This window comes from uncultured Jatrophihabitans sp., assembly GCF_964244045.1.
Taxonomy (GTDB): Bacteria; Actinomycetota; Actinomycetes; order Mycobacteriales; family Jatrophihabitantaceae; genus Jatrophihabitans.
The window spans coordinates 1-89,928 of the sequence record NZ_CAXTHK010000017.1; the positions used below are offsets into that span (position 1 = coordinate 1).

The 89,928-nt window shown below is 69.0% G+C and carries 86 protein-coding genes, 1 tRNA gene and 1 pseudogene; 34 read left to right on the top strand and 54 right to left on the bottom strand.

Annotated features, from left to right (window positions below; all coding sequences use genetic code 11):
• From ACFFC4_RS13380 to hrcA, 4 genes are all read right to left on the bottom strand, one after another.
• On the bottom strand, positions 1–220 hold a 220-nt coding region (locus tag ACFFC4_RS13380), incomplete at its 3' end, for a hypothetical protein (RefSeq protein ID WP_375501636.1).
• A 145-nt stretch (positions 221–365) separates the two neighbouring features.
• Complete coding sequence (locus ACFFC4_RS13385; RefSeq protein WP_375501638.1) at positions 366–1,088, bottom strand: 16S rRNA (uracil(1498)-N(3))-methyltransferase; 723 nt, start codon at positions 1,086–1,088, stop codon at positions 366–368.
• Between the two features lie 6 nt (positions 1,089–1,094).
• Positions 1,095–2,240: a molecular chaperone DnaJ gene (gene dnaJ / locus ACFFC4_RS13390; protein ID WP_375501640.1), complete on the bottom strand. Its 1,146-nt coding sequence runs from the start codon at positions 2,238–2,240 to the stop codon at positions 1,095–1,097.
• 75 nt (positions 2,241–2,315) lie between these two features.
• Positions 2,316–3,335 (bottom strand): heat-inducible transcriptional repressor HrcA, encoded by a 1,020-nt coding sequence (gene hrcA, locus ACFFC4_RS13395; protein WP_375501642.1) that lies wholly within the window; start codon positions 3,333–3,335, stop codon positions 2,316–2,318.
• Positions 3,336–3,441: 106 nt separating this feature from the next.
• Here hrcA and ACFFC4_RS13400 point away from each other — a divergent pair, with 106 nt between their 5' ends.
• The gene (locus ACFFC4_RS13400; protein WP_375501644.1) at positions 3,442–3,756 is read left to right on the top strand and encodes a type II toxin-antitoxin system VapB family antitoxin; all 315 of its coding nucleotides are present in this window, start codon (positions 3,442–3,444) and stop codon (positions 3,754–3,756) included.
• Between the two features lie 30 nt (positions 3,757–3,786).
• Here the strand turns inward: ACFFC4_RS13400 and hemW are convergent, their stop codons facing one another.
• Genes hemW through ACFFC4_RS13420 form a run of 4 tightly spaced genes read right to left on the bottom strand, consistent with a single transcriptional unit; the run spans position 3,787 to position 6,766 of the window.
• Positions 3,787–5,028: a radical SAM family heme chaperone HemW gene (gene hemW, locus ACFFC4_RS13405; protein WP_375501646.1), complete on the bottom strand. Its 1,242-nt coding sequence runs from the start codon at positions 5,026–5,028 to the stop codon at positions 3,787–3,789.
• A 25-nt stretch (positions 5,029–5,053) separates the two neighbouring features.
• Positions 5,054–6,094 (bottom strand): NAD-dependent epimerase/dehydratase family protein, encoded by a 1,041-nt coding sequence (locus ACFFC4_RS13410; protein ID WP_375501648.1) that lies wholly within the window; start codon positions 6,092–6,094, stop codon positions 5,054–5,056.
• A 16-nt stretch (positions 6,095–6,110) separates the two neighbouring features.
• Positions 6,111–6,356 carry a hypothetical protein gene (locus ACFFC4_RS13415; protein WP_375501650.1) on the bottom strand — a complete coding sequence of 82 codons (246 nt, stop codon included), beginning with the start codon at positions 6,354–6,356 and terminating at the stop codon, positions 6,111–6,113.
• A complete protein-coding gene (locus ACFFC4_RS13420; protein ID WP_375501652.1) occupies positions 6,353–6,766 on the bottom strand; it encodes a ribonuclease domain-containing protein in 414 nt (137 codons plus the stop codon). Before ACFFC4_RS13420 ends, ACFFC4_RS13415 begins: the two co-directional genes overlap by 4 nt.
• 119 nt (positions 6,767–6,885) lie before the next feature.
• Here ACFFC4_RS13420 and ACFFC4_RS13425 point away from each other — a divergent pair, with 119 nt between their 5' ends.
• Genes ACFFC4_RS13425 through ACFFC4_RS13445 form a run of 5 tightly spaced genes read left to right on the top strand, consistent with a single transcriptional unit; the run spans position 6,886 to position 10,976 of the window.
• The gene (locus ACFFC4_RS13425; protein WP_375501654.1) at positions 6,886–8,433 is read left to right on the top strand and encodes an MFS transporter; all 1,548 of its coding nucleotides are present in this window, start codon (positions 6,886–6,888) and stop codon (positions 8,431–8,433) included.
• Positions 8,426–8,989: a TetR/AcrR family transcriptional regulator gene (locus ACFFC4_RS13430; protein WP_375501656.1), complete on the top strand. Its 564-nt coding sequence runs from the start codon at positions 8,426–8,428 to the stop codon at positions 8,987–8,989. Before ACFFC4_RS13425 ends, ACFFC4_RS13430 begins: the two co-directional genes overlap by 8 nt.
• A complete protein-coding gene (locus tag ACFFC4_RS13435) occupies positions 8,986–9,729 on the top strand; it encodes a dienelactone hydrolase family protein (protein WP_375501658.1) in 744 nt (247 codons plus the stop codon). Before ACFFC4_RS13430 ends, ACFFC4_RS13435 begins: the two co-directional genes overlap by 4 nt.
• 2 nt (positions 9,730–9,731) lie before the next feature.
• Positions 9,732–9,998 carry a DUF6295 family protein gene (locus tag ACFFC4_RS13440; RefSeq protein ID WP_375501660.1) on the top strand — a complete coding sequence of 89 codons (267 nt, stop codon included), beginning with the start codon at positions 9,732–9,734 and terminating at the stop codon, positions 9,996–9,998.
• A gap of 9 nt (positions 9,999–10,007) precedes the next feature.
• Positions 10,008–10,976 carry a zinc-binding dehydrogenase gene (locus ACFFC4_RS13445; RefSeq protein ID WP_375501662.1) on the top strand — a complete coding sequence of 323 codons (969 nt, stop codon included), beginning with the start codon at positions 10,008–10,010 and terminating at the stop codon, positions 10,974–10,976.
• Between the two features lie 4 nt (positions 10,977–10,980).
• Here ACFFC4_RS13445 and lepA read toward each other — a convergent pair whose 3' ends face one another.
• Both lepA and ACFFC4_RS13455 read right to left on the bottom strand, forming a co-directional pair.
• Positions 10,981–12,822: a translation elongation factor 4 gene (lepA, locus tag ACFFC4_RS13450; protein ID WP_375501664.1), complete on the bottom strand. Its 1,842-nt coding sequence runs from the start codon at positions 12,820–12,822 to the stop codon at positions 10,981–10,983.
• A 92-nt stretch (positions 12,823–12,914) separates the two neighbouring features.
• Positions 12,915–13,979, bottom strand: a complete 1,065-nt coding sequence (locus ACFFC4_RS13455) for a hypothetical protein (protein WP_375501666.1) — start codon at positions 13,977–13,979, stop codon at positions 12,915–12,917.
• A gap of 164 nt (positions 13,980–14,143) precedes the next feature.
• On the opposite strand from ACFFC4_RS13455, the gene ACFFC4_RS13460 reads away from it, so the two are divergent.
• The 3 genes from ACFFC4_RS13460 (at position 14,144) to rpsT (ending at position 15,994) form a co-directional block, all read left to right on the top strand.
• Positions 14,144–15,127 (top strand): ribose-phosphate diphosphokinase, encoded by a 984-nt coding sequence (locus tag ACFFC4_RS13460; protein ID WP_375501668.1) that lies wholly within the window; start codon positions 14,144–14,146, stop codon positions 15,125–15,127.
• 114 nt (positions 15,128–15,241) lie between these two features.
• Positions 15,242–15,613: a hypothetical protein gene (locus ACFFC4_RS13465; protein ID WP_375501670.1), complete on the top strand. Its 372-nt coding sequence runs from the start codon at positions 15,242–15,244 to the stop codon at positions 15,611–15,613.
• A 120-nt stretch (positions 15,614–15,733) separates the two neighbouring features.
• Entirely contained in the window at positions 15,734–15,994 is a 261-nt protein-coding gene (gene rpsT / locus ACFFC4_RS13470; protein WP_375501790.1) for a 30S ribosomal protein S20, read from the top strand.
• Between the two features lie 108 nt (positions 15,995–16,102).
• On the opposite strand, the gene holA is transcribed toward rpsT, so the two are convergent.
• The 9 genes from holA to sppA form a co-directional block, all read right to left on the bottom strand.
• Positions 16,103–17,065 (bottom strand): DNA polymerase III subunit delta, encoded by a 963-nt coding sequence (holA, locus tag ACFFC4_RS13475; protein WP_375501792.1) that lies wholly within the window; start codon positions 17,063–17,065, stop codon positions 16,103–16,105.
• Positions 16,951–19,521, bottom strand: a complete 2,571-nt coding sequence (locus ACFFC4_RS13480) for a ComEC/Rec2 family competence protein (RefSeq protein ID WP_375501672.1) — start codon at positions 19,519–19,521, stop codon at positions 16,951–16,953. The genes holA and ACFFC4_RS13480 overlap by 115 nt, the downstream gene beginning before the upstream one ends.
• The gene (locus ACFFC4_RS13485) at positions 19,518–20,351 is read right to left on the bottom strand and encodes a helix-hairpin-helix domain-containing protein (protein WP_375501674.1); all 834 of its coding nucleotides are present in this window, start codon (positions 20,349–20,351) and stop codon (positions 19,518–19,520) included. Before ACFFC4_RS13485 ends, ACFFC4_RS13480 begins: the two co-directional genes overlap by 4 nt.
• 148 nt (positions 20,352–20,499) lie before the next feature.
• Entirely contained in the window at positions 20,500–21,360 is an 861-nt protein-coding gene (locus tag ACFFC4_RS13490) for a DegV family protein (protein WP_375501676.1), read from the bottom strand.
• 6 nt (positions 21,361–21,366) lie between these two features.
• Entirely contained in the window at positions 21,367–24,216 is a 2,850-nt protein-coding gene (leuS, locus tag ACFFC4_RS13495) for a leucine--tRNA ligase (RefSeq protein ID WP_375501794.1), read from the bottom strand.
• Positions 24,217–24,647: 431 nt separating this feature from the next.
• Positions 24,648–25,316, bottom strand: coding sequence for a histidine phosphatase family protein (locus ACFFC4_RS13500; RefSeq protein ID WP_375501678.1), 669 nt, complete (start codon positions 25,314–25,316; stop codon positions 24,648–24,650).
• Complete coding sequence (gene rsfS, locus ACFFC4_RS13505; RefSeq protein ID WP_375501680.1) at positions 25,313–25,720, bottom strand: ribosome silencing factor; 408 nt, start codon at positions 25,718–25,720, stop codon at positions 25,313–25,315. The genes ACFFC4_RS13500 and rsfS overlap by 4 nt, the downstream gene beginning before the upstream one ends.
• A 12-nt stretch (positions 25,721–25,732) precedes the next feature.
• Positions 25,733–26,332: a nicotinate-nucleotide adenylyltransferase gene (gene nadD / locus ACFFC4_RS13510; RefSeq protein ID WP_375501682.1), complete on the bottom strand. Its 600-nt coding sequence runs from the start codon at positions 26,330–26,332 to the stop codon at positions 25,733–25,735.
• A 20-nt stretch (positions 26,333–26,352) separates the two neighbouring features.
• Positions 26,353–28,014 (bottom strand): signal peptide peptidase SppA, encoded by a 1,662-nt coding sequence (sppA, locus tag ACFFC4_RS13515; RefSeq protein ID WP_375501684.1) that lies wholly within the window; start codon positions 28,012–28,014, stop codon positions 26,353–26,355.
• Between sppA and ACFFC4_RS13520 the strand changes: the two genes are divergently transcribed.
• Positions 28,013–28,684: a hypothetical protein gene (locus ACFFC4_RS13520; RefSeq protein ID WP_375501686.1), complete on the top strand. Its 672-nt coding sequence runs from the start codon at positions 28,013–28,015 to the stop codon at positions 28,682–28,684. The two genes, sppA and ACFFC4_RS13520, sit on opposite strands and share 2 nt — an antisense overlap.
• Before the next feature lie 42 nt (positions 28,685–28,726).
• Here ACFFC4_RS13520 and ACFFC4_RS13525 read toward each other — a convergent pair whose 3' ends face one another.
• Together ACFFC4_RS13525 and ACFFC4_RS13530 are read right to left on the bottom strand one after the other, a co-directional pair.
• Positions 28,727–30,730: an SDR family oxidoreductase gene (locus ACFFC4_RS13525; protein WP_375501688.1), complete on the bottom strand. Its 2,004-nt coding sequence runs from the start codon at positions 30,728–30,730 to the stop codon at positions 28,727–28,729.
• Positions 30,731–30,805: 75 nt separating this feature from the next.
• Positions 30,806–31,888 (bottom strand): prenyltransferase, encoded by a 1,083-nt coding sequence (locus ACFFC4_RS13530; RefSeq protein ID WP_375501690.1) that lies wholly within the window; start codon positions 31,886–31,888, stop codon positions 30,806–30,808.
• 85 nt (positions 31,889–31,973) lie between these two features.
• Here ACFFC4_RS13530 and ACFFC4_RS13535 point away from each other — a divergent pair, with 85 nt between their 5' ends.
• Together ACFFC4_RS13535 and ACFFC4_RS13540 are read left to right on the top strand one after the other, a co-directional pair.
• Entirely contained in the window at positions 31,974–32,156 is a 183-nt protein-coding gene (locus ACFFC4_RS13535) for a DNA-binding response regulator (RefSeq protein WP_375501692.1), read from the top strand.
• A gap of 29 nt (positions 32,157–32,185) precedes the next feature.
• The gene (locus ACFFC4_RS13540) at positions 32,186–33,100 is read left to right on the top strand and encodes a hypothetical protein (RefSeq protein ID WP_375501694.1); all 915 of its coding nucleotides are present in this window, start codon (positions 32,186–32,188) and stop codon (positions 33,098–33,100) included.
• On the opposite strand, the gene ACFFC4_RS13545 is transcribed toward ACFFC4_RS13540, so the two are convergent.
• The 10 genes from ACFFC4_RS13545 to ACFFC4_RS13590 form a co-directional block, all read right to left on the bottom strand.
• Entirely contained in the window at positions 33,016–33,999 is a 984-nt protein-coding gene (locus tag ACFFC4_RS13545; protein WP_375501696.1) for a sulfotransferase, read from the bottom strand. The two genes, ACFFC4_RS13540 and ACFFC4_RS13545, sit on opposite strands and share 85 nt — an antisense overlap.
• Before the next feature lie 39 nt (positions 34,000–34,038).
• Complete coding sequence (locus tag ACFFC4_RS13550; RefSeq protein ID WP_375501698.1) at positions 34,039–34,443, bottom strand: MmcQ/YjbR family DNA-binding protein; 405 nt, start codon at positions 34,441–34,443, stop codon at positions 34,039–34,041.
• Between the two features lie 8 nt (positions 34,444–34,451).
• Positions 34,452–35,705 (bottom strand): glutamate-5-semialdehyde dehydrogenase, encoded by a 1,254-nt coding sequence (locus ACFFC4_RS13555; protein WP_375501700.1) that lies wholly within the window; start codon positions 35,703–35,705, stop codon positions 34,452–34,454.
• Between the two features lie 19 nt (positions 35,706–35,724).
• Complete coding sequence (locus tag ACFFC4_RS13560) at positions 35,725–36,003, bottom strand: hypothetical protein (protein WP_375501702.1); 279 nt, start codon at positions 36,001–36,003, stop codon at positions 35,725–35,727.
• Between the two features lie 62 nt (positions 36,004–36,065).
• Positions 36,066–37,157, bottom strand: coding sequence for a glutamate 5-kinase (gene proB, locus ACFFC4_RS13565; protein ID WP_375501704.1), 1,092 nt, complete (start codon positions 37,155–37,157; stop codon positions 36,066–36,068).
• 67 nt (positions 37,158–37,224) lie between these two features.
• Positions 37,225–38,658, bottom strand: coding sequence for a GTPase ObgE (obgE, locus tag ACFFC4_RS13570; protein WP_375501706.1), 1,434 nt, complete (start codon positions 38,656–38,658; stop codon positions 37,225–37,227).
• Positions 38,659–38,734: 76 nt separating this feature from the next.
• A complete protein-coding gene (gene rpmA / locus ACFFC4_RS13575) occupies positions 38,735–38,980 on the bottom strand; it encodes a 50S ribosomal protein L27 (RefSeq protein ID WP_375501708.1) in 246 nt (81 codons plus the stop codon).
• A gap of 13 nt (positions 38,981–38,993) precedes the next feature.
• Positions 38,994–39,305, bottom strand: coding sequence for a 50S ribosomal protein L21 (gene rplU, locus ACFFC4_RS13580; protein WP_375501710.1), 312 nt, complete (start codon positions 39,303–39,305; stop codon positions 38,994–38,996).
• A gap of 122 nt (positions 39,306–39,427) precedes the next feature.
• The gene (locus tag ACFFC4_RS13585; protein WP_375501712.1) at positions 39,428–42,526 is read right to left on the bottom strand and encodes an Rne/Rng family ribonuclease; all 3,099 of its coding nucleotides are present in this window, start codon (positions 42,524–42,526) and stop codon (positions 39,428–39,430) included.
• A gap of 160 nt (positions 42,527–42,686) precedes the next feature.
• A complete protein-coding gene (locus ACFFC4_RS13590; protein WP_375501714.1) occupies positions 42,687–43,463 on the bottom strand; it encodes a TIGR03936 family radical SAM-associated protein in 777 nt (258 codons plus the stop codon).
• Between the two features lie 480 nt (positions 43,464–43,943).
• Between ACFFC4_RS13590 and ACFFC4_RS13595 the strand changes: the two genes are divergently transcribed.
• Positions 43,944–44,564: a hypothetical protein gene (locus tag ACFFC4_RS13595; RefSeq protein WP_375501716.1), complete on the top strand. Its 621-nt coding sequence runs from the start codon at positions 43,944–43,946 to the stop codon at positions 44,562–44,564.
• Between the two features lie 14 nt (positions 44,565–44,578).
• Entirely contained in the window at positions 44,579–44,782 is a 204-nt protein-coding gene (locus tag ACFFC4_RS13600) for a cyclic nucleotide-binding domain-containing protein (RefSeq protein ID WP_375501796.1), read from the top strand.
• Between the two features lie 12 nt (positions 44,783–44,794).
• Here the strand turns inward: ACFFC4_RS13600 and ACFFC4_RS13605 are convergent, their stop codons facing one another.
• Both ACFFC4_RS13605 and ACFFC4_RS13610 read right to left on the bottom strand, forming a co-directional pair.
• Positions 44,795–46,705: a TIGR03960 family B12-binding radical SAM protein gene (locus tag ACFFC4_RS13605; RefSeq protein ID WP_375501718.1), complete on the bottom strand. Its 1,911-nt coding sequence runs from the start codon at positions 46,703–46,705 to the stop codon at positions 44,795–44,797.
• Positions 46,706–46,734: 29 nt separating this feature from the next.
• Entirely contained in the window at positions 46,735–48,138 is a 1,404-nt protein-coding gene (locus tag ACFFC4_RS13610; protein WP_375501720.1) for a M1 family metallopeptidase, read from the bottom strand.
• Positions 48,139–48,196: 58 nt separating this feature from the next.
• Between ACFFC4_RS13610 and ACFFC4_RS13615 the strand changes: the two genes are divergently transcribed.
• Entirely contained in the window at positions 48,197–49,084 is an 888-nt protein-coding gene (locus ACFFC4_RS13615) for a DMT family transporter (RefSeq protein WP_375501722.1), read from the top strand.
• Positions 49,085–49,089: 5 nt separating this feature from the next.
• On the opposite strand, the gene rodA is transcribed toward ACFFC4_RS13615, so the two are convergent.
• From rodA to ACFFC4_RS13665, 10 genes and pseudogenes are all read right to left on the bottom strand, one after another.
• A complete protein-coding gene (gene rodA, locus ACFFC4_RS13620) occupies positions 49,090–50,268 on the bottom strand; it encodes a rod shape-determining protein RodA (RefSeq protein WP_375501724.1) in 1,179 nt (392 codons plus the stop codon).
• On the bottom strand, positions 50,265–52,292 hold the full coding sequence (locus tag ACFFC4_RS13625) for a penicillin-binding transpeptidase domain-containing protein (protein ID WP_375501798.1): 2,028 nt from the start codon (positions 52,290–52,292) through the stop codon (positions 50,265–50,267). The genes rodA and ACFFC4_RS13625 overlap by 4 nt, the downstream gene beginning before the upstream one ends.
• Positions 52,293–52,410: 118 nt before the next feature.
• Entirely contained in the window at positions 52,411–52,938 is a 528-nt protein-coding gene (locus ACFFC4_RS13630; protein WP_375501726.1) for a hypothetical protein, read from the bottom strand.
• A gap of 82 nt (positions 52,939–53,020) precedes the next feature.
• Positions 53,021–53,872 (bottom strand): rod shape-determining protein MreC, encoded by an 852-nt coding sequence (gene mreC / locus ACFFC4_RS13635; RefSeq protein ID WP_375501728.1) that lies wholly within the window; start codon positions 53,870–53,872, stop codon positions 53,021–53,023.
• A gap of 12 nt (positions 53,873–53,884) precedes the next feature.
• Positions 53,885–54,934 (bottom strand): rod shape-determining protein, encoded by a 1,050-nt coding sequence (locus tag ACFFC4_RS13640; protein WP_375501800.1) that lies wholly within the window; start codon positions 54,932–54,934, stop codon positions 53,885–53,887.
• A 135-nt stretch (positions 54,935–55,069) separates the two neighbouring features.
• On the bottom strand, positions 55,070–55,501 hold the full coding sequence (gene ndk / locus ACFFC4_RS13645) for a nucleoside-diphosphate kinase (protein WP_375501730.1): 432 nt from the start codon (positions 55,499–55,501) through the stop codon (positions 55,070–55,072).
• A gap of 21 nt (positions 55,502–55,522) precedes the next feature.
• Positions 55,523–55,933: a DUF4233 domain-containing protein gene (locus ACFFC4_RS13650; protein ID WP_375501732.1), complete on the bottom strand. Its 411-nt coding sequence runs from the start codon at positions 55,931–55,933 to the stop codon at positions 55,523–55,525.
• Positions 55,930–57,312 (bottom strand): annotated as a pseudogene (locus tag ACFFC4_RS13655) (bifunctional folylpolyglutamate synthase/dihydrofolate synthase); the annotation flags it as partial. The pseudogene ACFFC4_RS13655 and the gene ACFFC4_RS13650, both read right to left, overlap by 4 nt.
• Before the next feature lie 7 nt (positions 57,313–57,319).
• Entirely contained in the window at positions 57,320–57,796 is a 477-nt protein-coding gene (locus ACFFC4_RS13660; protein ID WP_375501734.1) for a hypothetical protein, read from the bottom strand.
• Between the two features lie 2 nt (positions 57,797–57,798).
• Positions 57,799–60,393 carry a valine--tRNA ligase gene (locus tag ACFFC4_RS13665; protein ID WP_375501736.1) on the bottom strand — a complete coding sequence of 865 codons (2,595 nt, stop codon included), beginning with the start codon at positions 60,391–60,393 and terminating at the stop codon, positions 57,799–57,801.
• Between the two features lie 62 nt (positions 60,394–60,455).
• Here ACFFC4_RS13665 and ACFFC4_RS13670 point away from each other — a divergent pair, with 62 nt between their 5' ends.
• Positions 60,456–61,250 carry a GNAT family N-acetyltransferase gene (locus ACFFC4_RS13670; RefSeq protein ID WP_375501738.1) on the top strand — a complete coding sequence of 265 codons (795 nt, stop codon included), beginning with the start codon at positions 60,456–60,458 and terminating at the stop codon, positions 61,248–61,250.
• On the opposite strand, the gene ACFFC4_RS13675 is transcribed toward ACFFC4_RS13670, so the two are convergent.
• The 7 genes from ACFFC4_RS13675 to ACFFC4_RS13705 all read right to left on the bottom strand — a co-directional run bounded on the left by ACFFC4_RS13675 (position 61,199) and on the right by ACFFC4_RS13705 (position 69,208).
• Complete coding sequence (locus ACFFC4_RS13675; protein ID WP_375501740.1) at positions 61,199–63,139, bottom strand: M3 family metallopeptidase; 1,941 nt, start codon at positions 63,137–63,139, stop codon at positions 61,199–61,201. The genes ACFFC4_RS13670 and ACFFC4_RS13675 overlap by 52 nt on opposite strands.
• A gap of 168 nt (positions 63,140–63,307) precedes the next feature.
• Positions 63,308–64,594: an ATP-dependent Clp protease ATP-binding subunit ClpX gene (clpX, locus tag ACFFC4_RS13680; RefSeq protein ID WP_375501742.1), complete on the bottom strand. Its 1,287-nt coding sequence runs from the start codon at positions 64,592–64,594 to the stop codon at positions 63,308–63,310.
• A 140-nt stretch (positions 64,595–64,734) separates the two neighbouring features.
• On the bottom strand, positions 64,735–65,388 hold the full coding sequence (locus ACFFC4_RS13685; protein ID WP_375501744.1) for an ATP-dependent Clp protease proteolytic subunit: 654 nt from the start codon (positions 65,386–65,388) through the stop codon (positions 64,735–64,737).
• An 11-nt stretch (positions 65,389–65,399) separates the two neighbouring features.
• Complete coding sequence (locus ACFFC4_RS13690) at positions 65,400–66,002, bottom strand: ATP-dependent Clp protease proteolytic subunit (protein WP_375501802.1); 603 nt, start codon at positions 66,000–66,002, stop codon at positions 65,400–65,402.
• A 143-nt stretch (positions 66,003–66,145) separates the two neighbouring features.
• Entirely contained in the window at positions 66,146–67,573 is a 1,428-nt protein-coding gene (gene tig / locus ACFFC4_RS13695) for a trigger factor (protein ID WP_375501746.1), read from the bottom strand.
• Positions 67,574–67,703: 130 nt separating this feature from the next.
• On the bottom strand, positions 67,704–69,089 hold the full coding sequence (locus ACFFC4_RS13700; protein WP_375501748.1) for a GH25 family lysozyme: 1,386 nt from the start codon (positions 69,087–69,089) through the stop codon (positions 67,704–67,706).
• 45 nt (positions 69,090–69,134) lie between these two features.
• Positions 69,135–69,208: transfer RNA gene (locus tag ACFFC4_RS13705), tRNA-Pro, on the bottom strand.
• 65 nt (positions 69,209–69,273) lie between these two features.
• Here ACFFC4_RS13705 and ACFFC4_RS13710 point away from each other — a divergent pair.
• The 7 genes from ACFFC4_RS13710 to ACFFC4_RS13740 all read left to right on the top strand — a co-directional run bounded on the left by ACFFC4_RS13710 (position 69,274) and on the right by ACFFC4_RS13740 (position 76,295).
• Complete coding sequence (locus ACFFC4_RS13710) at positions 69,274–70,095, top strand: Fpg/Nei family DNA glycosylase (protein ID WP_375501750.1); 822 nt, start codon at positions 69,274–69,276, stop codon at positions 70,093–70,095.
• Positions 70,096–70,203: 108 nt separating this feature from the next.
• Positions 70,204–71,064, top strand: a complete 861-nt coding sequence (locus ACFFC4_RS13715; RefSeq protein WP_375501804.1) for an MIP/aquaporin family protein — start codon at positions 70,204–70,206, stop codon at positions 71,062–71,064.
• A gap of 12 nt (positions 71,065–71,076) precedes the next feature.
• Positions 71,077–72,591, top strand: coding sequence for a glycerol kinase GlpK (gene glpK / locus ACFFC4_RS13720; RefSeq protein WP_375501752.1), 1,515 nt, complete (start codon positions 71,077–71,079; stop codon positions 72,589–72,591).
• Positions 72,592–72,684: 93 nt separating this feature from the next.
• Entirely contained in the window at positions 72,685–74,346 is a 1,662-nt protein-coding gene (locus ACFFC4_RS13725; protein WP_375501806.1) for a glycerol-3-phosphate dehydrogenase/oxidase, read from the top strand.
• 210 nt (positions 74,347–74,556) lie between these two features.
• Complete coding sequence (locus ACFFC4_RS13730) at positions 74,557–75,261, top strand: hypothetical protein (RefSeq protein ID WP_375501754.1); 705 nt, start codon at positions 74,557–74,559, stop codon at positions 75,259–75,261.
• The gene (locus ACFFC4_RS13735; protein ID WP_375501756.1) at positions 75,258–75,695 is read left to right on the top strand and encodes a phage holin family protein; all 438 of its coding nucleotides are present in this window, start codon (positions 75,258–75,260) and stop codon (positions 75,693–75,695) included. Before ACFFC4_RS13730 ends, ACFFC4_RS13735 begins: the two co-directional genes overlap by 4 nt.
• 33 nt (positions 75,696–75,728) lie before the next feature.
• Complete coding sequence (locus ACFFC4_RS13740) at positions 75,729–76,295, top strand: DUF3618 domain-containing protein (protein ID WP_375501758.1); 567 nt, start codon at positions 75,729–75,731, stop codon at positions 76,293–76,295.
• A 92-nt stretch (positions 76,296–76,387) separates the two neighbouring features.
• On the opposite strand, the gene ACFFC4_RS13745 is transcribed toward ACFFC4_RS13740, so the two are convergent.
• Both ACFFC4_RS13745 and ACFFC4_RS13750 read right to left on the bottom strand, forming a co-directional pair.
• Positions 76,388–76,645 carry a hypothetical protein gene (locus ACFFC4_RS13745; RefSeq protein WP_375501760.1) on the bottom strand — a complete coding sequence of 86 codons (258 nt, stop codon included), beginning with the start codon at positions 76,643–76,645 and terminating at the stop codon, positions 76,388–76,390.
• The gene (locus ACFFC4_RS13750) at positions 76,642–77,394 is read right to left on the bottom strand and encodes an ANTAR domain-containing protein (RefSeq protein WP_375501762.1); all 753 of its coding nucleotides are present in this window, start codon (positions 77,392–77,394) and stop codon (positions 76,642–76,644) included. Before ACFFC4_RS13750 ends, ACFFC4_RS13745 begins: the two co-directional genes overlap by 4 nt.
• Positions 77,395–77,578: 184 nt before the next feature.
• Between ACFFC4_RS13750 and ACFFC4_RS13755 the strand changes: the two genes are divergently transcribed.
• From ACFFC4_RS13755 to ACFFC4_RS13805, 11 genes are all read left to right on the top strand, one after another.
• Entirely contained in the window at positions 77,579–78,016 is a 438-nt protein-coding gene (locus ACFFC4_RS13755) for an SRPBCC family protein (RefSeq protein ID WP_375501764.1), read from the top strand.
• 1,098 nt (positions 78,017–79,114) lie between these two features.
• Complete coding sequence (locus tag ACFFC4_RS13760) at positions 79,115–80,815, top strand: asparagine synthase-related protein (protein ID WP_375501766.1); 1,701 nt, start codon at positions 79,115–79,117, stop codon at positions 80,813–80,815.
• 70 nt (positions 80,816–80,885) lie between these two features.
• Positions 80,886–82,607, top strand: a complete 1,722-nt coding sequence (locus ACFFC4_RS13765; RefSeq protein ID WP_375501768.1) for an ABC transporter ATP-binding protein — start codon at positions 80,886–80,888, stop codon at positions 82,605–82,607.
• A 54-nt stretch (positions 82,608–82,661) separates the two neighbouring features.
• A complete protein-coding gene (locus ACFFC4_RS13770; RefSeq protein ID WP_375501770.1) occupies positions 82,662–83,648 on the top strand; it encodes a nucleotidyltransferase family protein in 987 nt (328 codons plus the stop codon).
• A gap of 7 nt (positions 83,649–83,655) precedes the next feature.
• Complete coding sequence (locus ACFFC4_RS13775) at positions 83,656–84,561, top strand: hypothetical protein (protein WP_375501772.1); 906 nt, start codon at positions 83,656–83,658, stop codon at positions 84,559–84,561.
• Positions 84,558–85,412, top strand: coding sequence for a sulfotransferase domain-containing protein (locus tag ACFFC4_RS13780; protein ID WP_375501774.1), 855 nt, complete (start codon positions 84,558–84,560; stop codon positions 85,410–85,412). Before ACFFC4_RS13775 ends, ACFFC4_RS13780 begins: the two co-directional genes overlap by 4 nt.
• Positions 85,413–85,427: 15 nt before the next feature.
• The gene (locus ACFFC4_RS13785; RefSeq protein ID WP_375501776.1) at positions 85,428–85,694 is read left to right on the top strand and encodes a PqqD family protein; all 267 of its coding nucleotides are present in this window, start codon (positions 85,428–85,430) and stop codon (positions 85,692–85,694) included.
• Positions 85,695–85,734: 40 nt separating this feature from the next.
• The gene (locus tag ACFFC4_RS13790) at positions 85,735–86,136 is read left to right on the top strand and encodes a lasso peptide biosynthesis B2 protein (RefSeq protein WP_375501778.1); all 402 of its coding nucleotides are present in this window, start codon (positions 85,735–85,737) and stop codon (positions 86,134–86,136) included.
• The gene (locus ACFFC4_RS13795) at positions 86,136–86,978 is read left to right on the top strand and encodes a hypothetical protein (RefSeq protein WP_375501780.1); all 843 of its coding nucleotides are present in this window, start codon (positions 86,136–86,138) and stop codon (positions 86,976–86,978) included. Before ACFFC4_RS13790 ends, ACFFC4_RS13795 begins: the two co-directional genes overlap by 1 nt.
• Positions 86,979–87,010: 32 nt before the next feature.
• A complete protein-coding gene (locus tag ACFFC4_RS13800) occupies positions 87,011–87,274 on the top strand; it encodes a low temperature requirement protein A (protein ID WP_375501782.1) in 264 nt (87 codons plus the stop codon).
• A gap of 15 nt (positions 87,275–87,289) precedes the next feature.
• Positions 87,290–87,715 carry a low temperature requirement protein A gene (locus tag ACFFC4_RS13805; protein ID WP_375501784.1) on the top strand — a complete coding sequence of 142 codons (426 nt, stop codon included), beginning with the start codon at positions 87,290–87,292 and terminating at the stop codon, positions 87,713–87,715.
• A 91-nt stretch (positions 87,716–87,806) separates the two neighbouring features.
• On the opposite strand, the gene ACFFC4_RS13810 is transcribed toward ACFFC4_RS13805, so the two are convergent.
• Entirely contained in the window at positions 87,807–88,661 is an 855-nt protein-coding gene (locus ACFFC4_RS13810) for a class I SAM-dependent methyltransferase (protein ID WP_375501786.1), read from the bottom strand.
• A gap of 458 nt (positions 88,662–89,119) precedes the next feature.
• The gene (locus ACFFC4_RS13815; RefSeq protein WP_375501788.1) at positions 89,120–89,545 is read right to left on the bottom strand and encodes a PIN domain-containing protein; all 426 of its coding nucleotides are present in this window, start codon (positions 89,543–89,545) and stop codon (positions 89,120–89,122) included.
• Between the last annotated feature and the right edge of the window lie 383 nt (positions 89,546–89,928).

Consider the following 89,928-nt stretch of genomic DNA (forward strand, 5'->3'; position numbering starts at 1 on the left):
GCGCCCCCGCCGTCAACGCCAGACCGCGCCGTTCGAGCTCCAGGATCTGGACGTGATCAATGGTCTCCAGGCGGTTCCGCAACCGTTCGGTCTCACGCAGCAGAGCCGTCACCTGCTCGTCGGTGCAGCTGGCCAGCTCCCCCGCTTGGAGTGCGTCGATCGCGGTGTGAGCGGCGGCGAGCGCGACCGTCAGGTCAGCCCGCTCCAGCGTTTCGCTCACGTATTCTATTTTACCCGGTCGAGGCGTGTCTGAACACCCTGTAGCCCAGCGAATCCGGGGAATATTGCAACAGGATCGCTAAGTGAAAGGCGAGCCGAAAGCGCACCGGAACCAGCGATGAAATGCCCCGTCGCTGAGCCTTTTCTCATCCCCAACGACCAACACGGACGGACACCACCGCCAACGCCGCGGCACCAGCGGTCGACGTCCGCATGACCTCAACACCAAGGCGCACCGGAACGGCCCCAGCAGCAACAAACGCGTCCAGCTCCTCCGGCGACACCCCACCCTCCGGACCAACAACAAGCACGATCTCGTCGGCGTCCGGCAACGGCACGGCAGACAGCCCGACGGTTGCGTCCTCATGCAGTACGAAGCCCGAGGCGAGACGCGACGCAACCTGCGTCGTCGAAGCGAGGTCATGCACGATCGGCAGCCGCGGGCGACGGCTCTGCTTGGCCGCCTCGCGCGCGGTGCGGCGCCACTTCTCGATGGCCTTCGCACCCCGCGGCCCGTCCCAGCGGGTGATCGAGCGCGAGGCTGACCACGGCACGATCTCGTCCACCCCTAGCTCGGTGAGCACCTCGACCGCCAGCTCGGCGCGATCGCCTTTGGGCAGGGCTTGCACAACCACCAGTCGCGGCCGGGGCACGGGCACGGTCGACACCGAGCGCACCGTCAGCTGCAAGCCGTCGGGTACCACCGCAGCCACGACGCACTCAAGCAGGCCACCGAGCCCGTCGGACACCAGGACGCTCTCGCCCACCGTCAGGCGGCGCACCCTTGCGGCATGCCGCCCCTCGTCACCGCCGAGCAGAAAGGTGCCGGTGTCGGGCAGCGAGTCGACGAGAAACAGGGGCGGCGTCATCGCCGACTACTGCCGGAAGGCGTCGCGCACCTTGCCGAGCAATCCGTTGGGCTTGCTCGAGACAGACACGTCCTCGGAGCGCAGCTCGGCGAGCTGACGCAACAGCTGCTCCTGCTCGTCGTCCAACCGGGTCGGTGTGCGGACCTCGACGTGCACGAACAGGTCGCCGCGCATCGAACTGCGCAGCTTGGGCACGCCCTTGCCGCGCAGGTGCAGCACCGAACCGCTCTGGCTGCCCGGCCGGATCTCGATCTTCTCCTCGCCGTCGAGGGTGGTGAGCACGAGTTCGCTGCCCAACGCCGCCGAGGTCATCGGCACCCCGATGGTGCAGTGCAGGTCCGAGCCCTCCCGGGTGAAGGTCTCATGCGGCGCCTCGGCGATCTCGATGTAGAGGTCGCCGGCGGGGCCACCGCCAGGACCGGTCTCGCCCTGCCCGGCAAGCCGGATACGCATGCCGTCCTCGATGCCGGCCGGGACGTCGATGGTCTTGGTGCGCCGGGCCCGTACGCGTCCGTCGCCGCCACAGGTCTGGCACGGCGACGGGATCTGCTCGCCGGTGCCGCCGCACGCCGAGCAGGCGCGGGTCGTCATCACCTGGCCGAGGAACGAGCGCTGCACCGACTGGATCTCACCCGCGCCGCCGCACGTCGCGCAGGTCCGCGGCGAGGTGCCCGGGGCGCACCCGCTGCCGGTGCACGTCTCGCACACGACCGCGGTGTCGACGACGACCTCTCGGCGCACGCCGAACGCGGTCTCCTCCAGAGTCAGCTGCAGCTGCAGCAGCGCGTCGGCGCCGGGACGGATGCGGCTGCGACGCCCGCGACCGCCGCCCATCGGACCGCCACCGCCGAAGAACGCCTCGAAGACGTCACCGAAACCACCGAAGCCGCCGCCGAACCCGCCGGCCTGCCCACCACCGCCACCCTGGGCGAGCGGATCGCCGCCGAGGTCGACGATGCGGCGCTTCTCGGGGTCGTTGAGCACCTCGTAGGCGGCCGTGATCGCCTTGAAACGGTCCTGGGCCTCGGGGTCGGGATTGACGTCCGGGTGCAGCTCGCGAGCAAGCTTGCGGTAGGCGCGTTTGAGCTCCTCGGGCGTCGCATCCTTGCTGACGCCGAGCATGCCGTAGTAATCGCGCGGAGAGTCAGCCACGTACCGTTCCGTCCTCGAATGGTGTTGGCACTCGAGTTGAGCGAGTGCCAGTCAAGTGTACGAGCCGTCAACCGACTACCGGTCCTCGAGCAACGTCCCCACGTACCGGGCCACCGCCGTCACCCGCGCCATCGTGTGTGCGTAGTCCATCCGTCGCGGACCGAGGACGCCGACGGCGCCGAGCGCCGAGCCGCGCACTCCGTAACCGGTCGACACGACGGCCGCAGCCGCCAGCCCCTCGTGCTGCGTCTCGTTGCCGATCGCGACGACGATCTTGCTCGACGCAACCGATTCGTCGAGCAGCCGCAGCAGCACGACCTGCTCCTCGAGCGCCTCCAGCACCGGACGGATCGCCGGGAAGTCCAGGGTGCGCTCCGTCAGGTTGGCCGTGCCGCCGAGCACGATCCGGTCGCTGCTCGGCTCAACGAGCACTTCGAGCAGCACCGTGGTCAGCGTGGCGAGCAGGCCGCGCAGCTCGGGCACGACCTGCACGGGCAACTCGCTGACCACCTCGGGCGCCTCGGCCAGCAGCCGATCGCGCAACTGCAGGTTCAACGTGGCGCGCAGCTCGTAGACGACGGGCTCGGCCACATCGGCCGGCAGCTCGACGATGCGCTGCTCCACCCGACCGGTGTCGGTGATCAACACCAGCATCAGCCGCGACGCGGTGAGCATGACGAGTTCGAGGTGCCGGATGCGGCTGCGCGACAGCGACGGGTACTGCACCACGGCGACGTTGCGGGTGAGCTGGGCGAGCGTGCGAACAGCGCGGTGCAGCACATCGTCCAGATCGACCGCACCGTCGAGGAAGGTGTGGATCGCGCGGCGCTCGGCCGTCGACAACGGCTTGATGTCGGTGAGGCTGTTGACGAACACCCGGTACCCGGCGTCGGTGGGCACCCGTCCCGCGCTGGTGTGGGGCTGGTGGATCAGCCCGTCCTCCTCCAGCACCGCCATGTCGTTGCGGATGGTGGCCGGCGAGACACCGAGGTTGTGCCGGTCCACGAGCGCCTTGCTCCCGACGGGCTCGTTCGTAGCGATGAAGTCGGCGACGATGGCGCGCAGGACCTCGAGTCGACGGTCTTCGGCTGCCATGGCCACTCCTCCTTCGGGTGATGTCTCAGTTTAGGGGCGCGCGCCGGCCGCATCGTCGGCGATAGGGTCACAGCCGAGACGTACGTGAGAGCTGCGGGGTATTGGCGTGATCTTCAAAGCGGTGCGTGACGGCCGCCCCTACCCCGAGCACGGGCTCTCGGCCCGGGATTGGGCCAAGGTCGCGCCGCGCACCGTCCGCCTCGACGAATTGACCACCACCAAGCGTCAGCTGGAACTCGACCATCTGCTGGACGAGGACTCGACGTTCTTCGGCGACCTGTTCCCGCACGGCGTGCACTGGCACGGCGAGATCTACCTCGAGGACGGGCTGCACCGGGCGTTGCGCGCTGCCTTGCAAGGCCGCAACACGCTGCACGTGCGGATCCTCGACCTCGACGCCTTCAAGAAGGGCAGCGGGTGATTCGACACTTGTTCGCTCCGCAAGCGTCGCTCAGCTGGCGACGAGCAGCTCCCGCACCACCGCGTCGGCCATCAGCCGGCCGCGCTGGGTCAACACGATGCGCCCGGCATCGACCGCCGCCGGGTCGAGGAGTCCCCAGCGGACGAGCTGCGGCAGCACCTGCCGGGCTGACGGCGACAGGGTGTCGACGACCAGGCCCGCGCGCATCCGCACCGCCAGCATCACCCGCTCCGTGAGGCGAGCGTCGTCGTCCAACGTCTCGCGGCCTGCGGCCGGGCTCGCGCCGGCGTCCAGCAACGCTGCGTACCGGACGGGATGCTTGACGTTCCACCACCGCACCCCGCTGACGTGGCTGTGCGCGCCGGGCCCGAACCCCCACCAGTTCGCGTCGCTCCAGTACAGCTCATTGTGCCGGCAGCGGGCGGCGTCGGAGGTCGCCCAGTTCGACACCTCATACCAGGCGTAACCCGCCGCCTGCAGCGTCTCGTCGGCCATGACATACCGGTCGGCGAGCACGTCGTCGTCCGGGGCCGGCACTACTCCCTGTGCCACCTGCCGGGCCAGCGCCGTGCCCTGCTCGACGACGAGCGCATACGCGCTGACGTGGTCGGGGCCGGCGGCGACGGCAGCGTCGAGCGAGGCCTGCCAGTCTGCGTCGGTCTCGTGCGGCGAGCCGTAGATGAGGTCGAGATTGATGTGCGCGAAGCCGGCCGCCCGCGCCTCGGCCACCGCCTGCTCGGGACGTCCCGGCCGGTGGGTTCGGTCGAGCACCGCCAGCACCCTGGGCACCGCCGACTGCATGCCCAGCGAGATGCGGGTGAACCCGGCCTCGCGCAACGCGTTCAGGTACCCGGGCGCCACGGTCTCGGGATTGGCCTCGGTGGTGATCTCGACGTCGTCCGCGAACGCGAATCGCTCGCGGATCTCGCGGATGATCAGGCCGAGATGCTCGGCCGGCAGCAGGGTCGGCGTGCCGCCGCCGAAGAAGATCGTCGAGACCGGTGGCACCGCACCGTCGAGCACCTCCGCCGCCAACCGCACCTCGTGCAGCACCGTGTCGGCGTAGCTGCCGCGGCTCACGCCTGGGCCGAGCTCCTCGGCGGTGTAGGTGTTGAAGTCGCAGTAGCCGCAGCGCGTCGAGCAAAACGGCACGTGCACGTAGACGCCGAAGGGTGCGCCGCTCGCTTGCTGCCGCGTCGCGTGGGGTAGGCGGCCGTCGGGTGGGGGCGGATGACTCTGCGACATCTCAGTTCGTGGCAGCGCGGACGGCACGTCGCCCAGTGTGCGGTACGCCTGGTCAGGCGGTCGGGCCCGGGCGTCCGGGCGTGCGGCGGTGCAGCAGCGGGCCGGGACGTCCGGCGCCGCGACCCATTGCATCGACGAAGCGGCCCAGGACGTCGTCGCCGGTGTGCCGCGGCGACCAGCCGAGCCCGCGCAGCCGCGAGACGTCCAGCAGCGGGCTTTGGACCGCGAGGTCGACCCAGCCCGGCTCGGTGGGTTGCAGCTTGACCCGGTAGGTGAGGTCGGCGGCCTTGCGCAGCACAGATGGCGACAGCGCCGGGCCGACCCCGCCGAAGACGGCCGCGAAACGGCTGCGGTCGATGACCGGCTCGGCAGCCACGTTGAACGCCCCACCCGCGCGTTCCTGCAGCACCAGGTCGATGGCCGCCGCCATGTCGTCGCTGTGCACGACCTGGAACGACATCGCGTCGGTGAACGGCGTCAGGCGCAGCAGCGGCCGCCGTACGACGGCCTTGGGCACCAGCCGACCCAGGAAGTAGCGCGCGACCTCGCTGGCCGCTGCATCTTGGAAGATCAACCCAGGTCGCATCCGGGTCAACACCGTGTGCGGCTCGGCAGCAGACACGATGTCCTCCGCTGCCGCCTTGTCGACGCTGTAGGTCAGGGACGGGATGCCGGTGGTCGGCCACGTCTCGTCCACCGGCTCTTTCGGGCCGGGACCGTACGCGCCCACCGAGGACTGGTGGACGAAGTGCGGCACGCCGGCAGCGATCACGGCGTCGGTCACCGCTTGCGTACCGCCCTGATTGATGCGCTTCATCGCATCGCGATGACCGAACGGCTGCAGCATCCAGGCAAGGTGCACGACGGCGTCCGCGCCGGCGAAGATCTCGCTCAGGCGAGCCGTTGCACCCTCGGCGCCGACGTCGATGCGCTGCCAGTCGGCCCAGTCGTAGGGCCGTACGGCCGGTGGCTTACGCCGGCTGATCCCGACAAGTTCGTGCTCGCCACCGCCGAGCCGCAGCAGCAGGGACGTGCCGACGTTGCCGGATGCTCCGGTGATGACGATGCGCATGCCGTGCAGGTACCCGCGCACGCCGTCCGCGTGACGCTCAGCCCACGATGACCCACACGGGGTGGGGCAGGTTCGCGGTCTCGAGCTCGACGCCGCCCAGCAGCGCCACCAACCGGGTGAGGTCCTGCCCCGCCACCGCGGGAACGTGCACCGGCACCGGCCCGGGTGGCAGCCAGGACAGGTCGCGAAGCACATCGGCGAGGCCGTCGAGGTTTGGGGCCGCCCAGGCCGGCGCCTGCACCTGCAGGTAGATGTCGCCGACCGCGTCCCGGAGTGTCCTCATCGGCCGACGTCCACGCGTTGGAACGTCTCGTAGTGATCGCCGGTGTAGAAGTACGACCCGTCGCGACCCGTGACCAGGCGCCGCGCGCCGCGGTCGTCGGAGCCCGGGGTCGGCACCGTGTACTCGTGGTACCAGCCGTCGGGCTCGCTCGGCAGCGCGTGCTCGTAGTTGTGGAACACCACGCCGTCGTTGTGCGGGAACGGGTAAGGCCCATCGCTGCGGATGAGCCGCACCGTTGCGCTCGCCTGGGGCGGCAGCGAGGAGAGCGCCACGGCAGCGGGCGTCCTGGAAGGCTGCGCCGCACCTGGGTCGCCGGAACGCGCAGCGCGCACCGAGTAGCCGACGGCGAGGGCCACCACCAGGGCGATCAGCGCAATCAGCGGTCGCCGGGCACCGCGAACGCTACGCACGACTGCCGACTCTAGGTGCCGATGCGCAGTGACCCGTGCCACTGCTCGACCCGGTGTGGAACGGAACGTCGATTCCGCATGTTCGACTGCGGAGTACTCGTTCCGCATAGGAGACAGCTATGAGCGTCGGCCACGCCCCCCGCACGATCCCGCAGGCGGGTACCGGCGACGTCGGCCGCACGCACTACCGAGTGACGTTTTCGGTGCTCCTCGCCGCCATCACCACGTACTCGATGCTGCAATCCCTGGTAAATCCGGTACTGCCGACCATCCAGGCGAGCCTGCACACCACGCAGTCCACAGTCACCTGGGTGTTGACGGCCTACCTGCTCGCGGCGTCCGTGGCCACACCGATTCTCGGACGGCTGGGCGACATGATCGGCAAAAAGCGGGTGCTGGTCGGCGTGCTGGTCATGCTCGCCATCGGCACTCTGCTCGCCGCAGTCGCGACGTCCATCGGCGTCATGATCGTTGCCCGCGTCATCCAGGGCGCCGGCGGTGCGCTGCTGCCGCTGTCGTTCAGCATCATCCGCGACGAGTTCCCACGCGGGAAGGTGGCGGGTGCCGTAGCCGCCTGCGCCGCCATGCTCGCGGTAGGCGGCGGTCTGGGCATCGTCCTGGCCGGTCCGATCGTCGATGTTCTCAACTATCACTTCCTGTTCTGGATCCCGCTCGTCTTCATCGTGGCCAGCGCCGTCGCCGCGCATTTCGTCATCCCAGAATCCGAGGTCCGCACCAGTGGCCGGATCAGTGCGCTGCCCGCGCTCACCCTGACCGCCTGGCTGGTTGCGTTGCTGGTCGCCGTCAGCCAGGGCGACGCCTGGGGCTGGATCTCTGGACGCACCCTCGGCCTGCTCGCGCTCGCGGTCGTCTTCGTCGTGGCGTGGGTGGTCTGCGAGCTGCGGGCCGAGCAGCCGCTGGTGGACATGAAGATGATGCGCATCCCGGCGGTGTGGACCACCAACCTGGTGGCGCTGCTGTTCGGCGTGGGGATGTACTCGATCTTCGCGTTCCTGCCCGAGTTCCTGCAGACCCCGAACAGCGCGGGCTACGGCTTCGGCGCCTCGATCACCGCATCGGGCGTGTTCCTGCTGCCCATGACCGCGACCATGTTCGTCTCGGGGTTGCTTGCGGCGCGGGTCTCCGCACGGTGGGGGTCGAAGTTCGCCTTGATCGCCGGCTCGGCCCTGACCGTCATCCCGTTCGCGCTGTTCGCCTACGCCCACGACGAGAAGTGGCAGATCTACCTGGCCTCGGGCGTGCTCGGCATCGGGCTCGGCTTCGCCTTCGCCGCGATGTCCAACATCATCGTCGACTCGGTGCCCATGTCGCAGACCGGCGTGGCCAGCGGCATGAACGCCAACATCCGCACCATCGGTGGCTCCATCGGCGCGGCCGTCATGGCCAGCATCGTCACCTCGGGCGCGGCGTCCGACGGGTTGCCGAAGGAGTCGGGCTACACCAATGGCTTCGCTTTCCTGCTCGCTGCCGCCGTCCTGGCCACTGTTGCCGCCGTCGCCATCCCCTCCGCTCGCAAGGTCGGCGCGCGGGCACGGACCCTGTCCGCGGCGTCAGGTGCGCCGGACACCGACCGCTCGACGTCGATCGTGATCCGCAACCCCGAAGCGGCGCTCGTGCCGGGCGCAACGCTGGCCGAACGTGAGTAGCGCAGTTGAGGCGCCGATGCGCGCCGATGCGGCCCGCAACCGCGCACGGGTTCTGCGCGCCGCTATGGAGGTCTTCAACGACGACGGCATCGACGCCGGTGTCGACCAGATCGCCCAACGCGCGGGTGTGGGGGTCGGCACGCTGTACCGCCGCTTCCCCACTAAAGAGGCGCTCATCGGCTACCTCGTCGACGAGATGATCACGACGATGGAGGATTCGGCTGCGGCGTCGCTGCAGCTGCCCGGCGGGCGCGGGCTCGAGACACACCTGCGCACAGCCGCCGATATGTTCGCGGTGAACCGGGGATGCCTGCCACGTTTGTGGGCGCACAGCAGCCCCGAGCAGCAGGCCGATCAACGGGCGCGCCTCTCGCAGTTGTTGCAGGCCGCGATCGACGCCGGCGCTGTCCGCGCCGACACCACCCTGCCCGACGTCCTCGCCACGTTGTGGGCGATGCGCGGCATCATCGAGTCCGCCGGCGACGACGCCGCCCAGTCATGCCGCCGCCACCTCGACCTCGTGTTGACCGGGCTGCGTGCTTCGATGACGTCATGAGTGATTCGCTGAGCGCAACGACGGTCATGATCGAGGGCGCCGACGGGGACGACATCGAGGCCTACCTCGCCACCCCGGACAGCCGCGAGAACCGAGGCGGCGTGGTGGTCATCCACCACATGCCCGGCTACGACCGCGGGAGCAAGGAAATCGTGCGCCGCTTCGCCACCATCGGCTACGACGCGATCTGCCCGAACCTCTACTGGCGAGATGCCCCAGGCGCCTCCCCCGACGACGCCGCCGCGGCTGGCCGGGCGAACGGGGGCGTGCCCGACAAGCGCCTGATCGGCGACGTCAGCGGCGCGGTCACGTTCCTGCGCGAGCTGCCCGCGAACAACGGCAAGGTCGGCACCATCGGCTACTGCTCGGGCGGCCGGCAGTCCGTCCTGGCCGCCACCGCGGTCGATATCGACGCTGCCGTCGACTGCTACGGCGCCTTCGTCACGGGCACCCCGCCGGAGGGACATCCGCTGCAGGTGAGCAACCTCGTCGACCGGATCGCCGACATCCGTTGCCCGATCCTCGGGCTGTTCGGCAACGACGACAAGTACCCCTCCGCCGAGCAGGTCGACGAGTTCGAGCAGCTGCTCAAGGACAACGGCAAGACGTATGAGTTCCACCGCTACGACGACGCCGGCCACGCGTTCTTCTCCGTCGAGCGGCCTTCTTACCGGCCCGAGGCGGCCAAGGACGGCTGGGCGCAGATCGAGACGTTCTTCGGCGCGCGGTTGGCGGTCTGAGCATGTGCACCTACGCCACCGTGACCGCTCCGATGACCGGCAGCGCCAAGGGTCCCAACGGCAGCTGGTTCACCGTCACCGACGCCACCGTCTACTTCGACCACCCGGTCCACCTGATGGCCGAGCACACCCTGAACATCGATCTCGTCGCCCCGGCCATGGGGCCGTCGGCACGGGTCGCAGTCGAACTCACCGCCGAGTCAGCACTCGAGCTGGTCGCCGCGATCCAGGCTGCCCTGGCCAGCGCCCCGGCCGAACTGACCGTTTAGGGTCGGGACATGCGCGCCGTCTACGCCCAGTCCATCGATCCCGACGAGCCGCTCAAGGGCTTGATGGTCGGCGACCGTCCCGACCCTGAGCCGCCCGAGGGCTGGACGCGGGTGGCGGTGAAGGCGGCCAGCCTCAACCATCACGATCTGTGGACGCTCAAGGGCGTGGGGATCAAGGCCGAGCAGCTGCCGATGATCCTGGGCTGCGACGCGGCCGGCATCGACGAGTCCACGGGGGACGAGGTCGTCGTGCACGCGGTGATCAACACCCCGGGCTGGACGGGCGACGACACCACCGATCCCGGTCGATCGCTGCTGTCGGAGAAGCACCAGGGCACGCTCGCCGAGTACGTGATCGTGCCGAAACGCAACGTCGTGCCCAAGCCCGCCAACCTGTCCTTCGGTGAGGCCGCCTGCCTGTCCACGGCCTGGCTGACGGCGTACCGGATGCTGTTCACCAAGTCCGGCCTGCAGCCTGGCCAGACCGTGCTCGTGCAGGGTGCCACCGGCGGCGTGGCCACCGCCTGCATCGCCATGGCCCGCGCGGCCGGGTTCCGCGTCTTCGCCACGGCCCGCACCGAGGCCAAGCAGGCCCGTGCGCTGGAGCTGGGTGCGCACGCCGCGTTTGCGTCGGGCGCCCGGTTGCCCGAGAAGGTCGACGCGGTCATGGAGACCGTTGGCGAGGCGACCTACGCCCACTCGGCCCGCGCGTTGAAACCGGGCGGGCGGATCGTCATCTCCGGTGCGACGTCCGGTCCCAACCCGCCGGCCGACCTCAACCGGTTCTTCTTCCTGCAGCTCGAACTCGTCGGGTCCACAATGGGCACGAAGACCGAGCTGCAGCAGCTGCTCGGGTTCATCGACGCCACGGGGTTACGTCCCGTCATCGACCGCACGATCCCACTCGAGGACGCCGCCGACGGCATTGCGGCGATCGCGTCGGGTGATCTGGTCGGGAAGATCGTGCTCGAGGTCTGAGCGGTTACTTCTTGGCGGCGTCGACGGCCTCGTTCGTCGACAGGGCAGCGATGAAGGCTTCCTGCGGGACCTCGACGCGGCCGACCATCTTCATCCGCTTCTTGCCTTCCTTCTGCTTCTCGAGCAGCTTGCGCTTACGCGTGATGTCACCGCCGTAACACTTGGCCAGGACGTCCTTGCGGATGGCGCTGATGTTCTCGCGGGCGATGACCCGCGCGCCGATCGCGGCCTGGATCGGCACCTCGAACTGCTGGCGCGGGATGAGCTTGCGCAGCTTGCCCGTCATCGACGTGCCGTAGGCGTACGCCTTGTCCTTGTGCACGATCGCCGAGAATGCGTCGACCGGCTCACCCTGCAACAGGATGTCGACCTTCACGAGGTCGGATGCCTGCTCGCCGGTGAGCTCATAATCCAGGCTGGCATACCCTCGGGTACGGGACTTCAGCTGGTCGAAGAAGTCGAAGATGATTTCACCGAGTGGCAGCGTGTAACGCAGCTCGACGCGGGTCTCGGACAGGTAGTCCATGCCCCCGAGCTGGCCGCGCCGTTCCTGGCACAACTCCATGATCGCGCCGATGTAGTCGCTGGGCGCGATGATCATCGCCTTCACGACCGGCTCGTGCGTCTCGGCGATCTTCTTGCCGGTCGGCCAGTCCGACGGGTTGGTGACGACGTGTTCTTCGCCGTCCTCGAGCAGGACCCGGTAGACGACGTTCGGGGCGGTGCTGATCAGGTCGAGCCCGAACTCGCGCTCCAGTCGGTCGCGGGTGATCTCGAGGTGCAGCAAGCCGAGGAAACCGCAGCGGAAGCCGAAGCCGAGCGCAGCGCTGGACTCCGGCTCGTAGACGAGCGCGGCGTCGTTCAGCCGAAGTTTGTCGAGCGCGTCACGCAGGATCGGGTAGTCCGAGCCGTCGAGCGGATACAGCCCGGAGTAGACCATGGGGCGCGGATCGCGGTAGCCGCCCAGCGACTCCTTGGCGGGCTTGGCCAGGTCGGTGACGGTGTCGCCAACACGCGACTGCCGCACGTCCTTCACACCGGTGATCAAGTACCCGACCTCGCCGACCGACAGCCCATCGGTCGGAACCGGCTCGGGCGAGATGACGCCGATCTCGAGCAACTCGTGCGTGGCGCCCGTCGACATCATTTTGATGCGCTGGCGCGGCGTGAACTGCCCGTCGATGACGCGGATGTAGGTGATGACGCCGCGGTAGATGTCGTAGACGGAGTCGAAGATCATGGCTCGTGGAGCGCTGTCGGCGTCGCCCACCGGCGCCGGAATGTCGCGACAGACACGGTCGAGCACTTCGGCTACGCCCTGACCCGTCTTGGCGCTGATGCGCAGGACGTCGTCAGGCTCGCAGCCCAGGATGTGTGCGATCTCGGCCGCGTACAGGTCGGGCTGAGCCGCTGGCAGGTCGATCTTGTTCAGCACCGGGATGATCTGCAGGTCGTTCTCGAGGGCCAGGTACAGGTTGGCCAGCGTCTGGGCCTCGATGCCCTGGGCCGCGTCGACGAGCAGGATCGCGCCCTCACACGCGGCGAGGCTGCGGCTCACCTCGTAGGTGAAGTCGACGTGGCCAGGCGTGTCGATCATGTCCAGGACGTGTTCCACCCCGGTCTCCCGGCTGGTCCACGGCAGTCGGACGTTCTGCGACTTGATGGTGATGCCGCGCTCGCGCTCGATGTCCATCCGGTCGAGATACTGTGCGCGGGCGTGCCGTTCGTCGACGACACCGGTGAGCTGCAGCATGCGGTCGGCCAGCGTCGACTTGCCGTGGTCGATATGCGCGATGATGCAGAAGTTGCGAATCCGAGCCGGATCCGTCCGGCCTACGGAGTTCACCTGTCCAGTTTGACATGACGAGAGTGCCCGCACCGCCACTGCTGTCAGGGGCGGTGCGGGCGGCGTTCGGTCAGCGCTCGGTCAGCGCTCGGTCAGCGGCGGTGGAACAGCCGGCGGCCGAGTCCCTCCTGCTGGTTGTCCGATTCGTCGGGCTGTGCGTTCGGTGGCTGCTGGGCGTACCCGTGCTGCGGGTCGTACTGCTGCGGCTGCGCGTAGCCGTGCTGCGGCTGCTCGGTGTAGGACTGCTGCGGCTGCGCCGTGTATGACTGCTGCGGCTGCTCGGTGTAGACCCGCTGCGGCTGGTCGGTGGCCGACTGCTGGCCGGCTTCCTGGCTCACCGAGTGGGCTCCGCGGCCGCTATCGGAGTCGTCGGAACGGACGGAGTCGTCAGAACTATCCGAGCCGTCCGAGCCGAAGGTGCGGTGCACCCGCCCACTCGTGGTGGTGGTGTTGTCGTCATCGGTGTCGGCCCGTTCGTGACGGATCACGGGGGTCTCGATCACGCGGTTGCCGGTGTCGTCGTCGTCGGTGTGACCAGCGGCTTTGCGCTCGTACGCGGCAGCGGACTCGGCGGCCTCCCGCTCACGGGCAGCGGCGGCATCGCGCTCGCGGGCCGCAGCGATCTGGCGTTCGCGCTCGGCGTCGGCGGCAGCCGCAGCCTCGCGCTGCTCAGCGGCGTGGGCGTCGCGCAGCGAGACGACCGAGAGACGGCCGAACGCGGTCGCGGCGAAATAGACGATGACAACGCCGAGCAGAGTGAACAGGGCCAGCGACTCGAGCACACGAAGGCTCGCGCTCGATCCTGCCGGCTGCCCGGGCGAGCCGATGTGCCACAGGCTCTGCAGCTCACGGCCCACAACGAACCAGGCTCCGGCGGCCACGCCGAGCCACGCCGCGAACAGTGTCACGGCTCGACTCTTGCTGATGAACAGCAGCAAACCCGCAACGAACGCCGCGACGCCGGGGAGCAGCTCGAGCCAGCCGCGGGCCGACGTCCAGTGCCAGGCGTCGTCGGGGGTGAAGGAGAAGTTGAAGTACGGCCCGATGAACGGGATCAGTGCGCCCCACGCGCCGAGTGCCATGAGCGCGATTCCGCTCAGGGCACCGCGGGAGCGGGGTACGACGCGGCGCGCGCCGGGGGGTTTGTTCTTGCTCATGAGGACCTCCAGTGGTCGCTATTGCTCGCTGAGGGATACCCGCATGGCCCCTGCGCTAGACCAGCTGTCCGCTCGACGCGCCGTCCCCGTGTACCGCCCGCCCCAGGCCGACTGCGAGCCGGGTTAGCCTGCTCGCATGAGCGACGGCTGCGGAGCTTGAGACGATGAGCGAGATCGTCGTCTTCTCGGGCAACGCGCACCGCCCGCTCGCGCTGGCGATTTGCGACTCGCTCGGCGTGCCGCTGTCGGGCGTCGACATCCGCCGGTTCAGCAACGACTGCTTGTACGTCCAGCTGCACGAGAACTGCCGCCAGCGCGAGGTGTACATCGTGCAGCCGCTCGTAGCCCCGACGCAGGAGCACCTCATGGAGCTGCTGCTCATGCTCGACGCCGCCCGCGGTGCGTCGGCAGCGCAGATCACCGCGGTGATCCCGCACTACGCCTACGCCCGGTCGGACAAGAAGGACGCGTCCCGGATCTCGATCGCCGGCCGCCTCGTGGCCGACATGCTCACCACGGCCGGTGCCGACCGGGTGTTGACCATGGCCCTGCATGCGCCGCAGGTGCACGGCTTCTTCTCCGTCCCCGTCGACCACCTGACGGCCATCGGCGAGCTGGCCGACCACTTCCGCGGGCGCAACCTCGAGAACACGGTCGTCGTCTCCCCCGACCTCGGCAACGCCAAGACCGCCACCCAGTTCGCCCGGCTGCTCGGTTTGTCCGTAGCGGCGGGTTCGAAGCAGCGCCTGGCCGACGATCGCGTCGTCATCGACGCCATCGTCGGTGACGTGCATGGCAAGCGGGCGATCGTGCTCGATGACGAGATCGCGACCGGCGGTTCGATCATCGAGTTGCTCGAGCGTCTGGCCGAGCAGGACTGCGTCGACGCAGCAATTGCCTGCACGCACGGCCTGTTCGCAGGCAAGGCCGTGCAGCGACTTCGCGACCACCCGCTCGTCAGCGAGGTCGTCACCACCGACACCGTGCCGCCGCCCACCGAGGACTGGCCGGAGCTGACCGTTCGTTCGGTGGCCCCGCTGTTCGCCGAGGCGATCTCGCGGATCCACGGCGGCGAATCCATCAGCAGCTTGTTCGACGGTGTAGACCCCACGCACGGGCCGCCGCAGCCGCAGCTGCCCTTCGGCTGACCACGTCGACCCCGGCGGAAGGCGATCCGGCAGGATGACCCCCATGACCGACCTCCGCTTCGCTCCGGCCGCCAAAGGCCATGCCCATTCGTCATTCGCTCACGGTGTTCGCTCATGACCGACCCACGCGCTGCCGTCGAGTTCCGCCTGCCCGCCGCCTCGCTGACCAAGGGCGACCTGGTGAACACCACACCGGGCGAGGACGACTGGCAGGAGGTCGTAGGCGTCTTCCTCGCCGAGTCCGACGCGAAAAGCGATGAAATCCGCATGCTGCTCGGTCAGCTCGGCGGCCGGTACGTGGTCGTGCAGCTCACCGACCTCGCACCCGTCGACGGCGGCCTGTACTTCGACGACGGGGGCACGCCGATGATCTACGGCGACGACGAGTCCGACGACCTGCCCGTGTCCGACATCGTCAGCTCGAGCGACGGCCTGCGCACCTATCTCTACACGAAGTACGAGCTGGTCAGCGTTCGCGCCCGCTGAGCCGTGCAGCCGCGGTTGGTCGGCGATTTGGGCGCCTGTTCGTGCCGCTGGTAACCTGGAACGGTTGTCTGCTCACCCTTGGGCGGAGCGAACACCATCAACGAGAACGTCGAGGATTTCGTGGCAAACATCAAGTCTCAGATCAAGCGCATCCGCACCAACGAGCTCGCGCGTCAGCGAAACAAGGCGGTCAAGTCCGCCTTGAAGACGTCTATCCGCCAGTTCCGCACGGCCGCCGACTCCGGCGACAAAGCCGCAGCGACCACCGCGCTGGCGAACGCGTCGCGCCAGCTGGACAAGGCTGCGAGCAAGGGCGTCATCCACGCCAACCAGGCCGCCAACAAGAAGTCGGCCATGGCTCTGCGCGCCCGGTCGCTCTGACCTGCTAACTCACCGGTCGCCTACCGGGTGATTGCGCGAGCCGTGTCGTCTTAGGACGGCACGGCTCTTTCGCGTCCTGCCGCTCAGCCGCCAGCACGAGTGGCACCGCTATGCCACCGCTCGGGCAAGCCCGAGGCGCCGCACGGCGAGTTCGAGTGCAAAACCAGGGTCGGCCGCCGCGCCTTTGACGTCAGCGTTCAGTTCGGCCACGACGCCCAAGGCTTGACGCAACCCGTCCTCCGACCAGCCGCGGCCCTGGCTGCCGGCCCGCTTCACCTTCCACGGTGGCATGCCCAGCTGACGTGCGAGGTCGTACTCGCTGCCACGCCCGGCCGACCACACCCGGGCGATGGAGCGCACCCCATCGGCGAGCGCGTCCGCGATGACGACGTGCGGCACCCCGACCTCGAGGGCGAAGCGCAGCGCCTCGAGCGCCGGCCCACTGCGCCCCACCACCGCAAGGTCGGAGACGGCGAACCCGCTGACCTCGGCTCGGCCCTTGTGGAACGCCCGCACGACGTCCAGGGCGACGTCCCCGCCCGAGTCGCTGACGAGCTGCCCGGCCACGCCCGCCAGTTCGCGCAGGTCGCTGCCGACGGCGTCCATCAGGACCGACAGCGCGTCGGGACCGATGCGGCCGCCCAACCGACGGATCTCGCGCCGCACGAAGTCCGCCCGCTCGTCTGGGCGGGTGAGCTTGGCGCAGCTGATCTCGAGGGCCTTTGCTCTTCGGGCGAGCTCCAGCAGCGCCTTGCCCTTCGCGCCGCCGGGATGCTGCAGAACGATGCGGGTGCCCTCGGCCGGTGACTGCAAGTAGGGCCCCAGCACCGCGGCCCCTGCGACCCGGACGTCCTGCGCAGCCCTGATTACCATCAGGCGCGAGTCGCCGAACAAGGATGGGCCCAGCAGCTCGTGCAACTCGTTGCCCTCGATCTGCCCGCCGACGCGCTCGGTCGCTACGACCTGCGGGTCTTCGGCCCGCGCCGCGGCGGAGATCGCGCCGACCGCCCGATCGACGAGCAGGTCCTCCTCACCAACGAGCAGGACGACGGGCGGCAGCGGGCTGGGCAGATCATCGAGACTGACGGGTCGGGCGGGCACGGCTCCATCCTTGCATCGACCACTGACGCTCTGAGCGAGTTCAACCCGGACGCCCCGACCCGACTCGCCCCAACCCGACTCGACGCGGTGCCGTGCACGGCGGTGCGCACCGCACCATGGTCGGACACGACCGCGACGTCGCCGTCGCGGTCGGTACGCAGTAACGGGATGCCGAGCCGGGCCACCTCGGCCAGCAACACCGGCGACGGATGTCCGTAGTCGTTGTCGACGCCCACGCTGACGACAGCCACGGAGGCATGCGCGGCGGCGAGGAACGCCGGGTCGGAGTACGCCGAACCGTGGTGCGGAATCTTGAGCACGTCCGCGCGCAGGTCGACGCCCGAGCGCACCAAGGCGTCCTGGGCCTCGATCTCGGCGTCGCCGGGAAGCAGGATCCGGACACCGGCCACGGTCGCCCGCAGCACCAAGGAGGAGTTGTTCGGATCGGAGCGCGTGGCGTGGAACGCGGCCGCGGGGCCGAGCACCTCGAGGTGGACGGCGCCGACGTCGATGGCGGTGCCCGGGGCCGGGGTGCGCAGCGACAGGTGGCGCCCTGCTGCGAAGCGACGCACCAGCAGCAGGCCGGATTCCGGGTCGCCCAGTGGCCCGGCCAGGATCTGCCCTACCCGCCGTCCGTGCCCCACCCCGACGATGCCGCCCACATGGTCGGCGTGCATGTGCGTGAAGATCAGAAGCGGCACGTCGGTGACGCCGAGGTCGTGCAGGCAACGGTCCATCGGCACCGGGTCGGGCCCTGCGTCGACGACCACGGCCTGGTGCGGCCCGGCGGAAAGCACCAGACCATCTCCCTGGCCGATGTCGCAGGCAACAAACACCCAGCCGGAAGCCGGCCAACCAGACGTCACCGACCGCACCGGGATCAACACCATGAGCGCGGTGACCATCCCGGCCGCCACCATCCGTCGCGGCCCGGCCCGGACGCAGGCGAACCAGATGACCACCGTGACGACGAGCAACAACATTCCCCCGGCTGCACCGCCGGGCCAGGGCAGCACAGCGCCGTGCAGCCCGCCGAAGAAGTCCGCGACGGCAACCAGCCAACGGCACGGCCAGCCGGCGACCCAGACAAGGACCGACCCGGCGGGCAGCCAGACCGGCGCGCACACCGCCGCAGCGAAGCCCACGATGGTGGTCACCGCCACGACCGGTTCAGCCAACACGTTCGCCGGCACCGCCACCAGGCTGACCTGCCCCGACAGCGCGGCCACCACCGGGGCCGTGACCAGGTGCGCCGCGGCCGCGACGGCCGTGGACTCGGCCAGCCCGAGCGGCACGTGCCGACGGCGTAACGCCTCGGCCCAGCGGGGCGCGAGCACGAGCAACGCGCCGGTGGCGAGCACCGACATGGCGAAGGACGCGCTGCCAGCGAGCGTCGGGTCCCACAGCAGCAGCCCGATGGTGACGGCAGCGAGCACGGGCAATGCCGACCGCGGCCGTCCCGTGGCAAGCGCGGCCAGCGCCACCGCCGCCATCAGGGCTGCCCGCAGCACGCTCGGCGACGGTCGCGCGACGACCACGAACAGCGCCAGCACGAGACCGCCGACAGCGGCGCACGCCCACGGCCGGATGCGCAGCCGCCGCAGCACGAGCAGCACCGCACCGACCAGGATGCTGCAGTTGGTGCCGCTGACCGCCACGAGGTGCGTCAGACCGGCGAGGCGGAAGCGCTCGGCAAGGACCGGGTCGAGGTTCGCGGTGTCGCCGTCGATCAGCCCCGGCAGCAGGCCGCGCTCCTGCTCGGGCAGGTCCGACGCCGCTCGGCGCAACGAACTACGGACCGAGCCGGCCAGCCGCTGCCACCACGGCGGACGCCCGAGCAGTTGCGGCGCGCCATGGGTGAACAGCACGACCGACAGCGAGCCGGCATCCAACGACGGCTGTACAGAACCCGGCACCCGCACCCGCTGACCGGGCAACACGTCGGTCCACGCCCCGGCGTCGCCGAGCACGAGCACCGACCCGTCAGTGACGACCCGTCGACCGAGGTACTCGACAGCCGAAGCCGAGGTTTCGACAGCAACACGGGACGAGCCCGCCGGCCCCTTCGCGGCGAGCACCCGCGGATCGGCGGTGACCGTCAGTTCGACGTCCACCGCGGCGTGCCGCCCGGCCAGGACGGCGAGCGGCGACGCGCGGGCGTGCGCGATACGTCCGGCCAACGGCCACAGCACGAGGGCGAGGCAGAACAGGGCGAGCGCCGGCGCCGTCAGGCCGCGCCGCGACCGGGCCGCCAAGAGACACAGCACGCCAAGTACGGTGGCGGCCAGCGCCGCAGTGAAACAGGTAGACGGACCACGGCAGGCGCCACACAGCACGCCGAGCCAGGCCACCCCGGCGCCACACGCGAGCCGCAGGTCGAGCGGCTCGTCGGCCGCCGACTGCCCGCGTTCCACGTCATCACTCATACGGCCACCAGTGCCTTCAGCTCCGCGAACTTGACGTCGCCGATGCCGCTGACGTCGTTGAGCTGGTTCACCCCGGTGAAGCGACCGTGCTGACCGCGCCAGTCGAGAATCCGTTGCGCGAGCGCCGGCCCGATGCCGGGCAGCGTGTCGAGCTGCTCGAGGGTCGCGGTGTTCAGGTTGACCGGCCCCGAACCGCCGTTAGCCGCTGACGCCGTCCCTGAGGCGGCCGCGCCCGACGCGCCCGCAGCAGCCGGGCCCTGGACGCCGGCGCCCGGCACGCCGACCAGGATCTGCTGCCCGTCCGCGAGCGGCGCGGCCAGGTTCAGGGTGCTCAGATCGACCCCGGACCTTGCACCACCCGCGGCCTGCACCGCGTCGTCGATCCGGCTACCGGCGGGTAGTCGGTACACACCCGGGCGACGTACCTTGCCAGCCACATCGACAACCACCACGCCCGGCGGGGCAGAGCTCGATGCCACCGGCGACGCACTGCCCGTGGACGTAGCAGGGCTCGCCACCTTCGTGCTGCCCAGCACCGCCGAGCCCAGCACCGCCGAGCCCAGCACCGCCGAGCCTGGAACCTGCGGGACTCGTGCCGCGACCGGCACCGCAGCCGGCCGCGACGACATCAACCACAGGCCGGTGACGACCGCTGCCAGTACGACCGCTACGCACACCCCCCACGCCGCCCGGCGCCCCGGGTCGATGCGCACCGACACCCGCGCCTGCAACCGCTGCCAGCGCGTCGGCGAGGCGTCCTCGTCCTGCGCATAGTCGAAGTCCAGACCGTCGTCGTCCTCGCCCAGCAGCTCACGCACCCGAAGAGCCACGCGACCCGCTTCGCCGCGGGGTACCGACCGAACGCCTCGCACCCGCCCGACGTTAGGAAATCGCGCCCGTCCGCGCGGTCGCGACAGCCGAGCTGTGGACGCAGCACGACGCTGTGCACAGCGGCGAGCAGCCTGTCGGCACCCTCTGCTAGCGGCGGACGAGCACCGTGCCGAGCACGCCGGGCCCGAGATGGGCGCCCACCACCGCGCCGATCTCGGCGACCCGCGCGCTGCGCAGAGACGGCAACGCCGTCGTCAAAGTCGCCAGCAGCGCCTCGGCGCGTTCGGGCACACCCAGGTGATGAACGGCGAGATCGATCGGCCCGTCATCTGCCGCGGCCACAGTCAGCTCGGCCAGCCGCGCCACGGCCCGCGAGGACGTCCGCACCTTTTCCAGCGGCACGATCTGACCCTCGACCATCTGCAGCAGCGGCTTCACGGACAGTGACGTCGCGAAGAACGCCTGTGCCGATCCGATCCGGCCACCTCGCCGCAGGTACTCAAGGGTGTCGACGTAGAACAGCGTGCGGGTGCGATCGACGGCCTCCGTCGCCGCACCCTGCACACCGGCCGCCGTCTCCCCTGCCCGTGCCGCCTCAGCTGCGGCCAGCACCGCGAAGCCGAGCCCCATTGCGGTTGAGCGCGAATCGACGACCCGCACGACACCGTGCGGGAAGTCCTGTGCGGCGAGCGTCGCAGATTCCCAGGTACCGGACAGCGCCGCGGACAGGTGCACCGACACGATCCGTTCGGCGCCGGATTCGAGCACTGACCGGTACGTCGATGCGAACTCGGCCGGGGTGGGCCGCGACGTGCTGACCGCGAACTTGTCCCGCAACGCTCGCACCACGTCGTCGGGAGTGACGTCAGTGCCGTCGTCGACGGCCACCCGGTGCCCGAGCATCACCCGCAGCGGGACCACCCGGACCCCGAGTTTGTTGACCGTCGACGCGGGCAAGCACGACGTCGAGTCCGTGACCACCGCGACGCGAGCCGACCCTGTCGTCACCAGCCTTCAGACCACGAAGTTGACGAGGCGACCCGGCACCGCAACGACCCGCCGCACCTCGCGACCGGCCAAGGCTGCCGCGACCTTCTCGTCGGCTCGCGCCACCGCCTCGATGACCGCGGCATCCGAGTCGGCAGGAACCCGCAGCACCACACGCACCTTGCCGTTGACCTGCACCGGGAGGTCGACGGTGTCCTCGACCAGGAGGTCGGGATCCGCCTGCGGCAACGGCTCCCATGCCAGCGACGACGCGTGGCCCAACCGGGACCACAGCTCCTCGCTGATGTGCGGGGCGAGCGGGGCCAGCAACAACACGATCGCCTCGGCCACCTCGCGCGGCGCACCGCCCTTCGGGAAACCGGCCACCACCGCGTTGTTCAGCTCGGTGATGCGCGCGACCGCGGTGTTGAACCGCAGTGAGTCGTACGACTCGGTCACGGCGTGGATCGTGCGGTGCAGCAGGCGATTCAGCTCGTCGGGCACACCCGCGTCGGCCACATGGGACTCGCCGGTTTGCTCGTCGACGACGACGCGCCAGATGCGCTGCAGCAGGCGGTACGGACCGACGACGGCCTTGGTGTCCCACGGGCGGTCCTGTTCGAGCGGCCCGGCCGACATCTCGAACAACCGAAGTGTGTCGGCGCCATAGGCGGCGTACATGTCCTCCGGCGTCGTCACGTTCTTGAGGGACTTGCCCATCTTCCCGTACTCGCGCCGGACCGGTTCGCCGTTCCAGACATAGCCGTCCGGCGTCTCCTCGACCTCGGCGGCCGGAATCCGGACGCCGCGGGCGTCCTCGAAGTAGTGCGCCTGCACGTAACCCTGGTTGATCAGCTTGTGGAACGGCTCCGACGAGCTCAGGTGGCCAAGGTCGAACAACACCTTGTGCCAGAAACGGGCGTACAGCAGGTGCAGCACCGCGTGCTCGACCCCGCCGACGTACAGCTCGACTCCACCCAACGGGCGATCGGCGTTCGGGCCCAGCCAGTAGCGCTCGACGTCGGGATCGACCAGCCGCTCGGCGTTGTGCGGGTCCAGGTAGCGCAGCTCGTACCAGCACGAGCCGGCCCAGTTGGGCATCGTGTTCGTCTCGCGGCGGTACCGCTTCGGTCCGTCGCCGAGGTCCAGCTCGACGTCGACCCAGTCGGTCAACCGGCCCAGCGGTGGCTCGGGCGTCGAATCGGCGTCGTCGGGCGGGAAGGACTTCGGTGAGAAGTCGTCGGTCTCGGGCAGCTCGACGGGCAGCATCGACTCGGGCAGGGCGACGGGCAGACCGGTCTCGTCGTAGACGATCGGGAACGGCTCACCCCAGTACCTCTGCCGGCTGAACAGCCAGTCGCGTAGGCGGTACGTGGTGGCGCCACGCCCGCGACCCTCGGCCTCCAGCCACGTGATGACGGCGGTCTTCGCCTCGTCGATCGTCAGACCGTCGAGGGACAACGCATCGTTGGACGAATTGATCCGCGCACCCTCGCCGGTGTACGCGCCGGTGTCCCAGCCTTCGGGCGGGGCGACGGTGCGCACGATGGGCAATCCGTAGACCGTCGCGAAGTCCCAGTCGCGCTCGTCCTCGGCCGGCACGGCCATGATCGCGCCGGTGCCGTACCCCATCAGGACGTAGTCGGCGACGAAGATCGGGATCGGCGCGCCGGTGACGGCGTTCGTGGCGTACGAGCCGGTGAAAACTCCGGTCTTCTCGCGGTCGCCGGCCTGCCGGTCGAGCTCGGAACGGCGGGACGCGGCCAGGCGGTATTCGTCCACCGCGACCTTGGGCGTCAGCGCGTCACCCGTCCAGACGACCGGAGTGTCCGCCGGCCAGCCCGCGGGTGTCAGCGCGTCGACCAGCGGGTGCTCGGGCGCCAGCACGAGATAGGTAACCCCGAACAGCGTGTCGGGACGGGTGGTGAAGACCTCGATGTCACCCGCGGACGAGGCGAATGCGACGTGCGCACCCGTCGAGCGGCCGATCCAGTTGCGCTGCATGGTGCGCACCTTCTCGGGCCAGTCGATCTGGTCGAGGTCGCGGACCAGCCGGTCGGCGTAGGCGGTGATGCGCATGTTCCACTGCGGCAGCGGCTTGCGGAACACCGGGAAGTTGCCGCGCTCGCTGCGCCCGTCGGCGGTGACCTCCTCGTTGGACAGCACCGTGCCCAGGCCGGGTGCCCAGTTGACCGTCGAATCGCTGCGGTAGACGAGGCGGTGGCTGTCGATCACCTGACGGCGCTCGACGTCGGACAGCTCCTCCCAGGGCCGATCGGTGTCGTTCGTGCCCGGGGCTGGGCGGCGCACGCCGGCGTCCAGTTCGGCGATCAGCTCGTCGATCGGACGCGCGCGGTCGAGGTCGGTGTCGTACCAGGAGTTGAAGATCTGCAGGAAAATCCACTGCGTCCAGCGGTAGTACTCGGGGTCGGTGGTGGCGAAGCGGCGGCGCTCGTCGTGCCCCAACCCGAGCCGGCGCAGCTGCGCCAGGAACACGTCGATGTTGCCGTAGGTCGTCACCCGCGGGTGCTGTCCCGTCTCGACGGCGTACTGCTCGGCCGGCAGGCCGAAGGCGTCGAAGCCCATGGTGTGCAGCACGTTGTCGCCGCGCATGCGCCGGTAGCGAGCGAATACGTCGGTGCCGATGTAACCAAGCGGGTGCCCGACGTGCAGTCCCGCGCCGGACGGGTACGGGAACATGTCCATGATGTAGGTGTGCCGGCCGATGGCAACCCGGTCGAAGCCCTCGGACATCGGACCGATCGGGTTGGGCGCGTCGAAGGTGCCCTCATCCAGCCAGCGCCGCTGCCAGCCCGTCTCGATCCGGTCGGCCAGCGCGGCGGTGTAGCGATGCGCGGGGACGTCGGCTGCGTCGATGGACCGTACCGGCGCCGTGTCCGTACCCGCTGTTCGGGTGTCTGTGCCGCTGCTGCCGCTGGTCACGTTGTGGGCTCCAATGCCGTGTGGATCACTGCCTCCGGACATACGAAGAGCCTCTGCGCATTCGCAGAGGCTCGGCCGCGCTGTCGATCATGACGTCAGCGCGGCTTGCCAAGAAGCAGTCGATCCGGGGTACGCACGCCCCAGAGAATAGCGCGCTGGCCCCACCGCTTCGCGGCCGCGATGGCCGCGGCCGTCCGATGAGGTGCGCACCCCGCGCCCGCTGTCCGTCGCCACCGGGCGCGGGGGCACCTGACGCCCAGGGTAGAGGGACAAGGCGCATGAGAGAACGCTCAACTACTTATGTCGTCAATCACTCGCGCTGATTTTGTTCAAGAACTGAACGATTTGCGGACAAAGCGGACAGGTCAGGCATCGGCATCGGCCGCGTCGTCGCCGGGGCCGACGTGTGCCGGCAGCGGCACGATCGTGCCCGGGGCGCCGAGGTTGTGTCCGCGCAGGCGCCAGGCCGGAGCTTCGTCGTGCAGCTCGCAGTACAGCTCGGACCAGTGGCAGTTGGCCAACGGCCCCAGCGGGTGCACCCGCTGTTCGATGCCGAGCAGCGCATTGGTCAGCGCCATCGCCGTCGCGCTGTGACTGACCAGGACGGTGACCGGGACGACCGACAGCTCATGGAAGGCCTTCAACGCCCGTTCGGCGACTTGGTCGCGGCTCTCACCGCCGCGCCGGCTGACGTCGCGTCCGGCCACCCAGTCGGCGAACTCGTCGGGGTAGGTCTCGGCAACCTCGTCGCGGGTCAAACCCTCCCAGTGGCCGAGCCCACGCTCCCGCAGCCGCGCGTCGGCGATGGGTTCGAGACCGCACGCGGCACCGACGATCTCGGCTGTCTGCTCGGCGCGTGCAAGGTCGGAAGTGACGAGCTGGTCCGGACGGACGGCCGCGATCAGCGCGCCCACCTCGTAAGCCTGCGCCCGGCCGATCTCGTCGAGCGACGGGTCGGCCTGACCCTGGAAGCGCCGTTGCGCGTTCCACGCGGTGCGGCCATGGCGCAGGAGCAGCAGGCTTCTGGTCGTCATCCGCCGTCGTCGCCGGACGCGCGTGCGGCCGCGTGAGCAGCAGCGGCGGCGTCCTCGAACGGGACGAACGGGCAGTCCTTCCACAGCCGCTCCAGGGCGTAGAAGACCCGCTCCTCCGAGTGCTGCACGTGCACGACGATGTCGCCGTAGTCCAGCAGCACCCAGCGACCGTCGCGCTGGCCCTCGCGGCGGATCGGCTTGTGGCCGCCACCGCGCAACGTGTCCTCGACGCCGTCGACGATGGCCTCGACCTGACGCTCATTGGTACCGGTGACGACGACGAAGACGTCGGTGATGGCCAGCCGGTCGCTGACGTCGATGAGCACGATGTCACCCGCGAGCTTGTCGGCGGCGGCTTGGGCTGCGTTGCGGGCGAGTGAGATCGCCTCGTCGGTTGCTGTCATGTCGCCGCCAGTCTACGGGCGGTAGAGCCGGTGCTTGTTGATGTACTGCACGACGCCGTCGGGTACCAGGTACCAGACGGGCCGACCGGCGGCCACCCGCTCGCGACACCCGCTCGAGGAGATCGCAAGAGCCGGGACGTCGAGCAAGCGAACCGAGTCGCTGGGCAGGTGCGCGTCTGACAACTCGTACCCAGGACGGGTGACCCCGACGAAGTGCGCGAGCCGGAGCGCCTCCTCGGCGCTCTTCCACGACAAGATCTGCGCCAGCGCGTCAGCGCCGGTGATGAAGTACAGCTCCGCGTCCGCACGTAGCGCCTTGATATCGCGGATGGTGTCGATCGTGTAGGTCGGGCCGGAGCGGTCGATATCAGCGCGGCTGACCCAGAACCGTGGGTTGGACGCGGTGGCGATCACCGACATCAGGTAGCGGTGCTCGGAACCGCTGACGTCGCGGTCGGACTTCTGCCACGGCTGTCCGGTAGGCACGAAGATCACCTCGTGCAGGCCGTACAGCGAAGCCACTTCGCTCGCCGCCACCAGGTGGCCGTGGTGGATCGGGTCGAACGTTCCGCCCATGATGCCGACGCGTCGGGTCGCTCGGCCGTTGCCCATGCGCGCGATCCTAGAACCGGCTACCGAATGCGGATGGACGGCATGCGCAGCGGGCCGCCGCTGGGCAGCCGCAACTCGGCGGCAAGTGCAGCGAGGTCTCCCCAGGCGCTGGCCGTCGCGGCCACCGCTCGCGGGTCGTCGCTGGACTTCGGCCGGCCGAGACGGGCCAGCGGCGGGATGTTGATCGCCGGCCGCACCGGGGCGTCATCGGGCAGTCCGGCGCGCTCGCGCGCGATCTGGGCCGCGTCGCGCAACGAGCCGAGCCGGTCGACGAGGCCGTTGCCCACGGCGTCGGCGCCCGACCAGATCCGTCCGCGGGCGACGTCGTGCACCGCGTCGTAGTCGAGGCCGCGGCCGTCGGCGACCTTCTGGACAAACTCGCGGTAGACGCGGTCGAGCATGGCCGACAACCGCTCGCGCTGGTCGTCGGTGAAGCCGCGGCGCAACGAGTACATCGACGCGCTGCCGCCCCGTTCGACGATCCCGGTGCCCAGGCCGAGCTTGTCCAGCAGCTCGGCGACGACGACCTTGCCCCCGAGCACGCCGATCGAGCCGGTGATCGTCCCGGGCTGGGCGACGATGACGTCGGCGGGGCAGCTGACGTAGTAACCGCCGGAGCCGGCCACGGCGCCCATCGAGACGACCACCGGCTTGCCTGCCTTGCGGGTCAGCTCGACCTCGCGCCACATCGTGTCGGACGCAACCGCCGACCCGCCCGGCGAGTCGACGCGGAACAGCACGACCTTGGCGTGCTCGTTCTCGCGCGCAGCGCGCAATGCGGCGGACACGGTGTCGCTGCCCAGCTGGCGACCCCGCGGGCCGCTGCGGCTGCGGCCACCGACGATCTCGCCGTGCCCCTCGACCAGCGCGACGAAGCCCTTGGACCGGCGCAGCAGCTGCGCGGCCTTTCGGACGTCCAGTGGGGGCGTCCACTGGTCGGCGAACAGCAGCTGCACGCCGTCACCGGCACGCGTCCTGGCCTCGGCGTACACCTCGTCGCGGTAGCCGAGACGGTCGACGAGCCCGGCCGAGACGGCATCGTCGGCTGCCAGCGGCGCACGGTCGGCCGCGGCCCGGACGGCATCGGGTTCGAGGCCGCGGGCCCGCGCGATCATGTCGACCGCGCCGTCCCAGATCGACTCGACGACGCGGTCGATCGCCTCGCGTCCCTCGGGGGTGAATTCGCTGCGCATGATGCGGTCGGCAGCGCTCTTGTACTCGTACCGCTTGTCCAGCTGGGGTTCGACGCCGAGCTTGTCGAGGGCCCCGCGCAGGAACGTCGTCTCGGTGGCCACGCCCATCAAAGCAAGTTCACCCGACGGCTGCAGCCAGATCTCACGGCAACCGCTGGCCAGCACGTAGTCCGATGTCCCGTTTCCGCCCTCGCCGATCGTCTCGGCCCAGGCGATCGTGGGTTTTCCGGACGCCGCGAAAGCGACCAGCCCGGCCCGCACCTCCTGCGCGATGGCCCACGGCAGGGCCGCGCCGCCGACCTTGACGACCAAGCCACGCACCGCATGGTCCTTACCGGCCTCATGCAGCGTGCGCAGCACCGCACGCAGCCGCGGCCGGTGCCGGCTGCGCAGCTTGCTGACCAGGTCGTCGGGCTCGAGCTCGATCAGCGCGCTCGTCAGGTCGAGCTCGAGCAGTACTCGCGGACGACGTCCGGGAACGGTGGCCATGCGCTCCACCGTACGGACGCGCGAGAAGGACACCGTGGACGGTGCGGACGCGATCGAGGACGCCCTCGGTGTTCGGGTGCCCGATGACGACCGGCTGTGGGTTCGGCTCAAACCCGGCTGGACGCCGGACCCGGATTGGAAGTGGCGCATCTTCGGTAGCGCGCAAACGTATGCCGGCCACTTCCATGTCTGCGCGATCGGCCACGACGAGCAACACCGGTCGGTGAATGTGGCCGACGTCGCCGAGTTCGCCCCAGCCGCGCGGCTCTGGCTTTCCGGGTTCCTAGCCGGTCAGGAAATCACCCAGTTCCAGTTCATGGGCAGCTCCGTCGAACTGCTGGACACCATGACCGAGGCCGACGAAGACCGCTGGCGCGCCTGGAACGTCGCGTTCCGCCGCCGTGGTTACGAGCTGTCGCTCGACGAGCTCCCCGAGGTGGACGAACCGGCGCTGGCCACCGCGCACGACCCGCCGGCCTGGGCCTTCATTGCCGGGCAGTTCTGGACGTACTCGGAGACGGGCTGGGCACCGGCCGACCCGCAGCCCGCGCCGTTCTCCGGCGACCAGCCAGCCCGCTGGCCGGGCACGGTGTGCGTCGAGCGCGGCCACCACGACATGGATCTCGAGGTCGGTGAGGTCGTTCTCCGCATCGACTGCCACGCCGTCTGACCGCGCGGCAGGCCGCGAAGGGGCCGATTGCCACCTCCCGGGCTACCAGTGCACCCCGCGCAGGATGTGCGCGAAGGCGACGCTCTCGGTGGACGGCTGGTCGGACTTCGACCCGCCGCTGCCGCGGGCTGCGTGGGAATCGGGGAAGAGCTTGTAGCCGGCGTTGAGCACGACGTCGACGCCGCGCGGCGCAACCTGGTAGGCGAGCTCGCCGGCGTTGCCCAGGGTGGTGCCGACCTTCTTCGGCTTGCGGATCATCGCCTTGCAGATCATGTCGGCGGCCTCGGGTGGAGTCATGGTCGGGAAGCGGTCGTACATCTTGGTGGGCGCGATCATCGGCGTACGCACGAGCGGCATGTGGATCGTGGTCAGGTGCACGCCGTCGTCGACGACCTCGGAGGCGATGCAGCGCGAGAACGCGTCGAGCGCAGCCTTCGAGGCGACGTAGGCCGAGAAGCGCGGGATGTTGGTCTGCACGCCGATGGAGCTGACGTTGATGATGTGGCCGCCCTTGCGGCCGTCGGGCGCGGTCTGGCGCATGACGGGCAGCAGCGACAGGATCAGCCGCACCGGTCCGAAGTAGTTCAGCTGCATGGTGCGTTCGAAGTCGTGCATGCGGTCGTAGGACAGCGCGATCGAGCGCCGGATCGACCGGCCGGCGTTGTTGACCAGCACGTCGACGCGGCCGTGCTCCTGGAGCACCTCCTTGGCCATCCGCTCGATGTCGCTGAGGTCGGCGAGGTCGCAACGGTGCACGAAGGCGATGCCACCGAGGTCCTCGATCTCCTGCTTGGTCTGCTCGAGCTTGTCGACCCCGCGGGCCACCAGGATGACGCGCCCGCCCGCGGCGCCGACCCGCAGCGCGGTGGCCCGGCCGATGCCCGACGACGCGCCGGTGATCATCACCGTCTTGCCCTTGATCGCGCGGGCGAGTTGCTTGTCCTTGCGACGGTCGGGGCTGTACGTGCGCTCCCAGTACTCCCAGAGGTGTTGCGCGTACAGCGCGAACTCGGGCAGCTCGATGCCGGACCCGGCGAGCACTGCCTGCGTCTTCGTCGAGTCGAAGTGCGTCGGGTAGGTCAGGTAAGCGAACATCTCGCGTGGGATGCCGAGCTCAGCCAGGGCCAGATCGGTGAGCTGCTTGGCACCGGGCAGGCTGGTCAGCGTCTTGGTCAGGCGCGCGGGCAGCATGTCCATCATCCGGGCGTCGACGTTCAGCGACGGCTGCGGCGCCTTGGCCGCCTTCGTCAGCGCCTTCAACAGGCCGCCGACCGTCAGCGCCTCGGGATCGGTCAGATGGAATGCCCGGCCGTCGAGGTCGGGTTGGTGGGCGATGTAGTCCATGGCCTTGGCGACGTAGTCGACCGGGACGAGGTTGATCTCGCCGCCCTCAATACCGACGCCACGCAGCCATGACGGCGTGACCCCGCGCAGCCGCTGGATGGTGCGGAAGAAGTAGTACGGGCCGTCGATCTTGTCGATCTCACCCGTCTCGGAGCTGCCGACGACGGCCCCCGGCCGGTAGATGCGCCACGGCACCGGCGAGTCACGCCGCACGATGCCCTCCGATTCGTGCTTGGTCTTGTAGTACGGGTTGTGCTCGACGTCCTGCGCCTCGTCGAACATGTCCTCGGTGAACGTGCCGCGGTAGAGCCCGGCCGCGGCGATCGAGCTGACCATGTGGAAGTGCCCGGCGTGCACCGCACCGGCAAGCGACAGCGCGTGCCGCGTCCCCTCGACGTTCGCCGCGTACTGGCTGTCGGCGTCGGCGGTCAGGTCGTAGATCGCGGCCAGGTGGAAGAAGTGCTCGATCTTCCCGTCGAGGCGCTCGAGTTCCTCCTGGTCGACGCCGAGCCGCTCCTTGGACAGGTCGCCGATCACCGGCACGATGCGGTCGTCGTCGGCGCCGAGGCGCGTCTTCAGCTCGTCCAACTTGTCCAGTGAGCTCGCCCGGCACAGGGCGTAGATCGTCCCCTCACGCTCGAGTAGCTGCGCGAGCAGGAAGCGGCCGATGAATCCGGTCGCCCCGGTGACGAAGTACGCCATGAAGATCCTCCTGGGCTGTTACTGACAGGTAGCCCAGAGTGTGGTCCTCGCGGGGGCGAAGTTCCAGCGGGATCGTCAGCCGATGAGCACCTTCGGGAAAATCGCCCCGAGCACCAGTCCTGCCACGTAAAGCCAGCCGAAGGCCCGGTTGTGGACGAGGCAGACCCGGTGGTACCAGAGCGGCCAACCGACGTAGCCGGCCGGCGGTGACGTCGGCGTGGGCCGCGCCATGACCCTGATCGCTCGCAGGGCGCGCGGAGCGGCGAGCACGATGAGCAACGCGAACGGGGTCAGGTCACCGAGCGCGACGAGCAGCACCGTGACCGCGTACATCGCAACTACCGAGACCTCGTTGAAGTACCGGGCGACGCTTTCGCCCAACAGCACGGGAAGGGTGCGTTGGTGCTGGCCGGTGTCGAACTCGCGCTGGTCGACGTGCTTGCCGACCAGGATCGACATGACGCCCAGGCCGGGTGGGACGGACGCAGCGAACGCGACGCCGGACCAGTGCCCGGTAATGACGTAGTAGCCGCCGCCGATCATGAGCGGGCCCCACACGACGAAGGCCGCGATCTCGCCGAGCCCGAGTTCCTTCAGGGCCCGCGGTGCTGCGTCGTAGGCGTACAGCAGGACGCCGCCGATGAGCGCCAGCCAGAGCGCCGGCAGCCCGCGCAGCGCCACGAAATACGCCGCGATGGCCACCGACACGAGGCCCAGCACGACCAGGCCGGTGGCGAGCAGTCGCGGCGTCACAGCACCGCTGGCGATCGGGTGCAGGGTGTAGCGGCGGCGCGGGGAGTCGGCGGTGTCGTGGCCGCGGCGGTAGCCGAAGTAGTCGTTCGACAGGTTGCTGACCGCGTGCAGGACCAGGTAGCCGACGAAGACGGCAACGAACGGCAGCCACTCGAAGCGGCGATCCGTGGCAGCCAGCAGACCGGCCATGAGCGCCGACTGGGCCGAGATGACGAGGATGACGCTGCGGGCGGCGTACAGGAACCGCGTCACCGGGTCGAGGTGCGAGAACTCCGACGCCTGCGCCGGATAGAAGCCGGTGAACGCCCCGACGAACGCGAACGGCCCGCCCTGTGGCGGCTTGCCGGCAGCAGGTACAGGAGTGGTCGTCGGTGTTGCTGGGTTCGTTACCGCGTCGGTGCTCACGTGCCCCACGGTACGACGGCGCAGGGCGGGAAAGCCCACCTCGGAAACGCGTGTTTGCTCACTGGGAACGGTGCTCACGAGCGACGTGGACACCCCGTCCCCGGTGCGCGCCCACGCCGAGGGCCATGGGCATCTCGGGGCGCGCGCCTGGCCCGACCGCTGCGCAGTCGAGAAGCACATCGCCAATGTGTTCCTGAAGCTCGATCTGCCGCCGTCCGGGACCGACTACCGCCGGATGCTCGCCGTACTGCGCTACCTGCAGTCCTGACGGTGGGCCGCCGTCGATAGGGTCGAAGAGTGACACAGGCGGCCGACATCCTCGACCTCATCGCCGGTGAGGACTACGAGGTGGCGATCGACCCACCCGGCGACGGTGTGGGTTTCTGGGCCGGTGGACCGTCCGCGGTCTGGCACGATCACGCGTTCTACCTGGCCTACCGGTTACGGCGCCCGGTTACCGCCGGCCGGGGCTACGCCAACGTGGTGGCGCGCTCTGAGGACGGCGTGCACTTCGAGACCGTGGCCACCGTCACCAGCGAGCAGTTCGAGTGCGCCTCGCTCGAGCGACCCGCCCTCATCGCCTTGCCGGACGGCGGTTGGCGACTGTACGTCTCGTGCTCGACGCGCAACTCGAAGCACTGGTGGGTCGAGACGATCGAGTCCGACGACCTCGCCACCCTTGCCGACGGCAAACGCACTGTCGTGCTGCCCGGCGACCCGGACACCACGGCCTGGAAGGACATCGTCGTGCGGCGCAGCGGCCCGGACTGGCAGATGTGGGCCTGCCGGCACCCGCTCGACGGCGGCGACGACCAGGCCGACCAGATGACGTCGGTGTACCTGACGAGTGACGACGGACTGATCTGGTCCGAGCGCTCGACCGCGCTCGCACCTACGGCCGGGACGTGGGACGCCCGTGGCGTCCGCATCACCAGCGTCGTGCGCAGCGGGGCGTCCTGGCTGGCGTTCTACGACGGCCGGGCGTCCGCCGCGGAGAACTGGTTCGAACGCACCGGGCTGGCCGAGGGCGCCGGTCCCGACGCGTTCACCGCGGTCGCCGGTCCAACGCCGACCGGGCAGACCGTCCGCTACCTCAGCTTCGCCGAGTCACTGACCGGCACCCGGGTCTATTGGGAGGCGTCACGCTCCGATGGCGCCAACGAGCTGCGCACCGCAAAGGTGCCGCGCCCCGCATCGCCCAGCCAGTCCTGAAACGAACGCCCCAGCACGTCCTCGAGCAGCGCGACGTCATCGCGAACCCGCGCGACCAGCTCCCGCCGGACGGCGACGTCGAGCTTCGGGCGCTGCGACGGGCCGCGCTGCAGCGCAGCGAGCAGCGGACGCTGGGCCTGCCGCCACACCCGCGGATCGACGTGCCGGCCGAGCGACGCACCACCGCGCACGAGCATCCGCAGCCCCGAGTTGACGGCGCCGTGCCCAGCCCACGCTGTGACGTTCGACCCCGGGATCGAGCTGACGACGCCGGGTTCGACGCCGAGGAAGGTCGCGATGCTGTCGAGCGTGTGGGCCGGCGCGTCGATGAGCTCGCGGTAGCGCACGACGAACACCCGCTCGCGGTCGACGTGCTCGAACAGCGAGACGAGCTGCTCGCCGTAGCGCCCGAGTCCGAGATAGCGCCAGAAGGGCGCCCACCCCGCGGCTGCCCGTTCGTCCTCGAGATCGCAGGCGGTCCGGAAGTCGCCCTCAGGCTCCAGCCCGTCGGCCCACAGGTGCGTCCAGTTCGAGTACGCGCGGTCGATGGGGTCACGGATGACCGCGATCATCCGGACGTCCGGGATCGCCGCTGCGATCCGTGCGTGCGCCGCGGTGTCCCACAGGTAGAACGGTGTGCTCTCGCCGCGCAGCGTGCCGGGCGGGGCGGCGTCGAAGAGCTGCTCGTATCGTTCGCGCTGCCAGATCCACTCCTGCGCGCTGTGCGCGTCGCCCGGCCCGCGCTGGGTGTCCGGTGCGGGCGGGCGGCCGTCGGTGAGGAAGTACTTGGGTTCCTTCGGCGTGGACAGGAAGAGCTGCGGGTGCCCGACGAGCGCGGCATGTAGGGCGGTCGAACCGGCCTTCGGGGCGCCGGCGATGAGGAAGTCAGGCAGGGCCACTGGGCTCCCCTCTAATGCCTACTGAATGTGTAGAGAACTCTACCGGGCGTCGAGCTCGGCGATGAGCCGCCGGCCCGCCGTATTGCGGTACGACGCGTCGATGAGCTCGGCGATCTCTGCCCAGGCCCGGCGGGCCGCTCGCGGCGCGGGCAGGGCCATGCCGAGCCAACCGTAGGCGCCGAGGTAGGCGGGTACATAGCAGCGGTCGTCGGCGAGCAACGGCTCGCGCTCGCCGGCTTCAGGCAGGACGAGCACGGTGTGCGTGTGTTGGATCCACTCGCCGTCGACGCGTTCTGAACCGCCGTAGTAGGCGAAGACCTTGGTCGTGAAGAACGCGGGATGTCCGTGCGTGATCTTCTCCGCCGCGCCGGGGAACCCCAATGCAATCTCGCGGACACGGGCGAGCTGCGGGTCGTCCTCGTCGAACATCCTCGGGTGCGGCATAAGTTGATCTACCGGCAGTGGCCGTCGCCGGTCACGATCCACTTCGTCGAGGTCAGCTCGGCCAGGCCCATCGGCCCGCGGGCGTGCATCTTCTGCGTCGAGATGCCGATCTCGGCGCCGAAGCCGAACTCGCTGCCGTCGGTGAAGCGGGTCGAGGCGTTGACCATGACCGCCGCCGAGTCGACGCGAGCGGTGAAGCGACGTGCCGCCGCGAGGTCGCGGGTGACGATGGCCTCGGTGTGGCCGGTCGACCAGCGGCGAATGTGCGCGATGGCCTCGTCCAGGTCGTCGACGACGCGGGCTGCCATGTCGAGGGACAGGTACTCGCGCTCCCAGTCGTCGTCGGTGGCGACGAGCACGCCGTCGAGCTCGGCGAAGGCCTCGTCGCCGTGCACGACGACTCCCCTGCTCTGCAGGGCGGCCGTGATCCGGGGCAGGAACTCCTCGGCCACCGCTCGGTGCACGAGCAGGGTCTCGGCGGAGTTGCACACGCTGACCCGCGAGGTCTTGGAGTTCACGACGATGCGCTCGGCGACGTCGAGGTCGGCGGCGGCGTCGACGTAGACGTGCACGTTGCCGACGCCGGTCTCGATGACTGGCACGGTGGCGTTCTCGACGACGTGCTGGATCAACCCGGCCCCGCCGCGCGGGATGACGAGGTCGACCAGCCCGCGGGCCCGTAGCAAGTGGTCGACCGAGGCACGGTCGGTGCCGGGCACCTGCAGCACCGCATTGCGGGGCAGGCCGGCCTTCTCGGCCGCGCCGGCGAGTACCTCGACCAGCGCAGTGTTCGACTGGAACGCCGACCCTGACCCACGAAGCAGAGCGGCGTTGCCGGACTTCAGTGCCAGCCCGGCGGCGTCGACGGTAACGTTCGGGCGGGCCTCGTAGATCATCGCGATCACGCCGAACGGCACGCGCACCTGGCGGATCTCGAGCCCATTGGGCTGGGTGTAACCGCGCAGCACCTCACCGACCGGATCGGGCAGCGCTGCGATGTCGCGCAGCCCGTCAGCCATCGCAGCCACCCGGGCTGCGTCGAGTGCAAGGCGGTCGAGCAGGCCGTCGGCCATCCTGGCTGCGCGGCCGGCTTCGACGTCGCCGGCGTTGGCCTGGACGATTGCCTCGGTGGCTGCGTCGAGGGCGTCGGCCATCGCGTGCAGGGCCGCGTCCTTGGCCGCGCGCGAGAGCGGCGCCAGTTCCGCCGCAGCATCTCGCGCACGAGCCGCTACGGCCCGGACGTCGGCGGACGGCTCGCTCATGTCCGACAGGATACGGGCGTTATTTCTTCGACCTGCGCTTGTGCCGGTACTGCAGCAACGCCGAGATGAGCGCCCCGACGACGGCAGCGATGAGCAGCGCCACGAAAACCGGCGCGTTGACCTTGGGGCCGGCGATGATCCGGATCTTCACGTTCTCGGTGTTCTCGACGATGAAGATCACGATCAGGACGAACAGGATGCCGGCGATGATCTGTCCGGGCGAGATGCTGCGCTTCTGCTTGGCCGGCGCGGCGGCTGGTGGCGGAGGCGTGACGGGGCGTTGGCTGGCGTCGCTCATGCTCCAGTCGATACCCGCTTACGGCGTACGCCTCACGACTGTGCGTGCCGTGTCGACACGACTCACAACACGACCAAGTCGTCGCGATGGACGAGTTCGCGCCGGAACTCGGCGGGCAATTCGCTGGTACGGTGCCCGAGCAGGGGCGGGAGGTCAGCGGCGTCATAGCCGACCAGCCCCCGGGCGACCGGTACTCCGTCGGGTCCGACTAGGTCGACGGGCTCGCCCGAGTAGAACTCGCCGGTCACGCCCACAACGCCGGCGGGCAGCAGGGAGGTCCGTCGCTGCACGATCGCGGTGACCGCACCCTGGTCGAGCAGCAGGCGACCGCGCGGCGTGGTGGCGTGCCGTAGCCAGAACAGCCGCGACGTCGTGCGGTCGCCGGCCGCGTGGAAGAACGTGCCGGCGGCGCCACGCAACGCGTCGTCGATGCGCGACGCGGCAGCCAACACCACCGGGATGCCCTCGCTGGTCGCAATGGCGGCGGCGTCGATCTTGGTCGTCATCCCCCCCGAACCCACGTGGCTGCCCGAACGGCTGACGTCGACCCCGGCCAGCGCAGCCATCGACTCGACCTCGGCGATGAACTCGGCGCCGGGACGTCCCGGCTGGCCGGTGTACAACCCGTCGACATCGGTGAGCAGCACGAGCGCGTCGGCCTGCACGACATGCGAGACGAGCGCCGCCAGCCGGTCGTTGTCCCCGAAGCGGATCTCGTGGGTGGCGACCGTGTCGTTCTCGTTCACGATCGGGACTACGCCGAGCGCGAGGAGCCGCTCCAGCGTCGACTCGGCGTTGCGGTAGTGCCCACGGCGATGCAGGTCGTCGGCGGTGAGCAACACCTGGCCGACGATCAGCCCGTAGCGGGCGAACGACGCGGCGTAGCGCTCGGCGAGCAGCTGCTGGCCGACGCTCGCCGCGGCCTGTTGGGTGGCCAGGTCGCGGGGGCGCGAGCGCAATCCCAACGGGCCGATCCCGGCCGCGATAGCGCCTGAGGACACGAGCACGACCTGCTGGCCGGCCTGTCGACGGGCGGCAACGGCGTCGACGATCCCATCGAGGCGGTCCGGGGCGAGCCGGCCCCGGGAGGTCAGCGACGACGAGCCGACCTTCACCACCGTTCGGCGGGCCTCGGCGATCGCCGCACGGCTCATGAGCGAACGCAGTGAACGAATGACGAATGGGCATGGCCTCTGGCGGCCGGAACGAAGCGGAGGCCGGTCATTCCTCGTCCCACTGCCCGGTGTGGCGCGACTTCTTGGCCGCGAGCCGTTCGTCGGCGCGCGACCGGGTGGACGTGTCGAGTCGCTCGTCGGTGCCACGCCGTCCCGGCGCCCAGTCCTCGATATCGACACCGCCGGTGGGCTCGAAGTCGAAGCTGACGTCGCCGATCGTCACCGGTGCGCCGCGTTCGGCACCCTGCTTGGCGAGTTCCTTCTCGACGCCGAGCCGGGCGAGGCGGTCGGCCAGATAACCCACCGCCTCGTCGTTGTCGAAGGCGGTCTGTCGGATCCAGCGTTCGGGCTTCTCGCCACGCACGATGAACCCGCCCGGCTCGGCGGGATCGGGGCTGACGGTGAACCCCGCGTCGTCGACGGCGCGCGGCCGCAGGACGATGCGGGGCGACTCGGGCAGCGCGCGCTCGGCACGGTCGGCCTGGACCGCGGCGGCGAGCGCGAAGGTGAGCTCGCGCAGCCCGGCGTGCGACACGGCGCTGATCTCGAACACCCGCAGGCCGCGGGCCTCGAGGTCGGGGCGCACGAGGTCGGCGAGTTCCTTGCCCTCCGGCACGTCGATCTTGTTCAAGGCGACAAGGCGGGGCTTCTCGAGCAGCTCGCCGAACGTGCCCTCGTACTGCGAGAGCTCGGACTCCAGCGCGTCGAGGTCGCTGAGCGGGTCGCGGCCGGGTTCGAGGGTGGCGCAGTCCAGGACGTGCAGCAGCACCGCGCAGCGTTCGACGTGGCGCAGGAAGTCCAGGCCGAGCCCCTTCCCCGCGGCCGCGCCGGGGATCAGGCCGGGCACGTCGGCCACGGTGAAGGTGGTGGTGCCCGCACTGACCACGCCGAGGTTCGGCACGAGCGTGGTGAACGGGTAGTCGGCGATCTTGGGGCGCGCGGCCGACAGGGCAGCGATCAGCGAGGACTTCCCGGCGCTCGGAAAACCGACCAGGCCGACGTCGGCCACGCTCTTGAGCTCAAGGACGAGCTCCCGTTCCTCGCCCGGCTCGCCGAGCAGCGCGAATCCCGGGGCCTTGCGCTTGGTGGAGGCCAGGGCGGCGTTGCCGAGCCCGCCCTGCCCGCCGCGGGCCGCGACGAACTCGGTGCCCGGCCCGGTGAGGTCGACCAGCACGTCGCCGTTCTCGTCGAGCACGACGGTGCCATCCGGAACGCGCAGGCGCAGGTCCGAGCCGTGCGCACCGTTGCGGTGGCCACCGGCAGCCTGGCCGCCGTTGCCGGCCTTCTGGTGCGGGTGGTGGTGGAAGTCCAGCAGCGTGTGGACGTTGGTGTCGACGGCGAGGACGACGTCACCGCCACGTCCCCCGTTGCCGCCGTCCGGGCCGCCGAGCGGCTTGAACTTCTCCCGGTGGATGGACGCGACGCCGTGCGCGCCGTTACCAGCAGCGAGGTGCAGGACGACCCTATCGACGAACTTCATGGGTCGACGAACTTCATGGGTCTACGAACTTCATGGGTCTACGAGCTTCATGGGGGTCCGGGGTGGGCGGATTACCTCAGACGATGTTCACGGTCTTGCGGCCGCGCTTGGCGCCGAACTCGACCGCGCCGGCCTCGAGAGCGAACAGGGTGTCGTCCTTGCCGCGGCCGACACCGACGCCCGGGTGGAACTTGGTGCCGCGCTGGCGGACGATGATCTCGCCGGCCTTGACGACCTGGCCGCCGTAACGCTTGACGCCGAGGTACTGCGCGTTGGAGTCGCGACCGTTACGCGAGCTGGATGCGCCCTTCTTATGAGCCATGGTGTGCCACTCCCTACTTCGCGCTGATTCCGGTGACCTTCAGCTGGGTCAGCCGCTGACGGTGACCCTGTCGCTTGTGGTAACCGGTCTTGTTCTTGTATTTGTGGATGCGGATCTTCGGGCCCTTGGTCTGGGCCACGACCTCTGCGGTGATCTTGGCGGCCGACAGCTTGGCGGCCTCATGGGTGACGGCGGTGCCGTCGACCAGCAGGATCGCGGCTAGCGCGACCTCGGCGCCGGGCGCGGCATCGAGCTTCTCGACCTCGATCACATCGCCTTCGGCGACCTTGTACTGCTTGCCGCCGGTCTTGACGATGGCGTACATCGCGGGATCCACTCCTTGAACTGCTGCTGACACACGAGCGGCCCACCACGCGATGGGCCGTCGTCCAGATTACGTCACGGCGGGCTGCGCAGGCAAAACGCCTGCTGAGCTCGCCGTGCCCGTCACGGTGTGGCGACGGGCGGCCCGGCCGGCCGACTGGCCGCCCGTCGACGCCGACGCCCGGCGGGCACGGCACCGTTCATGTCCTGATGCGGCGCAGGGTCCTCCGGTTGGCTCGCCGGGGTCGGCCCCTCAGCCACCGCGGCCGCCTCCAGCTCGACCACCGGCACGTCGGCCGCGGCCGGCTCCTGGACTGCGTCGTTCTCGGCAGCAGGTGCGTCGACAGCAGATGCCTCGACGTCGGTTGCCTCGGCCTCCCGGGCGGCGGCGACGAGATCGGTCGCCAACGTCGCGACCACGCCGTCGTCGGCCGGTGCGGCGCCGGCGGCCCGCTCGAGAGCGGCCGCCTTGTGGATCGCGGCGATGGCGGCATTGGCGGCCTGGCGCTGCTCGTCGGTCATCGGCGGCTCGACCGCCTCGACCGGCTCGCTGGCGCCGGCCTTTGCGCCGCGACGGCGCTTGCTGCGCCCGGCACCGCGCTCCTCGTCGTCGGACGAGCCGCCGTTCTTCTGCTCGACGGGTTCCTGCTGAATCAGGACCCCGCGGCCGTGGCAGTGCTCGCACGGTTCGCTGAACGCCTCGAGCAGGCCCTCGCCGACGCGCTTGCGCGTCATCTGCACGAGACCGAGCGAGGTGACCTCCGCGACCTGGTGCTTGGTGCGGTCGCGACCGAGGCATTCGGTGAGGCGCCGCAGTACGAGCTCGCGGTTCGACTCGAGCACCATGTCGATGAAGTCGATGACGACGATTCCACCGACGTCGCGCAGCCGCAGCTGGCGCACGATCTCCTCGGCCGCCTCGAGGTTGTTGCGGGTGACGGTCTGCTCGAGGTTGCCACCCGAGCCAACGAACTTGCCGGTGTTGACGTCGATGACGGTCATAGCCTCGGTGCGGTCGATCACCAGCGAGCCGCCCGAGGGCAGCCAGACCTTACGGTCGAGGGCCTTCATCAACTGTTCGTCGACGCGCAGGTCGTGGAACACGTCGCTGTTGCCGACGTGCTTGGACACCCGCGCGGCGAGGTCGGGGGCCACGCCGCCGACGTATTCCGAGACCGTGTCCCAGGCGTCAGAACCCTGCACGACCAGCCGCTTGAAGTCCTCGTTGAACACGTCGCGCACAACACGAATGGCCAAGTCAGGCTCGCCGTGCAGCAGGACGGGCGCCGACTTCTTCTGCTCGGCCAAGCTCTGGATCTGCTCCCACTGCGCCTGCAGCCGTTCGACGTCGTGGGTGAGGTCCTCTTCGGACGCGCCTTCGGCCGCGGTGCGCACGATGACGCCGGCCTCGTCGGGGACGATCTTCTTCAGAATCGATTTGAGGCGGTGCCGCTCGGCGTCGGGCAGCCGTCGGCTGATGCCGGTCATGCCGCCGCCGGGCACGTAGACGACAAAGCGGCCGGGCAGCGACACCTGGCTGGTCAACCGGGCGCCCTTGTGGCTGATCGGGTCCTTGGTGACCTGCACGAGGACGGAGTCACCGGAGTGCATCGCCTGCTCGATCGCGCGGGACTTGCCGTCGAGACCGGCGGCGTCCCAGTTCACCTCACCGGCGTAGAGCACGCCGTTGCGGCCCTTGCCGATGTCGATGAAGGCAGCTTCCATGCTCGGCAGGACGTTCTGGACGCGGCCCAGGTAGACGTTGCCGACGTAGGACGTCGCGCTGGCCCGGGTGACGTAGTGCTCGACGAGGATGTCGTCCTCGAGAACGGCGATCTGGGTGCGGTCGCCGGCCTGGCGGACGGCCATCACCCGGTCGACGGCCTCGCGGCGGGCGAGGAACTCGGCCTCTGTGAGGATCGGGGCGCGGCGGCGCGTCGTGTCCCGACCGTCGCGGCGGCGCTGACGCTTGGCCTCGAGACGGGTCGAACCTTTGATACCGCGCACGCCGTCGTCGCCGGCTGCACTGGAGCCACCGTCATCACTTGACCCGCGGCCCTTCCTGTCGCGGACGTGCGTGACGGTGTTCGGCGGGTCGTCAGTGCCACCGCCCGCATTGTCGGAGTCGCCGCCCGTCCCGGAACGTCGCCTGCGGCGACGCCGCCGGCTGGTCCCGGACTGCTCGGCGGAGTCGTCGCCGGCGTCGGCATCCGTGTCGTCGGAGTCGGAGTCCTCGGCCTCGGCGTCGGTGTCGGTGTCGGTGTCATCCACGATCGGCTCGTCCGCGTCGCCGTCTGTGGCGTCCTCGGCGTCATCGGCGCGGTTGGCACCGCCGCGGCCACGGCGGCCCCGGCGACGACGGCGACGAGCGCCGTTGGCCTGTTCGATCGCGGCTTCGCGCACGTCGTCCGGATCGGCGACGTCCTCGACAGCGGCCAGGTCGGACTCGTCGAGACTGCCGTCGGCGTCGACTGTCGCCTCGCCGGTGACCGCACCCTCGTCGGTGACCGCAGCCTCGTCGGTGACCGCAGCCTCGTCGGCGGGCGGCTCGAGCGGGGCGGCGGTCTTCTTGGCCGCCCGGCGGCGGCGTGGGGCCGGGGCGTCGACGGCGGGAGCGACGAACAGAACACTCGGCGCAACCAATGCGGACTCGCCCGGCTCACCGATGTCGCCCGCAACCGCATCCGCGGTGATCGTGCTGCCTGAGGTCTCGTCGACAGGTGCAGCGGCGGTCTTCTTGGACGCGCGCTTGCGGGTGGCCTTCTTGGACGGCGCCAGGGCCGGTGAGGTGAAGTCCAGCGTGGCTGCGGTGCTGGTCGAGCCGTCGGCCTCGCTGCCGGCCGCGGGAGCGGCCGCGTCGGCCGGGTGCGTCTCGGGGACGACGGACTTGGTGCGGCTGCGGCGGGCGGCCTTCTTGGCCGGCGCGGCCTCAGCGGGCGGCGCGTCGGCGACGATGTCGGCCGGCGCCTCGGGGGTAATGGTGACGGCCTTGGCGGCCGCCTTTCGAGGCGCCCTCTTACGCGGTGCCGGAGCGTCTGCGACCGGTCCTTCGGCAGGTGCGGCGTCGACCGGCGGCGGACCGGCAGCGGCTGTTGCCTTGCGCGCTGCTCGCTTGCGTGTGACACGCCCGGCGGGGGCGTCGGCGACCGGCGAATCGCCGGTGGTCTCAGCAGTGGTGGTGTCGGATGGGGTGGAGTCGTCGGTGCTGTCGGTGTCGAGCATGTGCTCGGGTCACTCCGTTTCGGCCTCCGGGCGCGCCCGCTCTCGCGGTACGCGACCGCACAGAGGCGGTTGTGTCGGGGCCGCGGCGACGAATCGGCGCTGCCCGCGAAGTCTGCGTCGGGTCGCTCCGCGGCCCGGTCGGTCGTGCGCTGGCGACTTGCTACGGCGGTGTCGTCGCCTGGTCTCGATCCGTGACCAGAGGGTCACCGATCTCACCGGCGTCGTCGAGCGGTCCCTGCGCCAGGCGGGCCGCGATAGGCGGCCCGGTCGGGGCGAGACCGGCGACGTCGCGCAATGCGACGACGACATCGTCGGGCCGCACGGTAGGGGTCACCTGTCGCACGACCGTGACCAGTATCGCACGTTCGCTCAGATCACCGGCTGCAGCCACACCGGGCACGGCTGCTAGGACGATCATCGACAGCACCGGCGCACGGGTGTCGAGCTCGCGCCGGCCGGACTTGGTCATCCTCTCGACGGTAATTTGCGAGGTGGCCAGGAAGGTCTCGACGGCAGCCTGCGCCTGTGTCACGGAGACGCCCGGCAACTCGATGCGCCAGCGTGAGGCGTGCATCCGCTCGGCCAGCGAACCGGGTCCGGCGACCACGACCTCGTCGATATCAAGCCCGTCGGGCAGCACCGCGTCGAGCGCACTGCGCACGGCCTCAGGGTCGATCTCTCGGGCCAACCCGATCTCGAGGTACTCGGCCTCGCTGGCCACGCCCGTCGGCGCGGCGCCCACGTAGCTGATCTTCGGGTGCGGCGAGAAGCCGGCCGAATAGGCCATCGGGATCTCGGCGCGCCGCAGAGCCCGCTCGAAGGCCCGGGCGAAGTCCCGATGCGAGGTGAACCGCAGCCGTCCGCGCTTGGCGTAGCGCAGGCGCAACCGCTGCACCGTCGGCGGGGGCGGTGGGCCTTCTGGGACGCGGCGGGCCATGCCACCAGGGTCGCAGACGACCAGGGCGCGACGGGCGACACGGGGTCCGGGGACGCAGCGGCGAAAGCGACGCGTTGCGCAAAGTGGTGGTCACCGGCTCGTACTCGGGAGCATGGCGCGCGTGAGACCGTTGGCCGTCTCCCGCCACCGCACCGCTGCGTTTGGACCGCTTGGGCGCGTGCTGGGCTGCTGGCTGCTTTCGTCGAGTGCCCTGTGGATGTTCACGGTGTCGGTCGGTGTCTTCGCGTACCACCGAGGCGGCGCCAATGGCATCGCGGTGGTCAGCGTGGCGCGGTTGGTTCCGGCCCTGCTCGCCGCACCCGGCGGGGGCGCGCTCTCCGACCATCTCGATCGCGGGCCGCCTCGTCGCCACCAGCAGCGCGTTGTGCGCGGCTGCTTACGCCATGACCGGGGCCATCGTTCTGGGCATCGGGCCGACGGCCGGCGTCGTTGTCGCCTGCGCGCTGGCCAGCGTCGCCGGTGCGGCGGTCCGTCCGTCGCTGGAATCGTTGCTGCCTGCCCTGTGCTGCCCTGTGCCGGACGCCGGCTGAGGTCACCCGAGCGACGGCGCTGTGGAACGTCGTCGACTCGGCCGGCTTCCTGCTCGGCGCCGGCGTCGGCGGCCTGCTCCTGGCCGCTCTCCGATTGGGTCAGGTAATCGCCGTCGCCGAAGGACTCGTCCTGCTGGCGGCCGCCCTGACGTCGTCGTTGCCGGCCGTGGTGGCGACCCAGGTGGACACCCCCGACGACGAGCTGGCCGGCGCGCTCGCCGGGCTGCGCGCGGTACGCAGGTCGCGGATGCTGCACGCCCCACTCGCGATCTTCGTGGGGTTGCTGCTGCTCGAGGGCACCAGTGACGTCCAGCTGGTGGCTTTGGCGATGGGCCCGTTGCATCTCGGTTCCGGCGGCCCCGGGCTGCTCTACGCGGTGTGGGGTGCCGGCGGCCTGGCGGGCAGCGGCGTCCTGCTGCTGGTGGTGCGCAGGGCCGGCTACGGCCTGGCCCTGCTGGTCGGGGCGCTCACGTTCGGGGTGGCACTGGCGGTGTCGGGGCTGCACGGCGCCACCCTGGCCGGGGTAGCCGGCAGCCTGGTTATGAGGTAGTCGAGTACGCCCGCATCCAGCGCCCGGGTGACGCCTTCGGCGAGATCGCCCTGTTGCGTGACGTGCCCCGGACCGCGACCGTGCGAGCCCGGACCGACGGAGCGCTGTGGGCAGTGTCGCGCCCGAGCTTCGTGGCCGCGGTCGGGGCGGTCGCCGACGCCCGTGCCTTGGCCGAGGACGTCGCCGCGCAGCACCTGACCCGCCCGCGGGTGTCCTGACCTGCGGCGGCGTCAGGCCTTCGGCAGAAGGGGCAGCAGCGAGCGGCCGGTCGGGCCGATCTGGATGTCGGTGCCCATGTTCGAGCACACGCCGCAGTCGTAGCATGGCGTCCAGCGACAGTCGTCCTGCTCGAACTCACCCAGCGCGTCCTGCCAGTCGTCCCAGAGCCACTGCTTGTCGAGCCCGGAGTCGAGGTGGTCCCAGGGCAGGACCTCGTCGCCGTCGCGCTCGCGGGTCGTGTACCAGTCCATGTCGATGCCGGCCGCTGCGGCGGCATCCATCCAGCGGCGGTAGGAGAAGTGCTCGGACCAGCCGTCGAAGCGGCCACCGTCGCGCCACACCTGCTCGATGACGGCGCCGACCCGACGGTCGCCGCGCGACAGCAGGCCCTCGACCATCGACGGCTCGCCGTCGTGGTAACGCATGCCGACGTTGCGGCCGAGCTTGGACGAGTTGATCGCCGCGCGCAGCTTGGCCAGCCGGGCGTCGACGACCTCGGGCGAGGCCTGCGCGGCCCACTGGAACGGGGTGTGCGGTTTGGGGACGAACCCGCCGATCGACACGGTGCAGCGGATGTCCTTGTGCCCGGCTGCCTCACGCCCGGCGCGGATGACATCGTGCGCCATCTCGGCGATCTCCAGGACGTCCTCGTCGGTCTCGGTGGGCAGGCCACACATGAAGTAGAGCTTCACCTGCCGCCAGCCGTTGCCGTACGCGGTGCTGACCGTGTTGATCAGGTCGTCCTTGCTGACCATCTTGTTGATCACGCGACGCAGCCGCTCGCTGCCGCCCTCGGGGGCGAACGTCAGCCCCGAGCGGCGGCCGTTGCGGCTGATCTCGTTGGCGAGGTCGATGTTGAACGCGTCGACGCGGGTCGAGGGCAGCGACAACCCGACCTTCTGATCGGCGTACCGATCGGCCAGCTGCTTGGTCAGCGGCCCGATCTCGGAGTGATCGGCGCTCGACAACGAGAGAAGTCCGACCTCCTCGAAGCCGGTGGCGGCCAGGCCGCGGGCGACCATCTCGCCGATGCCGTCGATGCTGCGCTCGCGTACCGGACGGGTGATCATGCCGGCCTGGCAGAAGCGGCAGCCACGGGTGCAGCCACGGAAGATCTCGACCGACATCCGCTCGTGCACCGACTCGGCCAGCGGGACCAGCGGCGTCTTCGGGTACGGCCAGGAGTCGAGGTCCATGACCGTGTGCTTGCTGACGCGCTCGGGGACGCCCAGTCGGTTCGGCCTCACGGCAGCGATCCGGCCGTCGGGGAGGTAACCGACGTCGTAGAAGCGCGGCACGTAGTTGCCGCCGGTGGCGGCCAGGCGCAACAATACCTCGTCGCGGCCACCGGGGCGCCCATCGGCCTTCCACGTCTTGACGATCTCGGTGATGACGCCGACGGCCTGCTCGCCGTCGCCGAGCACCGCGATGTCGATGAAGTCGGCGATCGGCTCGGGGTTGAACGCCGCGTGCCCGCCTGCCACAACGATCGGATGCGTCTCGTCGCGGTCGGCGGCGCGCAGCGGGATGCCGGCGAGATCGAGCGCGGTGAGCATGTTCGTGTAGCCGAGCTCGGTCGAGAAGGACAGCCCCAGCAGGTCGAATGCACCGACGGGGCGATGGTTGTCGACGGTGAACTGCGGGATGCCGTGCTCGCGCAGCAAGGCCTCGAGGTCGGGCCACACCGCATACGTGCGCTCGGCCAGCGCGTCGTCGCGCTCGTTGATGACCTCGTAGAGGATCTGGACGCCCTGATTCGGGACGCCGACCTCGTAGGCGTCGGGGTACATCAACGCCCAGCGGAGCGCCACCGAGTCCCAGTCCTTGCTTCGGGCGTTGAGCTCGCCACCGACGTACTGGATCGGCTTGCTGACCCGAGGGAGCAAGGGTTCCAGGAGGGGAAAAAGCGACTCAACGGGCACGGGATACCACTCTACGTGCCGGCGCGGCCTCAGACCTTGGGTTTGCCGGGCTCGTAGAGCCAGGTCCGGAAGAACGACGTCAGGTCGCGGTGCGCCACTCGGGAGGCGTAGGCGGTGAACTGCGCGACGGTGGCGTTGCCTTGCCGGTGGGCGGCGACCCAGCCGCGCAGGATCCGAAAGTACGTAGGATCACCGAGCTTCTCGCGCAGCGCCTGCAGCGTGCCGGCGCCGCGGTCGTAGACCGAGTCGGCGAACATCTGCTTCGCCGAGCCGGGCCGGCCGGGCGGCGGGTTCCATTCGTCTTTGTTCGAAGCCGGGATGGCCAGCAGTTCGTCCAGATGCCTGGCGGCCGTCTTGATGCCTGCGTGCTCGTCCCAGAGCCAGGACGAGAACTCGGCGAAGCCCTCGTTGAGCCAGATGTCGCGCCACTTCCGCACGGACACGCCGTCGCCGAACCACTGGTGCGCCAGTTCGTGCGACAGCGTCTGGACGCTGGGCGAGCGGTCGAACAGCGGGCGGGACGCGGTCTCTAGCGCGTAACCCACCTTGTGCGCATGGTCGACGATGGCGCCGGTCTGCGCGAAGGGGTAGGGACCGAAGACGCTGCTGAAGTACTCGACGATGGCCGGGAGCTTGCGCAGCACGGTGAAGGCTTGCTTCTCCTGCGGCGCCACGGCGAGGTAGTACGGGATGCCCGACGGGGTGCGGCCGGTACGGACGGTGAAGTTGCCGATCGTCGCGGTGATCAGGTAGTCCGACACGGGCGTGGCCAGCGCCCAACGCCAGGTCGTGGTCTTCGCGTACCGAGTGACACCGACGAGGCGCCCGTTCGACACGGCCTTCAGCCCGCGCGGCACGGTGATCGACACGCGGTAGGTGGCCTTGTCGCGCGGGATGTTGTTCACCGGGAACCACGTCGGCGACCCCTGCGGCTCGCTGGCCACGAAGGCGCCGTCGCCGGTGGTGATGAAGCCGTCGAGCGAGCCGTCGGGATCGGTGATCGGCTTGGCCGTTCCCGCGTAGCGCACGACGACCGTGAACGTGTGCCCATTGGCGATGACGCGCCCCGGCGTGACGACCAGTTCCTGCACGAGCTTCGCCGGCTGCACGAAGGCGGCCGCGCGCCCGTCCACCCGGACCGACGACACCTGCAGATTGCGGCGCAGGTCGAGGTCGAAGCGCGACAGCGCCTGGGTGCTGCGCGCCCGGATGGTGGCTACACCCACGAGGTGCTTCGTGGCCGGTGTGTAGCGGATGGCCAAGGTGTACGAGCCGACGTCGTACCCGCCGTTGCCCTGCCGGGGGAAGTACGGATCGCCCCCGTACCGGCTGCCCGGCCGCGGCGAGCTCGCGTCCGCGGCCGGCGCAGTGAGCGTCGCGGACAGCAACGCGAGCGGTAGCAACAGTGCAAGAACACGTCGGGCGGATCCCATGAGCGGCATGCTGTCACGTCCATCCCCGACCGCGGAGTTGGAGAGGCAGGATGGCCGGGTGACCGTCCGCCCGCTCATGCGCCCGCGCACCGATTCGGTGCCGCCGCAGGTGCTGCTGCTCGGCGCGGTCACGTCCGTCCAGATCGGCTCGGCGTTCGCCGACCGCATCTTCGCGCACGCCGGACCGGGCGGGGTGGCCTTTCTGCGGGTGCTGTTCACCGCGCTCGTACTGCTCGTCGTCGCCCGTCCCTCCCTGCGCGGGCGCACCCGGGGCGAGATCAGGCTGGTGGGCGCCTACGGCCTGGCCCTGACGGCGATGAACTGGTCGTTCTACGAGGCGCTGGACCACCTGCCGCTGGGCGTGGCGGTGACCATCGAGTTCACGGGGCCGCTCGCCGTCGCGGTGGCCGGTTCGCGGCGCGCGCTCGACGTGCTCTGGGTCACCCTCGCGGCGGCCGGCGTCGTCCTGCTCGCCACCCGCAGCGGCGATCAGGGGGTCGAGGCGATCGGGGTGGTGCTGGCGCTCGTCGCAGCGTCGTGCTGGGCCGCGTACATCCTGCTCATGAAGCGGGTGGGCACCAGCTTCGGCGCCCTCGAAGCACTGGCGATCGGCATGTCGTTCGGCACCGCCCTCGTACTGCCGGCCGGCATCGTCCAGGGCGGCACGGCCCTGCTGTCCCCCGGCGTCCTCGGCGCCTGTCTCGGCGTCGCTGTGCTGTCGTCACTCATCCCGTACACGCTCGAGCTCGTCGCACTGCGGCGGCTGAGCACGGCCGTGTTCGGGCTGCTGATGAGCGTCGAACCCGCGGTCGCGGCGCTGGCCGGGGTGGTGGTCCTGGGCCAGGATCTCACTGCGGTGCTGGTGATCGCCCTCGTCCTGGTGATCGCCGCGAGCGCCGGGGCCACCCTCACCGGACGGGGCAAGATCGCACCCGCCGACGGCTGACCGGCTCAGGCCACGCTGCGCCGGTGCACGGCCTGCAGCAGCCCGACGGCCAGCGCCTGGGCGAACATCGACGAGCCGCCGTAGGACACGAACGGCAACGGCACGCCGGTGACCGGCATCAGACCCAGGTTCATGCCGATGTTCTGGAAGGCCTGAAAAGCAAACCAGCAGACAATTCCGGTGGCGATCAGCCGGCCCACCGCATCGCTGTCCCGGGCGATGCGTAGGCCCCGCCAACACAGCAGGCCGAACAGCGCGACGATGGCGCCCGTACCGACGAGCCCGAACTCCTCGCCCGCAACCGAGAAGACGAAGTCGGTCTGCTGCTCGGGGACGTAGCCGCCGTTGGTCTGCGGGCCGTGGAACAACCCCTTGCCGAACAGCCCGCCGTTGGCAATGGCGATGTGGGCCTGTGCGACGTTGTAGCCGTCGCCCTTCAGGTCGTGACCCGGGTTGGCGAACTCGCGGAAGCGGGCCAGCTGGTAGTCGGCCAGCAGCCCGGCCTTCACCGCGAGGACGGACACCAGCACGCCGACGACGATCAGCCCGATCGTCCACCGCGCCGGCACGTCCGCGGTGATCAGGACACCGAACGCCGCGCACGACAGCACCATCGCCGAGCCGAGATCGGGCTGCAGCATGATCAGCGCGAAGGGCACCGCGATCAGCCCGAGCGCCAGTACGACGTCGTGCGTCGTGGGTGAACCATCGTCATCGCGCTGCTCGGCGCGCTGGGTGAAGTACACGGCCATGCCGACCACGAGCCCCAGCTTCATGAACTCGGCGGGCTGGATCTCGACGCTGCTGCCGAGGCGGATCCAGGCGTGCGCACCGTTGACCGTGGTGCCCGCAACCATGACGAGCAGCAGGCCGCCGAGGCTCGCTAAATAGACGAGCGGGCCGACCAGGCGCAGCAACCGGGCGTCGACGCGGGAGGCGGCCAGCAGCAGGCCGGCAGCGATCACGATGTTGACCAGGTGCCGGTACAGGAACGACTGCGGGTTGCCGCCTAGCGCTTCCTGGGTGTCGCGGGTGGCGGCCCACACGAGCACGCTGCCGATCAGGGCCAGGGCGAGCGTGATGACGGCCAGCGGAATGTCGTAACCCCGCGCCCGCTTCTCGAGCGGCAACGCCATCGGCGTGAGAACGAAGGGTGCGCGTGGGTCGCGAGCGGCAAGGGTCACTTGTGCGTCCCGGTGGTGGGGGCGATGGTCGGCAACGTGGTCTCGGGCGTACCACCGGCGATGATCGGTTGGGCGCCGTTGACACCGAAGATGCCGTCCCAGATGCGCTTCTCCATCGGCCCGGCAGCCGTGGCGCCGGTGCCGGCCTGCTCGATCATGCCGGCCATGACGAAGTGCGCACGGGTGTTGCCCTTGGCGTCCTTGTAGGTCGGGCCCCAGCTGACCAGCCAGGACGTGTCCTGCTTGCCGTAGACCTCTGCGGTGCCGGTCTTGCCGCCGAGCTTGTTCTGGTACTTGGAACCGATGTAGGCGAACGCGCCGGACACCGCGTACCCGCGGCTGAAGGACAGCGAATTGGCGATGTAGTTCATGGTCTTCTGGCTGACCGGCACCGTGTTGCGCACCTTCGGCGTGATCGTTTCGACGACCTTGCCGTCGGGCCCGACGACGCCCCAGCCGAACGTCGGCTCGTAGATCTTGCCGCCGTTGAGCATTGCTGAGTAGGCCATGGCCAGCTGCAGCGGCGACATCGTCGTCTCGCCCTGCCCGATGGACATGTCGGCATTGTCACCGGCCCGGTAGCGCCAGCCGTCCGTGCAGTTCTGCGAAGCCAACAGTGTCAGGTAGGCGCGGTCGGTCGGGTTCTCGACCTCGGGGTAACCGCGCTTGGCCTCGGCGCAGTACGTCGTGCGGTTGGCCCGCCAGCGTGCGAGGCGGGTCTCACGATCGGCATAGCTGCCGGCAGACTGCTCGCCGCTGGGCAGGTCGACGCCTGGGCTACGCCCGACGCCGAACTGGGCGGCCATCCGCTGCAGGTACTCGCGTGCGGGCTTGCCCTTGGCCAGCCGCGCCTGATCGGTGTAGTACTCGTCGGCGGTGGGCCGGTAGAAGAACGTGTCGCAGGAGTAGCCGAGCGCGTCGCGCAGCGTGATGTTGCCGAGCACCTCGGAGTCGTAGTTCGTCTTCACCCGGCCGTCGATGGTCAGCGAGCCGGGGCAGCTGTAGGTCCTGTTCAGCGAGAGCTCGTGATGGGTGACCAGCGAGGACGACGTGATCAGCTTGAACGTCGAACCCGGTGCGTACTCCCCGGCGATGGCGCGGTTCAGCAGCGGGGTGCCCGAGCTGTCCGACGTCAACGTGCGGTAGTCCTCGTCGGAGATGCCGCCGATGAACACCGACGGGTCGTAGGTCGGGTAGCTGGCCAAGGCGACGATGCGTCCGGTGTTCGGGTCCATGATCACGACGGAGCCCGACGGTGCCGGCTTGCCGGCCTTGCGGGAGTCGCGGATCTGCTGGGCCAGCGAGTGTTCGGCCAATGCCTGCAGGCGCGCGTCGATGCTGGTGACCAGCGTGCTGCCCTGCCTCGCCGCCACCCGGTCGCCGCTGCCGACGGTCAGGCCCTGCGGGTTGAGCTGCACGTACTGCGTTCCGTCGGTGCCGCGCAGCACCGAGTCGTACTGCTCCTCCAGGCCCGACGCGCCGATGGTGTCCTCGTCATTGAGCTTGGCGTCACTCTTGACGTCGCCGGCCGTGACGTCGCTGGTGTAGCCGAGCACCTGCGCGGCAAGCGATCCGCCCGGGTACGTCGGCTGACTGATGGTGACCACCGAGACACCGGGGAACAGCTCGCGGTGCTCGCTGATGGCCAGCACGACTTTGGTCGGCACCTTGGTCGCCACCGTCACCGGCGCGTACGGCTGCCCCGTGGAGCACGGCGCGGACACCTTCGGCGAGCAGGGTGTGATCTCCTTCGCCAAGCTCGCCGCTGTCGTCCCGAGCAGAGCGCCCAGCCGGGTGAGCACGGCCTGCCCTTTGTCGGCGCGCCGCTGCAGGACGTCGCGGGTGACGGTGATCGTCTGCACGGTGGTGTTGCCGACCAGGACCCGGCCCTGCGCGTCGACGATCTGGCCGCGCGGCGCGGTCAGCACGATGGCCCCGTCGTGCGTGGCTTGCGCCGTCTGGGTCGGCTTGTGCGGGTCGAGCAGCTGGACGTAGTACAGCCGCGCGAACAGCGTCAACATCATCGACACGACGAGCGCGACAACGATGCCGAGCCGGCGGGGCGTGGGTGGTCGGCGCGCGGAGGCACGCGGGCGGGGCGGACGTCCACCGCTCGGGGCACCGGGTCGAACCAGCGTCGCGTTAGCCACGGCCGACGCCGGCCAGGTCGGTGTAGACGGCGGCCGGCTTGCGCAGCACGTCGGTGTGCAGCATGCGGCGCACGAGCGCAAGCACGGCGAACGCCAGGACGACGTCACCGATCGCGGAGGGCACGAGGTCTCGTACAGCGTCGAATGCGGCGGCCCGGCTGCTGACGAGGGCGAGGACGAGCGTGGCGACGCTGCTGCCGACGCCGCTGACGACGCCGGCCGTCACGGCGTCGCGGCGCAGGCTGTGCCGGTCGGCAACCAGCCCGCACAGCAGGCCGACGCCCATCCAGACAAGGGCGAACACGCCGGCCGGGTGGGCCGAGCCGAGGTCGGCGACGAGCCCGGCGGTGAAGCCGAAGCCCAGTCCGGTGGCCGGTCCGTCGACGAGCCCGACCGTGGCCACGAGCACGAGCGGCAGGCTCACCGCGTAGGGCGCGACGACGGGGCCGACGATGCCGGCCTGCAGGAGCAGCGCGGTGAGGATGCCAGCCACCGCCACCGCGACACGTCCGCGCGTCACCGCCCCACCCCCTTGGTGATCAACAGCGCCGAAACGTCGGTTCCCGACGTTTCGGCGCTGTTGATCACAGACCAGGGGGGGGTCATCGGTTCGGGGTGATCGGGTCGCGGCCGGCGACCGTCGTCGCGGCCTGGGTGATCAAGCCGACGAGGTCGACGGCGGTGGGCGACGAGGTGGGTCGCACGGTGGCGTGGGTGGAGCCGTCGGACGCGGTCCGCACGGCGGTCACCGTGCCCACGGACAGGCCGGCGACGTAGCTGCTCGAGCCGGTCGGCCCGGTGATCAACCGGTCACCAACGTGCACGGTCGCCTCGGGGTCGAGCGGCTGGAAGACGAGGCCGTTGTAGCGGTTGCCGGTGGCCACGCCGATCTCGCCGGTCCGGGTGTCGCGTACGCCGACGCCCGAGTCGGGGTCCGCGGCGAGCAGCACGACCGAGCTATGCGCGTCGGCGTGCAGCACCCGACCCACGAGCCCGGACCCGTCGGTCACCGTCTGCCCGACCTTGGCCCCGTCCGCGGTGCCGACGTCGACGGTGACCGTCCAGTCGAAGCCCTGGCCGGGTCCGAACGCGACGACACGTGCGGGCAGCAGCGTGTGGTCGGTGCCGTCGGCCGCGCGCTGCAGACGGGCCAGCTGGCTGCTCGTGCTCCGGTCGGAGGCCTGCGCGTTCAGGCGTCCGCGCAGCACAGTGTTCTCGTGCTGCAGGCTGTCGATCTTGCTCTGGTTCGTACCGGCCGATGGCAAGCCCGTCAGCCAGGCGCGTACCGGACCGAGCACCGCATCGGTTCCGCGGTACAGCGAGCCGAGGGTGCCGCGTACGCCACTGTGCGCCTCACGCAGGCTGCCGCCGCCGACGTCGAGGGTGATGAAACAGAGCGCGACGACGGCGAGGACGAGGGCCGACGTCCGTTGCCGACGGGTGAGCTGACGCACGGGCAGCCGGGATCAGCGTCGGTGGCCGTCGACGACGACACGGTGCAGCTGGTCGAAGTGCTCGACGACGGTCGCGGTGCCGAGGACCACGGAATCGAGAGGGCGCTCGGCGACCTGGACGGGCACGCCGAGCTCGTGCTGCAACCGGGCGTCCATGCCGCGCAGTAGGGCGCCACCACCGGTGAGGACGATGCCACCGGAGAAGAGGTCGCCCGAGAGCTCGGGCGGGCACCGGTCGAGCGTCGCACGCACGGCGGCCACGATGCGCACGATGGGGGGGTCCATGGCCTTGCGCAACTCGTCGGCGGAGATGGCGACGTTGCGCGGCAGTCCGGTGCTGACCTCGCGGCCGCGGATCTCGGCCGTCTTCGGTCCGGAGGTCGGAAAGGCGGAGCCGACGCTGATCTTGAGTTCCTCAGCCGTCCGGTCACCGACCAACAGCGAGAATTCTGCCCGGACAAAGTCGACGATCGCGGTGTCCAGCGCGTCCCCGGCCACCTTGACGCTCGTCGAGGCGACGATCCCGCCCAGGGCGAGGATGGCGACCTCGGTGGTGCCGCCGCCGATGTCGACCACCATCGACCCGGACGGCTGGTTGACGGGCAGGCCGGCGCCGATCGCAGCCGCCATCGGCTCGGAGATCGTGTGCACCTTGCGGGCACCGGCGGCGTACGCGGCCTCGCTGACCGCGCGCTGCTCGACGCTGGTGATGCCCGACGGCACGCACACCACGATGCGCGGACCGGTCAGCGCGCCGCGGCGACGCAGCACTTTGCGCACGAAGTAGCGCAGCATCTCGGAGGTGACGTCGTAGTCGGCGATGACGCCGTCCTGCAAGGGGCGCACGGCGCGGATGTGGTCGGGGGTGCGGCCGATCATGCGCTTGGCCTCGGCACCGACGGCGACCACTGAGTTCGTCGTGATGTCGACCGCGACGACCGATGGCTCGTTGAGCATGATGCCGCGACCGCGGGCGTAGATCAGCGTGTTCGCCGTGCCGAGGTCGATAGCCAGATCGCCGCCGAGCAGGTCACCGCCGCGCTGCGAGACGCGCGAGGCCATCGCACGTCGAGCGAGCGGGGTGAACGTCACGGGCAACCCAATCCAGATTCGACGCAGAGACAGCCTGTGGCGATCGTAGGGTCGCTCGGACCGTGATCAGCGCTGCGACGCGCGGGTCTGATGGTGCTGTTGTGACTAACCCTCGGTTGCTTCGCCGAACCACAGGCCGATCTCGCGTTCGGCCGATTCCGTCGCGTCCGAGCCGTGCACGAGGTTCTGCTGCACCTTCGAGCCCCAGTCGCGGCCAAGATCGCCGCGGATGGTGCCGGGTGCCGCAGTGGTCGGGTCGGTGGCACCGGCCAGCGAGCGGAAGCCCTCGACGACGCGCTCGCCCTCGACGACCATCGCGACCACGGGACCGGACAGCATGAACTCGACCAGCGGCTCGTAGAACGGTTTGCCGACGTGCTCGGCGTAATGCTGCTCGAGCAGCTCGGGCGTTGCGGTTCGCAGTTCCAGCGCAGCCACCACGTAGCCCTTGCTCTCGATGCGCCTGATCACCTCGCCGGACAGGCCGCGGCGCACGCCGTCGGGCTTGACGAGGACGAGGGTGCGTTCGCTGCTCACGGGGGGAGGCTACCGAGTCCCTCAGCCCGCGAGCATCCGCAGCCCGCCGGGTGAGCCGACGACCTCGTGCCGCAGCACGAGCAGCCGGCCCCAGATGGCAGCGAAGATGACACCGACCACGAACATCGTCGGAATGAGGATGCCGGTGGCGGTGAAGAGGACCTGCATGGCCGAGCCGACCGCGATGCCCCAGGGCCGCCGCAGCAAGCCACCCACCGCGACCAACAGCACCGCCAGTGCGATGAGGATGACCGTGCGGGTGGTACCTAGCCCGGTCGTGAACGCGATGGCCCGGGGCACCAGCAGGACGACTACCGCCTCGAGGCACAGCACGGCAGCCAGTGCGCCACGAGTGGCGCGGTCCGCACGGCGGGCCCGCGCCTCGATCTGTTCGGGGGTGGGTTCGAAGGGCTCGGTGACGGGCTCGCTCATGTGCCACCGCCGAGCAGCATGCGGGCCTCCCCGACCGCGAACACCGAGCCGGTGACCAGCACACCGGCGCCCGAGACGATCTCGTCAGGGGTGTCCTCGGCGAGCCGGACGGCCGTCTCGATGGCGTCGTCCAGGCGAGGTTCGACGGTGACGCGGTCGGCACCGAATACCGGCACGGCGATGGCGGCCAGCGAGTCGGCGTCCAGGCTGCGGGTCGACGACGCCTCAGTCACCACGATCTCGTCGAGGGCCGGTTCGAGCAGCTCCACGATCGACGTCGCGTCCTTGTCCGCCATCACCGCGAGCACCCCGACCAGCCGCCGGAACTGGAAGGACTCCCCCACCGCGGCAAGGGTGGCGGTCATGCCGGCCGGGTTGTGTGCGGCGTCGAGCAGGATCGTCGGGGCTGAGCGGATCGGCTCGAGCCGGCCGGGTGAGCGAACCGCGGCGAACGCCTCGCGGACGATGTCGATGTCGAGCGAGCCGGTTTGCCCGCCGGCGCCGAAGAACGCCTCGACAGCGGCCAGCGCGACGGCTGCGTTCTGCGCCTGATGCGCGCCGAACAGCGGCAGGAACACCTCGTCGTACTGACCGCCCAGGCCCTGCAGGCTGAGCACCTGCCCGCCGACGGCGATCTCGCGGTTGAGCACGCCGAACTCCATGCCCTCGCGGGCGATGGTGGCGTCGACCTCGACGGCTCGTTGCACGAGCACCGGGGCGGCCTCGTTGGGTTGGGCGGCCAGGATGGCGATCGAGTCGGGCTTGATGATCCCGGCCTTCTCGGCGGCGATCTGCTCGATGGTGTTGCCGAGGTACTGCGTGTGGTCGATCCCGATGGGCGTGACCACGGCGATCTCGGCGTCGATTACATTCGTGTTGTCCCACGAGCCACCCATGCCGACCTCGACCACGGCGACGTCGACAGGCGCGTCGGCGAAGATCGCATAAGCCAGCGCCGTGACGATCTCGAAGAACGACAGCGGGGTGTCGAAGCGGGCGTCGAGCATCTTGACATAGGGCTCGATCTCGCGGTATCCCTCGACGAAGGTCTGGTCGCTGATCGGCTCGCCATCGATGACGATGCGTTCGGTGACCCGCTCGAGGTGCGGGCTGGTGTAGCGCCCGCTGCGGATACCGAAGGCGCGAAGCAGCTCGTCGATCATCCGGGCCGTGGTGGTCTTGCCGTTGGTGCCGGTGAGGTGGATGGACCGGTAGGCCCTTTGCGGATCCCCCAGCAGATCGACAAGGGCCTGCATGCGATCGTTCGTCGGGTTGATGTGCCCCTCGCCGCGGCGGTTGAAGATGGCCGCCTCGACCTCGCGCAGCGCCTGCGCGTACTTCTGCTTCTCGGTCACCGCCACGCTGTCATCACCACAAGGGGCCAGTCTACGGACGTCGAGACGCCCGGTCGTCGATCCGTTGCAGGGCGCCGTCCGGCATCGCCTTGACCGGCACCGCGACGACCAAGCGTGCTGCCCGCATCCGGAACAGCACAATCCCGTCGACCACTCGCACGTGCTCGATATCGGCCCACGGATGCCGCGCCGAACCAGTGGACGCAATGACGCAGAGCGCCTCGTCGTCGGCGTGCGCCTCGACCGTCGCTCCGGGACGATACCCGCGCGCAGCGAGGGTCTTGGCCAACTGCCCGCGCTTGTAAGCGATGACCAGCACCATCAACACCGCGAAGAACACGACGGCGAATACCGCGCCGCCGCCGCTGCCGTAGCTGCCACCCAACAGCGCGACTCCTGCGAGCACCACGACCACGGTGAGCACGAACCGCAGCTGCACCAGCTGGTAGCGGATCACCGCATCGGCAATCCGGCGCGGATCGCGACGCCGCACCACGTAAGCCGGCACCGTCAAGCCGTGGGCAGTGCAGCCAGCGCTGCGTCGATGCGCACCAGCTCGGCCTCGGCAGCGGCGAGCCGGTCGCGCACCTTTGCGACCACGGCGTCCGGGGCCTTGCCGGTGAACGCCGCGTTGCCGAGCTTGCCGGCGTTGACCGCACGCTCCTTCTCGGCGGCGGCCCGGTCCTTGGTCAACCGGGACCGCTCGGCCGCAACGTCGATCGTGCCCGACAGGTCGAAGTCGACGGCCACCCCGCGCCCGGTGGTCAGCGACGCGGTCGCCGCGAACCCGTCGCCCGGCTCGGCCAGACGCAGCAGCGCGCGGATGGCGGGCTCGGTCGACGGCGAGGCCCCGGACACCGTCGCCGGCACCCGCTGCGACGGCTTGACGCCCTGGTCCGAGCGGAAGCGGCGGACCTCGGTGACGACGGCTTGGATCGTCGCGACATCGGCGGTCGCGGCCGGATCGGAGCGCCCAAGGTCGGCGACCGGCCAGTCCGCCACCACCACCGACTCCCCGCCGGTGAGCGCGGTCCACAGCTCCTCGGTCACGAACGGCACCATCGGGTGCAGCAACCGCAGCAGCGCGTCGAGCACCTCGCCGAGCACGCGGCGGGTGGTGTCTCCCGACTCGTCACCCAGCGACAGTTTGGCCAGTTCGATGTACCAGTCGCAGACCTCGTCCCACGCGAAGTGGTAGAGCACGTCGGCGATCTTGGCGAACTCGTAGCGCTCGTAGAGTTCGTCGACCTCGGTGATCACCTCGGCCAGCCGAGACAGGATCCAGGCGTCCGGTCCCTCGACCGATGCCGGCACCGGCCCGGCCACCGTCGCCCCGCTGATCAGCGCGAATCGCGTCGCGTTCCAGAGCTTCGTGCAGAAGTTGCGGGCGCCGACCACCCATTCGGTGTTGACGGCCTGGTCCGCGCCCGGGTTCGCGCCCTGCAGCAGCGACAGTCGGGTCGCATCAGCGCCGTAGGTGTCCATCCAGAGCAGCGGGTCGATGACGTTGCCACGCGACTTCGACATCTTCTTGCCCGTCGGGTCACGCACCAGCCCGTGCAACAGCACCGTCTGAAATGGCACCGCACCGTCCATGGCGTACAGGCCGAACAACATCATCCGCACGACCCAGAAGAAGAGGATGTCGTAGCCGGTGACCAGCACGGTGGTCGGGTAATAGGCGCGCAGGTCCTCGGTGTCGTCGGGCCAGCCGAGCGTCGAGAACGGCCACAGCGCCGAGGAGAACCAGGTGTCCAGGACGTCCTCGTCCTGGGTCCAGCCGGCGGGTGGCTGCTCGTCCGGGCCCAGGCACACGTCGTCGCCGTCGGGCGAGTACCAGACCGGGATGCGGTGGCCCCACCACAGCTGACGGCTGATGTTCCAGTCACGTAGGCCGTCAACCCACTGGAAGTACCGCCCGGCCATCGACGCCGGTTCGATGACGACGCGCCCGTCGCGCACCGCGTCGCCGGCGGCTTTGGCCAGCGTCTCGACGCGCACCCACCACTGCAGCGACAACCGCGGCTCGACGATCGTCTCGCAGCGCGAGCAGTGCCCCACCGAGTGCACGTAGGGTCGCTTCTCGGCCACGATCCGGCCGTCCTCGCGCAGCGCCGCGACGATCGCGGTGCGCGCCTCGAGGCGGTTGAGCCCCTGGAACGGACCGGGCGCGGTGATGACCGCCCGCTCGTCCAGGATCGTCGGCATCGGCAGGTCGTGGCGCCGGCCGATCTCGAAGTCGTTAGGATCGTGCGCCGGTGTCACCTTGACGGCGCCGGTGCCGAAGGACGGGTCGACGTGGTCGTCGGCGATGATCGGGATTCGTCGCCCGGTGAGCGGCAGCGGCACCTCGGTACCGATCAGGTGGCGGTATCGATCGTCGTCCGGGTGCACGGCCACCGCGGTGTCGCCGAGCATGGTCTCGGCGCGCGTAGTGGCCACCACGATCGCTGCATCGCCGTCGCCGTAACGGATCGAGACCAGCTCACCGGGTTCGTCGGCGTGGTCGACCTCGATGTCCGACAACGCGGTGAGGTCGCGCGGGCACCAGTTGATGATCCGTTCCGCGCGATAGATGAGGTCGTCGTCGTAGAGCCGTTTGAAGATCGTCTGGACCGCGCGCGACAGTCCGTCGTCCATGGTGAATCGCTCGCGCGACCAGTCGACACCGTCGCCCAGCCGGCGCATCTGACCGAGGATTTGGCCGCCGTAGCGTGCCTTCCACTCCCAGGCCTTCTCGACGAACTGCTCTCGCGAATAGTCGAAGCGGCCCTTCCCCTCGGTCTCGGACAGGTAGCGCTCAACGAGATTGTTCACCGCGATGCTGGCGTGGTCCATGCCCGGCAGCCAGAGCGTGTCGAACCCACGCATGCGCGCGCGCCGCGTCAGAGCGTCCATCATCGACTGCTCGAGCGCGTGCCCCAGGTGCAGACTGCCGGTGACGTTCGGCGGCGGGATGACAAGCGAGAAGCGCGGCTTGTCGCTCGACGGATCGGCGGTGAAGTAACCGCGCTCGACCCAGCGCTCGTAGAGCGGGCCCTCGACGTCGGCCGGGACGAAGTGCGTCGGCAACTGAGGTGCGTCGGGTCGAGGGGTGTCGGTCACCGGGCAATCCTACGAAGGCCGGCCCGCCCTAATGCCCTGGCGGTCCGCGCGATGATCGGGACGTGCCTCTCACCGTCACCACCGACCACGACGCTATCCGTGCCCTAGTCGATCCCCTGCTCGCCGCCGATCCAATACGCCACACCGTGCTCGGCACGATCGGCATCACCCTGCGCGACACCGCCTGGGCCGCCACCGACGGCACGTGCCTCGCCGTTCGCTCCGAGGCCCAGTTCCCACTGCTGCTGGTCGGCGACTGGCCGGCCGACGGCCGTACCGAGCTGCGCGCGCTGCTCACCGAGCTGCCGGGCGTCGCGGGGCTGTCGGGCCCCGAGGCGCAGGTGACGGCGCTGCTTGACGTCGTGGGTCCGCGGCCGCGCATCGAGCGGCAGCGTCTGTTCCGGCTCACCACGCTGGTCGAGCCGGCCGTCGCCGGCCGGGCGATCGTCGCGCAGGACGAGCACCGGTCGTTCGGACGCGCCTGCGTGGCGGCCTTCGCCGCCGAGGCGCACGACACCATGACCGACACCGACCCGACGGCCGACCGGGCCCTGGACGCCGGCCAGCTGTACCTGTGGCTCGACCCGTCGGGCACACCCGTGTCGATGGCTGCCCGGCGCCCCGTGCTGGCCGGCAGCGCGCGGGTCGGGCCGGTGTACACACCGCCCGAGCACCGCGGGCACGGCTACGGGTCGGGGGTCACGGCCGCCGCGACGCGCTCGATCCTCGCTGACGGGGGCATCCCCGTATTGTTCACCGACCTGGCGAATCCGACGTCGAACAAGATCTATCAGGCCTTGGGCTACTACCCGGTCGAGGACCGCATCGTCGCCTCGCGATCGAGCCAGGCGGCGTAGGCGTCGAAGCTGAACGGCCGACCCAGGAACGCGGCGACGAGGTCGGCAGCATCGCGGGAGCCGCCCGGCACCAAGATCTTGTCGCGGTAGCGGTGCGCTACTTCGGGCTGCAGCAGGTCAGCGGCGTCGAACTGGGCGAACAGATCTTTGGCGATGACGAGCGACCACATGTAGGTGTAGTAGCCCGAGGAGTACCCAGCGAGGTGGCCGAACGCGGCGTGGAAGTGCGTGTCGTCGATGTAGGCCAACATGTCGTACTTCGCCTGCAGCTCGCGCAGCCGCGCGGTGAGATCGGCCGGCCGGTCGCGGTGGAACTCGTACGAGACGGCCGTGTAGAACAGCTGAGTCCGCACGAACAGGCCCTTGCCGAATTCCTTCGCGGCCCGCATGCGCTCAACCAGCTCGCGCGGTATCGGGTTGCCGTCGGCGTCCGTGGCAAAGGTGCGCAGGATGTCCGCGTCCCACGCCCATTCCTCGAGCATCTGCGACGGCGCCTCGACGAAGTCCCACTCGGTGGCCACGCCCGAGAAGCGCGCCCAGTGCTGGTCGCCGCCGAGCACGTGGTGCACCAGGTGCCCGAATTCGTGGAACAGCGTGACGACGTCGCTGTGCTCCATCAGCGTGCGGGAGAAGTTGCAGACCAGCACGCCCTCGGGCAGCTGCCGGTCGGTCACCCCGGCGACCAGGTCGAACTGTGCCGCATGCTTGAACTTGTTCTCGCGCGGGTGCAGGTCCAGGTAGATGCGCCCCTTGCGCACACCGTCGACCAGGACGTCGTACGCCGCGACGTCCTCGTGCCACACCGACGCGTCGGGGATGCGGACGTACTCGACGTCGAACAGCGCGCCGGTGACCTCGAGCAGACCCTGACGCACGCGGTCGAACTGGAAGTACTGCCGCGTGAGCTGGGCGTCGACGTCGAAGTGCTCGCGACGGACCAGCTCGCTGTAGTAGCCGGCGCACGTGGCGTCCATGCCCGTGGCGTCGGGCTCGTCCTGGCGGCGCCGCTCGAGCAGCGTGTCGACGTCGCGGCGGCCGGCGTCGGCCGCGGCATCCGCAACCTTCGCGATGAAGTCGGCGATGTGCTGCGACGAGGCGACCATCTTGACCTCGGCGTCGTAGCTGGGCCAGTCGGGATAGCCGAGCAGCGTGGCCTGCTCGTGCCGCAGGTCGAGCATCTCGTGCAGAATCTCGTCGTTCACCGGCCAGCCGAGGTTGAGAAAGGCGTTGGCCAGCTCGCGGCGGGCCGCCGCGTCGGCCGCGAAGGCCCGGAAGGGCAGGTAGTCCGGGTAGTCGGTGGTGACGGTGACCAGGCCGTCGTCGCCGGGTGGGTGCGCGTCGATCCAATCCTGCGGCACCCCGACGAGCCGGTCAGGCGTCAGCGAGATCGAGCGGACGTCGTCGCGGATGTTGCGGGCGAAGTCCTGATCGACGACGGTCAGCCGCTCGGCGATCTCGCGCAGCCGGGTGCGCTCGCCCTCGGACCGGTCGACGCCGGTGCGGCGAAAGTCGCGCAGCACCTTCTCCCGTAGCCGTACGGCCTGCTCGTCCAGGCCACTGGGGTCGGTCGAGTCCAGCACCTCGAACAACTCACGGTCCAGGTCGCGGTCGGTCGCGACCCGGCTGACGTCCTGGGCGCGGTCCTCGGCCAACGTGCGCACCTCGGCCTCGGGGTGCACCTCGTTGAGCAGGCTGCTGACCGAGCTCGCGCCACGCAACGCGATGTCGGCGTCGTTCCAGAGCTCGAGCACCTCGTCGGCACTGCGGGAAGAGCCGTCCTTCAGCCGGCCGAGCAGCTCCTGCGCGGTGGCCAGCAGATCGTCGACGCGACCGGCGAGCCAGTCGGGCCAGCCGTCCTGGGGCAGGGCAAGAGCGTCGAGCTGAGTCATACGATCGACCCTACGACCGGCGGTCGATGTGGCGTCCACCGGTGCTTCTCCGGCGAGTCTGCCGGTTGCCGGCCCAGCGTCGAGCGCTGTCCACAGGCCGCCGCGAACGGCGACGACTTCGGCCAGGCTCGACCCGTGCGCCCAGCCGTCGGCGGAGTAGTCGGTAGGTCAGGCGGACTTCTCGCGGCGCTCGCGCTTGGCCGGCTCGCGCGGGACGAGGGTCGGGTAGACGTGGTCGAGCACCGTCTCGCGGGTGATGACCACGCGCGCGACGTCCTCGCGGGAAGGCACCTCGTACATGACCGAGAGCAGGACTTCCTCCATGATCGCCCGCAGGCCACGCGCACCGGTGCCGCGCAGGACGGCCTGATCGGCGATGGCCTCGAGGGCGTCGGCAGAGAACTCGAGTTCGACGTTGTCGAGCTCGAAGAGCTTCGCGTACTGGCGCACGAGCGCGTTCTTCGGCTCCGTGAGGATCTCGACCAGGGCGCTCTGGTCCAGCGGGCGCACCGAGGTGATGACCGGCAGGCGGCCGATGAATTCGGGGATCAGCCCGAACTTGATGAGGTCCTCGGGCATCACGTCGCCGAAGACGTCCTTGGATTCCTTTTCGAACTTCGTGTGCAGCTCGGCTCCGAAGCCGAGACCCTTCTTGCCGACGCGGTTCTCGATCAGGGTGTCGAGCCCGGCGAAGGCGCCACCGACAATGAACAGCACGTTGGTGGTGTCGATCTGGATGAACTCCTGGTGCGGGTGTTTGCGTCCGCCCTGCGGCGGAACCGAGGCGGCTGTGCCCTCGAGGATCTTCAGCAGCGCCTGCTGCACGCCCTCGCCGGACACGTCACGGGTGATCGACGGGTTCTCGGCCTTGCGGGCAATCTTGTCGACCTCGTCGATGTAGATGATGCCGGTCTCGGCGCGCTTGACGTCGTAGTCGGCGGCCTGGATCAGCTTCAGCAGGATGTTCTCGACGTCCTCGCCGACATAGCCGGCTTCGGTGAGGGCAGTGGCGTCGGCGATGGCGAACGGCACGTTGAGCATGCGGGCCAGCGTCTGGGCCAGCAGCGTCTTGCCCGAGCCGGTGGGGCCGAGCAGCAGGATGTTGGACTTGGCGAGCTCGACCGCGGAGTCGGCGTTGCGCGGCTTGGCCTCGCCACCGGCCTGCACGCGCTTGTAGTGGTTGTAGACGGCCACTGCGAGCGTCTTCTTCGCTTGATCCTGCCCCACGACGTAACCGTTGAGGAACTCATAGATCTCGTGCGGTTTGGGCAGCTCGTCGAAACTGAACTCGCTGGTCTCGGCGAGTTCCTCCTCGATGATCTCGTTGCAGAGGTCGATGCACTCGTCGCAGATGTACACGCCAGGCCCGGCGATGAGCTTCTTGACCTGCTTCTGGCTCTTGCCGCAGAACGAGCATTTCAGCAGGTCGCCGGTCTCGCCGACACGTGGTGCCACTGGCGACCAGTCCCCTCTGGGTTCGTAGCGGCCGGCGCACGAGAACCGGCACATCGTTAGTCGAGCGACGCGAGGTCTCGCACGCTACCCGCAATTGCTTGGGAAGTCCGCTGCAAACCGCGGCTGGCGCGCGGGAAGTGTCAGACCTCGGGGACGAACTTGCGCGAGGTGATGACCTCGTCCACGATCCCGTATTCCTTGGCCTGCTGCGCGGTGAGGATGGTGTCGCGATCGATGTCCTTGCGGACCTTCTCGACGGTCTGGCCGGTGTGCTTGGCCAGGATCTCCTCGAGCAGGACCCGCATCCGCTGGATCTCGTTGGCCTGGATCTCGAGGTCCGAAACCTGCCCCTGACCCTCGCCGGAGGGCTGGTGGATCAGCACCCGGGCGTTGCCCAGCGCGAACCGCTTGCCCTTGGTGCCGGCGGCGAGCAACACCGCGGCGGCCGAGGCGGCCTGCCCCATGCAGATGGTCTGCACCTCGGGGCGTACGTACTGCAGCGTGTCGTAGATGGCGGTCAGCGCGGTGAAGGAGCCACCGGGGCTGTTGATGTAGATCTGGATGTCGCGGTCGGGGTCCGAGGACTCGAGCACGATCAGCTGGGCCATCACGTCGTTGGCGACGACGTCGTCGATCGGCGCGCCGAGGAAGATGATGCGCTCCTCGAACAGCTTGTTGTACGGGTTCGATTCCTTGAAGCCGTAGTTCGTCTTCTCGGTGAACGACGGCAGCACGTAGCGGTTGCTCGGCAGATGCAATCCGGCGGAAATGCCCGTGGGTTGGTACTCGCTCATGGTGGTCCCTCTCACTCCGACGGGTTCGGGCTGTTGTTGCCCGGCACCTGGGCGACGCGGCTGACGACGTGGTCGACGAACCCGTACTCGAGCGCCTGCTGGGCGGTGAACCAGCGGTCGCGGTCGGCGTCTTCCTGGATCTTCTCCACCGGCTGGCCGGTGTGTTCGGCGGTGAGCTCAGCCATCTCGCGCTTCGTGAGCCTGAACTGCTCCGCCTGGATGGCGATGTCGGCCGCGGTGCCGCCGATGCCGGCCGAGGGCTGGTGCATGAGGATGCGCGCGTGCGGCAGGGCGTAGCGCTTGCCGCGCGTGCCGGCCGACAGCAGGAACTGCCCCATCGACGCGGCCAGGCCCATGGCGTACGTGGCGACGTCACAGTCGACGAACTGCATGGTGTCGAAGATGGCCATGCCTGCAGTGACGGAGCCACCGGGCGAGTTGATGTAGAGCGCGATGTCCTGCTCGGGTGACTCGGCCGACAGCAGCAGCAGCTGGGCGCAGATCTGGTTGGCAATCGCATCGTCGACCTGCTGGCCGAGGAAGACGATGCGCTCACGCAGAAGCCGGTCGTAGACCGAGTCGTTGAGGGTCATGCCCGCGCCCGGCGAACGCAGCTCGGCGGGGTGCCTTTCGAGTCGACTCACAGTCGTCGAACCTTCCTTCGTTGTCGGTGTTCTTCATCGACCCTAACGAAGCGAGGGACGAGACGACTCCCGACAGGGGCCGCGTTCGCTCAGGGCGTGAAGGAGGGCGCTGTTCAGTCCTTTTCGAAGGAGTCGTCGGCGTACTCGTCGTCGACGTCCTCATCGAAGTCTGCGTCGACGTCGCCGAGGTCCTCGACGAGTTCGGGCCCGGGCTCGACGGACAGCGCCGCGAGGTCGACGGTGTTCCCGGAGGCGTCGGTGACGTTCGCCTGCTCGAGCACCGAGGCCAGTGCCTTGTTGCGCCGGATGTCGGCGACCAGCATCGGCAGGTTGCCACCCTGCACGATCTGGTTCGCGAATTCTTGCGGCGGCATCTGGTAGTTCTGGGCCTGCCGGACGATGTACTCGGTGAGCTCGGAGTCGCCGATCTGAACTTCCTGCGCGTCGGCGATCGCGTCCAGGATGAACTGCGCGCGCACCGACTGCTCGGCGCCCTCGCGGATCTCGGCGTCCCACTCCTCGCGCGTCTTGCCCTGTGCCTCGAGGTACTTCTCGAGCAGCGTGTCGTCGTGGTTGAGCGAGTGCACGATGTCGTGCTGGCGGAACTCGATCTCGGCGGTGACGGCTGATTCGGGCAGCGAGAACTCGATCTCGGCAATGAGCTTTTCGAGCAACTTGTCGCGCGCCTGCGCACCCTGCTCCAGGACGCGTACGCGCCCGAGCCGCTCGCGCAGGTCGTCGCGCAGCTCGGCAACGGTGTCGAACTCACTGGCCAGCTGGGCGAACTCGTCATCGAGCTCGGGCAGTTCCTTGACCTTCACCGACTTGACCGTGGCCGTGACCTCGCCCGTCTGGCCGGCGTGCTCGCCGTGCAGCAGGGAGGTAGTGAACGAGACGGACTCGCCTGCCGACTTGCCGATGATGGCGTCGTCGAGGCCGTCGACGAGGTCGCCGGAACCGACGACGTAGGACAGGCCCTTGGTCGAGCCCTCCGCGATCTCCGCACCGTCGACGGCGGTCGACAGGTCGAGCGACACGTAGTCGCCCGTCTCGGTCGGGCGCTCGACGCCGGTCAGCGTGCCGAAGCGCTCGCGCAACTCGTCGAGCTGCTCGTCGACCTGGCTGTCGGTGACCTCGGCGTCATCGACCGCGACGGTCACGCCGTCGAGGTCGGGCAGCGTGATCTCGGGGCGAACGTCGACCTCGGCGGTGAAGTGGAACGTGCCGCCGTCGACCAGATCCTCGGCCCCGGCTATGTCGGTGATCTCGGGCTGGCCCAGCACGTTGAGCTCGTGCTCACGGGCGGCCTCGCCGTAGATGCCCGGCAGCGCCTCGTTGACGGCCTCCTGGAGCACCGCGCCGCGGCCGACCCGCTGATCGATGATCCGGTTCGGCACCTTGCCCGGACGGAAACCCGGGACGCGGATCTGCTGGGACAACGCCTTGTACGCCTTGTCGAGGCTGGGCTTGAGGTCGTCGAAGGGCACCTCGACGGCGAGCCGGACGCGGGTCGGGCTCAGGTTCTCGACGGTGCTCTTCACGTGCGGTACTCCTCAACGATGGGATGTGGTCGATAGGCGCGCAGGTCAACGGACCGGGCGCAGCTGCTCAGCCGAGTCTATGCAGCCCAGCGCAGTCCTGAACTCGCGGCCGGACTGCGCCCTCGGCGTGCTACTCGGCAGTGACGGTGAACAGCCGGTGCAGGAAGGCGGCCATGGCCTGCCGGGACACCGCGTCGGCCGGGTGGAACCCGCCGTCGCCGTAGCCGGCGGCGACGCGTGCGCTGACCAGGTACTGGATGTCGCTGCAGAACGGGTTGCCGACCGCGACGTCGGTGAACGGCGCCGACGTGCACGCCGGGGCAGCATTCGCCGGACCGGCGATCTTGTCCAGGAACGCCGCCATCGCCTGGCGGGACACGGTAGCGGCAGGATGGAACCCGCCGTCGCGGTAACCGGCAAGGGTGCCTGCGTCCTTCAGAGCGGCGATGTCGGCGCAGAACGCCGACGCGATCGGCACGTCGGCGAAGGGCTTGCTGACACAGGCCGGAGCGGTCGCATCGGGGTTGGCGTAGCGGTACAGGAAGGCCGCCATCGCCTGCCGGGAGACGTTCGCCGCGGGATGGAAGGTGCCGTCGGCGTACCCGGTGGTGATGCCCCGCTCGACCAGCCAGCTGATGTCCGCCGCGAAAGGGTTGCTGGCGAGCACGTCGCGGAACGGTCCGCGTGCCGCGTAGGTGAGCGAGTCGAGCTGGGCGCGGGTGCCGCTGAAGACGTCTTGGTCGCCGGGCAAGGAGCCCGAATCGGCGTACTGCCAGAACGTCCAGCTCGACCAGCTTGCCGGTAGTGCCGTCGGCGGCCCGGCGCTCCAATAGGCGATGTCGAGCAGCTGGTCGCCGAACGTCGCGTTGTTCGCCGTGCAGGCGCTCCACCAGTTGCCGCTGGTGTAGATCAGGGTCGGCATGCCGGTCCGTGCCCGCACCTCGTCGACGAAGGCCCGCATCCAGCTGACCATCTGCGCCGACGTCAGGTTCCAGCACCGGTCCGTGATGCCGGTGCCCGAGTACGGCGACTCCATGTCGAGCATGAACGGCAGGGTGCGACCGGCGGTCAACGGCTGCGATTGGGCGATCAGGTAGTCGGCCTGTTCCGTGGGGTCATCGGCGTCCGGGCGGCCGAACGCGTAGGAGCCGACGTCCAGGCCGGCCGCGAGCGCTCCGGTGTACTGCGCGTCGTAGTAGGGGTTCGTGTAGGTGGTCCCCTCGGTAGCCTTCACGAGCGCGAAGGACGTGCCCGCCGCTGCCACGGCGGTCCAGTCGACAGTGCGCTGATAGCTGGCCACGTCGATGCCGGTGACCGGGTACCCGGTCGGTGCGGGTGTGGGGGCGGCCGCCGCGCGCTGCGGCGTGCGGCCGGTGGACGTCGGGCCGGCATGTGGAGTGCCACCGCCGGCCGGAATGCGCAACCCGGCCGAGGCAGACGACGGGTCAGCCGCTGCCGATGCGCCCCCGGCGAGCACGAGGGCGAGGATCAGGCCGGAAGACGCAGCGATACGCACGCGGGGACGGTAGCTGGCGCACCTGAGGCGCCCATGAACATTGTGTCGGGGTGGCGGGATTCGAACCCACGGCCCCTCGCTCCCAAAGCGAGTGCGCTACCAAGCTGCGCCACACCCCGGACGCTGACAGCTGCCCACTCTACGGTGCGACTCGACCGGCAGACTGGAGCGGTGACGACGTCTCATGCCTGAGGGCCACACGCTGCACCGCCTGGCCCGCGACCAGCAGGAAATGTTCGGCGGTTCTGTTGTGCACGCCAGCAGCCCGCAGGGCCGGTTCACAGTCGGGGCGAGCGTGCTCGACGGGCGCGTACTGGAGCGCGCCGAGGCCTACGGCAAACACCTGTTCCACCACTACTCCGCAGATGACTTTGAGCAGGCCCCGATCCTGCATGTCCACCTCGGCCTGTACGGCAAGTTCAGCACCGGCGCCCTGACGCCGGAGCGTCCGGAGCCGCCGGAACCACGCGGTGCGCTGCGACTGCGGCTGGTCAACGACACCGCCTGGACGGACCTGCGCGGGGCGACGGCGTGCGAGCTGTACACACCTGAGGACGTCGACCTGTTGCTGGCCCGACTGGGCCCCGACCCGCTGCAGCCCCGCGCGAAGGGTGAGCGCGCCTATGCCCGTATCGCGCGCAGCCGCTCCCCCATCGCCACGCTGCTCATGGACCAGTCGGTGCTGGCCGGCGTAGGCAACGTCTATCGCGCGGAGTTGCTCTACCGGCACCTGCTCGACCCGTTCCGGCCGGGCCGCGACGTACCGGCCGAGGTCTGGCAGGCCATGTGGGGCGACCTCGTCACCCTCATGCGGGCCGGTGTGAAGGCCGGCCGGATCGTGACAACGCGTGCCGAGGACCGACCGCGTGGCCGGGTGACACGGGCGACGTCGCACTACGTCTACCAGCGCACCGGCCTGCCGTGCCGGGTCTGCGGCGCCGCGATCCGCACCGAGGTGCTCGCCGCCCGCAATTTGTTCTGGTGCCCCACCTGCCAGCGGACGTGATAACCGTCACTGTGAGGGGAAGGACGGTCCGGGAAGTCGCCATGACCAGTGGCGGCCGTCGATCGTGCAGTGTCGCACGGAGTTAGGCGGTAGCTCGTGGCGATGCGCATGCCGACCGAGAACACCAGAGCGACGGGGCTGCTCGGCGCCGTCCTGGCCGAGTACCTGGGCACTACGGTGCTGCTGCTGTTTGGCGACGGCGTGGTGGCGCAGGTCAGCTCGGTGTCCGACGGCAGCCTCGGTGGGCACGACGCGATCGCGTGGTCGTGGGGTATCGCCGTCACCTTGGGCATCTACGTCGCTGGGCGTCGCAGCGGAGCGCATCTGAACCCCGCCGTCACCGTGTCGTTGGCCGTGTTCGAAGGGTTCGCCTGGCGCAGGGTGGCGCCCTACATCGGCGCCCAGGTGCTGGGCGCATTCACCGGTGCGCTGCTGGTGCGCTGGAACTACAGCGAGGCCCTGGCCCACATCGACCCGGGCAACACCGCCAAGACGCAGACCGTGTTCGCCACCCTGCCCGGCAACGGCAGCCTCCCGGTCAGCGAATGGGGCGCTCTGCGCGACCAGATCATCGGTACGGCGGTGCTGCTGCTCGTCATCCGCGCCCTGGGCGACGTCCGCAATTCCCCGCCGCTGGCCAACCTGGCGCCGCTGATCATCGGCCTGCTCGTGGTGGTCATCGGCATGGCCATCGGCGCCGACGCCGGATACGCGATCAACCCGGCGCGTGACTTCGGGCCGCGCGTCGCATCCTTCATTACCGGGTACGGCACGGCGTTCCGCGACCAGTACGGCGGGCTGTACTGGTGGGTGCCGATAGTCGGGCCGCTCATCGGCGGCCTCGTCGGGTCCGCGATCTACCAGGTGTTCATCCGCAACTACCTGCCCGAGGATGACGGAGTCGACTCCGCCGACGAACCCGAGTCCACCGAAACCGGCACCGTGCCCGAAGAATCGACCATCTCATGAGGAGCAACAACAATGGCTGACTACGTCGGAGCCGTCGACCAGGGCACGACCAGCACCCGCTTCATGATCTTCGACCACGACGGCACCGAGGTGTCGCGCAGCCAGCTCGAACACGAGCAGATCCTGCCGCGCTCGGGGTGGGTCGAGCACAACCCCGTGGAGATCTGGGAGCGCACGGCCTCGGCGATGGGCAGCGCACTGAACAGCGCGAACCTCGAGCCGAGCGATCTCGCCGCCATCGGCATCACTAACCAGCGCGAGACGACGGTGGTGTGGAACAAGAACACCGGCCGGCCGTACTACAACGCGATCGTCTGGCAGGACACCCGCACCGCGTCGATCATCGCCGCGCTCGAGAAGGCCGGCCACGCCGACACGATCAAGCACAAGGCGGGCTTGCAACCGGCGCCGTATTTCGCAGGCAGCAAGATCAAATGGATCCTCGACAACGTCGACGGTGCGCGGGAGGCAGCCGAGAACGGCGACGCGATCTTTGGCACCACCGACTCGTGGGTCGTCTGGAACCTGACCGGCGGCCGCAACGGCGGGCGGCACGTCACCGATGTCACCAACGCCAGCCGCACCATGCTCATGGACCTTGAGACGCTGCAGTGGGACGACGAGCTGATCAGCTTCCTGGACATCCCCAAGCAGATGCTGCCCGAGATCGTCAGCTCCTCGGACACGGAGGCCTTCGGCACCATCGCCCGCCCCACCGAGCTCGAGGGCGTGCGCATCACGGCCGCGCTGGGCGACCAGCACGCGGCCATGGTCGGGCAGGTCTGCTTCGAGCCCGGGGAAGGCAAGAACACCTACGGCACCGGCAATTTCCTGTTGCTCAACACCGGCACCGAGATCGTGCGCTCCGAGCACGGCCTGCTTACCACCGTCTGCTACCGCTTCGGCGACCAGGATCCGGTCTACGCGTTGGAGGGGTCGATCGCGGTCACCGGCTCGGCGGTGCAGTGGCTGCGCGACCAGCTCGGCATCATCAGCGGCGCGTCCGAGATCGAGGGCCTGGCCAAGCAGGTCGACGACAACGGCGGCGTCTACTTCGTCCCTGCCTTCTCCGGGTTGTTCGCTCCGTACTGGCGCAGCGACGCCCGGGGCGCGATCGTCGGGCTGTCGCGGTTCAACACCAACGCTCACCTGGCGCGGGCCACGCTCGAGTCGATCTGCTACCAGAGCCGCGACGTCTCCGACGCCATGGATGCCGACTCGGGCGTCTCGCTCGAAGTGCTCAAGGTCGACGGCGGCGTGACGGCCAACGACCTGTGCATGCAGCTGCAGGCCGACATTCTCAATGTGCCGGTGTCGCGGCCGGTCGTGGCCGAGACCACCGCTCTGGGTGCGGCCTACGCCGCAGGTCTCGCGGTCGGGTTCTGGGAGTCCACCGACGAGGTTCGTGAGCACTGGCACGAGGACAAGCGTTGGGACCCGACGTGGAGCGATGAGCAGCGTGAGATCGGCTATCGCGGGTGGAAGAAGGCGGTCGAACGTACGTTGGACTGGGTAGACGACGAGTGACCCGCGCGCGGGTCGCCGCTCGTCCGATGAAGGAGATGTGCTGTGCAGCCTGTTGCCCTGTCACCGCAGAACCGAAGCGCCGCACTGCAGGAGATGCGTGACGGACCGGAACTCGACATCCTCGTCGTCGGCGGCGGGGTGGTGGGTGCCGGCGCAGCCCTGGACGCCGCCACGCGCGGCTTGAAGGTCGGTCTGATCGAGGCCCGGGACTGGGCCAGTGGCACGTCGTCGCGCTCGTCGAAGCTGATGCACGGCGGCCTGCGCTACCTCGAGATGCTGGACTTCGCGCTCGTGCGGGAGGCGTTGAAGGAGCGGGGCCTGTCGCTCGGCACGCTGGCGCCCTACCTCGTGCAGCCGGTTCGCTTTCTCTACCCGCTCAAGCACCGTGTGTGGGAGCGGCCCTACGTCGGGGCCGGCATTGCGCTGTACGACGCCATGGCCGCGACATCAGGCAATCGGATGGGCCTGCAGTGGCACAAACACCTGAGCAAGAAGAAGGCGCTGCGCGTCGCGCCGGCGCTGAAGCCGGACTCGCTGGTGGGCGCGGTCCAGTACTCCGACGCGCAGGTCGACGACGCCCGGCACACCATGACGATCGTGCGTACCGCCGCCACCTACGGCGCTCTGGTCGCCAACCGCACCCGCGTTACCCGCTTCGAGCGGGCCGGTGAGCACGTCGTCGGCGCGAACGTCACCGACCTCGAGTCCGGCGAGGAGTTCCTCGTGTCGGCCAAGCAGGTCATCAACGCCACCGGCGTATGGACCGACGACACCCAGGCCATGGCCGACACCCGCGGCCAGTTCCACGTGCGGGCGTCGAAAGGCGTGCACCTCGTCGTGCCGCGCGATCGGCTGCAACTCGACACCGGGCTCATCCTGCGCACGGAGAAGTCCGTGCTGTTCGTCATCCCGTGGGGCCGGCACTGGATCGTTGGCACGACCGACACCGACTGGGACCTCGACAAGGCCCACCCGGCAGCCAGCTCGTCCGACATCGACTACGTGCTTGAGCACGTCAACTCGGTGCTGCGCTCCCCGCTGACCGCCTCCGACGTCGAAGGGGTGTACGCGGGACTGCGTCCGTTGCTGACCGGCGAGAGCGAGTCAACGTCCAAGCTGTCGCGCGAGCATGTCGTCGGGCACCCCGCGCCGGGGCTCGTCGTGGTGGCCGGCGGCAAGTACACGACATATCGGGTCATGGCCAAGGACGCGGTCGACGAGGCGGTTCGCTCGCTCGACGCGAAGGTGCCCGAGTCGTGCACCGAGCAGGTGCCGCTCGTCGGGGCGGACGGCTGGGTCGCCATGCAGAACGCGCGGCACGAGCTGGCCGAGACGTACGGGATCAATGTGGTGCGCGTCGAGCACCTGCTGCACCGCTACGGGTCGATGGTCAAGGAGGTTCTGACGCTGATCGCCGACGACCCGTCGCTGGCCGAGCCGCTGCCCGGGGCCGACGACTACCTGCGAGCCGAGGTGCCTTACGCGGTCAGCCACGAGGGTGCACGGCACTTGGACGACGTGCTGGCCCGGCGCACCCGCGCCTCGATCGAAACGTGGGACCGCGGCACCGCGGCTGCCCAGGTGGTGGCCGACCTGATGGCTCCGCTGTTGAACTGGAGCCCGGAACAGGTCGCGCGCGAGGTGTCGCACTACCTCGCGCGCGTCGAGGCCGAACGGGCCTCGCAGCAGCAGCCCGACGACGCCACGGCAGACGCCGCCCGGCTGGGCGCGGAGGACATCGTCCCGATCGGCTGACGCCCCGCCTGCGTGTTAGTCCGAATCAACGGCGGGTAGGTCACTCGTACCGCGAGCTGTTGCTCGCCCCCTAGCCCTGGGGTTTGGAACCATCCCGCTAGGTCAACACCATGACCAGCGACCCATCTGCCGGTACCACCGTCGGCGTCCTGTCCGACGGTCTTTTCGGCGTACAGCCAGGGTCCCTGGTCCTTATCGACGGAGGAGCGCATGACCGAAAACGCGTCAGTGAAGGACAAGGCAGCAGAATCCACGCAGGCCGGCAAAGAGGCGGCGAGCGACCTCGCGTCGACCGCGTCTGAGCAGGTGCAGAACGTCGCCGGTGAGGCGCAGAAGCAGGCCCGCGATCTCGTAGGCGAGGCCCGCGGCCAGGTCCGCAGCCAGGTCGGCGATCAGCACCGCAATGCGGTGACGAACCTGCGTTCGCTCGGCGACGAGTTGAACTCGATGTCCGAGAACGGTCAGGGCGGCGTAGCCACGGACCTCGTCACCCGCGCGGCTGGTCAGGCCCACGGTGTGGCCGACTGGCTCGACGGACGTGAGCCCGAGGACATCCTCGAAGAGGTGCGACGCTTTGCACGCCGCCGTCCGGGCGCATTTCTGCTCGGCGCGCTCGCAGCCGGCATCGTCGCCGGCCGGTTGGGCCGCGGCACTGTCGCAGCGCACAAAGACAACGGCGACAGCAGCGATTCCACTGTCGACTCCAGCGTGTCCGCCCGCCCCACCCCGGGACCCGGAGGCTACGGGGATCAGACCGCGTACGGCAGCCAGACAACCTACGGCTCCGCCGCAGCGGTCGACCCGTACGCCGCTCCTGCGACGCAGGGTCTGGTCGACGAGTCGGCACGCCACGCGGCCGCGCCGGACGTCTCCGCGACACCCGGTTACGGCTACCCCTCCGACGGTGCACGATGACGGCGCCACAACCCGGAGCGACCCGTGACGCACCGGCGCCGGCACCCTCTGCCGCATCCGAGAGCCAGAGCATCGGCCAGCTGCTCGGCGAGGTGAGCAAGGACCTCTCGACGCTGATGCGTCAGGAGGTCGAGCTTGCGAAGGCCGAGATCAAGACCGAGGTCGCGAAGGCGGGCAAGGGCGCCGGAATGCTCGGTGGCGCCGGCTTCGCTGGCTACATGGTGGTGCTGTTCCTGTCCATCGCCGCATGGTGGGGCCTGGCCAACGTCATGGACGAGGCCTGGGCTGCGTTGATCGTCGCCGCTGTGTGGGCCGTCATTGCCGCCGTGCTGGCGGTCGTTGGTCGTTCGACGTTGAAAAAGGTCAACCCGACGCCGGAACGCACGATCGCCACTACCAAGGAAATACCCGATGCTCTCAAGCCCAGTTCATGACGCGTCGACCCACGACGGACAAGGAGATCGACCATGAGTAGCCCCGAAGAAATCCAGGCCCAGATCGAGCAGACCCGCAACGAACTCAGCGGCAATGTAGACCGGCTGGCCGACAAAGTGTCCCCGTCAGCCGTCGTCGGCCGCCAGGTCGACAAGGTGAAGGGCCGCGGCACCGCACTGAAGGAACGCGTCATGGGTTCCTCGGATGACAGCAGCGGCCTACGCGGCGCTGGTGACTCGGTCGGGTCTGCGGCTGGCAGCGCCAAGGACGCCGCCACCGGTGCACCGCAGAAGGTAAAGCAGCAGGCACAGGGCAACCCCTTCGGCGTGGGGCTTGTCGCGTTCGGTATCGGTCTGGTGCTCGGCTCCCTCGCACCGGCCAGCGAGGCCGAGCAGCAGCTCGCGGCTGCAGCCGAGGGCAAGGCCCGTCAGCTTGCCGAGCCGGCTAAGCAGCTTGGCCAAGACATGGCCGAACAGCTCAAGCCGGCGGTCCAGGGCGCCGTCGAAGAGGTCCGTTCGAGCGCTCAGGACGCCGCCAACACGACCACCGAGCAGGCGAAGTCGGCCAAGGAGGACGTTCAGGCACCGCTGCAGAGCTGACACAATGCACGTTCACGACGCCGGCCGCCGGTCCACCCTCGGGTGGACCGGCGGTTTTGGCATTGCCCCAAACAAACCGGGGGTCGGACCACTCAGTCGGACGGGTGCTCGTCGTCGGCGTAGGCCACCGGGTGGTTGAGACCCTGATCGATGAAGTGCTCATTGATCGCCTGCGCGAGCAAGTTGTGCTGATAGGCGTTCGGACGCAACAACCCCAGCACATAGGCCTCGACCTCGAGATCGTCGGCCGACCCTCCCATGCACATCTGCTCCAGTGCCAAGTCCGCATAGCTCATGCCTGACTCCGCGAGCCCGCGGAACAGGCTCAAACCCTCCTCGGTAGAGCTCACGGCACCTGCCCCGCCCCGGCTTCGGCATCGATGACGACGCGAGCGACGTCGAAGATGCCGAGTTGCCGTTCTCGAGACACGACCGTCAATCGGTGGAATGCAGCAGCCGTCCCGCATCCCTCGCGCGCGGAGACGACGGCGCACGCCTGGCGAACCAACTCGCGACGTTGCGCCATCGCAGACGTCGAATCACTTGGCGCCTCGGTCGCAATCCCCCCGGGCAGCAGGCCAGCGACGCAACGGCTCAGGAAAGCCGCGGCGGCCCGGGGACGGGATGCAGCGAACGCCTGCGGATCCGCTGCGTACAGATTGAGTGCCGAGGGTCGGGCGAGGCTCAGCGGCAGTGACAGCGAGCTATGCACTCCGCGCTCGATTGCGGCGGCAGTGAACCGTGCGAAAGCCCGCTCGTCGTCCATGACGGGCAGGCTGTGCTCCCGCCCATCACGGCAAGCGGCGACGCAGGGTCCGTCGCCGGCGGCGTACTGCGCGCGGTCGAGGGCCACTGCCAGCTCGTTCGAGGCCACGGGTGTTCGGTATCCCGCGCCTGGGTCGCCCTCCGCCACCTGCGTGACGCTGCACCCGACGACGTCCGGAATGACGCTGTCGGCCAGGGAGATCACGCTCTGCAAGAGCGCAGCCCGATGCTCGATCGACGGCTCGGCCCCAGGTCGGGTGACGGCCTCGATGATGCCGGCCCACTGCTCTTCGTTGCCCAACGTCCGAACTCCCGGGACCTGATAATTCGCCACGACGGACGTTCCGACGCGCGGCGAACTTGACTTACCCAGGCGGACCGATGCGCGAACACCGGCGCAGGCGAACGGACCGGAGCGATCACCTGTTTTCGATTACCTGGAGCGATGGCCGGGTACGTGGCCAATGAGACCACCGTGCCGTGCTGCCGTGGCCACGCGTCCCAACGAGGAGACTGACATGCCGAGCGCCGAACGCACCTTCACCGTAACGACCGCCCCGACCGTTGTCCTCAACTACCTCAAGGACTTCAGCCACGCCGAAGAATGGGACCCGGGCACTGAGACGTGTACGCAGAATGGCGCCGGACCTGTGCAGGTCGGTACGAGCTGGCACAACACGTCCAAGCTCGCGGGACGCACCACCGAGCTGACCTACACCCTGACCGAGCTCACCAACGACAAGTTGGTGTTCGTGGGGGAGAACGATTCAGCCAAGACGATCGACACCATCACGGTGCGCCCTGCCGGTGCCGGCAGCGAGGTCACGTACCACGCGAATCTCGAGTTGCGTGGCGCCGCCAAGCTCGCCACCCCGCTTGCAAAGCTGGGGTTCGAGAAGCTGGGAAACGACACCGAGAAGCAGCTCACCGAGGTCCTCAACGGCCTGTCGGGCTAACACGCGCAGACCGGCCCCGTTCGTCGGTCGGGCCGTGGTCGCAATGCAACAACATGTGGCGCGCTGACCAGCGCGTGACCCCACTACCTTGCGCATGGTCATCGCCGCTGATTGGCCGTCGTGTCCCGCCCGGCAGCCCCGCCTGTGGTGTCAGAGCTCTCCGTGTACGAATCAGCCGTTACTCGGCGCCATCCGCGATCGAACCGCCAAGCGCTCGTGGTGCGGGGTCGTCGACGCCACGTGTTTCCGCGGCGTGCCGTGCGCGCGATTGTGAGGCCCGCTCTTTGGCACTAGGTCCAGGGCGGTCGTTGTCACGCCAGAAACACATGACCGACTAAACCACGACAACACGGCACGGAAAGACAATTTCGGGCGAATACCGACGAGTCGCGCTACCTTGAGAAACCCCCTAGGAGGCTCATATGACCCCGAATGACGCAGCTGCGGATCGGTCGGTTCAGCCGACTCCGTCGCCTCAAGCAGATCGCGCAGTCTGGATCACCCCGACAGTCACACAACTAGACGTGACCAGGAGCCTTGCCGGATCGCAGTCTTTGGGGGACGGCCTCAGCTCGGGCACCGTCATCGGCTGATGCTGTCCGCGGTACAGAATTGATCACATAGCGGTGTGGATCGTCGTCGCGCGTTCCGCGTTGTCGGCGATGGGACTGTGAGGTCGTAAAGACCCTTGCCTTCCTCCCGCAATTATGTGTTCTTACTCGATTTCGCGGCGAGTCGAGGAGCCGCTGAATCGGATGATCTGGGATACGCTATCGAGGTGCCTATGATTACGGATGACCCCGCCGAGAACTACTCCGTCGTCGGACCCAACTCAGCTGACCAGAATGCCAATTGCCAGCCCTGGTCCGCGCCGAAGGTAACTAAATTGCAGGTGAGTCGCACCCTCAACGGGTCGGGCACCGGCGGCGATGGTCCGTACAACGGGACTACGTCCCTCTGAGTGATGTGATTCGAGTTGCGCCACGCTTCTGCGGAGTACTCGGTTTAGTCGATACGTTCTTTGCCCCTACCGTTCGGGATCACCTGCGCGCCAATTGGCAATGGGATCACCACCAGGTTTGGGATGCGGGATCTTTTATGGTCCATGCCCCCACTGATGCGCTGCTCTTCGGCGATCCGCGCGACTCGGATGACGGTGTGCTGGTCGCCAGCGCGCGACTGGACCCGCCGTTCGACCCCATCGACACGTCAGCATCGCCCTTTACCTCGACCAACGCGGGCGGCCGATCGCGCGATGCCCAGCGAGTTCAGGCCAGTTACCGCAAACGCGGTGAGCGCGCCCCTGAGCATTTGTTCGGCGACTGGATGTTCGCTGCCTGGCACCCGAACGAACAGCGGTTGGTCCTGGCTCGCGATCAGGTCGGGACAGCTGCAGTTTATTATTATGCAAACTCCAGCTATTTTGCCTTCGCCAGCGATGTCAGTGGGCTTCGCGAACTGCCATTCGTCACCGACTCCATCGACGAGGCGTGGCTGGCGGAGTCACTGTTCGGCTGGACCGACCCACGGCTGGAGCGAACTCCCTTCAAGGGTATTCGGCGGCTCGCTCCGGGACACGTACTGACGATTACCAGGGGTCGTCCGCGACTCCGTCGCTACTGGCACCCCGCCGACGTCGCCACATTGCAATTGCCGACAGGCGTGGACTACGCGAAGCAATTGCGTGACGTGCTGACCGAGGCTGTTGCGTCCCGGATACCCCCAACCGGGGAGGTTGGCAGCCATCTCAGTGGCGGCATGGATTCCGGCGCCGTGGGCGTCCTGGCGGCTGGGTTGCTAGCGGCGCAGGGCCGCTCGCTGCGTGCGTTCACCGCCTCGGCGCCCGGCAACTACGAACACTTCTTTGCCCCCGGGTCGCTGGTCGACGAATGGCAGCTGGCCTCGGCGACCGCCGCAGTCGCCCCGAACATCGAACAGCGGCGGGTCAGCGGAGAGGCCTTCACCCCCGTCGCTGCCATGCTCCGCTGGCTCGAACTAGGGGGCGAGCCGATCCGGAACCCGTGCAACCTGGCGTGGGTCCTGGACATCACCGAGAGGGCCCGCGCCGCCGGATGCATCACCCTACTAACGGGCAGTATGGGCAACCTGACCATGTCATGGCGCGGCCTGGACTTCGAGACGCTCCGACCGTGGTCCGCGTTGCGCCGACGCTTGGCAGACCAGTTGCCGGCGGGCTGGCATACGCGGCTGAAAGGTCTCTATCACCCCCACTGGTACCGCGAGTCCGCCATGCACCCGCGTCTGCTGCGATCGCCCGCCGTCCACGCCATGCTTGCTGAGCAGCGTCAATCGCCCGCCGGGCCTGCCGAACGACGACACCGAAACCTGCTCCAAGCGGCAGCCGGCGCTGCCGGACCGGCTTTTCAAGGACGCGCCCATGGGATTGACATCCTGGACCCGACTGCCGACCTACGCGTCGTCAGCTTCACCTTGTCCGTGCCGCCGCAGCACTACATCGACGCCGCCACCGGCACTCGGCGCTGGCTGATTCGCGAGGCCACGAAGGGCATGCTGCCCGAAGCGGTCCGGCTCAACCAGCGAACCGCTCGGCAGGGGGTTGATTTCGTACCCCGGCTTCGAGCCAGCTCGGACGAAGTGGTCGCCACTTTGCACGAACTCTCGCGGGGCCCTGCCGCGGACTACCTCGACGTCGGTTATCTGACCAAAGTCTGGACTTACGTTCAGGGTCACGACAACCCGGAGTCCTTTGGCAAAGCCGCTCGCGTGCTCGGCCGCGGCCTCATGTTCGGGATGTACCTCAACAAGATCGACAAGTAATCTCATGAGATCCGGCGGCCGCAGCTTCGTGACAGCGATCGCGCGGGCGGACGGCCGCAAATTGGCATGGGTGACCACCGTCCAGATCGTGGCCACGGCCGGTCAGGGCCTGGGCTTGCTGCTGCTTGTCCCGTTGCTCGCCGTCGCCGGGGTCAGCCAGGCCGAGTCGAGCGACGGGACGACGGGTTGGTGGCGGTCTGCCCTGCATGCGGTGGGTATCCCCGCGACGCTGCCTGCAGTGCTGAGCGTCTACGTGCTCACCGTGTTGGCATCGGCGGCGCTCAGCGCCTATGCCAGCGTGTTGTTGACGCGGTACCGCCTGGAATTTGTCGACGGTCTGCGTAGCCGGTTGTACGCGGCGGTGGCCCGCGCCGAGTGGCGGCATCTTATCGACCTGCGCCGATCGGATCTGCTCAGCACCCTGACTGTCAACGTCACCTGGGTGTCCACCGGGGTGCTGGCGATGCTCAACCTCGCCGTCAGCGGCGTCTTGGTCGTCGTCCAGCTAGCAGTAGCGGTCCGCATCTCGCCAGTGACGACCGCAGTGGCCGCGGTGACGGGCGCAGTCCTCGTCGCCGTGATGTGGCCGCTGGTCACGCGAAGTCGACGGCTCGGATCGCAGTTGGTGGACAGCAATCGACGTGTCCTCGCCTCGGTTACCGGATTTCTCGACGGACTCAAACTGATCAAGGCCCACGGGCTGGAGGCTGGTCACCTGACCACGTTCGACGCTGCGATGGCGCGATCCCGCCGTTCCCAGATCCGATTCGCACAGGCGTCGGCGATCTCGACCGCCGTGCAACTCGCCGCGACCGTCGTGGCGCTGGCCGTGCTGATCGACGTCGCTGTAGCTCATCTGCACGTCAATATCGCGGCGCTGCTGGTGCTCGCCTTCATCTTCAGTCGGTTGGTTCCGCAGGTGACACAGATGCAGCGCAACATTATGCAGGTTGCCCAGGCGGTGCCTGCATTCGACGATCTCCAGTCAGTGATCGAGTCCTGCGAACGGGCCGCCGAACCGGCCCTTCCCGATTCACGTCGGCGGCTGCGCATCGGCAGCGGAATCGAGATCTGCGGTGTCAGTTTCGCCTACACGCCGGGCAGCCCGGTCCTGGACGACGTGTCCCTGCAGATCCCGGCCCGGCAGATCATCGCACTCGTCGGGCCATCCGGCGCCGGCAAAACGACCTTGGCCGACCTGACCGTGGGCCTGCTCGAACCAGCAACCGGAACTGTCCTGGTCGACGGTCAACGGCTCACGGGCGCACAGGTCGCCGCCTGGCGGAGCTCAGTGGCGTTGGTCCCGCAGGAGCCGTTCCTGTTCAACGACAGCGTCCGGGCGAACCTGATGTGGGCCGCTCCGGCGGCCAGTGAGGCCGATATGAGGGATGCGCTGACGACCGCGAACGCAGCGGACTTCGTTGCCGCCCAGCCAGACGGGCTGGACACCGTCGTCGGTGACCGGGGGGTTCGACTGTCGGGCGGGGAACGGCAGCGCATCGCGCTCGCTCGCGCCCTGCTGCGCCAACCAGACTTACTGGTATTGGACGAGGCGACGAGCTCACTCGACACCGAGAACGAGCTCGCCATCCGGCGCGCCATGGCCGCACTGCACGGTCGGCTCACCATGCTCGTCATCGCCCACCGGCTGTCCACGGTGAGAACTGCTGACCGGATCGTGGTGCTCGACAACAACCGAGTTGCCGAAACGGGCACCTGGACCGACCTCGCGCACCGCCGACACGGCCGACTTCGCGACCTCATCGCCGCAGGCGCCCTCGACGACGGCTAGTGGACTCCAGAGGTGGTTTCACCCGTTTGTGCCGAAAGGAACTAGCCTTGCCGAATGGCCGAAACAATCGGCGTAGGTATCGCAGCCACATCACCGGATCTGGGCCGTGCAGCCGCGACGCTGCGAGTCGATCGCCTCGCTGCAGACACTGTGCGCACATTTCAGAGGGCGGGCATTCCGTCAATTCTGCTTAAGGGCGCGTCTTTCGCTAGGCTCTTCTACCCAGAGGGCGGACGCAGCTACGGCGACGCCGATCTTCTCGTGCGCGCCGCAGACGTTGCCGCGGCGACCGTGGCCCTGGTCCAAAGCGGATTCCGCCCTGAAGACGCGCACGCCCCGGTCGTAGATCGTGATCCGGACGCCCGCACCTTCAGCCGCCGTGACGCCGCCGGTCTCAAAGACACCGTTGACCTGCATTGGAACCTGCACAACGTCCGGGTCGACCCGGAGCGCACCTGGTCGGCGCTTTCGCCTCGAACTACCTCGTTGCGGCTGGGTAGTACGTCTGTTCAGGTGCTCGACAGGATCGGGTGTGCAATGCACGTCGCATTGCATGCCGCCCAGCACGGCTTGTGCGGACCTGAGCCACACGATCACGGCACCCGCACCGGCGCCGACCTGCGGCGCGCGGTGCGCATCCTGAGTCTTGCCGACTGGGTTCAGGCCGCGGAACTTGCTAACGAGCTTGGCGTCGAGGATGCGTTGGCTTTTGGCCTGCGGCTGGACCCGGACGGGGCCGCGCTAGCCGAGGAGCTGCACCTGAGTACCGCTGTGCCGGAGCCCTGGCGGTTCCCGGGCGAGTTCGGGACGCGCGGCGCGATGCGCATCAACCGGCTGCTGGTCGCGAGGTCGTGGCACGAGCGGGCCGCCCTGGTGTGGTCGGCGTTGTGTCCTAATCGCGTCCGGGTAAGGCGCGCTGCCCGGACGCTGCTTGGTCGCCGAGTGGTGGCCGTCGGTTACGTCGAGTGGTACCTGCGCGTGGCCGCTGGACTGCCCGGCGCGATCCGGCACGGTCGCTCTCGCGTCCGGAACGGCGACTGATCGCGGGATGTATCACTACCAGGCCTACGGGTTGATCTTTGCTGTGCCGTTTGAATGCCCGTCCATGATGACTGCTCCGAACGGCGCACAGGCGGATATCTCGGTCCATGAAGGGCCCGTCCCGTGTTACTTGTCCGATCCGATCGTGACGGAGCCGATGTTCGACGCCAGTGCGCGGCAGTTCCTGGTGCGGGGCGGAATGCGAGCGGCACGATTCCTGGTGACGGACGGGAAACACGTCACCTACGCCCCCAACCCACATGCCGAGGGACAAATGCTGGAGGCGCGGTTCACCACCATGGTGCTCCCCGCCGTACTGCGGCAGCGCGCCCTACTGGTGTTACACGCGACCTCCACCGTCACTGAACATGGCGCGCTCGCCATCGCCGGACACTCCGGCGCAGGCAAGTCGACCACGATGGCCGGTCTACTGGCGGACGGTGCCCGAATGCTCAGCGACGACGTAACAGCCCTACAACTCAATGACGACCGCGTGGTGCAGGCGTTACCTGGCGTTGCCGAACTACACCTGACCGAGGCCTCCACCACCGGACTGGCCGTCGACGTCACTGGCCTGCTTCCGCAGCCCTGGCGGCGAATGAAGACCGCGGTGCCGGTGACGGATCGAATGGCGGGCGAGCCGACCGCATTGACCGCCGTATACGTATTGAGCATCAGTGATGGTGATGGGCAGGTGCGCACCGAGGAACAGTTCGGCAGCGCGAAGTTCGCTGCGCTCAACGATTGCCTTTACGGTCCGGTCAGCGTTCATGAGGGCTCGGCGATGTTCGCGCTGTTCAGAGCGGTGCTCGAACAAACCGCGATCATCCGAGTGACCCGACCGAGCGGTACCTGGTCCGTGGATGCTGTCCGGGACGCTATCTGGCAGCGCGAGCGCGCCGGTACAACATGAACAAGATCGTCTGGCTCGCGTCCTATCCGAAGTCCGGCAATACCTGGACGCGCGTGTTCCTCGCGAACTATCTGCGGGACGCAGCCGAACCGGTAGACGTCAACGACCTCGACGGCGATGCGCCTATCGCCAGTCACCGATTGGGATTCGACGAATGCGTCGGGATCGAGGCGTCGCAACTGCCACCTCGCATCACGGCGCGGTTGCGGCCGGAGGTGTACCGGACGCTGGCCCGCGAGGCCTCCGAATTGCTGTTCATGAAGGCTCACGACGCCTGGACAGTGACCGACATCGGGACGCCTATGTTCCCTACCGACGTCACTGCAGCCGTTGTGTACTTGCTGCGCAACCCGCTCGACGTTGCCGTGTCGTTCGCGCACCACGGCGGCCGGTCCACAGACAGCGCTGTCGCGAACATGTGTGATACCGAGTTCACGATGAGCGAGTCGTCGACTCGTCTGAGCTACCAGCTCCCCCAACGCATCGGAACCTGGAGTGAGCACGTCCGATCGTGGGTGGATGATTCCGGCCTGCCGATATGCATTGTTCGTTATGAGGATCTGCGCGCCGATGCCATTACCGGATTCGGCCGCATTCTCGATTTTGTCGGGGTGCCCGTCGAACCCGTTCGGCTGCGCCGCGCGGTGGAATCTTCTCGACTCGAAGAACTGCAGCGACAGGAGGCACACGCTGGTTTCCGCGAGCGACCGCCAGCTGCAACTGCGCCTTTCTTTCGTCGGGGCGAGGTCGGCTCGGGGAGACACGAACTAGCCGGGGATCTGATTGAGAAACTGACGGACGCGCATCGCGAGACGATGCAGCGTTTCGGATATATCGACGAGGAGACATGAATGGATACCGAATCAGTGATCGAGCGCGTTCCGGACCTCATGTCGACCCCGGTGAACGAGGACATGGTCTTCCTCAATCCCGATAGTGACAATTACGTCGCCATTGACGCGATCGGGCGGCGCATCTGGGAGATTCTCGAGCACCCGGTGCGATTCGGTGACCTGGTCGATTCTTTGGCGGCGGAGTTCGACGGCGCGCGAGCGCAGATCGAGGACGATACCGCGGCATTTCTGGGCGAGCTGCAACGTGAGGGAATGGTGCGGGTTGTCGAGCCTGGTTAGGACTGTCACCAAGGCTCTGTCCCGCCCGCCAGGAGAGCTGATGCTGCTTGCCGAGACCGCACTGAGCCTGTTCGTCGCATGGCTGCTCATTTCGGCCTTTCCCTTTCGTGCTGCGGTGCGCTTCTATCGGCTGCAGCGAGGGACAAATCCCGGCACGGTGTCGCCGGCACAGATGCTGCGCGCTGAACACATTGGCTGGGCGGTGCGGACGGTGTCGGCCCGTGTTCCGTGGACCTGCACCTGCCTGATGCAGTCGCTTGTAGGCGCGGTGCTACTTCGTCGGCGCGGCTTGGGTTCGACACTTCACCTCGGTGTGGCCAAGGCGAAGGCGCGGGAAAGTCTCGAGGCCCATTCGTGGCTTATCTGTGGGGATGAGGTGCTGACCGGCGCGTCCCAACTGGATCGATACGTGTCGGTCGGAACCTTCACCGCACGCTGCTGATGGATCACTCGACTCTGGTGGAGCTGTTGGCTACGGCACGACCGTGGTCGCTGCAGGACATGGCCGTGACGCTCGGAGAGGTGGGGGCAGCGCCGACCGACCTTGCGCATGGTGGGGTGTTGTGGCGGGGCCAGCGTGGGCGTTTCTGGTTCGAGATTCCCGAGGTCGCCCGCTACCTGGTCGTGGACGGCGAGCAGCTCACCGTAGAGCCGCTGGCCGGTGCCGAACCCCGCGACGTGACACGGTTCGTGTCATCGACGCCCTCCGTAGCTGCGTTCCTCCAACGCGGGTCGCCCGTCCTGCACGCTGCGGTCGCACTCGGCCCGACGGGAGCCGTGCTGCTCACGGGCGATTCGAGTGCGGGCAAGTCGGTGTTGCTGGCCTCGTTGCTCGCGCGCGGTTGGCAGTTGCTCAGCGATGACCTGGCCGCGCTCTCGATGGGTGCGGACGGCGTGGTCCGGGTCCTTCCGGTCAGCGACGAGCTGCGGCTGTGGCCGGACGCCGAAGCTCACGTCGAGTACCGTCCAGGCAGGTTCGTCACCGAGGCGGTCACCGTCAGCCGGGTATGGATGCTCGGGGCGAGCAACGAGCCCGGCGTGACCGTTGCCGACATCACCGGGTTGGACCGTTTCACCGCCCTGGTCAAGGCCGCCTACAACAGTCGTATTGCGGCAGCGCTGCTGGACCGCCGAGCGAACCTGCAGATCATCGGCCCGCTCGCCCATTCGGACATACCGATCCGTCGATTGACGCGCTCCCGCGCGGGATGGACGGCGGAACAGCTCGCGGACATCGTCGCCGGCGACACCGCTGCTGCACAGGCGGGCCTGGTGTCGGCCTAGCTCGCAGGAATGTCCGCGCAGCAGAATTCTCTATGCTCCGCGCCCTGTTGACTTCGGTGCAATCCCATCTGCACCCCACCGATGACACCCATCGGGTGACGTCTCTGGAATTGCTCTTTGAGCTGGTGTTCGTCTATGCGATCACCAACGTGACCGCCCTGATGGAACACCACGTCGGCGGACGAACCACACTCGAAGCGGTCATTGTGCTGGCCGTGATCTGGTTTGGCTGGTGCTCGTACACCTGGCTGGGGAACCAGGCCAAGGCCGATGAGGGTCTCGTACGGTGGCCATGATTCTCGCTCTTGGAGATGATCGGTGCCTTCGCCGATGAGCACTCTCGGGTGTGGTGGTGGCTGTACTTCGATGTCGTCGCTCTCGTCGCCGAACGCGAACTGCATGACGCCAAGGGTCTGCGGCGGATTCGGATGGCCCGTGACTCCTATATCTACCTGCACCTGCCGATGGTTGCCGGCATCGTCTTCATCGCGCTCGGCCTCGCGTTGCTCGTTGATGCCCGCGATCACGTTTCCGCTGGACGGTATGCCCTCTACGGAGGGATCGCTTATACCCGCACGATCCTGATGGTCCTGCTTCTCGTGTTGATCCCGGTCTTGGGAGGCGCCCCGGCGTTAGCTCAACTCGTCCTCCCGGCAGTCCTGTTGATAGCCGTCATCACCGTCGAGGTAAATGCCTTCCGTGACTGGCGCACTGAACTAAGGCACTCGATCGGCTAGACGTGCCCGCACTGATTTTCCGGTTTCCGGGCGCTGCACCCTGGCTGCATGAGAACGACTGTATTCATCGCCGCGGGAGCCGCGGTCGCGATCAGCTCCGTTTGCTCGCCGTTGCCAACCAGAGTGCGGCTGGCACCTTCACCGCCCCGTCAACGAGGTGGCGCCGCAACTCTGCGCGCACGTCGTCGAGCAGCTGGGCCCACGCCTCGTGCGTGAGGGTTGGGCGCAGGGTCTCGTATGCCGTGCGTCCGGTGGTGACGCTCAGGACGGTGGCCAGTCGCGTTTCGACGCCGTCGGCTCCGTCGAAGCCGTAGTCGAGGGTGACGTCGAACGGCATGATGTCGACCGACGCCCACCCCGCGTCCAACAGCAGCCCCGCAAGTCGGTCGCGATCGGCGAAGGCCGTGGGGCCCGGCTCGTTCGGCTCTGGCGGCTTGGGACGTGGTTCGAGCCGCTCGGCGAGCACGCTCGTGCCGAGCGTGAACATCTGGTTCTCGTCGAAGGCGCGCCAGCAGGCAAAGACCAGGCGGGCGCCATCGGCTGCGACGCGGCGCAGATTGGTGAACGCGGCCACCGGATCGGCAAAGAACATGACGCCGAAGCGCGACACGACGCGGTCGAACGGCGGCCCAGGAGCCTCGACCACCAGGTCCATGACCTGTGCGTCGCCGAGCAGCACCGTGGCGGCCGGCACGCGCGCGGCCGCAGCCGCGACCATGCCGGGGGAGATGTCGACGCCGACGCAGGCTGCCCCGGCGGCGCCGGCCGCAGCGAGCAGCGTGCCTGTGCCGCACCCGACGTCCAGCACGCGCAGCCCCTCAGACATGTCGGCCGCGTCGAGGATCGCTCGGGTCACAGGGGCGAAGATCGCATCGAAGATCGCCTCGTTCTCGACCCAGCCGGACGCACTACCGGCCCAGTGTCTGCCCATGTCTACGTTCGTCACGGCGCGAGCCTACGAGCAGCCACAGGACCGAGCTGCCGGTTACGAGTCGCTTGTCACCCCGAAATGGCGGTAGATCGTGGCGCTGAGGCGCGATTTCGGGGTGACAAGCTGACCGCACAGTTGGCGATGCCGGCCAGCTGCACATCGACCAGCTGCACATCGAAAAGTGCCCGACCCTGCCGGCGGCATCGGCTGCCTCGACGTCACGCAGATCAACTCGCCGAGCGGGCGACGAGATCGAACTCACGTAAACAGTGAGGAAGTCTTTGATCTACCCAGCCTGCGTACCCGTTGTTGTTGAGCTGGGAGGGTCTGAGCTCCCTCCTCGCCCGATGCCGTGCGATCCACGCCCGATACCGTGCGATCCACGTGCGATGCACGTACGATGCACGTGCGATTCAGTGAGGGGTTCATCCGGCAGCCCGCACACGGGCCCACAGCGCACCTAAGGGGCCTGCTCAGTCGATCGTTCCTCGGTCGGCGACCCACCGGGCATCCAAGCCGAGCACCTCGGCGGCGATGTCGAAGTCGGCGTCGTAGTGGATCAGCGTGAGCCGGTCCTGGCCGGCGAGCACCGCGGTGAGCAGGTCAGCGATACCGACCGCCCGGTGTCGGCCGGTGAGCGCAAGTTCGCGTTGCGCCGCGAACGCGGCCTGCCAGTGCTCGTCGTTCGTGGGCAGATACTCGAAAGCGGCCCGACGATCGGCCCGCAATCGCTCGTACTCAGCCGGGCTGCGGGCGCTGTAGAGCGCCTCGGCGTCCAGGGTTGCGCACGTGGCCACCATTCCCCCGACGATCAACGGCTCCAAGCGCTCGCGGACCAGGAGATTGGCCATCCGCGCGGCAGCGCTGGTGTCGATCAAGAACCGGGCGACTGACGCCACACGTCCGCCCGCGCCTCGGCATCAGCCAACGACGCCAGCCCCCCCTCAGCGAGCCACCGGACCTGGCGGGTCCGTGCTGACGCCGCAGCCGCTTGCCGCAGCGCGGTCCGAACTGTCTCCGACACTCCAGCCGTGCCCAACTCCCGCCGCGCAGCATCCAACAACTCGTCGTCAAGCTCGATCAACCGCTTCGTCATCGCAACCTCCGCAACCCGCTATATACAACCTTCGGCTAGAGTATATACGTCGACACAGGACTTGCCCATCCGTCCGTGCGTGATCGCGCGGTCAGACCGCGCCGTTCTTGGGTAGACAGCGTGGGTTGCCCCTAGCCCGGAACTTTCATGAGGGCGCCGCTGAAGATTGTTTCGGCGGCGGTGCGT

Coding starts and splice junctions, on each gene's coding strand:
- ACFFC4_RS13435 (WP_375501658.1), top strand. CDS start 8,986: ATGAGTGATTCGCTGAGCGCAACGACGGTCATGATCGAGGGCGCCGAC.
- ACFFC4_RS13385 (WP_375501638.1), bottom strand. CDS start 1,088: ATGACGCCGCCCCTGTTTCTCGTCGACTCGCTGCCCGACACCGGCACC.
- ACFFC4_RS13715 (WP_375501804.1), top strand. CDS start 70,204: ATGCCGACCGAGAACACCAGAGCGACGGGGCTGCTCGGCGCCGTCCTG.
- ACFFC4_RS13685 (WP_375501744.1), bottom strand. CDS start 65,388: ATGAGCGAGTACCAACCCACGGGCATTTCCGCCGGATTGCATCTGCCG.
- ACFFC4_RS13675 (WP_375501740.1), bottom strand. CDS start 63,139: ATGACTCAGCTCGACGCTCTTGCCCTGCCCCAGGACGGCTGGCCCGAC.
- glpK (WP_375501752.1), top strand. CDS start 71,077: ATGGCTGACTACGTCGGAGCCGTCGACCAGGGCACGACCAGCACCCGC.
- ACFFC4_RS13550 (WP_375501698.1), bottom strand. CDS start 34,443: ATGCCGCACCCGAGGATGTTCGACGAGGACGACCCGCAGCTCGCCCGT.
- ACFFC4_RS13740 (WP_375501758.1), top strand. CDS start 75,729: ATGAGTAGCCCCGAAGAAATCCAGGCCCAGATCGAGCAGACCCGCAAC.
- rsfS (WP_375501680.1), bottom strand. CDS start 25,720: ATGACAGCAACCGACGAGGCGATCTCACTCGCCCGCAACGCAGCCCAA.
- ACFFC4_RS13730 (WP_375501754.1), top strand. CDS start 74,557: ATGACCGAAAACGCGTCAGTGAAGGACAAGGCAGCAGAATCCACGCAG.
- ACFFC4_RS13790 (WP_375501778.1), top strand. CDS start 85,735: ATGCTGCTTGCCGAGACCGCACTGAGCCTGTTCGTCGCATGGCTGCTC.
- ACFFC4_RS13725 (WP_375501806.1), top strand. CDS start 72,685: ATGCGTGACGGACCGGAACTCGACATCCTCGTCGTCGGCGGCGGGGTG.
- ACFFC4_RS13520 (WP_375501686.1), top strand. CDS start 28,013: ATGCGCTCCACCGTACGGACGCGCGAGAAGGACACCGTGGACGGTGCG.
- ACFFC4_RS13800 (WP_375501782.1), top strand. CDS start 87,011: ATGCTCCGCGCCCTGTTGACTTCGGTGCAATCCCATCTGCACCCCACC.
- ACFFC4_RS13775 (WP_375501772.1), top strand. CDS start 83,656: ATGTATCACTACCAGGCCTACGGGTTGATCTTTGCTGTGCCGTTTGAA.
- ACFFC4_RS13640 (WP_375501800.1), bottom strand. CDS start 54,934: ATGGCCTCGCGCGTCTCGCAGCGCGGCGGTGACCTGCTCGGCGGCGAT.
- ACFFC4_RS13440 (WP_375501660.1), top strand. CDS start 9,732: ATGTGCACCTACGCCACCGTGACCGCTCCGATGACCGGCAGCGCCAAG.
- ACFFC4_RS13555 (WP_375501700.1), bottom strand. CDS start 35,705: ATGAGCGAGCCGTCCGCCGACGTCCGGGCCGTAGCGGCTCGTGCGCGA.
- ACFFC4_RS13710 (WP_375501750.1), top strand. CDS start 69,274: ATGCCTGAGGGCCACACGCTGCACCGCCTGGCCCGCGACCAGCAGGAA.
- ACFFC4_RS13590 (WP_375501714.1), bottom strand. CDS start 43,463: ATGGCCCGCCGCGTCCCAGAAGGCCCACCGCCCCCGCCGACGGTGCAG.
- ACFFC4_RS13460 (WP_375501668.1), top strand. CDS start 14,144: ATGAGCGAGATCGTCGTCTTCTCGGGCAACGCGCACCGCCCGCTCGCG.
- ACFFC4_RS13795 (WP_375501780.1), top strand. CDS start 86,136: ATGGATCACTCGACTCTGGTGGAGCTGTTGGCTACGGCACGACCGTGG.
- ACFFC4_RS13755 (WP_375501764.1), top strand. CDS start 77,579: ATGCCGAGCGCCGAACGCACCTTCACCGTAACGACCGCCCCGACCGTT.
- rpmA (WP_375501708.1), bottom strand. CDS start 38,980: ATGGCTCATAAGAAGGGCGCATCCAGCTCGCGTAACGGTCGCGACTCC.
- ACFFC4_RS13425 (WP_375501654.1), top strand. CDS start 6,886: ATGAGCGTCGGCCACGCCCCCCGCACGATCCCGCAGGCGGGTACCGGC.
- ACFFC4_RS13525 (WP_375501688.1), bottom strand. CDS start 30,730: ATGGCGTACTTCGTCACCGGGGCGACCGGATTCATCGGCCGCTTCCTG.
- nadD (WP_375501682.1), bottom strand. CDS start 26,332: ATGGGCAACGGCCGAGCGACCCGACGCGTCGGCATCATGGGCGGAACG.
- ACFFC4_RS13455 (WP_375501666.1), bottom strand. CDS start 13,979: ATGAGCAAGAACAAACCCCCCGGCGCGCGCCGCGTCGTACCCCGCTCC.
- ACFFC4_RS13650 (WP_375501732.1), bottom strand. CDS start 55,933: ATGAGCGAGCCCGTCACCGAGCCCTTCGAACCCACCCCCGAACAGATC.
- ACFFC4_RS13500 (WP_375501678.1), bottom strand. CDS start 25,316: ATGACGACCAGAAGCCTGCTGCTCCTGCGCCATGGCCGCACCGCGTGG.
- ACFFC4_RS13805 (WP_375501784.1), top strand. CDS start 87,290: ATGATCGGTGCCTTCGCCGATGAGCACTCTCGGGTGTGGTGGTGGCTG.
- ACFFC4_RS13780 (WP_375501774.1), top strand. CDS start 84,558: ATGAACAAGATCGTCTGGCTCGCGTCCTATCCGAAGTCCGGCAATACC.
- ACFFC4_RS13465 (WP_375501670.1), top strand. CDS start 15,242: ATGACCGACCCACGCGCTGCCGTCGAGTTCCGCCTGCCCGCCGCCTCG.
- ACFFC4_RS13770 (WP_375501770.1), top strand. CDS start 82,662: ATGGCCGAAACAATCGGCGTAGGTATCGCAGCCACATCACCGGATCTG.
- ACFFC4_RS13445 (WP_375501662.1), top strand. CDS start 10,008: ATGCGCGCCGTCTACGCCCAGTCCATCGATCCCGACGAGCCGCTCAAG.
- ACFFC4_RS13585 (WP_375501712.1), bottom strand. CDS start 42,526: ATGCTCGACACCGACAGCACCGACGACTCCACCCCATCCGACACCACC.
- ACFFC4_RS13625 (WP_375501798.1), bottom strand. CDS start 52,292: ATGATGTTGACGCTGTTCGCGCGGCTGTACTACGTCCAGCTGCTCGAC.
- sppA (WP_375501684.1), bottom strand. CDS start 28,014: ATGGCCACCGTTCCCGGACGTCGTCCGCGAGTACTGCTCGAGCTCGAC.
- ACFFC4_RS13735 (WP_375501756.1), top strand. CDS start 75,258: ATGACGGCGCCACAACCCGGAGCGACCCGTGACGCACCGGCGCCGGCA.
- ACFFC4_RS13610 (WP_375501720.1), bottom strand. CDS start 48,138: ATGGGATCCGCCCGACGTGTTCTTGCACTGTTGCTACCGCTCGCGTTG.
- rplU (WP_375501710.1), bottom strand. CDS start 39,305: ATGTACGCCATCGTCAAGACCGGCGGCAAGCAGTACAAGGTCGCCGAA.
- ACFFC4_RS13415 (WP_375501650.1), bottom strand. CDS start 6,356: ATGAGGACACTCCGGGACGCGGTCGGCGACATCTACCTGCAGGTGCAG.
- ACFFC4_RS13480 (WP_375501672.1), bottom strand. CDS start 19,521: ATGAGTGATGACGTGGAACGCGGGCAGTCGGCGGCCGACGAGCCGCTC.
- ACFFC4_RS13560 (WP_375501702.1), bottom strand. CDS start 36,003: ATGAGCGACGCCAGCCAACGCCCCGTCACGCCTCCGCCACCAGCCGCC.
- obgE (WP_375501706.1), bottom strand. CDS start 38,658: ATGAAGTTCGTCGATAGGGTCGTCCTGCACCTCGCTGCTGGTAACGGC.
- ACFFC4_RS13760 (WP_375501766.1), top strand. CDS start 79,115: ATGGTCCATGCCCCCACTGATGCGCTGCTCTTCGGCGATCCGCGCGAC.
- hrcA (WP_375501642.1), bottom strand. CDS start 3,335: ATGGCAGCCGAAGACCGTCGACTCGAGGTCCTGCGCGCCATCGTCGCC.
- proB (WP_375501704.1), bottom strand. CDS start 37,157: ATGAGCCGTGCGGCGATCGCCGAGGCCCGCCGAACGGTGGTGAAGGTC.